The organism is Nonomuraea sp. NPDC003709, from assembly GCF_040610775.1.
Lineage (GTDB): Bacteria > Actinomycetota > Actinomycetes > Streptosporangiales > Streptosporangiaceae > Nonomuraea > Nonomuraea angiospora_A.
On the sequence record NZ_JBEXMW010000011.1, the window covers coordinates 1 to 113,918 of the forward strand.

The 113,918-nt window shown below is 70.9% G+C and carries 99 protein-coding genes (1 of these 99 running past the window's edge); 37 read left to right on the forward strand and 62 right to left on the reverse strand.

The features are described from left to right. From ABZX61_RS30700 to ABZX61_RS30715, 4 genes are all read right to left on the reverse strand, one after another. Positions 1–491 (reverse strand): NADH-quinone oxidoreductase subunit H (locus ABZX61_RS30700; RefSeq protein WP_355199628.1); only part of this gene is annotated, 491 nt, incomplete at its 3' end. A gap of 57 nt (positions 492–548) precedes the next feature. Next, positions 549–1,349 (reverse strand): AraC family transcriptional regulator, encoded by an 801-nt coding sequence (locus ABZX61_RS30705; RefSeq protein WP_355199934.1) that lies wholly within the window; start codon positions 1,347–1,349, stop codon positions 549–551. Positions 1,350–1,372: 23 nt separating this feature from the next. After that, positions 1,373–2,047: a phosphotransferase gene (locus tag ABZX61_RS30710; protein WP_355199629.1), complete on the reverse strand. Its 675-nt coding sequence runs from the start codon at positions 2,045–2,047 to the stop codon at positions 1,373–1,375. A 109-nt stretch (positions 2,048–2,156) separates the two neighbouring features. Further along, positions 2,157–2,774: a dihydrofolate reductase family protein gene (locus tag ABZX61_RS30715; protein WP_355199630.1), complete on the reverse strand. Its 618-nt coding sequence runs from the start codon at positions 2,772–2,774 to the stop codon at positions 2,157–2,159. Between the two features lie 43 nt (positions 2,775–2,817). Between ABZX61_RS30715 and ABZX61_RS30720 the strand changes: the two genes are divergently transcribed. Then, positions 2,818–2,970 (forward strand): hypothetical protein, encoded by a 153-nt coding sequence (locus tag ABZX61_RS30720; protein ID WP_355199631.1) that lies wholly within the window; start codon positions 2,818–2,820, stop codon positions 2,968–2,970. Here the strand turns inward: ABZX61_RS30720 and ABZX61_RS30725 are convergent. Beyond that, on the reverse strand, positions 2,946–3,164 hold the full coding sequence (locus ABZX61_RS30725) for a hypothetical protein (RefSeq protein WP_350735869.1): 219 nt from the start codon (positions 3,162–3,164) through the stop codon (positions 2,946–2,948). The two genes, ABZX61_RS30720 and ABZX61_RS30725, sit on opposite strands and share 25 nt — an antisense overlap. A 320-nt stretch (positions 3,165–3,484) precedes the next feature. Between ABZX61_RS30725 and ABZX61_RS30730 the strand changes: the two genes are divergently transcribed. Continuing rightward, positions 3,485–5,875: an ExeM/NucH family extracellular endonuclease gene (locus ABZX61_RS30730; protein ID WP_355199632.1), complete on the forward strand. Its 2,391-nt coding sequence runs from the start codon at positions 3,485–3,487 to the stop codon at positions 5,873–5,875. 171 nt (positions 5,876–6,046) lie between these two features. On the opposite strand, the gene ABZX61_RS30735 is transcribed toward ABZX61_RS30730, so the two are convergent. Continuing rightward, entirely contained in the window at positions 6,047–7,483 is a 1,437-nt protein-coding gene (locus ABZX61_RS30735) for a pyridoxal-dependent decarboxylase (protein ID WP_355199633.1), read from the reverse strand. Between the two features lie 70 nt (positions 7,484–7,553). Here ABZX61_RS30735 and ABZX61_RS30740 point away from each other — a divergent pair, with 70 nt between their 5' ends. The 3 genes from ABZX61_RS30740 to ABZX61_RS30750 are packed head-to-tail and all read left to right on the forward strand — an operon-like array spanning position 7,554 to position 10,142. Next, entirely contained in the window at positions 7,554–8,714 is a 1,161-nt protein-coding gene (locus ABZX61_RS30740) for a helix-turn-helix domain-containing protein (protein WP_355199634.1), read from the forward strand. Next, complete coding sequence (locus ABZX61_RS30745) at positions 8,681–8,896, forward strand: hypothetical protein (RefSeq protein WP_355199635.1); 216 nt, start codon at positions 8,681–8,683, stop codon at positions 8,894–8,896. Before ABZX61_RS30740 ends, ABZX61_RS30745 begins: the two co-directional genes overlap by 34 nt. 43 nt (positions 8,897–8,939) lie before the next feature. Beyond that, positions 8,940–10,142: an MFS transporter gene (locus tag ABZX61_RS30750; protein WP_355199636.1), complete on the forward strand. Its 1,203-nt coding sequence runs from the start codon at positions 8,940–8,942 to the stop codon at positions 10,140–10,142. A 61-nt stretch (positions 10,143–10,203) separates the two neighbouring features. Here ABZX61_RS30750 and ABZX61_RS30755 read toward each other — a convergent pair whose 3' ends face one another. After that, entirely contained in the window at positions 10,204–11,370 is a 1,167-nt protein-coding gene (locus tag ABZX61_RS30755; protein WP_355199637.1) for an alpha/beta hydrolase, read from the reverse strand. Between the two features lie 177 nt (positions 11,371–11,547). Between ABZX61_RS30755 and ABZX61_RS30760 the strand changes: the two genes are divergently transcribed. Next, the gene (locus tag ABZX61_RS30760) at positions 11,548–12,471 is read left to right on the forward strand and encodes a LysR substrate-binding domain-containing protein (RefSeq protein WP_355199638.1); all 924 of its coding nucleotides are present in this window, start codon (positions 11,548–11,550) and stop codon (positions 12,469–12,471) included. 54 nt (positions 12,472–12,525) lie between these two features. Here ABZX61_RS30760 and ABZX61_RS30765 read toward each other — a convergent pair whose 3' ends face one another. From ABZX61_RS30765 to ABZX61_RS30780, 4 genes are all read right to left on the reverse strand, one after another. Further along, positions 12,526–13,098: an XRE family transcriptional regulator gene (locus ABZX61_RS30765; RefSeq protein ID WP_350735886.1), complete on the reverse strand. Its 573-nt coding sequence runs from the start codon at positions 13,096–13,098 to the stop codon at positions 12,526–12,528. Further along, positions 13,095–13,799, reverse strand: coding sequence for a hypothetical protein (locus ABZX61_RS30770; protein ID WP_355199639.1), 705 nt, complete (start codon positions 13,797–13,799; stop codon positions 13,095–13,097). Before ABZX61_RS30770 ends, ABZX61_RS30765 begins: the two co-directional genes overlap by 4 nt. Positions 13,800–13,933: 134 nt before the next feature. Continuing rightward, complete coding sequence (locus ABZX61_RS30775) at positions 13,934–15,463, reverse strand: AMP-binding protein (RefSeq protein ID WP_355199640.1); 1,530 nt, start codon at positions 15,461–15,463, stop codon at positions 13,934–13,936. Between the two features lie 112 nt (positions 15,464–15,575). Next, positions 15,576–16,121: a helix-turn-helix domain-containing protein gene (locus ABZX61_RS30780; protein WP_355199641.1), complete on the reverse strand. Its 546-nt coding sequence runs from the start codon at positions 16,119–16,121 to the stop codon at positions 15,576–15,578. Positions 16,122–16,252: 131 nt separating this feature from the next. Between ABZX61_RS30780 and ABZX61_RS30785 the strand changes: the two genes are divergently transcribed. Further along, on the forward strand, positions 16,253–17,026 hold the full coding sequence (locus ABZX61_RS30785; protein ID WP_355199642.1) for an SDR family oxidoreductase: 774 nt from the start codon (positions 16,253–16,255) through the stop codon (positions 17,024–17,026). 83 nt (positions 17,027–17,109) lie between these two features. Here the strand turns inward: ABZX61_RS30785 and ABZX61_RS30790 are convergent, their stop codons facing one another. Genes ABZX61_RS30790 through ABZX61_RS30810 form a run of 5 tightly spaced genes read right to left on the reverse strand, consistent with a single transcriptional unit; the run spans position 17,110 to position 25,572 of the window. After that, positions 17,110–20,976, reverse strand: coding sequence for an acyltransferase domain-containing protein (locus ABZX61_RS30790; protein WP_355199935.1), 3,867 nt, complete (start codon positions 20,974–20,976; stop codon positions 17,110–17,112). Then, positions 20,976–22,034: a ketoacyl-ACP synthase III family protein gene (locus tag ABZX61_RS30795; RefSeq protein ID WP_355199643.1), complete on the reverse strand. Its 1,059-nt coding sequence runs from the start codon at positions 22,032–22,034 to the stop codon at positions 20,976–20,978. Before ABZX61_RS30795 ends, ABZX61_RS30790 begins: the two co-directional genes overlap by 1 nt. 47 nt (positions 22,035–22,081) lie before the next feature. Then, on the reverse strand, positions 22,082–23,131 hold the full coding sequence (locus ABZX61_RS30800) for a ketoacyl-ACP synthase III family protein (protein WP_355199644.1): 1,050 nt from the start codon (positions 23,129–23,131) through the stop codon (positions 22,082–22,084). 36 nt (positions 23,132–23,167) lie between these two features. After that, positions 23,168–24,040: a phytanoyl-CoA dioxygenase family protein gene (locus ABZX61_RS30805; protein WP_350735911.1), complete on the reverse strand. Its 873-nt coding sequence runs from the start codon at positions 24,038–24,040 to the stop codon at positions 23,168–23,170. After that, complete coding sequence (locus ABZX61_RS30810) at positions 24,037–25,572, reverse strand: FAD-dependent monooxygenase (protein ID WP_355199645.1); 1,536 nt, start codon at positions 25,570–25,572, stop codon at positions 24,037–24,039. Before ABZX61_RS30810 ends, ABZX61_RS30805 begins: the two co-directional genes overlap by 4 nt. 247 nt (positions 25,573–25,819) lie before the next feature. Here ABZX61_RS30810 and ABZX61_RS30815 point away from each other — a divergent pair, with 247 nt between their 5' ends. Both ABZX61_RS30815 and ABZX61_RS30820 read left to right on the forward strand, forming a co-directional pair. Further along, positions 25,820–27,049 carry a cytochrome P450 gene (locus tag ABZX61_RS30815; protein ID WP_355199646.1) on the forward strand — a complete coding sequence of 410 codons (1,230 nt, stop codon included), beginning with the start codon at positions 25,820–25,822 and terminating at the stop codon, positions 27,047–27,049. 9 nt (positions 27,050–27,058) lie between these two features. Next, complete coding sequence (locus ABZX61_RS30820; protein WP_355199647.1) at positions 27,059–28,006, forward strand: aldo/keto reductase; 948 nt, start codon at positions 27,059–27,061, stop codon at positions 28,004–28,006. Positions 28,007–28,025: 19 nt separating this feature from the next. Here ABZX61_RS30820 and ABZX61_RS30825 read toward each other — a convergent pair whose 3' ends face one another. From ABZX61_RS30825 to ABZX61_RS30875, 11 genes are all read right to left on the reverse strand, one after another. Then, positions 28,026–28,868, reverse strand: coding sequence for a hypothetical protein (locus tag ABZX61_RS30825; RefSeq protein WP_355199648.1), 843 nt, complete (start codon positions 28,866–28,868; stop codon positions 28,026–28,028). A gap of 3 nt (positions 28,869–28,871) precedes the next feature. After that, on the reverse strand, positions 28,872–29,198 hold the full coding sequence (locus tag ABZX61_RS30830; RefSeq protein ID WP_350735925.1) for a hypothetical protein: 327 nt from the start codon (positions 29,196–29,198) through the stop codon (positions 28,872–28,874). 109 nt (positions 29,199–29,307) lie between these two features. Further along, the gene (locus ABZX61_RS30835) at positions 29,308–30,267 is read right to left on the reverse strand and encodes a sugar phosphate isomerase/epimerase (protein WP_355199649.1); all 960 of its coding nucleotides are present in this window, start codon (positions 30,265–30,267) and stop codon (positions 29,308–29,310) included. After that, positions 30,264–30,872: a nucleoside deaminase gene (locus tag ABZX61_RS30840; RefSeq protein ID WP_355199650.1), complete on the reverse strand. Its 609-nt coding sequence runs from the start codon at positions 30,870–30,872 to the stop codon at positions 30,264–30,266. Before ABZX61_RS30840 ends, ABZX61_RS30835 begins: the two co-directional genes overlap by 4 nt. Further along, positions 30,869–32,413 (reverse strand): GMC oxidoreductase, encoded by a 1,545-nt coding sequence (locus ABZX61_RS30845; RefSeq protein WP_355199651.1) that lies wholly within the window; start codon positions 32,411–32,413, stop codon positions 30,869–30,871. Before ABZX61_RS30845 ends, ABZX61_RS30840 begins: the two co-directional genes overlap by 4 nt. A 25-nt stretch (positions 32,414–32,438) precedes the next feature. Further along, on the reverse strand, positions 32,439–33,578 hold the full coding sequence (locus ABZX61_RS30850) for an ROK family transcriptional regulator (protein ID WP_355199652.1): 1,140 nt from the start codon (positions 33,576–33,578) through the stop codon (positions 32,439–32,441). Then, on the reverse strand, positions 33,578–34,945 hold the full coding sequence (locus ABZX61_RS30855; protein ID WP_355199653.1) for a carboxylesterase family protein: 1,368 nt from the start codon (positions 34,943–34,945) through the stop codon (positions 33,578–33,580). Before ABZX61_RS30855 ends, ABZX61_RS30850 begins: the two co-directional genes overlap by 1 nt. An 18-nt stretch (positions 34,946–34,963) precedes the next feature. Next, positions 34,964–35,845, reverse strand: coding sequence for a carbohydrate ABC transporter permease (locus ABZX61_RS30860; RefSeq protein WP_355199654.1), 882 nt, complete (start codon positions 35,843–35,845; stop codon positions 34,964–34,966). Further along, positions 35,842–36,741 (reverse strand): sugar ABC transporter permease, encoded by a 900-nt coding sequence (locus ABZX61_RS30865; protein ID WP_350735945.1) that lies wholly within the window; start codon positions 36,739–36,741, stop codon positions 35,842–35,844. The genes ABZX61_RS30860 and ABZX61_RS30865 overlap by 4 nt, the downstream gene beginning before the upstream one ends. Before the next feature lie 7 nt (positions 36,742–36,748). After that, a complete protein-coding gene (locus tag ABZX61_RS30870; protein WP_355199655.1) occupies positions 36,749–38,047 on the reverse strand; it encodes an extracellular solute-binding protein in 1,299 nt (432 codons plus the stop codon). Positions 38,048–38,335: 288 nt separating this feature from the next. Continuing rightward, positions 38,336–38,584 (reverse strand): hypothetical protein, encoded by a 249-nt coding sequence (locus tag ABZX61_RS30875; protein ID WP_355199656.1) that lies wholly within the window; start codon positions 38,582–38,584, stop codon positions 38,336–38,338. Positions 38,585–38,638: 54 nt separating this feature from the next. On the opposite strand from ABZX61_RS30875, the gene ABZX61_RS30880 reads away from it, so the two are divergent. Then, entirely contained in the window at positions 38,639–38,905 is a 267-nt protein-coding gene (locus ABZX61_RS30880) for a hypothetical protein (protein WP_355199657.1), read from the forward strand. A 212-nt stretch (positions 38,906–39,117) separates the two neighbouring features. On the opposite strand, the gene ABZX61_RS30885 is transcribed toward ABZX61_RS30880, so the two are convergent. Further along, complete coding sequence (locus ABZX61_RS30885; protein WP_355199658.1) at positions 39,118–40,314, reverse strand: MFS transporter; 1,197 nt, start codon at positions 40,312–40,314, stop codon at positions 39,118–39,120. Between the two features lie 69 nt (positions 40,315–40,383). On the opposite strand from ABZX61_RS30885, the gene ABZX61_RS30890 reads away from it, so the two are divergent. Next, positions 40,384–40,866: a MarR family transcriptional regulator gene (locus tag ABZX61_RS30890; RefSeq protein WP_355199659.1), complete on the forward strand. Its 483-nt coding sequence runs from the start codon at positions 40,384–40,386 to the stop codon at positions 40,864–40,866. Positions 40,867–40,918: 52 nt separating this feature from the next. Here the strand turns inward: ABZX61_RS30890 and ABZX61_RS30895 are convergent, their stop codons facing one another. After that, a complete protein-coding gene (locus ABZX61_RS30895; protein WP_355199660.1) occupies positions 40,919–43,093 on the reverse strand; it encodes a discoidin domain-containing protein in 2,175 nt (724 codons plus the stop codon). Positions 43,094–43,138: 45 nt separating this feature from the next. Next, positions 43,139–46,099, reverse strand: coding sequence for a discoidin domain-containing protein (locus tag ABZX61_RS30900; protein WP_355199661.1), 2,961 nt, complete (start codon positions 46,097–46,099; stop codon positions 43,139–43,141). 341 nt (positions 46,100–46,440) lie between these two features. Between ABZX61_RS30900 and ABZX61_RS30905 the strand changes: the two genes are divergently transcribed. From ABZX61_RS30905 to ABZX61_RS30920, 4 genes are all read left to right on the forward strand, one after another. After that, positions 46,441–47,790 (forward strand): DUF1996 domain-containing protein, encoded by a 1,350-nt coding sequence (locus ABZX61_RS30905; protein WP_355199662.1) that lies wholly within the window; start codon positions 46,441–46,443, stop codon positions 47,788–47,790. A 90-nt stretch (positions 47,791–47,880) separates the two neighbouring features. After that, complete coding sequence (locus tag ABZX61_RS30910; RefSeq protein ID WP_355199663.1) at positions 47,881–48,501, forward strand: DUF305 domain-containing protein; 621 nt, start codon at positions 47,881–47,883, stop codon at positions 48,499–48,501. Further along, a complete protein-coding gene (locus ABZX61_RS30915) occupies positions 48,498–48,824 on the forward strand; it encodes a hypothetical protein (RefSeq protein WP_355199664.1) in 327 nt (108 codons plus the stop codon). Before ABZX61_RS30910 ends, ABZX61_RS30915 begins: the two co-directional genes overlap by 4 nt. Then, complete coding sequence (locus tag ABZX61_RS30920; RefSeq protein WP_355199665.1) at positions 48,821–49,867, forward strand: LacI family DNA-binding transcriptional regulator; 1,047 nt, start codon at positions 48,821–48,823, stop codon at positions 49,865–49,867. The genes ABZX61_RS30915 and ABZX61_RS30920 overlap by 4 nt, the downstream gene beginning before the upstream one ends. 14 nt (positions 49,868–49,881) lie before the next feature. Here ABZX61_RS30920 and ABZX61_RS30925 read toward each other — a convergent pair whose 3' ends face one another. The 12 genes from ABZX61_RS30925 to ABZX61_RS30980 all read right to left on the reverse strand — a co-directional run bounded on the left by ABZX61_RS30925 (position 49,882) and on the right by ABZX61_RS30980 (position 65,512). Then, positions 49,882–51,528 carry a beta-N-acetylhexosaminidase gene (locus ABZX61_RS30925; RefSeq protein ID WP_355199666.1) on the reverse strand — a complete coding sequence of 549 codons (1,647 nt, stop codon included), beginning with the start codon at positions 51,526–51,528 and terminating at the stop codon, positions 49,882–49,884. A 136-nt stretch (positions 51,529–51,664) separates the two neighbouring features. Next, on the reverse strand, positions 51,665–52,912 hold the full coding sequence (locus ABZX61_RS30930; protein WP_355199667.1) for a carbohydrate-binding protein: 1,248 nt from the start codon (positions 52,910–52,912) through the stop codon (positions 51,665–51,667). 14 nt (positions 52,913–52,926) lie between these two features. Continuing rightward, positions 52,927–53,529 (reverse strand): GNAT family N-acetyltransferase, encoded by a 603-nt coding sequence (locus tag ABZX61_RS30935; protein ID WP_355199668.1) that lies wholly within the window; start codon positions 53,527–53,529, stop codon positions 52,927–52,929. A gap of 9 nt (positions 53,530–53,538) precedes the next feature. Further along, positions 53,539–57,393 (reverse strand): alginate lyase family protein, encoded by a 3,855-nt coding sequence (locus ABZX61_RS30940; protein WP_355199669.1) that lies wholly within the window; start codon positions 57,391–57,393, stop codon positions 53,539–53,541. Beyond that, complete coding sequence (locus tag ABZX61_RS30945; protein WP_355199670.1) at positions 57,390–58,460, reverse strand: dihydrodipicolinate synthase family protein; 1,071 nt, start codon at positions 58,458–58,460, stop codon at positions 57,390–57,392. Before ABZX61_RS30945 ends, ABZX61_RS30940 begins: the two co-directional genes overlap by 4 nt. Further along, complete coding sequence (locus ABZX61_RS30950) at positions 58,460–59,479, reverse strand: NAD-dependent epimerase/dehydratase family protein (protein ID WP_355199671.1); 1,020 nt, start codon at positions 59,477–59,479, stop codon at positions 58,460–58,462. The genes ABZX61_RS30945 and ABZX61_RS30950 overlap by 1 nt, the downstream gene beginning before the upstream one ends. Further along, positions 59,476–60,252 (reverse strand): sugar phosphate isomerase/epimerase family protein, encoded by a 777-nt coding sequence (locus tag ABZX61_RS30955; RefSeq protein ID WP_355199672.1) that lies wholly within the window; start codon positions 60,250–60,252, stop codon positions 59,476–59,478. The genes ABZX61_RS30950 and ABZX61_RS30955 overlap by 4 nt, the downstream gene beginning before the upstream one ends. Beyond that, positions 60,249–61,268 (reverse strand): Gfo/Idh/MocA family oxidoreductase, encoded by a 1,020-nt coding sequence (locus ABZX61_RS30960; RefSeq protein WP_355199673.1) that lies wholly within the window; start codon positions 61,266–61,268, stop codon positions 60,249–60,251. The genes ABZX61_RS30955 and ABZX61_RS30960 overlap by 4 nt, the downstream gene beginning before the upstream one ends. A gap of 25 nt (positions 61,269–61,293) precedes the next feature. Then, positions 61,294–62,139 carry a carbohydrate ABC transporter permease gene (locus ABZX61_RS30965; protein WP_355199674.1) on the reverse strand — a complete coding sequence of 282 codons (846 nt, stop codon included), beginning with the start codon at positions 62,137–62,139 and terminating at the stop codon, positions 61,294–61,296. Further along, a complete protein-coding gene (locus ABZX61_RS30970; protein WP_355199675.1) occupies positions 62,132–63,022 on the reverse strand; it encodes a sugar ABC transporter permease in 891 nt (296 codons plus the stop codon). Before ABZX61_RS30970 ends, ABZX61_RS30965 begins: the two co-directional genes overlap by 8 nt. A gap of 35 nt (positions 63,023–63,057) precedes the next feature. After that, entirely contained in the window at positions 63,058–64,380 is a 1,323-nt protein-coding gene (locus ABZX61_RS30975; RefSeq protein ID WP_355199676.1) for a sugar ABC transporter substrate-binding protein, read from the reverse strand. Between the two features lie 64 nt (positions 64,381–64,444). Continuing rightward, a complete protein-coding gene (locus tag ABZX61_RS30980) occupies positions 64,445–65,512 on the reverse strand; it encodes a GntR family transcriptional regulator (RefSeq protein ID WP_355199677.1) in 1,068 nt (355 codons plus the stop codon). Between the two features lie 189 nt (positions 65,513–65,701). Between ABZX61_RS30980 and ABZX61_RS30985 the strand changes: the two genes are divergently transcribed. The 3 genes from ABZX61_RS30985 (at position 65,702) to ABZX61_RS30995 (ending at position 68,417) form a co-directional block, all read left to right on the forward strand. Continuing rightward, positions 65,702–66,841 carry an enolase C-terminal domain-like protein gene (locus ABZX61_RS30985; protein WP_355199678.1) on the forward strand — a complete coding sequence of 380 codons (1,140 nt, stop codon included), beginning with the start codon at positions 65,702–65,704 and terminating at the stop codon, positions 66,839–66,841. Between the two features lie 229 nt (positions 66,842–67,070). After that, on the forward strand, positions 67,071–67,418 hold the full coding sequence (locus ABZX61_RS30990; protein ID WP_350735967.1) for an STAS domain-containing protein: 348 nt from the start codon (positions 67,071–67,073) through the stop codon (positions 67,416–67,418). Between the two features lie 144 nt (positions 67,419–67,562). Continuing rightward, positions 67,563–68,417, forward strand: coding sequence for a hypothetical protein (locus tag ABZX61_RS30995; RefSeq protein ID WP_355199679.1), 855 nt, complete (start codon positions 67,563–67,565; stop codon positions 68,415–68,417). 56 nt (positions 68,418–68,473) lie between these two features. Here the strand turns inward: ABZX61_RS30995 and ABZX61_RS31000 are convergent, their stop codons facing one another. Further along, positions 68,474–69,943, reverse strand: coding sequence for an MFS transporter (locus tag ABZX61_RS31000; protein ID WP_355199680.1), 1,470 nt, complete (start codon positions 69,941–69,943; stop codon positions 68,474–68,476). 65 nt (positions 69,944–70,008) lie between these two features. Here ABZX61_RS31000 and ABZX61_RS31005 point away from each other — a divergent pair, with 65 nt between their 5' ends. Then, on the forward strand, positions 70,009–70,986 hold the full coding sequence (locus ABZX61_RS31005) for a WYL domain-containing protein (protein WP_355199681.1): 978 nt from the start codon (positions 70,009–70,011) through the stop codon (positions 70,984–70,986). A 2-nt stretch (positions 70,987–70,988) separates the two neighbouring features. Here the strand turns inward: ABZX61_RS31005 and ABZX61_RS31010 are convergent, their stop codons facing one another. After that, positions 70,989–72,689, reverse strand: coding sequence for a GAF domain-containing protein (locus ABZX61_RS31010; RefSeq protein WP_355199682.1), 1,701 nt, complete (start codon positions 72,687–72,689; stop codon positions 70,989–70,991). 564 nt (positions 72,690–73,253) lie between these two features. Between ABZX61_RS31010 and ABZX61_RS31015 the strand changes: the two genes are divergently transcribed. Both ABZX61_RS31015 and ABZX61_RS31020 read left to right on the forward strand, forming a co-directional pair. Continuing rightward, positions 73,254–73,895, forward strand: coding sequence for a response regulator transcription factor (locus tag ABZX61_RS31015; protein WP_350735980.1), 642 nt, complete (start codon positions 73,254–73,256; stop codon positions 73,893–73,895). 405 nt (positions 73,896–74,300) lie between these two features. Next, positions 74,301–75,365: an LLM class flavin-dependent oxidoreductase gene (locus ABZX61_RS31020; protein ID WP_355199683.1), complete on the forward strand. Its 1,065-nt coding sequence runs from the start codon at positions 74,301–74,303 to the stop codon at positions 75,363–75,365. A 282-nt stretch (positions 75,366–75,647) separates the two neighbouring features. Here ABZX61_RS31020 and ABZX61_RS31025 read toward each other — a convergent pair whose 3' ends face one another. Further along, entirely contained in the window at positions 75,648–76,085 is a 438-nt protein-coding gene (locus ABZX61_RS31025; RefSeq protein ID WP_355199684.1) for a hypothetical protein, read from the reverse strand. A 629-nt stretch (positions 76,086–76,714) separates the two neighbouring features. Between ABZX61_RS31025 and ABZX61_RS31030 the strand changes: the two genes are divergently transcribed. Next, positions 76,715–77,620, forward strand: coding sequence for a TNT domain-containing protein (locus tag ABZX61_RS31030; RefSeq protein ID WP_355199685.1), 906 nt, complete (start codon positions 76,715–76,717; stop codon positions 77,618–77,620). 623 nt (positions 77,621–78,243) lie between these two features. On the opposite strand, the gene ABZX61_RS31035 is transcribed toward ABZX61_RS31030, so the two are convergent. From ABZX61_RS31035 to ABZX61_RS31045, 3 genes are all read right to left on the reverse strand, one after another. Beyond that, positions 78,244–78,768, reverse strand: a complete 525-nt coding sequence (locus ABZX61_RS31035) for a hypothetical protein (protein WP_355199686.1) — start codon at positions 78,766–78,768, stop codon at positions 78,244–78,246. Positions 78,769–78,878: 110 nt separating this feature from the next. Then, a complete protein-coding gene (locus tag ABZX61_RS31040) occupies positions 78,879–79,547 on the reverse strand; it encodes a CBS domain-containing protein (RefSeq protein WP_355199687.1) in 669 nt (222 codons plus the stop codon). 93 nt (positions 79,548–79,640) lie between these two features. After that, positions 79,641–80,486, reverse strand: a complete 846-nt coding sequence (locus ABZX61_RS31045) for a universal stress protein (RefSeq protein ID WP_355199688.1) — start codon at positions 80,484–80,486, stop codon at positions 79,641–79,643. A 125-nt stretch (positions 80,487–80,611) separates the two neighbouring features. On the opposite strand from ABZX61_RS31045, the gene ABZX61_RS31050 reads away from it, so the two are divergent. Beyond that, positions 80,612–81,280, forward strand: a complete 669-nt coding sequence (locus tag ABZX61_RS31050) for a pyridoxamine 5'-phosphate oxidase family protein (RefSeq protein ID WP_355199689.1) — start codon at positions 80,612–80,614, stop codon at positions 81,278–81,280. Between the two features lie 4 nt (positions 81,281–81,284). On the opposite strand, the gene ABZX61_RS31055 is transcribed toward ABZX61_RS31050, so the two are convergent. Both ABZX61_RS31055 and ABZX61_RS31060 read right to left on the reverse strand, forming a co-directional pair. Beyond that, positions 81,285–82,697, reverse strand: a complete 1,413-nt coding sequence (locus ABZX61_RS31055; protein WP_355199690.1) for a wax ester/triacylglycerol synthase family O-acyltransferase — start codon at positions 82,695–82,697, stop codon at positions 81,285–81,287. 112 nt (positions 82,698–82,809) lie between these two features. Further along, positions 82,810–83,688 carry an EamA family transporter gene (locus ABZX61_RS31060; RefSeq protein WP_355199691.1) on the reverse strand — a complete coding sequence of 293 codons (879 nt, stop codon included), beginning with the start codon at positions 83,686–83,688 and terminating at the stop codon, positions 82,810–82,812. Between the two features lie 68 nt (positions 83,689–83,756). Here ABZX61_RS31060 and ABZX61_RS31065 point away from each other — a divergent pair, with 68 nt between their 5' ends. From ABZX61_RS31065 to ABZX61_RS31090, 6 genes are all read left to right on the forward strand, one after another. After that, positions 83,757–84,626, forward strand: a complete 870-nt coding sequence (locus tag ABZX61_RS31065; RefSeq protein ID WP_355199692.1) for a LysR family transcriptional regulator — start codon at positions 83,757–83,759, stop codon at positions 84,624–84,626. Positions 84,627–84,846: 220 nt separating this feature from the next. Further along, positions 84,847–86,394, forward strand: coding sequence for an ABC transporter substrate-binding protein (locus tag ABZX61_RS31070; RefSeq protein ID WP_355199693.1), 1,548 nt, complete (start codon positions 84,847–84,849; stop codon positions 86,392–86,394). Continuing rightward, complete coding sequence (locus ABZX61_RS31075) at positions 86,394–87,353, forward strand: ABC transporter permease (RefSeq protein ID WP_355199694.1); 960 nt, start codon at positions 86,394–86,396, stop codon at positions 87,351–87,353. Before ABZX61_RS31070 ends, ABZX61_RS31075 begins: the two co-directional genes overlap by 1 nt. Continuing rightward, positions 87,350–88,219, forward strand: coding sequence for an oligopeptide ABC transporter permease (opp4C, locus tag ABZX61_RS31080; protein WP_355199695.1), 870 nt, complete (start codon positions 87,350–87,352; stop codon positions 88,217–88,219). The genes ABZX61_RS31075 and opp4C overlap by 4 nt, the downstream gene beginning before the upstream one ends. Continuing rightward, positions 88,216–89,196: an ABC transporter ATP-binding protein gene (locus ABZX61_RS31085; RefSeq protein WP_355199696.1), complete on the forward strand. Its 981-nt coding sequence runs from the start codon at positions 88,216–88,218 to the stop codon at positions 89,194–89,196. The genes opp4C and ABZX61_RS31085 overlap by 4 nt, the downstream gene beginning before the upstream one ends. Further along, positions 89,193–90,215, forward strand: a complete 1,023-nt coding sequence (locus ABZX61_RS31090) for a dipeptide ABC transporter ATP-binding protein (RefSeq protein ID WP_355199697.1) — start codon at positions 89,193–89,195, stop codon at positions 90,213–90,215. The genes ABZX61_RS31085 and ABZX61_RS31090 overlap by 4 nt, the downstream gene beginning before the upstream one ends. A gap of 3 nt (positions 90,216–90,218) precedes the next feature. Here ABZX61_RS31090 and ABZX61_RS31095 read toward each other — a convergent pair whose 3' ends face one another. The 3 genes from ABZX61_RS31095 to ABZX61_RS31105 all read right to left on the reverse strand — a co-directional run bounded on the left by ABZX61_RS31095 (position 90,219) and on the right by ABZX61_RS31105 (position 92,893). After that, positions 90,219–91,340: a CU044_5270 family protein gene (locus tag ABZX61_RS31095; RefSeq protein ID WP_355199698.1), complete on the reverse strand. Its 1,122-nt coding sequence runs from the start codon at positions 91,338–91,340 to the stop codon at positions 90,219–90,221. Next, a complete protein-coding gene (locus ABZX61_RS31100; RefSeq protein WP_350736030.1) occupies positions 91,337–91,873 on the reverse strand; it encodes a sigma-70 family RNA polymerase sigma factor in 537 nt (178 codons plus the stop codon). The genes ABZX61_RS31095 and ABZX61_RS31100 overlap by 4 nt, the downstream gene beginning before the upstream one ends. 78 nt (positions 91,874–91,951) lie before the next feature. After that, on the reverse strand, positions 91,952–92,893 hold the full coding sequence (locus ABZX61_RS31105; RefSeq protein WP_355199699.1) for a LacI family DNA-binding transcriptional regulator: 942 nt from the start codon (positions 92,891–92,893) through the stop codon (positions 91,952–91,954). A gap of 165 nt (positions 92,894–93,058) precedes the next feature. Between ABZX61_RS31105 and ABZX61_RS31110 the strand changes: the two genes are divergently transcribed. Genes ABZX61_RS31110 through ABZX61_RS31130 form a run of 5 tightly spaced genes read left to right on the forward strand, consistent with a single transcriptional unit; the run spans position 93,059 to position 97,763 of the window. Beyond that, a complete protein-coding gene (locus tag ABZX61_RS31110; protein WP_318786755.1) occupies positions 93,059–93,850 on the forward strand; it encodes an ABC transporter permease in 792 nt (263 codons plus the stop codon). Next, positions 93,847–94,638: an ABC transporter permease gene (locus ABZX61_RS31115; RefSeq protein ID WP_355199700.1), complete on the forward strand. Its 792-nt coding sequence runs from the start codon at positions 93,847–93,849 to the stop codon at positions 94,636–94,638. Before ABZX61_RS31110 ends, ABZX61_RS31115 begins: the two co-directional genes overlap by 4 nt. Then, positions 94,635–95,624, forward strand: coding sequence for an ABC transporter ATP-binding protein (locus tag ABZX61_RS31120; protein ID WP_355199701.1), 990 nt, complete (start codon positions 94,635–94,637; stop codon positions 95,622–95,624). The genes ABZX61_RS31115 and ABZX61_RS31120 overlap by 4 nt, the downstream gene beginning before the upstream one ends. Positions 95,625–95,640: 16 nt before the next feature. Further along, complete coding sequence (locus ABZX61_RS31125; RefSeq protein ID WP_355199702.1) at positions 95,641–96,693, forward strand: polyamine ABC transporter substrate-binding protein; 1,053 nt, start codon at positions 95,641–95,643, stop codon at positions 96,691–96,693. Beyond that, positions 96,690–97,763, forward strand: a complete 1,074-nt coding sequence (locus tag ABZX61_RS31130; protein ID WP_355199703.1) for a hypothetical protein — start codon at positions 96,690–96,692, stop codon at positions 97,761–97,763. The genes ABZX61_RS31125 and ABZX61_RS31130 overlap by 4 nt, the downstream gene beginning before the upstream one ends. 255 nt (positions 97,764–98,018) lie before the next feature. On the opposite strand, the gene ABZX61_RS31135 is transcribed toward ABZX61_RS31130, so the two are convergent. Next, complete coding sequence (locus ABZX61_RS31135) at positions 98,019–98,618, reverse strand: TetR/AcrR family transcriptional regulator (protein WP_355199704.1); 600 nt, start codon at positions 98,616–98,618, stop codon at positions 98,019–98,021. 3 nt (positions 98,619–98,621) lie between these two features. After that, complete coding sequence (locus ABZX61_RS31140; protein ID WP_355199705.1) at positions 98,622–99,515, reverse strand: MBL fold metallo-hydrolase; 894 nt, start codon at positions 99,513–99,515, stop codon at positions 98,622–98,624. Positions 99,516–99,700: 185 nt separating this feature from the next. Here ABZX61_RS31140 and ABZX61_RS31145 point away from each other — a divergent pair, with 185 nt between their 5' ends. Further along, positions 99,701–101,983 carry an ISAs1 family transposase gene (locus tag ABZX61_RS31145; RefSeq protein WP_355199936.1) on the forward strand — a complete coding sequence of 761 codons (2,283 nt, stop codon included), beginning with the start codon at positions 99,701–99,703 and terminating at the stop codon, positions 101,981–101,983. 67 nt (positions 101,984–102,050) lie between these two features. Beyond that, a complete protein-coding gene (locus ABZX61_RS31150) occupies positions 102,051–107,234 on the forward strand; it encodes a DNRLRE domain-containing protein (protein WP_355199706.1) in 5,184 nt (1,727 codons plus the stop codon). Between the two features lie 48 nt (positions 107,235–107,282). Here ABZX61_RS31150 and ABZX61_RS31155 read toward each other — a convergent pair whose 3' ends face one another. After that, positions 107,283–107,582 (reverse strand): hypothetical protein, encoded by a 300-nt coding sequence (locus ABZX61_RS31155; protein WP_355199707.1) that lies wholly within the window; start codon positions 107,580–107,582, stop codon positions 107,283–107,285. A gap of 55 nt (positions 107,583–107,637) precedes the next feature. On the opposite strand from ABZX61_RS31155, the gene ABZX61_RS31160 reads away from it, so the two are divergent. Continuing rightward, a complete protein-coding gene (locus ABZX61_RS31160) occupies positions 107,638–107,997 on the forward strand; it encodes a hypothetical protein (RefSeq protein WP_355199708.1) in 360 nt (119 codons plus the stop codon). A 95-nt stretch (positions 107,998–108,092) separates the two neighbouring features. Here ABZX61_RS31160 and ABZX61_RS31165 read toward each other — a convergent pair whose 3' ends face one another. The 6 genes from ABZX61_RS31165 to ABZX61_RS31190 all read right to left on the reverse strand — a co-directional run. Next, positions 108,093–109,235 carry a histidine kinase gene (locus tag ABZX61_RS31165; protein WP_355199709.1) on the reverse strand — a complete coding sequence of 381 codons (1,143 nt, stop codon included), beginning with the start codon at positions 109,233–109,235 and terminating at the stop codon, positions 108,093–108,095. A 216-nt stretch (positions 109,236–109,451) separates the two neighbouring features. Then, complete coding sequence (locus ABZX61_RS31170) at positions 109,452–109,826, reverse strand: GPP34 family phosphoprotein (protein ID WP_355199710.1); 375 nt, start codon at positions 109,824–109,826, stop codon at positions 109,452–109,454. Positions 109,827–109,867: 41 nt separating this feature from the next. Beyond that, complete coding sequence (locus ABZX61_RS31175; protein WP_355199711.1) at positions 109,868–111,676, reverse strand: glycoside hydrolase family 15 protein; 1,809 nt, start codon at positions 111,674–111,676, stop codon at positions 109,868–109,870. Further along, positions 111,673–112,185 carry a hypothetical protein gene (locus tag ABZX61_RS31180; protein WP_355199712.1) on the reverse strand — a complete coding sequence of 171 codons (513 nt, stop codon included), beginning with the start codon at positions 112,183–112,185 and terminating at the stop codon, positions 111,673–111,675. Before ABZX61_RS31180 ends, ABZX61_RS31175 begins: the two co-directional genes overlap by 4 nt. Then, positions 112,182–113,549: a molybdopterin-dependent oxidoreductase gene (locus ABZX61_RS31185; protein ID WP_355199713.1), complete on the reverse strand. Its 1,368-nt coding sequence runs from the start codon at positions 113,547–113,549 to the stop codon at positions 112,182–112,184. The genes ABZX61_RS31180 and ABZX61_RS31185 overlap by 4 nt, the downstream gene beginning before the upstream one ends. An 18-nt stretch (positions 113,550–113,567) precedes the next feature. Next, positions 113,568–113,918, reverse strand: partial view of a glycosyltransferase 87 family protein gene (locus ABZX61_RS31190; RefSeq protein WP_355199714.1) — the 3' portion only. The gene runs 1,101 nt beyond the window's last position; the window shows 351 of its 1,452 coding nt (coding positions 1,102–1,452); its start codon lies beyond the right edge, outside the window; its stop codon occupies positions 113,568–113,570.

The window sequence follows — 113,918 nt, forward strand, 5'->3', positions numbered from 1 at the left end:
AGACCACCGAGCAGCGCGTACGGCGAGCGCGACGACCATCCGGCCAGCACCACGCCGTAGACCGACACCGCGCCCATGGCGAGCATGAACAGCACGGCCACCGGCAGGTCCACCAGCTGCAGCGGCGTCTGCACCCCGAGCAGATTCACGACCGGCCCGAACGGCACGATCGAGAAGGCCAGCATCGCCGGGACCACCATGATGACCGGCGCCAGCAGGTAGAGCCCCCGGTCCACCGTGCGCGGGAAGAGGTCCTCCTTCAAGCCCATCTTGATCGCGTCGGCGACCGACTGCAGGAGGCCGAACTTGCCGGCCCGGTTGGGCCCGTACCGGTTCTGCATCCGCGAGATCAGCTTGCGCTCGAACCAGACCCCGAAGACGACCCCCAGCGCCAGGAAGAGGAACAGCATCACGGCCTTGATGATGGTGATCCACAGCGGGTCCTTGCCGAAGTCGGCAAGGGTGGGATCGGCCGCGAGAGCGCCTGCCATGACGTGTTGCCCCTTCCTCTCCCCCGGCACCCGTTCGGTCCGGAGCGGAAGGTCACGCTAGCCGGTGAGCCGATCGGTGTATTGAACGAATGCGAACAGCTGTTTCGGCGTCATCCGCGCCATCGCCCGCATCTCGCGGGTGAGGTGCGGCTGGTCGGCGTAACCGCAGGCGACGGCCTCGTCCAGGGTGGCCGAGGGCCGTCTCCACGTGTCCACGGTCCGCTGGAACCGGGCGATCCGGGCCACCGTCTTGGGCGACAAGCCCACCACCCGGCGGAATCCGAGCTCGATGTAACGACGGCTGACGCCCAGCTCACCGGCGAGGGACGCGATAGTGGGCGGGCCGGCCGGCTCCTGTAGCCGCCACCAGGCGTGCATGATCAGGCCGTCGGGGCCGGCGTCGGGATGCAGCCACGCCGTCAACCGCTCCTCCAGCAGCCTGAAGCGGTCGGCCCAGCTCGCCGACGCGATCAACCGGCCGGTCAGCTCCTCGGCACGGGCGCCGAGGAGGTCTTCCAGACGCACGCTCGTGCCGGCGACCTCGCGTAGGGGCGTCCCCGTCAGCGCGGACATCCCGGCGGGCGTGAGCCCGACCGCGACCCCGTGACGCCACGGCGTGTGGGCCGAGAACGTCGCGGTGGCGCGGGGGCCGGTGACGATCGGGCCCATGCCGGTGAAGTCGATGATCAGGGTGGCCGCGTTGAGCGGCAGCATCCGGCTGGGGTGGGCGGGCTCTCCCGCCCGGGTGCGAAAGCCGGCCCACCCCAGCACGTACGGACGCAGGTGGGGCGGTGGCAGGCGGGTGAGCATCTCGTAAGGCTCCGCCTGTGGCTGCGTGGGCAGCGAATGAATCGCCATCACACCGGCAAGCCTGCCCTATCTCACGTCACTGGCAAGTCGATCCCGGCTTGACCTTGGGGAAGCGATCGATCAGCGATGAGGCGCCGCAGCGCGGCGTGGGCGGGTGGGCCCCACGTGGCCTTGCCGCCTCGGCGGCCGCGGACGCCGGCTTCCCCGATGAGGATGCCGCTGAGGGCGCGCAGCACCGCCCATCCGCGGGCGCGGCGCAGGGTCGCGGCGTCCGGGGCCGGCTGGTAGGCGGCATGGAAGCGGTCGGCGGTGCCGTCCGGCAGCAGAGTCCAGGCGGCGGCGAGGTCACAGGCAGGATCGCCCGCGAAGAGGTCGCCGAAGTCGATCACGCCGCAGACGGTGCCGTCCGCGGTGAGGACGTTGGCCGGATGCAGGTCGCCGTGGACCCACAGCGCCGGGCCCGCCCAGTCGGGAGCGGCGGCGGCGTCTTCCCAGACCGCGCGGACGGCGTCCGGGTCGGGGATGAGCCCCATCTCGGTGGCCGAGGCGAGCTGCTTGGCGAAACCCCCGGAGTAGGCGGCCAGCCGCCCTCCGCGGTCCCGGCCGGTGGGAGCCTGGTCGGGGGCAGGTTGGTGCAAGGCCGTCAGGAAGGCGGCCAAGGCGTCGGCCGCCTCGGCGGCGCGCGTGACGGGGGCGCGGTCGGCGGGCCATGCGGAGCAACAGTAGCCGGATCGCCATCCACTCAAGACGAACGACGAGGACGCCGTTCAACGCATACTCAACCCGGTGGGACTGCGGGGTCGGTCCGTGTTCTCCCCGGCGGGAGGCCCGTTCCGGCGGCTGCTGGTTCCCGAGCTAACCGACGACGTCGTAGGTCAGGTGCGTCGTGGTCGATGTCGAGATCACGCTCCGCTGCACCAGCGTGCGCGGCGCTCCGCCGGTGAACAGCGGCGTTCCGGCACCCAGTACGACGGGTGCGAGGTGCAGCGTCAGCACGTCGACCAGCCCGGCCTCGAGCGCCGAGCCGACCGTGGCGCCGCCGCCCATGAGGACGACGTCGAGGTCCTCGCCGCGGTGCGCCGCCTCCGCCTCCGCCCGCTCACGCGCTGCGGCGACGGCGTCGGCCAGGCCGGTGGTGACGAACGTCCAATCGAGGTCGGTGAGCCGCACGGAGTCCGGCGGCGCGTTCGTCACGACGACGAACGCGGGCTTGCCGACCTCGCCCGCGCCGTAGCCGCGGTCGTCGTTCCAGCCTTCCGGCCCGTCGACCACGTCGAAGAGCCGGCGACCGAGGACGACGGCGCCCGAGCGGGCGGTCGCCTCGCGCAGGACCCGGCGGTCGTCGGGGTCGTCGGAGAACGCCCACGCGTGCAGGGCCTCGCCGCCGATGCCCAGACCGCTGTCGGGGCCGGGGTCAGGCCCGGTGACGAAGCCGTCGAGGGAGACCGAGATGTCCGCGATGATTTGAGTCATACCGGGGCAGACCTGATCCGCTGCCCGAACTCATCGCTCACGCATGGAACGCGTTCGAGACGACGACCTTGGCGGCCGGGAACAGACCGCCATCGCGCACCGGCCGCCGGCCGGCGTCGCCAAGCACACCGCAGCCGCGGTCTCGGTGTGGCAGAGCGACGGCGTCAAGTGCTACCGGACCCAGAGTTCCCAGTAGGTGGCGCTCCCTGAGCACTCGTACTCGTTCCAACCCTCACGGACCCACATCTGGCCGGCGTCGACGCAGTTGTGCTTGCTGGTGTACACGCCGATATACGTCCAGGCGGCCGCCTGGGCAGAAGCAGGGGTGCTGACCACGCTGACGATCGCGGCGGCCATGCCGGCTACCAGAAGCCCTGCACGAAGACGCATCCGTTCCTCCTTGAAACCCGGGAGCGATACACCAAGATCATGCTGGAAGGACGCATCCAAACACAAGTGTTCAGCAAATCTGTTCACGATCAGTTCAAGCCGGGCGGCGGCTTACGGCCCGGGCGATGAGACCCGTCCCGGGCGGGGGCTCGATCGGCGTCATGGGGCCCGCCGAGCAGCGGCGAGCCCGTCAGTGTCGGCGTGCGTTACCAGGTCAGGAGGGCGATTGTCACACATTGACGGATCAACACCTGAAATTTCATGACCCATCCATGCTGAATACAGAGTTTTTGGCTGTTTGTCGGTTTACGCTCCCCCGCATGCCAGTCAAGTCCCGGGCCACAGCGATCCTCGTTGCGGCCGGCGTTGTCGCCGGTTCGATCGCAGCCCTTTCTTCACCCTCTTCGGCCGCGGCCCCCGGAACCGTGGTCATCAGCCAGGTCTACGGCGGAGGCGGCAACGCCGGAGCTCCCTTCACCAACGACTACCTCGAGCTGTTCAACCGCAGCGCCGCCCCCGTGTCCCTGGACGGCTGGTCCGTGCAGTACACCAGCGCCGCCGGCACCGGGAACTTCGCCTCCAACAAGGCCGACCTCTCCGGCAGCATCGCCCCCGGCCAGTACCACCTCGTACAGCTCGCCGCCGGCAGCACCCCCAGCGGCGCGCTGCCCAAGCCCGACAGCGTCGGCTCCGTGAACATGAGCGGCACCGCGGGCAAGGTGGCGCTGGTCCGCTCGAGCGACGGGCTGGCCTGCAACGGCTCCTCCACCCCCTGCGCCGACGCCCAGCTCGCGCTGATCGCCGACCTGGTCGGGTACGGCAGCGCGAACTTCTCCGAAGGCACCCCCGCCCCCGCGCTCACCAACACCACCGGCGCGTTCCGCAAGGGCGGCGGCTGCACCGACACCGACGACAACGGCGCCGACTTCGAAGCCGCGGCCCCCGCGCCGCGCAACACCGCCACCGCCGCGGCCCCCTGTGGCGGCGGCGACCCGTCACCGTCCCCGACGGCCACCCCGACCGTCACACCGACTGTGACGCCGACTGTGACGCCGACCCCCACCCCGACCGTCACGCCCACCGAGAGCTGCGACACCGCGCCCACTCACCGGATCTCCGAGGTGCAGGGAAGCGGCGAGTCCAGCCCGGTCGCGGGCCAGAACGTCCGGGTCGAGGGCGTCGTCACCGGCTCCTTCCAGAGCTCCGGCCAGTTCGGCGGCTTCTACGTTCAGGCGGACAAGCCCGACGCCGACCCGGCGACCTCCGAGGGGCTGTTCGTGTTCTCCTCCTCGCCGGTCAAGACCGGTGACCGGGTGCTCGTCTCCGGCAAGGCGATCGAGTACAACGGCCTCACCGAGATCTCGCCGGCCACCGCGGTGACCGTGTGCGGCACCGGCGTGATCAAGCCGGCCAAGGTGAAGCTGCCGCTCAAGCCAGGCGTCACCTTCGAGCGCTACGAGGGCATGCTCGTCACGTTCAAGGGCGACCTCGCCGCCTCCGAGATCTACAACCTCGGCCGGTTCGGTGAGATCACCCTCGCGGGCGGCGGCCGGCTGTGGCAGCCGACGGACCGCGAGGGTGTGAACACCGAGAAGGACGCGCGGCGCGCCGTCCTCCTCGACGACGGCTCGAGCGTGCAGAACCCGCCCGCCCTGCCGTACCACACCGAGGGGTCGAACACCGTCCGGATCGGCGACGAGGTGAAGAACCTGACCGGCGTCCTCACGTACGGCTTCGACGCCTACCGCGTCCAGCCGACCAAGCCGGTGGTCTTCAAGGCGGAGAACCCCCGCCCCGCGAAGCCCGCCAAGGTCGGCGGCGACGTCCAGGTGGCCAGCCTCAACACGCTCAACTGGTTCACCACGCTCAAGTCCCGCGGCGCCACCACCGCCGCGGAGCGTGACCGCCAGCTCGCCAAGCTGGTCGCCAACATCACGACGCTCAACCCGGCCGTGGCCGGCCTGATGGAGGTCGAGCGCAACAACGACGTGGCGCTCAACACCCTGGTCGACGCGCTCAACGCCAAGGCCGGCGCCGGCACGTACAAGGCGATCACGCACCCCAACCCGGGCACCGACCTCATCCAGACCGCGCTGATCTACCAGCCGGCCAAGGTCACCCCGACCGGTCCGGCGCGGTCGTCGTCCGACCCGATCTTCAACCGGCCGCCGCTGGTGCAGACCTTCGCCAAGGCCGGCGGGGGCGGGAAGTCCTTCACGGTGCTGGTGAACCACTTCAAGTCCAAGGGCTGCACCGACGCCGACGGCCCGGCCTCCGGCGCCGACGCCGACCAGGGCGACGGGCAGTCCTGCTACAACGCCAAGCGCGTCAAGCAGGCCAAGGCCGTGCTGGCCCTGATCGACAGCCTCAAGCTGCAGAACGTGCTCGTCCTCGGCGACATCAACGCCTACGGCGAGGAGGACCCCATCCACGCGTTCGAGGACGGCGGGCTGACCAGCCTGAGCAAGAGGTACGTCAAGAAGGACGACCGCTACAGCTACGTCTTCGACGGCCTGTCCGGTGAGCTCGACCACGTGCTGGCCGACAGGAGCGCGGGCAAGCTGGTGACCGGCGCTACCATCTGGCACATCAACTCCGACGAGGGCCGGTTCATGGACTACAACACCGAGTTCAACCCGCCCTCCCTGTACGCGCCCGACCCGTTCCGCTCCTCCGACCACGACCCGCTGCTGGTGGGCCTGAAGCTCTGAGACCGCACGCGGGCCGCGGCGGCGACACCGCCGCGGCCCGCCGCATTCCCGCACCCCCCGCCCATCGCCGCCCGGCCGGTGCGCGCCGTTCTTCGGGTCGCCGAAGCGCCCCGCCGGTACGTCCAGGCACGGGCCGGGCGAAGGCCCGTGCCGATCGGACGGGATTCGCCCTCAAACGGCCTTGCGGGCCTGGTTGAGGGCGGTGACCGCGGCCTCGACATCCGAGACGGTCGTCCGGTGGCTGGTCAGGCAGAGCCGCAGCGCGGGCCGCCCGGCCAGGCGTACGGTGCTCAGCCAGGCCTGGCCGCCGCTCACGACGTGGTCGGCGACGGCGGCGTGCCAGGCGGCGCTGTGCTCCGGCCCCTGCGACTCCGCCTCGGGGTCGGCGACGCAGACCACCGGGAGCGGGGTGTCGTTGACGCGCGGCCAGCCCTCCTCGGACAGCCGGCGAGCGAGCAGCTCACCGAGCCGGACGTCGCGTTCGAGCTGCTCGGCGTAGGCCGGGCGGCCGGCGATCGCCAGCGCGAGGAACACCTTCAGGCCCGCGAACCTGCGCGACCACTGCACGCTGGTCGCGTACGGATCGGGAACCTGGCCGCTCTGCGCGGGCATGTAGGAGGTGCTGGCGTGGAAGCTGCCGGCGAGCGCGTCCGGATGCCGGGTGAGGAACATGCCCGCGCCCATGGGCGCCGACAGCCACTTGTGCGCGTCCACGGTGACGCTGTCGGCCAGCTCCACCCCGTCCAGCAGCGGGCGCAGGCGGTCGGACAGCGCGACCGCTCCCGCCCAGGCGGCGTCGACGTGGAAGTCCAGGCCCCACTCGCCGGCCTGGCGCGCCAGCTCCGGCAGCGGATCCAGCGCACCCCCGGCCGTGGTGCCGGCGGTGCCGATCAGGAGGAAGGGCTCGAACCCCGCGGCCAGATCGGCTCGGCGCGTCTCGCGCAGCGCCGCCAGGTCCATGCGGTGCCGGGAATCGGTGGGTACGAGCCGTACCGCGTCACGGCCGAGCCCCGTCATGTGGGCGATCTTGAGCCAGGCCAGATGGCTCTCGGCCGAGGCGTACAGCACCGGCATGCGCGCCAGACCGGCCAGGCCGCCGCCCGCGTAGGCCGGGAACCTGCGGGTCAGCGCGACGATGACGGCGGTCAGGTTCGCCTCCGCGCCGCCCACGGTGAAGCTGCCCTCGGCGGTGGGCAGGCCGAGCCGGCCGGCGACGAAGCGCAGCACGTGCCGCTCCATCTCCACGGCGGCCGGAGCGTGGCTGTAGGCGGCCAGCTGCGGATTGACACCGGCCGCCAGGAGCTCGCCGGCGATGCCCCACCAGGTGGGGGTCGGGTTGAACAGCCCGAAATAGCGTGGATGCGTCGTGTGCACGCCCCACTGCCGCAGCATCCCCATGACCTCGGCCAGCGTGTCCGCCGCCGGTGCGGGGCGGGCGAAGTCGTGGCCGGCCAGCCAGTCGCGGAGCTGCTCGGTTCCCGGCCCGGCGGGTGCGACGGGCCCGTCCGCGACCGTCCCCAGATGCCGTACGACCAGCTCCGCGGCCGCGGTGAGCAGCCGGGATCCCTCCTGGGTGCCGACGTCCAGCGTTCCTGTGTCCTCGTTCATGCGACCACTGTCGTGAGCTCCCGGACTTCTCACTAGTGGCAGAAATGTCGCGTTCCGCTAGATTTATGCCATGACGTCGATCCAGGTGGCCGTACCTGTGCTGGACCGATGCCCGCTGTTCGAGCTGGCGGTGCCGTGCGAGGTCTTCGGCCGGGACCGGCGCGACCTGACCCCCGACTGGTACGACCTGACCCTCTGCAACAGCACGCCGGGAGAACAGGAATCGTTGCCGGGGTTGTGGCTGCGCGCGCCCGGCGACCTGTCGGTCCTGCGCGACGCCGACCTCGTGGTGGTGCCCGCCTGTGTCGACGCCTCCTACCGGCCGCCGGAGAAGCTCCTCGACGCGCTGGTCGAGGCGCACGAGCGGGGTGCCCGGATCGCCGCCCTGTGCACGGGCGCCTTCGTCCTGGCCGCCGCCGGCCTGCTCGACGGCCGGGAGGCCGCCACCCACTGGATGCACGCCGAGGACCTGCGCAGGCTCCACCCCCGCGTCACCGTGAACGAGCGGGCCCTGTACGTCGACGACGGCGACATCCTGACCAGCGCGGGCACGGCGGCGAGCATCGACCTGTGCCTGCACATCGTCCGGCGCGACTTCGGCGCCGCGGTGGCCGCGGAGGTGGGCCGCCGGATGGTGATCGCGCCGCACCGCGAGGGCGACCAGGCCCAGTACGTCGCCCCCGCCCCCGCCGTCACCGGTGACCGGGGGCTGGCGCCGGTGCTGCAGTGGGCGCTGGAGCGGCTGGAGACGCCGCTCACCGTCCCGCGCCTGGCCGAGTACGCCTCGATGAGCACCAGGACGTTCGTACGCAGGTTCCGCCAGGAGGTCGGCCTGCCGCCGATGCGGTGGCTCAACCAGCAACGGCTGATCAGGGCCCGCGAGCTCCTGGAGACCACCCACCTGCCCGTGGACGTCGTGGCCGAGCGCTGCGGGCTCGGCACCGGCACCGGCCTACGTCAGCACTTCACCCGGTATCTGGGGACCACGCCGTCGGCGTACCGGCGTACGTACCAAGGGGCTTTCCCGCCAGGTTCGTCGCCCCCACCACCCTCAGCGTCAGCTTCCCGGGGGCCGCCGACTTCACCGCCGACATCGGCAACGTGCTCGCGGAGGCCGGCGGTCTCCCCCACGCTGAACTGCCCGTGCCGGAGTACCTGCTGGTACACGAGATCGGCGACGTCCATCTCATCGCGGCGATGGAGAGCATGCAGGCGGTCACCCGGACCATGAACGAGCAGGGAGACAAGGGCATCAGCTCGCAGGTCTACTGGTGGCGTCCCGGCCAGGACGACGGAGGAGTGCCGGATCTGCGTCCGGTCGAGGTGGAGGTGGACCACCAGGAGAAGAGCATCGCTCCCCGTACGGCCGCAACCCAGGAACTCCTCGACCTCTGGATGCGCGATCACGCGTAGACGCGGCCGAGCCATTCGCAACTGCCACGGAGACCCATCCTCAATGGACCTCGCCACGCGCCGACGCCGGCAGGCGCTGTTCCTGCTCTTCTTCCTTCCCGGGATCGCGCTGTCGTCGTGGGTGACCCGCACCCCCGACATCCGCGACCGGCTGGAAGCCTCCACCGGCCAGATGGGCTGGATCCTGTTCGGCCTGTCGCTGGGCGCCATGATCGGGATCCTCTGCTCCGGACGTCTCACCTCCCGGTACGGAACGAGACCCGTCATCGGCGTCGGAACCGCGATGGTCGTCGGGAGCCTGGCCGTCATCAGCGCCGGCACCCTCCTGTCGTCCGTACCGCTGGTCATGGCGGGCCTGTGCGGGTTCGGCGCGGGCATGGGAGCCGGTGACGTCGCCGTGAACGTCGACGCCGCCGACGTCGAGCGCATCACCGGCAGGACGACGCTGCCCACCGTGCACGGCTGTTTCAGCCTGGGCACCGTCGTCGGCGCGGGCACCGGCATCGCGGCCACCGCCGCCCGGCTTCCCGCGCACTGGCATCTGGCCGCGGTCACCCTGATCGCAGCCGCGCTCTTCCTGTACGCCATGCGCGCCCTCCCCGCGGGCATCGGCATCGGCGCGCCAGGCCAGGCCGAGTCCGGCGGCACGGAATCGAAGGTCTGGAAGGACGACAGGCTTCTCCTGATCGGGGCGATCGTCCTGGCGATGGCCCTGGCCGAGGGAGCCGCCAACGACTGGCTGCCACTGCTCATGGTCGACGGGCACGGCCTGGACGCCACTTCCGGGTCTCTCGTCTACGCCGGGTTCGCCGCGGCCATGACCATCGGCCGCTTCGGCGGCTCCTTCTTCCTCGACCGCTTCGGCCGCACCACCGTCATCCGCGCCAGCGCGGTCTCGGGGGCACTCGGTCTGATCCTGGTGATCTTCACGGACAACGCGGTGCTGGCCGGGGCGGCCGTCCTGTTCTGGGGGCTCGGCGCATCGCTGGGCTTCCCCGTCGCGCTGTCCGCCGCGGGAGAAACCGGACCGAACGCGACCGCCCGCGTCAGCCTGGTGGCCACCATCGGCTACGTCGCCTTCCTCGTCGGCCCGCCCGGCCTCGGCTTCCTCGGCGACCACTGGGGCCTGCGCACGGCCATGCTCGTGGTGCTCGCCTTCGTCGCCTCCGCCGTCTTCCTGGCTCCCGCCGTCGACACCCGCCGCCGCTCCCCCGACCACGACGACGTACGCTCCCGGATCCCCTGACGTTCGGCGGGGATGTCGGCTGATCCGGGCGCAGTGGACCATCCTGGCCACGGCGAGGCGTTCAAACGGCTTTCCTTTCCCGTGATCTCACCCAGGCGGTGAAGGCCTCGATCGCGTCGACGACGGCCTCGAAGCGGAGCGAGTGGTACAGGTCGAAGGCGTGGTTCCCGCCGCGCAGCTCGGCGTAGACGACGGGGGCGGCCGAGGTCTGGCGTAGCCGGTCGGCGAAGTGCCGGGCATCGGCCGCGGGCACCTGCGGGTCCAGATCGCCGTGGGCCACGAGGAACGGCGGTGCGTCCGGTGTGATGTGGGCCAGGGGCGAGGACTCGGGGTCCTGGTCGAAGTAGGTGCCGTACCAGCCGTTCAGGTAGATGGCGCCGGTCACGGAGGTGTCGGCGTCCTCGAAGCCCGGCTGGAAGGCGGGGTCGTTCTGGGTGAGCGCGGCCAGCGCCGCCATGTGCCCGCCCGCCGAACTGCCCGCGACGAACACCGTGGACGGGTCGGCTCCGTACTCGTGGGCGTGCTCGCGTACCCAGGCGATGATCTTCTTGAGGTCGATCAGGTGGTCCGGGTGCTGGGCCTGCGGTCGTAGCCGGTAGTTGGCGCTGATGCACACCCAGCCCTGGCCGGCGAGGTGGTAGAGCAGCGGCAGCGACTGGCTGTTCTTGTGGCCCCCGGAGTAGCCGCCGCCGTGCAGGTGGATCATGACGGGCGCGCCTTGCGGGCGCGAGCGGTGGTGGTAGAGGTCGAGCAGGTTGCGGCGGCCGGCGTCGCCGTAGGAGAGGTTGGCCACGCGCCGGACGTCCGGGCGGCGCTTGAAGACGGGCAGGAACAGGATGCGGGCCCACGGGCGACGGCGCCGCAGCCCGGCGCTGAGGTCGGCATCGATGGCGGCGCGCCATCCCGCGCCCAGCCCAAGGTCCATCGCGCGCTCGATCCTGGCCCGCTCGCCCATCGCGCGGTAGGCGATGGGCACGAGCCCGATCGCGCTCACGGCGGCCAGGGCGACGACCGCCCAGCCGCCCGCCGAGTCAATGTCACCTTCGGCGAACGCCAGCGCCGTCGGGAGCAGCAACATCCAGAAGAAGGCCGCGAACGGCAGCTCGTTGGCGGCCAGACCGAAGTAGTAGCTCGTAGGGCCGAGCGGGCGCGAGAACGGCACCGGCCGTAACGCGAACAGCGTGCCGATCGCGACGAGCGCTACAGGGAACAGATACCCGAAGGGCACGGAGCCTCCAAAGATCGAAACATCGAACACCACGTCTGCGGTACTACGGTTGGGCGGCGCCGGCAGTGCATGCCCGTCGTGACCAGATCCGGAGTATCCACGCGGACGACCCTAGGCAGGGCCGCTATATGCTGTCCAAGACCAGTTCTCCCATAAGTTCATAGCTATAGAGGCATAATGGATCTGCTGTCGCTGCGCTACTTCCAGGTCGTGGCGCGCCACGAGCACATCAGCAGGGCGGCCGAGGAGCTCCGCGTCGCCCAGCCCTCGATCAGCCGGACCATCGCGCGGCTGGAGGCCGACGTGGGCGTGCCGCTGTTCGACCGGCAGGGCCGGCGGATCCGCCTCAACCGGTTCGGCGCCGCGTTCCTGCGCCGGGTGGACAGGGCGCTGGCCGAGCTGGACGACGCCAGGCGCGAACTCTCCGACGCCGCCGGCCTGGCCCGCGGCAGCGTCTCGCTCGCCTCGGAGACGCTGCTCACGATCACCGAACCGGTCAAGAGCTTCATCGCCGAGCATCCAGACGTCGCCGTGCGCCTTTTCCAGCTGACCCCGGATGTCATGGCCGAGCGGCTGGGCGAGGGCCAGGTCGACTTCTGCCTGGCGTCCGAGGTGCTTGACGGGCCGGGGCTGGACCATGAGGAGCTGGTCCGCGAGGAGGTCCTGCTCGCGGTGCCGCTCGGGCACCGGCTCGCCGGTCGGCGCGAGGTGACCATGGCCGACCTCGCGGGCGAACCCGTCGTCACCACCCGGCCGGGGATATGGCAGCGCACGCTGGCCGAGCGGCTGTTTTCCCAGGCCGGGTTGGAACTGGTGGTCGCCTGTGAGATCGACGAGGCCACCACGGGCATCGAGATGGTCAGCGCCGGGCTCGGCGTGGGGTTCGGGCCCGCGTGGTATCTCCGCTCACCGCTGGCGTCGCGAGCGCGGTTTTCTCCCGTACGGCTGGCCGCTCCCGGCGCCGAGCGGGTACTGCGGCTGTTCTGGCGGGAGGGGGCCTACGTGTCCGAGGCGGCCCGCCGCTTCCGCGACCACCTGACCGCCTCGCTGACCGAACCCGGTCACGGCCCGGGCTCCGCGTCACGCCCCCCTGAAGCGTAGGGAAAGGCGCCGCTCGGCGATGCTCATGGTGCGGGCCTGGCTTCCGGGTGGCTTTCAGCCCACGATGGGCGAGGCGATGACGACGGTGACGTCTGCCGGTTCGGCGTCGGTGCGGTAGAGATGAGGGGCGTCTCCGGCGAAGGCGAGCAGATCGCCCGGCCCCAGCAGGCGCGGGGCGTCGGCGGGTCCTGCGGTCAGCCGGCCCGAGGCGACCAGCAGGTGCTCCACCGTGCCGGTCGCGTGCGGCACACCGGTCAGATCGGTGTGGGCGGGCATGCGCAGCCGCCAGATCTCCAGGCTGTGGCCGCTGCTGATCCGGCGTAGCAGCTCCCGGCCGACCTCGCCCTCGGCGATCTCGGTGCCGGGGACGAACACCGGGCCGGGGTCGGTGTCGCGGGCCAGCAGGTCGGTCAGCGGGATCCTGAGCGCGATCGCGAGCGCGTCGAGCGTCTCGATCGTCGGATTGCCCTTACCGGCCTCCAGTTGCGACAGCGTCGCCTTGCTCAGGCCCGCACGCCGCGCCAGCTCGGAGCCGCTCATCCCACGCTGTTCACGACGGCGACGGATCTGCGCTCCCACCGCCGCGGCGCTGCTGCTCGTCGACCGCCCGGATGCCGCGGCCATCATCGCGGCCCGTGAGCGGCGGAATACGACACACGAATGCGGCCCCGCTTGACCTTCAGCGCCGGCAGCAGCACATCGCGGAGGTCGCCGAGACTGCGCACATGGGTCCCCCCGCAGGGCGCGGCGTGCAGGTTGTCCAGGCGGACCACGCGTCGCCCGTGCTCGTCCGTCTCCGCGGTCACCGGCAGGTCCTCGGCGATGGCCGCCGCCACGACCTTCCGCAGCTCGGCGATGACCTCCTCCCGGCCTTCAGGATCGGCCAGCCGAGGATCAGCCCGCGGGGCGGTGAACTCGATGCGCGCCTGGCCGGGGAAGTGGTTGTTCCCCGCCGGCTCCCACCCCTGGGCACGGCCCGCCGCCTCGATCAGATGACCGGCCGTGTGCAAGGCCGCGTGCGCCATCCGTGTCCCCAGATCGATCCGCGCCCGCACCCGCTGCCCCTCGGCGAACACCGGCCACCCGGCCTCCTCGGAGGCGGGCACGGCCACGATCAGCCCGGACTGCTCATCCCACACGGGTACGGCCTCGACCTCCTCCAGCCACCCCCGGTCAGCGGGCTGACCACCACCCTGCGGATGGAAGAGGCAATGCTCCACGGCCGCCCAGGGCCGCCCCTCCTGGCGCCCCACAGCGATCACCCGGGTATCGGCCTGCTCCGCGTAGGTGTCATCGAGATAAGCCCTGACCTGCATCACACTCTCCATCAGCTAAACGATATGTTCACTATAACGAACGCACGGATGTGGTGCGGACAAGACGGTCGCGGCCTACCGGCGGCGGGCGACCGCCTGTCTCGCCCGGCTCCTGGACGGCCGCGAATGGTCGCCCGTGCCTGACGTCAGTTGACACCTCGGTCATGCCCGGCCCAGTAGGGTTCGCGTAGCTTGAACTTCTGGATCTTGCCGGTCGCCGTGCGCGGAATCGTGTCCCGGAACTCCACGCTCGTCGGCGCCTTGTATCCGGCCATCCGTTCCTTGCAGTACGTGATGATCTCCGCCTCGCTCACCGCCGCGCCCTCGGCCCGTACGATCAGCGCCTTGATCGTCTCCCCCCACTTGGCGTCCGGCACTCCGATGACCGCCACCTCGGCGACCGAGGGATGGCTGAAGATGGTGTCCTCGACCTCGATCGAGGACACGTTCTCGCCTCCCGTGATGATCACGTCCTTCTTGCGGTCGGAGATCGTCAGGTGCCCGTCCGCGTCGTCGATGTCGCCGCCGTCGCCGGTGTGGAACCAGCCGTCGTTCAGCGCGTTCGCCGTCTCCTCAGGCTTCTCCCAGTAGCCGTCGAACACGACGTTCGACCGCGCCAGCACCTCCCCGGACTCGGCGACCCGCAGTCTGACCCCCAGCGCCGGGAGCCCGGCCCGTGAAAGCCTCCGGGCCCGTCGATCGCCCGGCAGGTCGTCGTCCTGCGGCCGGGCGCGGTTGACGGTCAGGAGCGGCGAGGTCTCCGTCAGACCGTAGATCTGGATGAACTCCCAGCCGAGCTCCTCCTCCACCCGCTGGATCAACCGGCTCGGGGGCGGCGCCCCGGCGCACACGATCCGTACGCGGTCACGGCCCGGGATCTCCCCCTCCCAGCCGGCCGCGGCGTCCAGCACCAGGCTCCACACCGCCGGCGCACCGCACATCAGGGTCACGCCGTGCTCGTCCACGCGGCGCAGGATCTCCGCTCCGTCCACCTTGCGCAGCACCACCTGCTTGACGCCGAGCCCGGCCGTCACGAACGGCATGCCCCAGCCGTTGCAGTGGAACATCGGCAGCGTGTGCAGGTAGACGTCCCGCTCCCAGGCGCGCGTGTGCAGGCCGAGGGTCAGTCCGTTCACCCAGATGTTGCGGTGGGTGAGCTGAACCCCCTTGGGGCGGGCCGTCGTCCCGGAGGTGTAGTTGATCGTCGCGGTGGCGTCCTCGTCCGGGTTCGACCAGGGACGCGGCTCCGTGTCGAACCGCATCAGCTCCGTCTCGGTCTGCTCCCCCAGGACGAACCGGTGGTCCGTCTTGATCCCCGCGGTCACCTCGCAAAGCTCGGGGTCGACCAGCACGACCGAGGCTCCGCTCTGCCGTACCACGTAATCGATCTCGTCGGCCTTCAGGCGGAAGTTGACCGGGACGCAGACGCGGCCGCTCATCGGCACCGCGAACAGCAGCTCCAGCAGGCGGGCGGAGTTGTGACTGATCACCGCCACCCGGTCGCCTTCGCGCGTGCCGAGTGCGTCCAGCCCGGCCTGCCACGCCCGCACCCGCTCACCCAGCCGCCCGTACGTGGACGCCGTCACGGGCGGTGCGGGCTGATCGGGCTCGTCGATCACTCCGGGGCTGTCCGCGAACCCCAGCTCGGCCCGGTCCAGGAAGTCCGCAATCGTCATCGGAACCCGCATCGCTCTCCCGACTCTCGTACCGTTCGTCTCTGAGTATGGAAACTCCGTCATGCTCTCCGAAGTACAAGAGATCTACCAGCCCACGCCGAAGGTGTCGGGGTCAGCGGGTGAAGAGGGCTCGGTGCAGCATCTCTCGTACGCGTTTGTGACGGTTGTCGCGCTGGGCGGCGTCGTTGGTGGCCACGGCGCTCTCCCCCATGGAGATGGCCAGCATCAGGTCGTCGACGTCGACGACGGGGTGGACGACGCCGGCCGCGCGGCCGGCGTCGAGGAGAGGCTCGAAGCAGGCCGCGATGCGGCGGGCGTGCTCGATGAACCACTGCAGGTCGGCGCTGGACAGGACCTGGGCGAGGCCGCGGTTGTCCAGCTGCATGTCCAGGACGAAGTCGAACAACGTGACCGCGCCGTCCGGTTGTCCCCGCAGTCCGGCCGCATGGTGCTCGATCTGGGCGACGTTGTCGGCGAAGACCGTGGCCGCGAGCTCCTCGCGGGTGGCGAAGTTGCGGTAGATCGTGGTGCGGCTCACCCCGGCGACCCTGGCGATCTCCTCCAGCGCGACGTCGTGGCCGTGTTCGGCGAACATCCGCCGCGCCGCGTCGAGCAGCCGGTCCCGGTTGCGGACGGCGTCCTTCCGTGTCACTGGCACCCGCTTTCCTGCACGGTCCAACCCTAACTTGCCACGAACCGTACAGGATTGTACGTTTAGCGGCGACAGAAACGTACACACGTGTACGGTTTGGGCGGCCATGGGATCGCCCCAGCCGATCGGAGCGGACAATGCGCGGTTTGAAGGACAAGGCGATCATCGTGGCCGGCGGGGCGACCGGCATCGGCGCGGCGACCGCGATCAGGCTCGCCGAGGAAGGCGCCGATGTCGTCGTCGGCGACATCAACCTCTCCGGCGCGCAGGCCACCACCGCCAAGATCACCGAGGCCGGCGGTTCGGCGATCGCGGTGCACTTCGACCTCGCCGACGAGGACTCCGTCAACGCGATGGCCGCCAGGACCATCGAGGAGTTCGGCGCCGTGCACGGCCTGTTCAACGTCGGCGCGGACCTGTCGCCGGGCACCCTCGGGCGTGACAGGTCGCTGCTCGACACCGACCTGGACGTGTGGGAGCGGACTCTGGACGTCAACGTCCTGGGTTACGTCCGCACCGCTCGCGCCGTCCTGCCGCACCTGCTGGCCAACGGCGGCGGCGGCATCGTCAACTGCTCCTCCGGCGCCGCGGTCAGCGCCAGCGACCGCAAGCGCCCCGCCTACGGGGCCTCGAAGTCGGCGGTCAACGCGCTGACCCGGCACATCGCCGGTCGCTTCGGCCCCGAGGGCGTGCGCTGCAACGGAGTGATGCCCGGCCTGGTCATGGGCGAGACGCAGGCGGCGCAGAACGACGTCCAGCTCCAGAAGATGTTCCTGGAGCACGTCCCCACCACCCGGCTGGGCCGCCCGAGCGACCTGGCCGCGGTCGTGGCCTTCCTGCTGTCCGACGACGCCGAATGGATCAACGGCCAGGTGTGGGCCATCGACGGCGGCGCGAACATGCGCGCCTGACCGGCACGGCCCACTCCTCGCCTCCGATCCTGAGCTGCGCGCGGAAGCCGCCGGCCTGGCGCTCGCGTTGCCGCCCGAACTCCTCAGCCCGCCTCGGCGCTGTCGTTGCCGTTTGAGGCGGACACCAGCCCGGCGATGTAGTCGGAGACCGCGGCGACGGTCGGTTGCCGCCACAGCAGGGTCGTCGGCAGCGAGCACCGGAACCGTTTCTCCAGCCGCCGCCGGACCACCACCGTCAGCACCGAGTCCAGTCCCTGCTCGACCAGCGGCCGGTACGGCGACAGGTCGGCAGGGGCCAGCCGCATCTCCTTGGCGATCTGCGCGCCGACCTCTTCGAGCAGGAACGCGCGCAGCTCCGCCGGCCCCAGGTCGGCGATCGACTCGGCGGGCCGCACGCCGTCGGCGCCGTTCTCCGCGGGGGCCGGCACGTCGATCACCGGGTAGCGCAGTCCCGACAGCCAGCCGACGACGGCGCCGGCACCGTCGGTCACCCGTACCTGCACCGTGTCGGCGCGCTCGGGGTCGAGCCACACCTCGATGTCCACCGTGCTCGGCGGCTCTCCGAGCGTGACCAGCCGATCGACGTGCGTCACCATGCGCAGCAACGGGTCGCCGGGGAACGCGCTCGGCGCCACCGACATCGCCGCGTCCAGGACGGGCGCCCACGTGGCGGACGGCCCGCACCGTACCCGGGCGCGCAGCGCGCCGTGGCCGCGCAGCAGCTCCTCGACCTGCCAGTCGAACCCGGTCTCCGGTACGCCGACGGCGGCGAGCCGCTGCCCGACCAGGCCCGGCTCCACCGGCGTGAGCGGCTGCGCCGGTGGCACGGGCGCCTCCCCCGGCGTCGATGGCACCGTGGCGGTGGCGATCAGCTGCCAGGCGGCGTCCGGCTCGCCCGCGGCACGGGCGGCCAGCCGCAGCTCGCTCCCCTGCCGCACGACCTGAACCTCGCGGCGGTCGGCGGTCAGCAGCGGCGCCGACATCGTCACCTCGCCGAGCAGCTGACCTCCGGCGGCGGCGAAGAAGGTCGCCGCGAGCACCGCGGCCGGCACGATCTCCACGCCCTCGATGGCGTGGCTGCCGGGATAGGGCCGCGTCTGGTCGTCCACGCCGGTCCGCCAGAGCCGTACGTCGGTGCCCGCGAGATCGACGCCGTCGCCGAGCAGCGTGTGCGTGTCCGGGTCGTGGCCGCGGCCGGCGGTGTCCGGGGCCGACGGCGTACGCCAGTGCCTGCGGTGCTGCCAGGGGTAGGAGGGGAGCACGACCGGACCACCGGCCGGCTGGAGCCGCTGCCAGTCCACCTCGAGGCCGGCGCAGTGCGCCGCGGCCACGCTGGCCGGCAGGGTGACGCTCGGGGGACGGTTGCGCCGCAGCGACGCGCCGACGAAGACCTCCTCGTGCCCACCCGCGCCCAGCGTCTCCAGCACCGAATGGGTGACGACCGGGTGCGGGGAGATCTCGACGAACGCGCGGTATCCGTCCTCCGCGGCCGCCGCGACGGCGTCGGCCAGGCGCACCGGCCGGCGCAGGTTGGCCGCCCAGTACGTGCCGGCGAAGCCGTGTTCCGCCCGCGGATCGTCCAGCGCCGTCGAGTAGACCCGGATGCCGGGGGCGCCGGGCGTGAGGTCGGCCGCGGCGGCGGTCAGGTCGGCCAGCAGCGGATCCATCTGCGGCCCGTGGAAGGCCACGTCCGAGGCGACCCGGCGGGCCGGGATCCCCTCCTCCAGCCAGCCGGCCAGCACCTCGGCGACGGCGTCCGGATCGCCGGAGACGACCGTCGAGCCGGGTGACGACGCGATCGCGGCGACCACGTCCGTACGGTCTCCCAGCAGCCGCGCCGCCTCATCGAACGGCAGCTGCACCATGGCCATCGCGCCGCGACCGGCGACCCGCCGCAACAGCCTGGACCGCCGGCAGATCAACCGGGCCCCGTCGAGGCGGCTCAGCGCCCCGGCCGTCACGGCGGCGGCGATCTCGCCGACCGAATGGCCGATGACCGCGTGCGGGCGCACCCCGTACGCACGCCACAGCTCGACGAGGCCGAGCTGCATCGCGAAGATCATGGTCTGGATCCGGTCCACGTCGATCAGCTCGTCCTCGGTGAGCGCCTTCCGTGGCGAGAAGCCGATCTCGACGGAGAACACCGGCTCCAGCTCGTCGATCACCGCGGCGAACGCCGGCTCGGTCTCCAGCAGCTCCCGGCCCATGCCGGCCCACTGCGAGCCGTGTCCGGAGAACACGAACACCGGGCCGGGGCCGGGGTCGATGAGCACCCGTCCGGTGGTCACGGCGTCGTGCGGGGTGCCGGCCGACAGGGCGCGCAGCCGCACGGCCAGCGCGGCCGGATTGTGCGCCGCCACCACCGCCCGGTGCGGCAGGTGGGCCCGGCGCAGGGCGAGCGTGTGCCCGACGTCGGCCGCCGGCAGGCCACCGGCGACGTCGGCGAGGTTGCCGGCGGCCTGCCGCAGCGCCGCCCGCGACGCGGCGGACACCGGGAACAGCCGGCCCGCGGCCCCTTCGGCGGAAAGTCCCAGGATCCCTTCGGCGGACGGCTCTGCGTCCCCCTCGGCGGAAAGTCCCGCGATCCCTTCGGCGGACGACTCTGCGGCCCCTTCGGCGGATGGCCCGGCGGTCCTTTCTGCGGACGGCCGGGCCGGCGGCGCCTCTTCGAGGACGACGTGGGCGACGGTGCCGCCGTAGCCGAAGGCGGAGACCGCGGCCCGGCGCGGATGCGCGGAGCCGGGCCACGGCGTCGGCGCGCCGACCACCCGCAGCCCGGCGCCCTCCCAGTCGACGGCCGGCGTGGGGGTGTCGAGCCGGCTCGGCGGGATCTCGCCGCGTTCGAGTGCCAGGACGGCCTTGACCAGGCCGGCGATGCCGGCGGCACCCTCGAGGTGACCGATGTTGGACTTGGCCGAGCCGATCAGGCACGGCTGCTCCGGCGGCCGGCCCGCCCCGTACACGGCGCCCAGCGCGCCCGCTTCGAGAGGGTCGCCGACCGCGGTGCCGGTGCCGTGCGCCTCGACGTAGCCGACCGTGCCCGGCTCGACGCCCGCCTGCCGCAGCGCGCGGCGCATGACGTGCTCCTGCGCCTGGCCGCACGGCGCCATGATGCCCGCGGTGCGACCGTCCTGGTTGACCGCGCTGCCGCGGATGGTCGCGAGGATCCGGTCCCCGTCGCGTACGGCGTCGGCGAGCCGCTTGAGCACCACGACCACCGAGCCCTCGCCCCGCCCGTACCCGTCGGCCGCGGCGTCGAATGACTTGCTGCGCCCGTCCGGTGCCAGGGTGCCCGCGGCGTCCAGGGTGAGCGTCTCGCCCGGGGACAGGATGAGGTTGACCCCGCCGGCCAGCGCCACGTCGGTCTCGCCGGCCCGCAGGGCCTGCACGGCCAGGTGGACCGCCACCAGCGACGCCGAGCAGGCCGTGTCCACCGCCAGGCTCGGGCCGCGCAGGTCGAGCGCGTACGACACGCGGTTGGCGACCGCGCAGCCGGCGGCGCCGATCCCGGTCCACGCCTCGATGTCGGGCAGGTCCTCCAGCAGCCGATGCCCGTAGTCGCCGGTGCAGACGCCCACGTACACGCCGGCGTCCGTGCCGGCCAGCGCGTCCGGCGACACCCCGGCGTGCTCCAGCGCCTCCCACGCGGTCTCCATCACGAGCCGCTGCTGCGGGTCCATCAGCTCCGCCTCGCGCGGCGAGAGCCCGAAGAATTCCGCGTCGAAGTCGGCCACCCCGTCCAGGAAGCTGCCGTGCGCGAGGGTGCGGCGTACCGCCGCCGCGTACGACGGGCCGCGGTCGGCGTAGTCGCGCCAGCGGTCGGCGGGCGCCGGTCCACTGGCGTCCCGTCCCTCGCACAGCAGGTTCCAGTACTCCTCCGCCGAGCCGACGCCGCCGGGCAGGCGGCAGCCGATCCCGATCAGCGCGATCATCTCGACCGGTCGATCCATCACACGTCACTCCGCATCCGCGCCCACACGGGCGACTCGAGAATCTCCACGACGGCGGCCGAGATCGTCACGCCCGGTCCGAAGCCGAACATCAGCAGGTGGTCGCCGGGCTGGAGGGCATGGTCGCGGACCAGGTGCTCCAGCGCGAGGATCTGGTCGCTGGCCCCGCAGTGGCCGATCGTCCGGCCGAAGTCCCAGGCCGACCGGGACGCCGGGATGCCCAGCCGGTGCTCGCAGATCTGGTCGGCGATCTCCTGGGAGGTGTTCATGCACGCCACCCGGGTCACGTCGTCCGGCTTGATCCCGGCCTCCGACAGGGCCCGGTCGATCACTTCGGCCATCCGCTCGTCCAGCGTCACGAGCACCCCGGTGCCGTCGCCCTCGACGACCGCGCGCCGCCGGAACACGTCGTTGTGCGCCCCGAAGTCCACCGTGCGGCCCTCGGTGACGCCGGGCGGGAACAGCGGCTCGGCGCAGCGGTGCATCTCCTCGGCCTCCGACACCGACATCGTGCACACCGACGCCAGCCGGGCGAACCCCGGCTCGGTGTCGAGCACGAGGGCGCTGCCCGCGTCACCGGCGACGGCCGCGGGCAGCATCCGCCACCGGTCGACAAGCGGGGTGCCGTAGTTGTCGGCGGCGACCAGCAGCGCCGCCTGGCGGCCGGGCGCCGCGCGCAGGTAGCTCGCGGCCAGTTCCAGGGCCGCGAACATGCCGTTGCAGCCCTGCTTGAGCTGGGTGGACAGGACGCCGTCGCCGACCAGGTGGCGTTGCACGTACGCCTGGGGCGGCCAGCCCTCCGGGCCCTGATGCCAGGTCGAGACGTACAGCAGCAGGTCCAGCTCGGTGGGGGAACGCCCGCTGCGGGCCACCGCGCTCCGCGCCGCCCGTAACGCCATCTCCGGCGGCGGGACGTCACCGGCCACCGCGACCGCGGCGAGCCGGTGCAGCTCGACCTCCTCGGCCGAATACCACCCCGCCGCCACGGCCCGCTCCACGCTCACCGTGGCGGGGAGGTACGACCCGACCCCGCTGATGTACATGTCCGCCGTCTCCATGCCGCCTCCCGGGCTCGTCGAACTCGATCCTCGATGCGGGCGCCTGCTCAGCCGGGCCCGCCGGGGGCGTACTCCTGGGGGACGTCGAGGATCCGCAGGACGGCGCAGGCCATGGTGGTGCCGGCGCCCACCCCGACGAGCAGCAGGTAGTCGCCGCGGGCCAGCGCTCCGACGGCCATCAGGTGGTCGAGGGCGACGAACTGGTCGCTGACCCCGAGGTGCCCGACGCTCGCGCCGTAGTCCCAGGTGGTGTCGGCCAAGGTCAGCCCGAACCAGTTCACCCCCCGGTGCTCCAGGTCGTCCCAGCGCCCGTGGGGAAAGGCCACGCGCGCCACCTCGTCGAGGGTGATCCCCGCCTCCTTGAGCGTGCGGTCGACCAGCCCCATCAGCGTCGTCTGGATCGCCAGCATGACGTCGGCGCCGTCGCGGGCGAAAAGGCGCTTGCGGAACTCGCGGTTGCGGGCGGCGAAGTCGAGCGGCCGGCCCACGGTCGCGTCCGGCGGGAACATCGGCACGCCGCCGTCGTTGACCGACTCGGCCTCCGGGAGCACGACCACGTTGACCGAGCGCAGCTCCGCGAAGCCCGTGTCCGTGGTGAGCAGCAGCGCGCACCCGGCGTCGCCCATCACGTTGCCCTCGATCATGCGCCACCGGTCGACGAGCGGGGTGCCGTGGTTGTCGGCGCCGACCAGCAGCGCGCTGCCGCCCGGCCGCAGGTATCCGGCGGCGAGCTGCAGGGCGCTGAACAGCCCGCAGCATCCGTGCCGCAGCTCGAGGGACAGGACGTCGCCGCCGATGAGGTGCTGCTGCAGGTAGTACTGCGGCTGCCAGCCCTCCGGCCCCTGGTGCCAGACGTCGGCGTACAGCATGAGGTCCAGGTCGCGGGGTGACATTCCGCCGGAGCGCTCAAAGGCGTGGCGGGCCGCGCGGAGCGCGAGCTCCGGAGCCGGTACGTCGCCGGCCACCGCGGCGCCGCCGAGGCGGAAGTACTCCATCTCGTCGGCCGGGTAGCGGCCCTCGGCGACGGCCGTCTCGACGCTGACCACCGGCGGCAGATGGACGCCGATACTGCGCAGGAAAATGTCGGGTGTTCGCATGCGTCCTCCTTCAGCGGTGCGAAAGGCCGTCGGGCCTCACTGGGGGCCCGCCGTCGCGGCGGGGTTCTCCGCCCCGTCGCGGAGCAGCAGCATCGGATCGCTCAGCTCGTACAGCCCGCACATGGGAGGGCAGGCCTCGTAGCCGAGGAGCCGCTGGATGTCCTCGGGGTAGCCGCGGACCGTGTCCAGCGGCAAGGACAGGTAATGGTTCTCCTCCTGGCGGAGGTTGCCGAGGTCGTAGGCGTACGACAGGCCGGTGCGCGGCGCGTCGGAGGCGTTGACGCCGGCGCCGTGGTAGGTGCTGCCGAGCCACAGCAACGCGGCGCCGGGCCGCATCTCGGCGGGGACCGCCTCGTCGTCGCGGGGCGCCCGCTCGTCGTCCCACCGGTGGCTGCCCGGGATCACGCGGGTGGCGCCGTTGCGCGCGGTGAACTCGCTCGCGGCGACCATGACCTGCACCCGGCTCTCCGGACCCGGGTGGGTACGGAGGTGGGCCGTGTCGTCCCGGTGCAGCCCCTGGAGCGGCACGCCGGGCCTGATCTGGATCGCCCGCGATATGCCGAGCTGGATCGTCGGGACCAGCTCCACGCGCTGCTCGCCGAGCCAGGCCTTCACCGGGCGCTGCAGGAAGTGCCGCGCACAGCCGAGGAGGTGCGGCTGGCGCATGATCGCGATCGAGTGCCCGCTCCGGCGTATCAGACCCGGCAGGATCCGGGTCTTCTCGCCGACCAGGCGGCCGTCGCCGTCCGCCTGGCGTTCCAGGTCCGGACCCAGGTCGTCCCACAGGCCGCGGAGCGTGCCGGCGTCGACGAAGTCCTCGATGATCACCGCTCCGTCCCGCTCGACGACGTCGATCGCCTCGGCGAGCGGCGCCGACCCGGGCAGCGTGGTCAGCTTGGGGTCACTCATCGCGAAGCCTCCTGTCCTGGGCGGCCGAACCATCGGGTGAGGGCGCCTCGCAGCGATGCCGGGTCACCGGGCGTGCTCCAGGCGACGAAGCCGTCCGGACGGATCAGCAGGGCGTCCGCCGGGGCCTCGGCGCATTCGGCCGTGACCACGTCGATCCGGTCGGCCCAGGGTTCGGCGAGTGCCCGCGGCTCGGGGCCGGCGCCGAGGTCGAGCAGCAGCGGCCGCCCGGTGCGTTGCAGCTCCGCGAGCCGTACGGGGCCGTCGGCGCACCGTAGGCGCAGATCCGGGCTGTAGCGCCCGACCAGCGGACCGGTCAGCGACGGGTCGCCCATGTCGTAGCTGATGTGCAGGTCGTCGATCAGGGAGGTGAGCTGCCGGTTCGCCTCGTCGCGGAGCAGCAGCTCCGTGAGCAGCCGGCGCAACGCGTCGACGTACGGGCCGGGGCGCATCAGCGCGATCGAGGCACGCTGGATCTCCAGCGTCTGCTCGCCGATCGGGTGCCGCTCGGAGTTGTAGGTGTCGAGCAGGTCCTCATGGCACCAGCCGCGCGCGACCGCGGCGAGCTTCCAGCCGAGGTTGAGGGCGTCTCCCAGCCCGAGCCGCAGTCCCGGGCCGCTCCAGTGCGAGTGGACGTGTGCCGCGTCGCCGACGAGCAGCACCCGCCCGCTGCGGTACGTCTCGGCCTGCCGCGCGTTGTCGGTGAAGCGGGTGATCTTCTTGACCTCGGTGACCGTCACCTTGGTGCCGCTGAGCCGGCGCAGCGACTCCTGGAACTCCTCGAGCGTGATGGGGGCGTCCCGGTTCGCCGGTGGGCCGTCGAACTCCAGCGTGATGAACCGGGGCGGTCCCTCCTCGTACACGAGGAGCCCGCCGTCCTTGCGGAACCAGCCGGGGAGATGGAATTCCGGGTCGTCGATCTCGGCGAAGGCGCGGTATCCGGCCGTGACGCCGTCCGTGCCAGGAAAGGCGATGCCCGACAGCTTCCTGACCACGCTCCGGCCGCCGTCGCAGCCGGCGAGCCATTCCGCCTCCATCCGGTACGGCCCGTCCGGGCCTTCGACGTCGAGACACACCCGGTCGTCGTCCTGGACGAAACCGGTGACCGTGTGGCCGCGCCGTACCTCGACGCCCAGGTCCGCCGCGCGCCGCGCCAGGTCCTCCTCCAGAAGTTGCTGGGGCACCAGCAGGTCGGGGGACTCCGGGCGGAGCAGGAACATGGTGGCGAAATGCCGCGCGCCGGGGAACGCCTTGGGGAGCAGGCTGTCCGGCCGCCGCTCCCCCTCGGCGATGCGATCCTGTTGCTCGGACGTCAGCGGCGCGGCAGGCGCCTCGGTCACCCCGATCATGAGACCGCGACGGTCCATGATGTCGATGGCCCGTCCGGTGATGCCCTCGGCCTTCGGGCGCCATTCGATCGCGGGCAGCCGTTCGAGCACCACCACCGGAACGCCGTGGAGGGCCACCTCACACGCGAGCATGAGCCCCACCGGTCCCGCACCGACAACTGCGACCTGCGCATCCAGATACGCCATTAACACCTCTGCTGGAGGAGAGAAAGAGACTGCTGAAAAAGCTGCCGGGTCGCCACTACAGACCGGCGATACTCACGGCGGTTCGCAACGTGAGTGTTGACAGATGTGCCTCCGGGCGGTCAGCGCCGATGCTAATCGGATGATCCATAAATGACTAGTGGTGTCATTTTTCGGACGCACCATGCATAATCATCAGCGCCGATGATCAACGGCGTGCCGGACCGGCGCGCAGGTGGGAGGTTGCCGGATGAGCGATGGTCGGAAGGCCCAGCCGTTGGAGACCGACCGGCCCAATCCCTTCGACCCGCCCGTCGAGCTGCGGAAGCGAGCCCCGCTCAGCCGGCTCGCCTATCCCGACGGGCACGTGGGCTGGGTGGCGACCGGGTACGCCGTCACCCGCGCCATCCTGGCGGACCCACGCTTCAGCACCCGGCGCGAGCTGCTGCACCAGCCGGTCGGCCGCGAGCGCGCGCAGCAGCGGCCGACGCCCGCCGAGCCGGGGATCTTCCCCCACATGGACCCGCCCGAACACACCCGGTACCGCCGCCTGCTGAGCCGCCATTTCGGCCCGCGCCGCGTCGCCGAGCTGACGCCCGCGATCCGGCGGTACACCGCGCAGGCGCTCGACGCCATGGCGGCCGCCGGGCCGCCCGCCGACCTCGTCGCGTCGTTCGCCGTCCCGGTTCCGGCGCTGGTCATCTGCGAGCTGCTCGGCGTCCCCGCGCAGGACCGGCACGTGATCCAGGCGGCCACGGGAGTGATGAACGACCTGGACTCCACACCGGGCCAGACCGCCGAGGCCGTGATGTCGATCACGGAGACGGTACGCGGCCTCCTCAAGCGCCTGCGCGCCGGATCAGGCCCGCCGGACGACGGACTGCTGGCGCACGCCGTGGCGACCGGCGGCCTGAGCGACGACGAACTCACCAACCTCGGGATGGTGCTGCTGGCCACCGGCCATCTCCCCACGTCGAGCATGCTCGCGCTCGCGACCTTCGTGCTGCTGGCCGACCCGGCCCGGCGAGCCCGCCTGGCCGCGGACCCTGAGCTCGCCGAACCGGCGGTCGAGGAGCTCCTGCGGTACCTGTCGATCCTCCAGTTCGACGTACGGCGCACCGCGCTGACGGACGTCGAGCTCGGCGGCCAGGTCATCGCGGCCGGCGAGACCGTGGTGCTGGCGCTGCCGGTCGCGAACCGGGACCCGGAGCGGTTCCCCGACCCGGACACCCTGGACCTGGCCCGCTCCGCGACCGGGCACCTGGCCTTCGGGCACGGCATCCACCAGTGTCTCGGCCAGCATCTCGCCCGGGCCGAGCTCCGCATCGCGCTGACCGCGCTCTTCGAGCGCTTTCCCGACCTGCGCCTGGCCGTTCCGGCGGCCGAGGTGCCGACCCGCGACCGCATGGCGGTGTACGGGGTGGACCGCCTGCCGGTCACCTGGGGCGCTGCCCCGGCGGCCCGTTCGAGCGAAGGGTGACTTCGGATCATGCGTTACAGGACCTTGGGCGATTCTGGCCTGCGGGTGTCGGTGGTCGGTCTGGGCTGCAACAACATCGGCTCGCGGATCGACGTGGCCCGTACCAGGGAGGTGGTGGACGCGGCGATCGAGGAGGGCGTGACGCTCTTCGACACCGCCGAGGCGTACGGCGCGATGCACGGCGCCTCCGAGGAGATCCTCGGCGAGGTGCTGGCCGGCCGGCGGGACCAGGTGGTGCTGGCCACCAAGTTCGGCAGATCTGGCGACCAGGGTGCGGCGGGCGGAACGCTGGGCGGCCGGTCGTACATCCGGCGGGCGGTGGAGGGGTCGCTGCGCCGCCTGCGTACCGACCACATCGACCTCTACCAGTACCACTTCCCCGACGGCGTCACCCCGATCGAGGAGACGCTGGAGGCCCTGACCGAGCTCGTGCGCGAGGGCAAGGTGCGCTACGTCGGCAGCTCCAACTTCGCCGGCTGGCAGATCGCCGAGGCCGCGCACGTGGCCCGCGCGAGGGGATGCGCACCGTTCGTGTCGGCGCAGAACCACTGGTCGTTGCTGGAGCGCGGCGCCGAACGCGAAGTGGTGCCGGCGGCCCTGCACTACGGGGTCGGCGTGCTGCCGTACTTCCCGCTGGCCCACGGGCTGTTGACGGGGAAGGTGCGGCGCGGGCACGAGCCGCCGGCCGGGAGCCGGCTCGCGGAGCGTCCCCACCTCGTCACGCCGGAGAAGCTGGACCGGGTGGAGGCGCTGACGTCGTGGGCCGACAAGCACGACCGGTCCCTCCTGGACGTGGCCATCGGCACGCTGGCCGCGCTGCCCGGCTGCGGCTCGGTGATCGCCGGCGCGACCGCCCCGGAGCAGGTCCGGGCCAACGCGGCCGCCGGCGACTGGGAACCGACCACCGAGGAACTCGCCGAGATCACCGGGCTGATGCCGCTCCTCGCGGCGGCTTGACGGCGCGAGCCCTCGTACGTCAAGGCGTCATTTTCGCCAAGCTTGCGATCTCCTGGCCCGACCCGCCGTCCACGGCCACCCGCCCCGCCGCGACGAGCCCGTCCAGCACCCGCGAGAACTCGAACAGCTGCAGCCCCGACAGTGCCTGAAGCTTGCGCAGCTCGGACGTGCCGTTGGCGCGGAGCACGTCCAGCAGCGCCTGCTCGGCGGGCGGCGCCTGCTCGAAGGCGGGCCGCAACGACTCCACCAGCTCCCGCAGGACCTTCTCACCGATCAGCGCCTGCAACGACAGACCCAGCACGTACGACTTGACCTGCTCGGGAAGGGTGGCCTCCCGTCCCGAGCGCAGGGACGCGATCCGATCCTCGACCACCTTGACCTCGGCGGGCGTGAAGTTCTGCAGCGCCGCCACCGCGTAATGGAACAGCGCGTCCGCGCCCCGCTCGAACGGGAACCCGCCCATGATCTCGCCGACCCCCTTGGACCGGATCCTGGCCCGCCCCCGATCCACCGCCCGGTCGGCGGCCGACAGGATCACCGTGAGCACCGCGCTCGGCCCGACCCCGATCACCTGGTTGCCCGCCGTGACGTTGAACAGCGAGCTGCGGAACAGCGCCCCCGACCCGAACCCCGCCGCCAGCACCTGCGTGAACGTGACGCTCTCCCCCGTGGCGCCGAAGGTCCACCCGAACTGCGTGACCGTCCACAACGCCGCCGCCGCGCCGCCCGCGTTGACGGCGACGTAGAAGGCCGCCGGCACCGACCACAGCGCCCCGGCGGGGTTGTCGCGATACCGCGACACCAGCTCGGCCAGCGCGACGAGCGCGCCGATGAGGACGACCGCGAGAAAGGGCACCCACATGGCTCACACCTCGCGATACAGGTGGACGACCTCGTCGCCGGGAGGTCCCTTGACCGTCACCAACCCTTCTTCCGTCAGCTCGGCCAGCACCGCCGTGAACTGCAGGAACGACAGCCCAGCCCGGTCCTGCAGGTCCGCGATGCGCATCTGGCCGCCGGCGTCGACCAGCGCCCGGACTGTCTCGTGGGTGCGGGGCGAGCCGAGGGCACGGCGGAACGCGGAGCCCCCGCCGTCCTCACCCGTGGCCCTCGACAGGTCGTGCACCGAGCTGTCGCCCCGGCGTGGAGGCGGAGGGACGTTCGACGGTCCCGGAAGGCGCTCAGACGACATGGGAACCCTTCTGTCAGCCTGCGCTCACCTTGCGACAGCCGGTAGCCGGTGTCAATGTCGGCTCGACCACCCCTTGTCATTACTGCGGTCGGCCGGCTCGACGCCCAGGTCAGGCCGGAGACGGCCGCGTCCTGGCCGCGCGCACGACGGCCGTCCCGGCCCGGAGCGCGGCGACGGGGTCGGCCGCCTCGTCCAGCTCGATGAGCACGATGCCGGCGCCGGGTGTGCGGGACATCGCCTCGGCCCACCCTCGCCAGTCCACGATGCCCGTGCCCAGCTCGGTCATGTAGGGCTGCTGCTGCGCGAAGACCGTTTCGTCGATGGTGAGCTCGACGTCGATGGGCTTGACCGCGTCCTTCCAGTGCGCCAGCGCGATGCGCTGGGCGTGGCGGCGCGCGACGGCGACGGGGTCGCCGCCCCCGAGCGCGATGTGGCAGGAGTCGGGGCAGAGCCACACGTAGCGGGGATCGGTCAACGCCATGAACAGGTCGATGTCCCTCTCGTACCAGAGGGTGCTGTTGGACTCGGTGTGGAAGGCGAGCTTCACACCGTGCCGGGCGACGGCCTCGCCGGCCACGTGGGCGATGTCGGCCATCCGGGTCATGTACGCGGCGTCGACGAAGAAGGGCGGGCGCGTCCCGAACGTCTGGCGCATGGGCAGCCCGGCTACGAGGAGTTCCGCGCCCACGTCGGCGAGGAAGGCGGCGTGCCGCTCGGCGTCGGCGACGATCGCGGGCAGGTTGTCGCCGTCCCGCCAGTCAGGTGCTTCGCTCGCGGCCATGAAGGCGCTCACGACGGACAGGCCGCGAGCCTGGAGTTCGCGGCGGAACGACGGCGCGTCGCCGAAGGCCCGCAGGGCCGAGTCGATGTCGCCGGGCGCGAAGGTCAGCTCGATGCCGCTGATGCCGGCCTCGGCCAGCGCGTCCAGCACCCGCTCCCAGAACCGGTCGGGGTTCTTGAGTGCCCATTCGCGGAAGGCACCGGCCGAGTCGAGCCCCCAGAACCCCGGGTGGTAGAAGGTGATGATGTCGGTGGCGAAGCGGGGTTCGGCGGTGGTCCCCAGCGTCATTCGGTGCCTCCGCGGGCGTTGTAGACGGTGACGCCGCCGGTGTCGACGGCCTTGCGGTAGTCGCGGAACACGGCGAGCGCCTCGTCCCGGAGCACGTCCCGGGTGACCCGGATGCCGCGTGCCTCGAACTGCTCGGCCCAGTCCGCCCCGAGCGGGCCCTCGTCGAACGTGGTGATCTCCTCCAGTTCGGGGCCCTCGCCGGCGACCACGAGACCGCGGATCCCGGACCACATGGCCGCGCCGTAACACTGGATACACGGACGCCAGTTCACGACCAGCTCGTGTGCGGGCGACCCGTCGCCGCCGAGGTCCCAGCCGCCGACCGCCCTCTGGGCGAGTCCGAGCGCGACGACCTCGGCGTGCGCGCTGGAGACGCCGGAGGCGAGCACGACGTTCACGCCGACCGAGACGATCCGGCCGGACTCCGGCTCGGCGACGATCGCGGCGAACGGGCCGCCGTTGCCCTCGCGCCAGTTGCGGTCGGCGAGGCGGTGCACGAGGCGCATCCGGTCGTCGCGGCCGGGGACGAGGGCGGGCACGGCGGCCAGTTCGTCGTCGATCCACGCGGGCAGCGCAACGCGGTACTCCTTGGCGATGTCGATCACGAGCGTGCTTCCTCTCGGTGTGCGGCCGGCGCCGCGTGTCGTCCTGCGACGGCGCGAGCGGCCCGCACCGCGGTAACCGCGCCGGTCAGAGTGACATTGGCGGCCATCGCGGTGGGGATCACACCGTTGCCCGCAACGTACAGGTTGTCGAAGCCCCACACCCGGCCATCCGGGTCGCACACGCTCGTGCCGTCGTCGGCCAGACCGGCGCGGACGGTGCCGGTCTGGTGCAGCGACGAGCCGGGCGGCAGCAGCGCGCGCTCGGTCGCGGGATCGAACGAGCCGAACTCCTCGGCGATCGACCGGACCTCGTCGAGCGCGCGGCCGATGAGCGCGCGGTCGGCGTCGGAGTAGCCGAACTCGACGGTGATCCGGGGCATTCCGGCGAGGTCGGTCCGGGTTTCCGAGAACACGAGCCGGTTCTCGGGGCGGGACTCGACGGGGGCGTACAGTCCCAGGCCCACGGAGTACGCGAGGGCGTCGCCGCCTTCGTCCACGTACGTGCGGTTCATGATCTGTCCGTGGAACGGCTGTGCCGCTCCGTTCTGGGGCAGCCAGAGCGAGTCCGTGCTGAACTCGCCGGGGCGCGGCAGGGGCAGGTCGCCGCGGCCGAGGCCGTACCGGTCGAGGTCGAGGAGCACCCGGGCGGTGATGAACGCGTGCTCGTTGAGGTAGCGGCCCAGCGCCGCGGGCCGGATGCCCGAGGCGAACAACAGCTGCGGAGTGCGCAGCGCGTCGGCGCACACAACCACGGTGTCCGCCAGGAGCTCCCACTCGGCTCCGTCGGCGACGCGGCGCAGCCGGGCCCCGGCGACCCGCCCGCCGGAGACGAGGAGCGTCGTGGCCAGCGTGCCGGTCGCCAGGGTGAATCCCGGGTCCCCGCCCGCCGCGATCGCGGGGAAGATCGTCCCCGGGGCCGTGCGCGGCATGGGGCCCGACGCCGTCGCGGTGACGGCCATGGGCATCGGCTGCGGTCGCCGGTCCCCCGGTCCGACGCCGTCGAAGCGCCGGCGCAGGACGTCGAGCACCGTCCGGCCGACCTCGGTCGGGCCGATCGCGGACGGCGTGACGGCGAGCACCCGGCGGGCGGTGTCCAGGTCCGCCGCCCAGCGGTCCGGGTCGCCGAAGTCGAACACCTCGGCTCCGGCGGGCCATGGCGTCGCGGCGGTCCAGTGCACGCCCATGCCGCCCGCGTTCCAGGCGAGCGCGGTCGCCGGCATCGCCTCGGCGTCCTCGCCGAAGGCGAGCGCGTGGAACATGCCGGGCGTCAGGTCGGTGAGGCCGCCCGCGACCTCGCGCACCACCTCGGCGCCCGTGTACATGCCCTGGATGCCGGTGGCGACCCGGTCGTTGTAGCGCGACCAGAGGACCGGGTCGTCGAGGTCGTGCAGGTGCAGGCCGGGGGCCTCCCCGATCGCGGTGCCGCCGTCGACCATCGTGATGTCCAGCGCGGGATCGGCCTCGCGCAGCAGCCGGGCCACGACGGATCCCATGATGCCGCTGCCCACGATGAGGACATCGGTGCCGGGGGTGTCGGTCACAGTGAGACTCCAAGCTCGTGCCGGATCATTGACTCGGGGTGAGTGGGCCGAACAGTTCGGTGTCCATCCGGTCGAGGGCCAGCTTGACCGCGCCGACGAGCGGCGCGTCGCGGCCCAGTCCGGTGGCGCGCAACTCGACCGCGGGGGCGCGAGCGTCGCGCATCGCCGCGCGCACCCGGGGCAGCAGCACGTCGGCCGCGTCCTCCAGGCCGCCGCCGAGCACGATGAGCGACGGTGCGATGGTCCACGACAAGGTGGTGAGGATCGAGGCGATGTTCTCCACGAATTCGTCGACCTCCGCCAGCGCGGTCGCGTCACCCGCCCGGGCGGCGTCGATGCGGCCGAGCGCGACGCTGCGTTCGGCCGGTTGCGGTGAGGTCAGCCAGGCCACCGGGCGGTTCTCGATGGAGCCGGTCGGTATCGACCGCGCTTCGACGATCTCACCCGCGGCGCCGTCCAGACCGCGGTGCACGGCTCCGCGGATGAGGATGCCGAGGCCCGCCCGGTTCCCGAGGATCGCCCATACGACGTTGTCGTGGTCGTTGGCGACGCCCCGCCAGCGCTCCGCGAGCGCGCCGAGGTTGGTGTCGTTGTCCGCGAACCAGGGGATCCGGATGCGTTGCCTGAGCTGTTCGGGCAGGTGCACGCCTTCCCAGCGCGTCGTGTGGACCAGACGCCGGACGACCCCGTCGTCGTCGATCGCACCGCCGCTGGCCACCGCGCCGGCGCGCAGCCGGTCCGCCGACCCGCCCGCGTCGTCGAGCGCCGCCAGCACCAGCGCCGCCGTGTCGTCGAGGGTGGCCTGCGGATCCTGGTAGGAGCGCAGCAGCCGGTGCGCCCGGCCGACGATGCGGCCGCGCACGTCGGCGATGACCGCGGACACGTCGGAGGTGGTGACGCAGACGGCCGCCAGCAGCGCGTGTTCGGCCCGCAGCTCGTAGCGGCGGGCGGGGCGCCCGGCGTAGCCGCTGGTCGGCACGCGGTCCAGCTCGGTCACCCAGCCCGCCTCGACGAGCGAGTCCAGGATGAGCTCGATGGTACGGCGGGACAGCCCGGTCTGCTCGGCGAGCTCGGCCAGCGTGATCGGCCCGGCCGACACGGCCAGTGCCCGGAGGGTGACCGAGGTGTTGACCCGCCGGACGGCGCTCTGGTTCATCCCGGGCATCAGCACTCCTCCGCCGCCCGTACGACGGGGTCGTACACGCCGGTGGTGTCGGCCGCGAGGGCCGCCCCGGGCCGGCCGTATTCGCGCGCCGGATCGCCGGGCCCGCCGGTCGCCCGCGCCCAGGCCGGCTCCCGGCCATGCACGAACCCGGCCAGATCGGCGTGCATCAGCGTGGCCAGGTCGGCGGGCGGGTTCGGTCCGAGCGCCTGGGGGACGCCGGGCGCGTCGAGCACGTCGAAGAAGAACGGCAGGTCGGCGCAGTGCGCGGCACCGCCGAGCACGGGAGACGGCCATTCGAAGGAGTACAGCCAGGTCCCGGCGACGGCCTGGCGGCGGGCGGCCGCCGTGCGCGCGCAGGCGGAGCGGAACAGAGCGTCCGTCAAGCGGGTGCCCGCCGCGCGGGCGGCGGCTCTCGCCTCCTGCTCGACGCCGCCGTCGAACTCGTCGGCCGTCGCGCCGAGCAGCACGGGCACGTCGTGCCCATGGGCGGCGAGCCCGTCGGCGATGGGCACCGGCAGGAGGTCGTCGCCGACGCACGGCCCGAGCACGAGCCCGCCGCCGCCCTCGTCCCGCAGGTCGATGACCGCCTGCTGGATCTGCTCCACCGTGCGGCTGCCGAATCCGGTGGCCGTCGGCGGCACGCCGAGCCTGCGCCCGAGCCGTTCGAGGAGGTCGCGGGCGGCGTCCGCGCCTCCGCCGAAGATGCCGCCGGACAGGCTGACCGCGCGGTGGAAGCGGCCGCTGCCCGCGGGTGAGGAGAGCAGCGCGAGCACCGCCGCGCCCCCGGCCGACTGGCCGGCGATGGTGACCCGGTCGGGATCGCCGCCGAAAGCGGCGATGTTCTCCCGCACCCAGTCCAGGGCGAGCAGCAGGTCGAGCAGCGCGAGGTTCGGCCGGACGCCGTCCAGCGGGGCGAATCCGTCGACGCCCAGCCGGTAGCCGACGGTGACGCAGACGACGCCGTCGCGGGCGAAGGCGCGGCCGTCGTACCACGGGCTGGCCTGGCTCCCGGCCAGGAAACCGCCACCGTGGATCCACACCATGACGGGGAGAGGCCCGCGGTCGTCGTCGGGGGCCGGGGTGACGATGCCGAGGTTCAGCACGTCGTCGCCCGGGATCGACGGCTCCGGGATGGTCGTCGTGGCGAACAGCGGCACGCGCTGCGAGGTGGCGCCGTGCCGCGACGCGTCGAACGGCTCCGGGAACCGGCCACGCGGGACCGGCGGGGCGAACCGCCGCACTCCGGTGGGTGCTTCGGCGTAGGGGATGCCGAGGAAGCGCCTTACCTGGCCGGCGCGGCGGCCGATGATCGTGCCCGCGGGGGCATGAACGGTGACCGGTTCGCCGGGCGCGTCGTATGAGTCCATCCGATCATCCAACACGGCTCACCGCATCCCCGTTCCGGCGACGCCCTGAACGAAGTAGCGCTGCAGGAACAGGAAGAGCACCAGCACTGGCAGCATCACGACGATCGCACCCGCGAGGAGCAGCCCGTAGTCGGTGACGTGCGACGCGGCCTGGCTGGTGGCGGCGAGGCCGACCGGGAGCGTGTAGCTGGACATGCTCTGAGCGACGATGAGCGGCCAGATGAAGTTGTTCCAGGAGGCGAGGAACGACATGATCGTGATCGTCGCGACAGCGGGGCCGGCCAGCGGCAGGAAGATCCGGAAGAAGATCCGGAACTCGCCCGCGCCGTCGATGCGGGCCGCTTCGAGCAGTTCGCCGGGGATCGACATCGCGTACTGCCGCATGATGAAGACCGACATCGGCATCGCCACGCCGGGCAGCGCGATGCCGGCGAGGGTGTCCGCCAGACCCATGTCGACAGTGATCACGAACTGCGTGACGAACACCGCGGTGAACGGCACCATCATCGCGGCCATGACGGCGCCGAAGGCGAGCCGCTTGCCCGCGAAGTCGAGCTTGGCGAGCGCGTAGCCGGCGGCCGACGCGGCCACGATGTTGCCTCCCACCACGATGATCGCGACCACGATGCTGTTGGCCATGTACCCGCCGAAGCCCTCGGTGGCGAACAGCCGGGTGAAGTTGCCGAGGGTGACGTGGGCCGGGAGCCAGGCGCCGGGGTCGGAGCGGATCTCGTCGAGGCTGCGCAGCGAGCCGCTGATCACCCAGACGAACGGAAGCATGGTGAGCAGCGCGCACAGCACCAGCGCGCCGTACAGCAGGGGCCGGGTGACGGACCGGCGGCGCACGGCGACCCGGGCGCTGATCATCTCGGTGTCCCGCACCGTGGCGATGGTGCTCATGCGCGGGGCCTCAGCAGCCGGAACTGGACGACGCTCACCAGCATCACGAGGACGAGCATCACGAAGGACGCGGCCGAGGACGTCCCGAGCGCCCCGGACCCGAACTGGTGGTAGGTGTACAGCGCCACCGATTCGGTGGAGCCCAGCGGGCCGCCGTTCGTCAGCAGGTACGGCTCGTCGAACACCTGGAGGTAGAAGACGGTCAGCAGCACCGACACCATGAGCGTGGTGGGCAGCAGCAGCGGCAGGGTGATGTTCCTCAGCTGCCGCCACCGGCCGGCCCCGTCGAGGGCGGCGGCCTCGTACACGTCCTGCGGGACCGCCTGCAGACCCGCGAGGAACAGCACCATCGCGGTGCCGAAGTTGCGCCAGATCCCGAGCAGGATGACCACGGGCATGGCCAGGTTCGGGTCGTCCAGCCAGTTCGGTCCGGCGAATCCGACGGCGCCGAGCACCTTGTTGACGGTGCCGCCGGCGTTGAAGGCGTACTGCCAGATCAGCGCGACGGCCACGATGTTCGTGACGACCGGTGCGAAGAAGACGACGCGGAACACGCCGCGCAGCCGCCGGATGCCGGTATTGAGCGCGAAGGCCAGGGCGAACCCGATCCCCATGGTCAGCGGCACGCCGACCACCACGAAGAGCGCGGTGTTGAGGATGTCCCGCAGGAAGCTCTCGTCCTGGAACAGGCGGAGATAGTTCTCCAGGCCGGTGAAGTCGACGGCGAACGGATCGCGCAGATCCGTGCCCCGCAGGTCGGTGAGGCTGAACCCGAGCGCGGCGACGGTGGGGACAGCCGTGTAGAGCAGGAACACGATGGCGAACGGCGCGAGGAACAGCCAGGCGACACCCGTCCGGCGGGAGCCCCGGGGTCGGCGCGCGACGGTGGTGGTCATGTGCGCCTCACCGCGTACCCGTGCCGAGGCTCTCGGCGTACGCCTGGACGCTCGCGGCGGCCTGCTCGGCGGTGCCCTTGCCCTTGGCCACCGCTTCCATCTCCTTCCCCAGCCGGGTCGCGACCTGCTGCCAGGTGCTCACCTGCGGGAACGTCCGGGTGTTCGTCAGCTGGGTCAGGAAGGCGCCGAGGAGCGGCTGGCCCTTGATGGCGGGGTCCTCCCAGGCGGACATGACGGCGGGCAGCGAGCTGTACGCCTTGTACTGCGCGACCTGGGTGCCCGGCTGCGAGAGGTGCCGGACGAGCTTCCACGACGCGGCCGCGTTGCCGCTGGTGGCGAGCACGCCCCAGCTGCCGCCCGCGGAGAAGGAGGTGCCGCCCGACGGCCCGGCCGGCAGCGGCGCGGTCGCGACGTGGGACGCCGTCCAGCCGGGCTTCTTCGCGGCGGTGTCGAGCTGACCGATGACCCACGGGCCCGTGATCATGGCGGCGGTCTTGCCCTCGACGAAGTACGGCTGCGAGTCGAGGAACGTGGGCCCGCTGGGGTCGGCGACGCCCGAGGTGAAGAACGACGCGTTGTACTTGAGCGCGTCGGCCATCGCCGGCGTGTCGAGCGTCCACTTGCCGTCGGAGGAGAGCAGCGAGCCGCCCGCCTGCCAGGCGTACATGGCGACGTCCTGGCCGTTGAAGATGTCCCAGCCGATGTCGGCTCCGAGGCCGTGCCCGGCGCCGGCGCCCTGGAGCGCCTTCAGGAACGGCACCATGCCGTCCCACGTGGCCGGCGCCTTCGCACCCGCCTTCTCCGCCAGGTCGGAGCGGTAGACGAGCGCGTACGTGTAGGCGTACCAGGGCACCGTGTAGGCGACGTTCTTGGCCACGCCCGCGTCCCAGAGGCTCTTGAAGAAGCCACCGGGGTCGACGAGGCCGTCGGGCACGGGCCGGAGGATCGACGGATCGAGGAACTGCGCCTGCGACTCGGAGAAGAACTGGGCTACATCGGGCCCCTTGCCCGCCGCGATCGCCGACTGGAGCTTGGTGTAGTACTCGGCGTTCGGGATCAGCGTGAACTTCACGGTGGCGTCCGGGTTCGCGGCCTTGAACGGCTCGATGACCTTGTCGAGCACGTCGGCGTCGCCTTGGGCGGCCCAGACGTTGATGGTGCCGGTGGCCGGGGAGGCGTCGATGGGCTTGGCGGTGCCGATCGCGGCGGCGTCGTCACTGCGTCCGCAGCCTGCCAGGGAGAGGGTGAGGCTGAGAGCTATGCCGGCGGTCAGCCTTAGGGCACCGCGTCGGGAGAGGTTGGACACTCGGGGCTCCTGTCACACGAAGGCGCTGATCACAGTGGGGGGATTTCCGGCGAAAGTAGCTTTTTTCATCAGAGGGGCCGGATGGCGCCTATGCAGCTGTTTAGGACGGTAGGTAGGGCGTGTTTCGGCTGTGCAGCGGACCCGTCACGGAACAATTTCGGAACTTGTAGCAAAATAGGTTGATCACGCTCGGTGGCGGCCACCGTCCACTCGCCTGCCTGGTCGATCAGGGTCGGCGATCAGTCACGGGCGCCGGAATCACGCTGAGTGACGTCCGGGGCGAGGCGATCAGCCCAGCGACGCCTTGTCCGGAATGAGGACGCGCGCCGCGACGGCGAGGTGGGCTCTGGAGGACAGGGGGACGCCGAAGCCGGCCCGTTCGGCCGCCGGATGCCGGAGCACGGGTGCGGCCACCCGGCGGATCTGACGCACCTGGCCCCATCGGCCGCGGTCCAGCATCAGGTGGGAAAAGGATGAGGCCAGGCCGATCGTGAGGTCGTCGTCGCGCCAGGGCCCGGGCATGACGAACCCGAACACCCGCCGCCACGGACCCTCTCGATCGGGTCGGCGGCGCGCCGTATCGTCGGCGGCATGGCGACCGACCAGGACAGGTGGCACTGTCCGCCGCCGGGCCGTCTCCTGTCGAACTGGACGACTACCTCGCGGAGCGGCGACGCGGTGATCGCCTTTCACGGCGCCGAGCCGTCGGTCCTGCACAGCACCGAGGCGCTGGTCCTGGAGCCGGAGGTCACGATCGTGGTCGCCCGGGAGGGCGGGCCTGAGCCGATCACCTTCGCCACCCGGGCGGGCGGCGTACCCGAGCACGTCTGGGAGCGACCGGAGGTCGAGCGCCGCTGATCAACTGCCGACAGCGCGCAGGCCGCTGCGCACCACCGGGTGGTCGTCGGCCGGCACGATCCTGATCATGCGGCCACCCGGCTGCCGGATCCGCTTCCGTTGTCGGCCACAGCCGGCGTCGGGGCCGCCGCCCGCCCGTTCGGGCCGTGGCGGCAGACCTTCGGCCGTGACCGCGCCCTGGCGTCCTGCCGCCAGAGCGACTCTTTCGGATCTCAACCCCGACGAACGGTCACGTGACCACTCGCTTCGGACGTTCTGGGGCGGCGGCGGGGAATGGTGGCGATCGCGGCCAGGTTCGCCACGGCGACGGCTATGGCGCCGGTCAGCAGCAGCCCCCGCGCGCCGGCCAGCCCCGCCAGCGGCGCCGCCATGGCCAGCCCGAACGGCCGGGTCGCGAACGAGATGAGCTGGTCGAACGACCGTACTCGGCCCAGCGCCGCTTCGGGGATCTCGTCGGCGATCACGGTCTCCCACAGCGGGCTGAGCACGCCGAGCCCGAACATCGCCACGAGGTACGCCCCCGCGATCACCCACGCGCTCGCCGGCAGCGCCAGGGCCGCCATCGGCAGCACGTACAGTGCCGCACCCACCTGCACGGCCACCAGCGGCCGCCGGATGGGCAGCCTCGGCACCGCGAACACCCCCGCGACCAGCCCCACCGTGCCGCATTGCACGATCAGCACCCAACTGGCCTCACCGCCCAGCTCCTTGACCGCCGCCAGCGGGCCGAGCGTGAGGAACAGCCCGGCCATGAAGTGCCAGACCCCGTGGGCCAGGACCGTCGTCAGGAACCACGGCCGCCGCCGTACTTCGCCCCATCCCTCTCTCAGGTCGTTGAGAAACGTGGCGTTCTGGGCACTGGGGCGCTTGGCCGTACGTACTCCGCCCAGGGTGAGCGCCGAGCAGGCGAACAGCGCGGCCGTGAGCAGCGCGGCCCAGCCGGGGCCGGCCAGCAGCACCACGCCGCCCGCCAGGGCGGGAGCCAGCACGGCGGCCAGGCTGGTCGCGACGCCGAGCCGGGCGTTCACGCGTAGCCGCTCCGGCCCGGGCACCGCGGCCGCCACCAGCCTCGGCACCGCCGGCAGCCCGAACGCGACCGCGACACCCGCCAGCACGGCCAGCACAGCCAGGTGAGGCACACTGGCGGCACCGGTCAGCAACTCGATCGCGATGGCGGCCTGCGTCAGGCCGCGCACCAGGTCGGTGACCAGCGCCAGTCGCTCGGGTCTGACCCTGTCGGCCACCACCCCGCCCACCGGCAGGAACACCAGCAACGGAATCGCCTCACACGCCAGCACCATGCCGACGGCCCCGGCATCACCGGTGGCGCGCAGCACAGCGAGGGTGATCGTGGTCGGGATCAACGCGGTGGCCAGGGCGGACACGGCCCGGCCGATCAGCAGTCTCATGGTCCGCCAGATTATTTCGCCAGCTAATATTTCGTCAACTAAATACTTGCCGGCGTATCGTTGTCGTCTGTGGACTCAGTGGATCGTCATCTCGCCCGGTGGCGGGGCAAGGCGCCGTACGACGAGCGGGTCGAGGGGGTCGTGACGCGGATGCAGTTCCTCGTCAAGCACCTGCGCCAGACGAAGGAGGCGGCGCTGGCGCAGGTGGGGATGCAGGACTTCGAGTTCGAGACGCTGCACTGGCTGGTCGCCCATGGCGGGGGCGCGACGCCGTCCGAACTGGCGGTCGAGCTGATGCTCTCGCCCGCCGGGATGACCGGGCGGCTCGACACGCTGGAGAAGTCCGGGCTGGTACGGCGGCTGCGCAGCGCGGAGGACCGGCGGCGGGTGGACGTGGAGCTGACCGACAAAGGCCACGAGCTGTGGCTGGAGGCCATGCGGATCCGGGCGGAGGTGGAGGCGGAGATGGTCTACGTTCTGGACGCGCAGGAGCAGGAGACGCTGGACGGGCTGCTCGGCCGCCTCTTGGAGAACGTGGAGTCGAACCGCTGACCCACACTTCCCCGCGACGTGCCGGGCCACCCCGCCCGGCACGTCGCGCAGGTCACGGATAGGTGGTGACCGTCGAGGGGATGGTGTCGGGTCCGTAGGCCGGGGCGCCGGTATCGTTGATGACGTGGTTGTACCGCCCCTTGCCGCCGAGGGAGACGACCAGGAGGCCGTGGAACTTCACGCCCGCCTTCACCGGGACCTCGAAGCCGTGGTCCACCTGGATGCTGGGGTCGCCGGTGAACACGCAGTAGCTGCCCAGGCCCCAGCCCTCGTGGGTGTTCACCGAGGGGACGACCTTGTAGGCGGCCCAGCCCTTGACGCTCCCGTTCATGTACGCCGCCTGGTTCGGCGGGTCGTACGGCAGCTCGTTCTGGAAGAAGATCGTCCGTCCGCGCTCGCCGGACCACTCCACGTTGTACTTCTTGAAGTGCTCCACGAACAGCCCGGTGGCCAGCACGTCGTCGCCGTACACGCGAAGGCCGTAGTCGGCGGCGTTGACATCCCAGCCGACGCCGTCGCCGTGGTCGGCCCGCCAGATCCAGGTGTGGTCGATGACCGTGTCGTCGGCGTACACCACCACGCCGGCCGTCGCCTTCCCGGCGAACTGCCCGCCGATCCGGGCGAACACGTCCTGCACGGTGATCGGATTCGCCGAGTGGTCGGTGTGGACGCCCTGGCGGCCGATCTCCAGGAGCGTCGGCGAGTTGACCGTGCCGGCGTCGATCAGGAAGCCGGACAGCTTCACCCCGTCCACGTCCGCCACCCGCATGGCGGTGACGCCGTTGTCCGGCACCAGCGTCGCCAGGCCGAGGCCCATGACGATGGTGTCCGGCCTGGTCACCTCGACGGTCTGGTCGAGGTGGTAGATGCCGGGCGTGAACAGCAGGTGCAGCCCCTGCGCGACCGCCTGGTTGAGCGTGGCGGCGCCGACCCCGGGCTTGGCCACGTAGAACTGCGTGAGCGGGACCGACGTGCCGGAGGTCGGGCCGTTCGCCCAGGTCGTGCCGCGGGCGTTCGTGCGCTTGCCGGGGACGAACACGGCGGGGTCGTTCCCGTTCAGGTAGAGGTACGGCTTCTCGCGGCTCACCGGGGTGGTGTCGAGCGTGGTGTAGCGCGGCTCGGGGAAGCTGGTGGCCGGCGCGCCCTGCACGCCGGAGAACACCATGTTCCACACGCTGTTGGACCAGCCGCCGATCGAACTGTCCCGGGTGTACCACTGCTGCTGGGAGTACGACCCGACAGTGCCGTCGATCTTGCTGTCGGCGATGTAACCGCCGGACGCCCAGCCGTACCCGGACGGCGCGAGGTTGAGCCCGCCGCGGATGTGCATGCGGCGGAACGGCGCGGCCTGCGCGACCGCCCACCGGTTGGTGCCGTCGTACGGCGTGACCGCGAGGTTCTCGGTGGAGCGCCAGAAGTTCTGGGTGGCGTTGCCGTTGAACCAGCCCGCGTCCACGCTCACGCCCTTGACGGTGACGTCGTCGGGGTTGCGCCCGAGACCGTGCACGGAGGTGTAGAAGCCGGTGTTGACGTTGACGTCGTAGCTCCCGGGCTTGAACAGCAAGGCGTACCGGCCGGTGCCGAACTGGGCGGCCTCCTGCTGCTTGAAGATCTGATCGATCTGTCCCTGGATGGTCGCCGACGACATGGACGGGTCGAAGACCTTGACGTTCGGGCCGAGGTCGCCGCCGCCGGGCAGCTGCGTGCCGCCGCCCGTCACGTGCACGGCCACCTCCCACAGCGAGTAGCCGTAGCCGGTGCCGCGGGCGGTGCCGTTGATCCGCAGGTAGCGGCCCGAGCCGGTGACGTCGTAGGAAGCGTTGCCGCCGGTGCCGCCGGTCACCGTCTTCAGCACGCTCCAGGTGGTGCCGTCGGCGGACACCTGGATGGTGAAGTCCTTGCCGTAGGCGGCCTCCCACGACAGATCGACCTTGCAGATGTCGCGCACCTCGCCCAGATCGACCTGGATCCACTGCGGGTCGCTGAACGCGCTCGACCAGCGGGTTCCGGGGGCGCCGTCGAAGGCCGCCGAGGCGGGGGTGCCGGCGCCCTCGATCGACGAGGCGGTGGCCGGCCTGTTCAGTGCGGCGTTGGCGGACTGGCAGTCGGCGAGGGCGGCCGCGCCGCCCTGGGAGATCGAGGAGGCGGACGCGGGCGTGACCACCGCGGGCGTGACCAGCAGGGCGGCCAGGATCGCGAGCCCGGCCGGGTTTGACCTGTGTCTCATGTCCTTCGCTTTCATCGGGGGTGGTGGAGCGGGTCACCGGGCGCGTCAGCTGTAGACGCCGAACTCCCACAGCGAGTAGCCGTACGCGGTGCCTCGCTGGGTGAGGTTCAGCCGGACGTACCGGGCGGAGGCGTTCAGGGGGATCTGGTCGAAACCGCCGTCGCCGGTGGTGGTGCCGTAGGCAGTGGCCCAGTCGGCGCCGTTGGCCGAGGTCTGGATCTGGTAGGCCTTGCCGTAGGCGGCCTCCCAGCCGAGCTGGACCTGCTTGAGCGCGGTGACCTGGCCGAGGTCGACAGTGATCCACTGGGGATCGGCCCACTCGCTGGCCCACCTGGTGGTGAAGCTGCCGTCGGTGGCGCGATCAGGGGTGAACGGCCCGCCGTCGCCGGTCGGCTGGAAGCTGGAGGCGGTGGTGGGCTTCCCGCGTGCCACATTCGTCCCGTCCACGACCGGCGGGACCACGCGGAACGAGCGTTGCTCGATGCCGACGCCGCCCTGGCCGTCGTAGGCGTAGACGTACACCTTCCACACGCCCAGCTGCTCGGGGGCGGTCACCGAGAACCGTCCCGGGCCGGTCTGGGTGAAGGAGACGTGCCGCAGTCCCCGGTTTCCGGTGACGTGCTTGTCGCTGAACATCAGGTTGTAGCGGATCGGGTCGCCGTCGGGGTCGGTGGCCACGGCGTCCACCGTGAAGGTGCGCCCGGCGGGCACCTCGGTCTGCGAGCCGACGGCCATCGAGGTGATCCGCGGCGGTGTGTTCGCGGAGGACTGCCCGGTGTAGGCCTGCTTCAGCGCGTGGTACCCCAGCCGCCGCCACCCTCCGGTGAGGACGTTGAGCCAGACCCCGCCGAAGTCGTTCTCCAGCCCGTAGTTGAAGGCGGTCATGCCGAGCGCCACCCCGGGATGGCCGCGGATCGCGTCCCAGCTCGCGCTGTACATGTCGCGTTTCTGCAGGTCAGTCGGCTCGGTGGGTTGCCCGTTGACGTCGTTCGCGACCTCCCACTCGCCGTCCGGGCCGGCCTCGGTGACGATGTACGGCTTGGTGTAGCCGCCCTTGGACCAGTCGTCCTTGACGCTCTTGAGTGCGCCGTAGGCGTTGACGGCGAGCAGGTCGAGCGCCGGGGAGTACGCCTTGTAGTACGGCCAGGCGCCGGTCCAGGCGTCGGTGGAGGTCACCGGATGGTTCGGGTCGGCGGCGTGGACCGCCTCGGCCACCTCGTCGACGAACCTGGCGTAGGCCACCCGCCGCTGCTCGACGACGTCCCCGGGCAGCCCGTGGTCCTGCATGGTGAGGATCACCTCGTTGCCGACGTCCCACATCAGCACGCCCTGGCGGTTCTTCAGCGCGTTGACCCGGGCGACGATCTCGTTCTTCACGCTGGTCTTGTAGGCGGTGTCGTTCACGTAGTCGGCGCCCTGGTTGAGCCAGTGACCGACGATGACCTTGATGCCGTGCCGGGCGGCGGTGTCGAGCAGCGCCGGGGTGGCGGTGTCGTCGACGCCCCAGATCCGGATCGTGTTGACGCCCATCGCGGCCAGGTCCCGCATGTACGCGTCGGCCGCTCCCTGCGGCGGGCCGTAGGTCACACCCTTGACCAGGTAGGGCGACCCGTTCACCTGCAGCTGCCAGTTGCCCTGCGAGCCGGTGACCTTCACCGTGCTCGGCCCGGCGGGAACGGGCGGGTCGGCCATGGCGGCGGGCGTCGTGCCGGACCGCCGTTCGACCACGACGCGGTCCACGCTCAGCACGCCGCCGGAGGTGGTGGCGGCGACCGGCGTGGTGCGGCCCGCGATCGCGTCGGGCAGGGAGCCGCCGATCGCCAGGTCCAGGCGCAGGTAGAAGCCGTGGTGGACGGCGGCGTTCCAGGCTGCCACGCCGACCTGGCTCTGGCGCACCACCCAGGTCTGCCTGCCGTCGAGGTAGAAGCGGATCTCCTCGTCCGTCGTGGTGCGGTCGATGACCTGCGCGTAGTCGTGGTAGTCGCTCTGGCAGCCGCCGCAGGTGGCGAAGCCGCTGGTGCGGCCGTCGTACTCGTTGCAGGCTCCGCCGGGGGCGGTGCCGCAGTGCAGGGTGTTGGCGAGCTGGTCGCGGCCGTTGACGTCGGTCATGATGTCGGTCTCGCCGATCGACGGCCAGTTGGTGTGGTTGCCGCGGAAGGCGGCGCCGGTCGCGCGGAAGCCCGGCCAGTAGCCGAGCGCGCCGGGGACGTCGGGCTGTTTGACGCGGGCGCTGAACCTCAGCATCTCCCCCGGCCTCGGCTCGAAGTCGGTGCGCTGCGTCTCGACCCGGCCCGAGGTCCAGGCGCCGGAGGCGTCCCTGATCGCCTTGATGTTCAGATGGCCCAAGCCGTCGAGGGACACGTTCGCCGTTGAGGCGCTCATCGTCTCGACCTCTCCGGTGCCCCACTTCGCCGGGCCGCCCGGATACTGGGTCCCGGTGCGCAGGATCCAGTCACCGGCCGCGGGGGAAGTGCCGGCCTGGCCGGTGAAGTCCTCCTTCCACACCTCCGTCCAGTCGCCTCCCGAAGGTCCGCCGGTCTGGCCGTAGACCTGGAACTCCCACAGCGAGTAGCCATAGCCGGTGCCGCGCGCCGTGCCGTGCATGCGCACGTACCGGCCGCTGCCGGTGACGGCGAGGGTCTGCGTGCCGCCGGTGCCGGCGGCGGTCTGGTAGACGTCGGTCCAGTTCGTACCGTCGGGCGAGGTCTGGATGGTGAACGCCTTGCCGTACGCGGTCTCCCAGATCAGGACGACCTTGCTGATCGTCGCCGGGGCGCCGAGGTCGACCTGCAGCCATTGGGGGTCGCTGAACGAGCTCGACCACCGGCTGGCGGTGTCGCCGTCGACGGCGGCCGCGGCGGCGTAGGCGGCCCCCTCCGACGAGGACGCCGTCGCCGGCTTCCCCTGTGACAGCAGGGTGTCGGCCGCGGCGGCGGGGCCGGGCCAGGCCAGGCCGGAAAGGAGCAGCCCCACCATGGTGACGACGACCAGGGCCGGTCGCGACAAGCCGGGACTTCGAGCTGGACGCACTGTCTCTCCTCCGAACATGGGGGGTGGTCGCCGCACCGGCGACAGAGGGAGAGCGCTCTCCGTACCGGCGAGAGTGCCCGGCAAATCGAACCCAGTCAAGGCCCATTTCCCGCGATCTGGAAATCCGCCGCTCACCCGTACGAAACATCCGATTCGAATGTACGCAGGTCGTGGCCTTGAGCGGATGCCAGTGTGTCGGCCGGGTGAACTTCTCCTTCCGGTCGGAGTCATCGCGCCTTGACAAGCGCGACCCGGCGTACGACTCTCGTTGGAGAGCGCTCTCCTTGCCGGTCCGACGGTTCCCCCAAGGAGAGATCATGAAATCCTCCCGAAGACCCGCCAGGCTCAACCTGGCCCTGTTCGCCGGCGCGCTGGCCACGGTCGTCGCCACCGCGCTGCTCGTGATCGCGCCGGCCCGCGCGGCGGACGCCCTGCTCTCGCAAGGCCGCGTCGTCACCGCCTCCTCGGTGGAGGGAGCGGGATACGGCCCCGGAGCGGCCGTCGACGGCGACACCGCGACCCGCTGGTCCAGCCTCGCGGCCGACCCGCAGTGGCTGCAGGTCGACCTCGGCGGCTCGGCGACCATCTCCCAGGTCCTGCTGGTCTGGGAGGGCGCCTACGGCAAGGCGTTCAAGATCCAGACCTCGCCCGACGGGCAGAGCTGGAGCGATGTCTACTCCACCACGTCCGGCGCCGGAGGCAGCCAGACCCTCCAGGTGTCCGGCACCGGCCGGTACGTGCGGATGTACGGCACGGCGCGCGGCACGGGCTACGGCTACTCGCTGTGGGAGTTCAAGGTGTACGGCGCCGGAGGCGACGGGACCACCCCCAGGCCGAGGCCGACCTTCACCGACCAGGTGACGCACCACGAATTCCAGGCCAACTGCTCCTGGACGGCCAACCGTCCCGACGACCCCATCGTCTACCCCGGCCTTCCCGGCGCGTCCCACATGCACACCTTCGTCGGGAACAGGACGACGAGCGCCGCCAGCACGGCGACCTCGCTGCTCGCCGGCGGCACGTCCTGCACCAACCCGCACGACCGGTCCGCGTACTGGTTCCCCAGCTTCTACAAGGGCGACCAGCTGATCCAGCCGACCGGGAACCAGGTCATCTACTACAAGTCCGGGATCCTGGAGTACTGGCGGGTCCAGCCGTTCCCGCAGGGCCTGCGCTTCGTCGTGGGCAGCCCGACGGCGACGCTGGAGCAGTTCCGTGACTCCCCTGGCGCGGTCGAGGGCTTCGAGTGCGGGGACATCTCACACAGCTGGGACATCCCGCAGTCGTGCGCGGCGGGTACCCAGGTGAACGTCCGGTACCAGGCGCCGAGCTGCTGGGACGGCGTCCACCTCGACAGCGCCGACCACAAGGGCCACATGGCCTACCCGGCCGGCGGCTACTGCCCGGCCAGCCACCCGGTCGCGGTGCCGATGCTGGAGTTCAAGATCGCCTTCCCCGCCGGCGGCGACCTGTCGCAGGCGCGGTTGGCCAGCGGGCGCGGTTACACCTGGCACTACGACTTCTTCAACGCCTGGGACGACCCCGCCATCCTGGACGCGCTGGTGACGCACTGCATCAACGGCGGCCTGCAGTGCGACCCGCGGGGATACGACCAGTACAAGCCGCACCGCGGCGCCGCCCTCACCGAGAACTTCGAGCTGCCCTGACCCCTGCCCGGCCCACCCGGGGACATGATCACCGTGCCGGGCGCCGTGACCCGGTGCCCGGCACGGCCCGACCTGACCGAGGGACTTCGCATGAGACACGGCCTCGCGGCCCTGGCCCCGCTCCTGGTGCTCGGGGCGGCGGTCGCCCTGGTGGGAGGCTGCCTCGCCCGTTCCGCCGAACCTGGATCACCCGACCGGCATGCCTCGCATCCGCCCGCTGCCGGCGCCGTCCTGCCCGCCACGGCCGCCGGGTTCAACGCCACCGACACCGCCTGGCTGCAACTGATGATCGCGATGGAGGAGCGGGCGCTGCTCCTGCTCGACCTCGGTGCGGGACGCGGGGGTTCGCCCGCCGTACGAGGGCTGGCGGGCCGTCTCCGGCAGGCTCACGCAGCGGAGTTGCGACGCCTGCGGGCCGAGCTCGGCCGTACCGGACTGCCTGCGCGGAACCCGCACGAAGGGCACGACATGCCGGGCATGGCCACCCCGGACGAGCTGGCGGCGCTCGGGGCCGCCACGGGCGGCGCCTTCGACCGGCTCTTCCTGACCCGGCTGCGCGCGCACGTCGAGCAGACGGCCCTGGTGTCCCGATCGGAGCAGGTCTCCGGGGCGGACCGCGCCACCAGGGACCTCGCCGCCGCGATCGTGCGAAGCCGGACGGCCGAGCGCGGCCTGCTGACCGAGATCGAAATACGAAGGGAACGTGTGTGACCGACGACGACATCGACCGCCTCGTGAGCAAGCTCGACCTGGAACAGAAGGCGCGGCTGGTCACCGGTGCGAGCGTGTGGCGCACCGACGCCGAGCCGGACATCGGGCTGCGGGCCATGGCGTTCTCCGACGGCCCGGCCGGCGTCCGCGGGGAGGGCTGGGACGAGAGGGACACCTCCCTGACCCTGCCCTGCCCGACCGCGCTGGCCGCCACCTGGGACGAGCACCTGGTCGGCCTGCTCGGCGGGCTGCTCGCCGGCCGCCACTTCGAGTGCCCGCCTTGGAGAGCGCTCTCCCTCCCCTCTGCTATAAAACGCACATGACCCCTCGTCTCCCGGCATCGCAATCCCTCCCCACCCTGGAAGACGTGGCGCGCGTGGCGGGGGTCTCGCGCGCCACCGTCTCCAGGGTGATCAACGGCATCCGCAACGTCGATCCCGCGATCCAGGAGAAGGTGCGCCACGCCATCAGCGCGATCGGATACGTGCCCAACTCGGCGGCGCGGTCTCTGGTGACGAGGAGGACCGGCGCGATCGGGCTGGTCGTCTCCGGTGCCGGGGACGGCGACGACGATCAGCGCTTCACCGTCTTCACCGACCCGTTCTTCGGGCGCGTGGTGGCCGGCGTCGTGAGCTTCCTGAGCACGCGCGGCGTGCATCCCACCCTGATGTTCGCCGAGACCGACCAGAGTCGCGACCAGATCGTCACCTACCTCCGGCAGGGCAACGCCGACGGGGCCGCGCTGGTGTCCACCCACGCCGAGGACCCCCTGCCCGCGCTCCTCGTCGAGGCGCGGGTGCCGACGGTGCTGTTCGCCAAACCGGCCCGGCCCATCCCCATCAGCTACGTCGACGTCGACCACCGGGCCGGGGCGAAGCTCGCCGCCGACCATCTGTGGGCACTGGGACGGCGGCGGATCGCCACGATCTCCGGCCCGCTCGACGTGCCCGCGAGCCAGGAGCGGCTGGCCGGCTTCCGCGACGCCATGGCGGCGCACGGCCACTCCTACATCCCCTGCGCCGAGGGCGGGTTCACCTACGGCAGCGGGGAGGCCGCCATGGAACGGCTCCTGGCCGAACATCCCGACCTCGACGGCCTGTTCGTGGGCAACGACCTCATGGCCCAGGGGGCCCTTCCCGCGCTGCGGCAGCACGGCCGCCGGGTTCCCGATGACGTCGCGGTCGTGGGTTTCGACGACAGCAGCGTGGCCACCGCCTGCCGTCCGCCGCTCACCACGGTCCGCCACCCGGTCGAGGACATGGCCGCCGAGATGGCCCGCCTGCTCCTGGCCCGCATCGAGGAGCCGGGCCTTCCGCCGACCTCGGTGATCTTCGATCCGGCTCTCGTCGTCCGCCAGTCCGCCTGACCTCCGCCGCGGCCCTACGGGGTGTGTCCCGTCAACGCGTTTACCGGGGGGCACGACCGGCCGGTGATGCGGGCGATGTGGGCGTCGCGTTCCTCCTCGGTCCTGGGGCGTCCGGCGATCCCCGGCCGTTGTTGCCAGGGTTCCGGACCCTGCGGCCGGCGGAACTCGATCCCCATGGCTTCCAGGCGCAGCAGGTGGGTTTCCATGCGCTCGCGGAAACCGGGCAGGTCACGCAGGCGGGCCGGAGTCCACAGGACTTCCGCGATCGCCGCCAGGCGGGGGAAGGCGAAATAGTCGACCACACGTCCGGAGTCCATGTACTCCGTCCAGATGTTGGCCTGGCCCCCGATCACATGGCCGGCCTCCTCGGGAGAAAGCTCCGCGGGCACGGGCTCGAAGGCGTAGACGCGGTCGAGGTCCAGGACGACGGACTGCGGTATCGGCTCGGTGTCCAGGTCGGACTGCCGGTAGTCGAGATAGGCGTGGTTGTCGGGGCAGCTGATCACATCGTGTCCCCGGCGGGCCGCGACGACGGCGCCGGACATGCCGCGCCAGGACAGGAGCGTCGTCCCGGCCGGCAGGTCGCCTTCGAGCAGGTCGTCCCAGCCGAGCATGCGGCGGCCCTGCCCGGCCAGGTGGCGGCCGATGCGTCCCAGGAACCATCCCGGCAGCCGGTCCACGCTGTCGAGCCCGAGCTCGGCGGCTCTGGCCCACGAGGCGGGATCGTCGCGCAGGCGGGTCTTCGGGGCCTCGTCGCCGCCCACGCAGACATACGGCGACGGGAACAGATCGATCACCTCGTCCAGCACGTCGCAGAAGAACCTGACGGTGTGCTCCTCGGCGTTGAGCACATGATCGTCGATGCCCCAGCGGGTCCACACCGGCAGTCGCTCCGCCCCGGCGCCCAGTTCGGGGTAGGCGGCCAGGGCGGCGCGGACATGGCCGGGCATCTCGATCTCCGGCACGACGGTGATGAAACGTCCGGCGGCGTAGGCGACGATCTCGCGGATGTCGTCATGGGTGTAATAGCCGCCGTGCGGCCGGCCGTCGGTGCCCGCGTCGGGCCCGGAACCTAGCTGCGTCTCCGTACGCCACCCTCCCACCGCGGTCAGACGGGGGTAGCGGCCGATCTCCAGACGCCAGCCCTGGTCGTCGGTGAGGTGCAGGTGGAGCCGGTTGAGCCGGTGCGCCGCCAGCTGGTCGATGAGCCTGAGCACGCCGTGCACCGGCATGAAGTGCCGTGCGACGTCGAGCAGGACGCCGCGCCACGGAAACCGCGGCGCGTCGGTGACGGTGGTCGCGCCGATGACCCAGTCCGTGCCGGGGATGGTGGGTGAGCGGCGGTGTACGGCGGGCGGCAGCAGTTGCAGCAGCGTCTGGCAGCCGTAGAACACGCCTGCGGGGTCGCCGCCCTCGATGCGCACGTGGTCGGGGGTGACTTGCAGCCGGTAGGACTCGGGGGCGAGATCGGGCTCGAGTTCCAGCCGGATCGAGCCGGACGCCGACTCGCGCAGGGGCAGCCCGGTCCCCGCGCGCAGGGCGCCCTGTAACCACGCCAGGACTCCGTGCAGGGCGTCCGGCGCCGTCAGGCCGGTTTCCGTGGTGAGGGCGAAGGCGCCGCGGGCCGGGACCACGGCGGCGGGCAAGGGGACGAGGCTCATGCGGCTTTCCTCACAGGTCGCGGGAGGGCTTGACGGCGGCGCGCGGACGACGTCGACGGTCGTATGGCGTGGACGGGTTGCGGCCCGGACAGGCCGCGCACCATCACGGCCTGTCCGGGTGCCAACTCGTAGCGGTTCAGTAGAGCCGGGTGATCTTCCACCTGTTGAGGTTGAAGCCGCCCGTCACCGCGTAGATGCCGAACTGGTGTGTCCCGGCGGGCAGGTCGACTTCACGGGAGATCGTCCGGTAGCTCGACCAGCTCCCGGTGTTCGGCACGTCGATGTTTCCGAGCGGGGTGGCGCCCTCGTTGACGTCCAGCGAGATCACCCCGCCGTCGTTCGGCGACGCGACGCGGTACTCCACCAGGTAACGCCCGGCCGACGGGATGGTGACCCCGCCGAAGGCGATCCAGTCGGTGCTGTCGAAGGAGCCGACGTGCTGCCCGCCGCCCGTGTCGGGCGTGGGCTCGGTGATGACGCCCTTCATCGCGCTGTAGTTCTCGGCCTCGAAGGTGCGGGTGTGGCAGCCGCCGGGCGCCAGCTCGCAGATGTCGGCCCGGTTGGTCGACACCTTGAGGTCGTCGTACCAGATCCAGGAGTCGTTGGCGGGCGCGAAGGTGGTGTCCGCCCCGCCGAAGAAGGAGGAGAAGTAGGCCCGGTCGATCAGATCGCCGATGCGCACGAAGCGCAGCCCGGTGACGGTGGCGGCCGAGACGCCGTTGTAGAAGATCTCGATTTCGCCGTCGGGGTTGGCGTTGCCGTTGGTGACGGTGTTGACCTTGAGCCTCTGGACGACGTTGAACCACTCCCCCCGCGGATAGAGGATGTCGGCGCCGTTGCGCTTGAGCACGGCGTAGTCGCCGTACTGCCCGGCGTGACCCATGTGGTAGTAGTAGATCGCCGCTTGGCCGTTGTTACGCCGCCAGATCATGCGCGAGCTGAAGCCGTTGTAGCCGTCGCAGACCTGGCCTCCCGAGCACGCGGCGCCGCCCGCCAGACCGAGTCCCAGCTTCCCGGCGAACTCCGTGGTGCCCCAGCTGAAGTCGCTGCTGTAGCGCGCCCAGTAGGACAGGTAGTACTCACGGGCCGGGGTCAGCGCGAGCGGCGCCTGGGCGCCGGAGTCGGCCGGTCCGATCTTGCCCTTGGGGTAGAAGACGCGCAGCGACTTGCCGCCCGAGTGGTTGAAGTTGTAGCCGTCGATCCAGGTACGGGTGTCCATGCCCTCCTGCCAGGGCGCGCTCCAGCCGTCAGCCGCCCACTGGCTCAGGGTGTAGGCGGTGCCCCGCTCGGGCCGTTCGAAGGTGTTGACGCGGGGTGCGGCCAGGGCGGTGCCGGGGATGAGGGCGAAGAGGGAGACGAGTGCGGTGAGGACCTTTCCTCTCATGGGCTGGCTCCTGTTCAGAGATCGAGGACGAGCGTGCGTCCCCAGGGGTGACGCCCGGCTTCGGTGAAGCCGAGCGCGGCATAGAAGGCCAGGGCCCGGACGTTGGTCTCGGCGACGCCGAGGTGCAGGCCGGGCACCTGCCGTTCCCGCAACGACGCGATCAGGGCCGACATGAGGCGGTGGCCCCAGCCCCTGCCCCGCAGTCGCGCGGTGAGCTTGATGTGCGCCTGGGCCGGGTGGCTGGTGAACCAGGGCCGAGGCGCGTCCGGGTAGTCGTGGATCACATCGACGTAGCGGTGGTCGAGGGTGCCGTCGCCGGGATCGGGACGGCGGGGGTACTGCTCGCGCAGCACCGGCCACCAGTGCTCGCGGGCCCACCCAAGAAACTTCTCGGTGGACGCGGTGGCGACGACGTAGCCGCCGATCCCCTGCTCGTCGGCCACGACGATGGCCAGGCCGGGATCGGCGACCGCGTACGGCCCCGCATAGAGGTGACCGGGCAGGTCGGGGGTGTGGAAGCGGGGCGCCTCCGCCCGGCCCGCCCCGTCGACGAGCAGGCACACCCGGTAGATTCCGGCCAGGTCGGCAGGGTGGTAGGGCCGCAGGAGCGCCGCCATCGCGAGCTCCTAGGAGACCGTGACGGCGACGGTGACCCTGTCGCCGGATCGGACGTATTTCACGGACTGTCCATTCAAAGTGACATCTCGTACACCTGGTGCGTGGACCGAGATCTCATACCGCCCGGTCGCTCCGCGCGGCACGGTCAGCCGCAGCTCGGACCCGGCGTAGGCCACCGACGCCCGCTCGATCGGCTGCGAGACCTTGACCCAGTCGATGCCGTCCACGGAGACCGCGGCGCGGCGCATCAGGTCCACGCTGACCGGTGCGCCGTTCGCGGCCCGTCTGAGCAGCGCGTAGCCGGAGTCGAAGAGCACGTCGTCGCGGAGGCCGGCGGTCAGGTCGACCCGCACGTGCCCGTCGGCGATTCGCCGGGCGTCGCTCACGGCCGGTCCGTCTGCCCGCGAGCGGGTCTCGATCAGCGTGGTGAACCGCGTCCGCGCCGTCCCTTCCCGTCTGGCCAGCAGGAACGGGATGGGCTTGCCGGTGGTGGCCTCGCCCGGCCCGCTGGTGTGCAGGACCCCGGTCGAGGTCGGCTCCAGCGACCGCAGCGAGAGCACCGCCGTGTCGGAGTTCCACTGCGCCTGCCACCGCCCGTCCGCCGCCGTGCCCTCGGCGACCCGCTTGAGCCGGTGGTAGCCGAAGTCGGTGTCGGCCGGGTCGAGCACGCAGTCGCCGCAGGGCGGCGGCGTCATGGCGGGCCCGCTCACCTCCAGCGTCCCCTGCCCGTGCCACGACTGGTCGTAGCGGTGCGCGGTGGTCCCCGAGGCGTCGAACACGTCGAGTGTGTAGCGGTCGGTCATCAGGTCCGCACGGCGGATGGCCACGTCCCCGTCCTTGGCTCCGGCGTCGGCCACCCGCAGCCCGGGGGTGGTGCCGAAGAAGTTCAGCGAGCCGCGCATGGTGCGGTCCTGGCTTCGGCCGTCCACGACGACCGTGTTGTGCGAGACGCTCTCGCGGTACCAGTTGTTGGTCAGGTCGGCGTTGTCGGAGCCGTAGACCATGCCGAGATCGGTCGACTGCAGCCCGCCGCCGGTCACGTCGACGTGCAGCTTGTCGGCGTGGCCGTGGCTGCCGCCCGGGATGCCGTGGTCCATCCGGATCGCGTCGGCCTGGAAGGGGTCCACCGCCGAGCCGTACAGCAGGGCGACGTCGTCGAAGAAGCCCACTCCCCTGTCCGAGACGAGTGACACCCGCGCCGCGACCGCCTCACGCGGAACCGCGCCGTGCACCCCGGCGGCCTTCCAGGTGCCTGCGAAAGCTGTGGAGACGGGCTCGGTGGTCGTGCCGTCCTTCTTCACGAACGACAGCTCGATCCGGCCGATCCCCTGGACCCGTGCCTTCAGCTCGACGGTGCCGACGAGGCCGCCGGTGACCGGGATGTCGCTGCTCCAGCGCCCTTGCGTGGCCGTCGCCGCCGAGCCGCCGCGATAGGCGAGCGGCGAGATCGCCGTGCGTCCCTCGCGGGCCCAGGACGTGCCGCCGTCCTCGAAGCCGCCGTCCCGGGCCAGGTCGGCCAGCCACAGGTCGAGCCGCTCGAAGCTGCCGTCGATCGCCAGCCGCACGGCACGCGCCTTGACCGGTACCTGGAGCTCCTTCTCTCCCTCGGTTACGCTGATCTTCCTGCCCTTCCGATCGAGGAAGGTCAGCTTGACCGATCCGCGGCCCAGGACCGACAGCCGCAGATGTGACAGGCGGGTGCCGTCCACCGGGAAGGTCTGGGTCGCCTGGCCCGTCACTGCGCCCTTCTTCCAGGTCCCGGTCAGCGCCCAGGAGGCCGGCTTGCCCGCGTCCTCCAGCGCCGCCTCCGTGAAGTCCCCGTTGGGGACGAGGTTGGCCGGCTCGCCCCCGCGCAGCACGGTCTCGCCCAGGCCGCGGAAGGTGGTGCTGCGCTGCCGTACACCTGGGCTCTTCGGGATCTCGTCGGCGCCGTACCGCAGCGCCCACCGGTCGCCTCGCGGCTGGCCGAGATTGTGGTAGGCCAGCCCGAGCCCGGCGGCGAAGTCGGGGTCGTCGTAGGTGGCATAGGCCCATTCGGCGAACATCGTGAAGTTGGGGCCGAACCTCCGTCCCCAGGTGCCGCCGTCACCGGCCGCGGGGACGGTCAGGTCCGGATACAGGTACGGCAGGAGTGTGGTGTACATCGACTTGAAGCGCGGATCGTGCGGGTAGTCCTTCTGCCGCGCCGAGATGGCGACCTGGGTGAGCGCCTGGAGCGCGTACAGGTGGTAGCTGGCCGAGCCCTCCCACCACCAGCCGTCGCTCACGATCGCCTTGTCCAGCAGGAACTCGGTGTCCTTCAGCGCGGCATCGCGCAGTCCGGCGTCGTCGATCGCCGCGCCGACCCCGTGCACCGCCGCGGCCGTCCAGGCCTGGAAGTTGGAGGTCGCCATCGGGCTGGAGATCAGCAGCTCGGCCAGCGGGCGCAGCAGATTGCCCTCGATGTTCACCCGCTCGGCCTCGGTGAGGCCGTCGCGGATCAGGTCGTAGGCGTCGATCAGCCCGATGGCTGCGACCGCCTCGTCCAGCGACTGGTAGTGGATGCGCCCGTAGAGCGGGTTGAGCGGCACGGACAGGAACCGGTCGGCGTAGTAGAGCAGGATGTCACGCGCTTTGGCGGCGTACTGCTCACCGCCGGTCACCCGGTAGGCGAGTGCCAGGTCGGAAGCGCCCTGCGCGGCGTTGTTGTGCCAGATCTCCACCCATGCGCTGTCGTACGGCTCGCCGCCGTAGGTCTTGCCGTCGAGCGGGCACCGATGGCTCGTGGGGCTGTCGTAGTCGAAGGTCAGCATGGTGTTGGTGCCGGGGCATTTGAAGTTGCCGCTCCAGCCGCCGTGGAAGACCGTCTTGTCCAGCGGCCTGCCCAGCCAGGCGTCGGCCTCCGCCTTGACGGTGGTGTCGAAGGCCTTGGCCGCCCACGGCCGCCCTGAGATGCGCTTGCGCAGGGTGTCCAGCTCCGCGGGCGTCGCGTAGACCCGAGGTTCGCCGCCCTTGGCGGTGGCATCCTCCACCGTGAGCGTGGCCCGCTGTGCCGATGCCGCGTCACCACTGGGCGTGACGGTCAGTACGGCGGAGCCCGGAACGGTCACCGTGACCAGGGTGGACTCCCCCGGCTTCAGTTCTGCGGTCACCGCCGGGCTCACCGTGCCGCGGTCCACCGCGAGCCGCAGGGTGTCGGCCACGGCGCGCCGGTTGGTGACCGTGACCAGGAACGTGGCGTCGCTGCCCGGCGCGGCCTTCTTGGTGGCGCGTTCGGGGTAGAGCCAGGCCGATCCCGGCGTCACCCGCACGTCGTCCACCCACATGGTGCCCGTGGAGGTCTGCACGGTGTTGATGATCTGGACCCGCGTGGTCAGCGGCGGCACCTTGAAGGTGCCCTCCACGGTGCTCCAGTCCCTGGTGCCGGTGAGGATGCCGCCGAGCAGGCCGGAGCCGGTGTAGACGGTGGTCCCCGCGCTGTCGACGTAGCTGAAGTTGAGCGAGACGCGGGCCGCGCCGGGGAAGTCGGTGTAGTCGGCCAGGGTGATCGCGTCGAGCTTCACCTTGGCGGAGATGTGCACGATGGGGGTGGTGGTCTGGTTGAGCGGGACGGTGACGTACCCGCCGATCTTCTTGGTCGGCGAGCCGTCGATCCGCATCGACCGGCCGCCCTCCGCGGCCACCGTGGTGTCGATCGCGTAGGTGGAGCTCTGCCACGGCGTGCACCAGGCGGGTGCCGGGCAGGCTTCGGTGGCGGGCGTGGTCGTCTCGAACCCGGGGTTCGGCACCAGGTTGGGCCCGTCGGCGGCAGCGGTGGCGGGCATCGCCTGAAGCGGGGTCGAGGCCACGATCAGCGCCGCCAGTAAGGCGGTGATCTTCTTCATGCCGCTTCCAGCCACGCGTCGCGGTGCCGGGCGACGAACTCGTCGTCCACCAGCTCGGGGTAGGCGGCGATGACGCGGTCGAGCTCCTCGGCCTGGCCGGGCGACAGGCCCTCGGCCGGGTCGAGCAGCCGTACCTCGGCCAGCAGGCCCTGGCGGCGCAGCACCTCGTGCACTCCGGCGATGCAGCCCGCGAACCCGTGCGCCACGTCGAAGACCGCGCCGTTGGCGTCGGTGAGCCGCGCGGCGAGCGTGAGCAGCTCGGCGTCCACCTGTCCGCTCCTGACCGCCGCGTGGGCGCGGTGCAGCAGCTCCACGGCCCGGTGGGTCCACACCGCCGTCTGGCCGAGCAGGCCGCCGACGATGCGCTTGACCACCGGCTTGCCTTCCACCTCCACCGAGAACTCGGTGAGCAGGTCGACCAGGATGTTGTCGTCGTTGCCGGTGTACAGGGCGATCTCCTCGGCCCGGCCGGACTCACAGACCGCCCGGACCACGTCGATCGTGCGGTAGCGGTCGAACGGCGCGATCTTCACCGCACGTAGCGCCGGGAGCTGGGCCGCCCGGCGCCAGAAGTCCACGCCGAGGACGCGACCGCCCACGGCCGGCTGCAGGTAGAACCCGCAGAGCGGCAGCACCTCACCGATCTCGGCCAGGTGGGCGACGAGCTCGTGATCGGGCAGGTGGTCCAGGCCGCGCAGGATGACCATGGCCAGGTCGTAGCCCAGGGAGGCGGCCAGCTCGGCCTCGCGGACAGCCTCCGCCGTACCGCCTGCCACGCCCGCGACCAGCACCGGGGCCGGGCCGCTCGCCCGGGTGCCGGCCGTGGCGGCTTCGTCCGCGGCCAGCCGCAACACCGGCTCCAGCAGACCCGCCGTACGGATGCCGAACTGGGTGGTGTGAACGCCTACGGCGAGGCCACCCGCTCCGGCGTCGAGGTAGTACCGGGTCAGCGCTCGCTGGCGGCGCTCGTCGAGCGTGCCGTCGGCGGCGATGACGAGGGGGTGCGCGGGGATGATGACGCCTTCCAGCAGGGTGCGTGCTGCGGAGGGCGCCAGGATGGCTGGCATCAGAAGCGTCCTTCTCGTTCTTGGAAATGGGTGGTCTTGCCGTGCACCGCTCCCCCGGAGGCCACCCAGCGGGCGGTGGCGTCGAGCAGGCGCATCAGCGGGACGGTCGGGTAGCCGAACAGGGCGTGCGAGCGTGCGGCGTTGGAGAGCAGGGCTGTCGGCTCCTCGCCACCGGTGAAGCGCGGCGTGACCCCGAGGCGGGCGGCCAGCTGTCCGGCCAGCCAGCGGACCGACGCGGTCTCGGGTCCGGCCATGTTAAGGATCAGCGGTGGGGTGGCGCAGTGCTCGAAGAGGCGTAGCGTCATGGCGTTGACGTCGCCCTGCCAGATGACGTTGACGCTGCCCGTCGCCAGGTCGATCGGCTCACCCCGGTGGACGGCCTGCGCCAGTTCGAGCAGGACGCCGTAGCGCATCTCGACGGCGTAGTTGAGGCGGACGATGGCGGCCGGGGTGCCCTGGACGCGCGAGAAGTGCTCGATGATGCGTTCGCGGCCGAGGCAGGACTGCGCGTATTCACCGGCCGGGCTCGAAGGGGTGTCCTCGTCGGCTCCGCCGCCGGCCACCGGGACGAGGGGGTAGACGTTCCCGGTGGAGAAGGCGACGACGCGGGATCCCGGGAAGCGCTGCATGACGCGTCCCGGCAGGTAGGTGTTGAGCGCCCACGTGCCGGGTTCGGAGCCGTGCGTGCCGAACTTGCGTCCGGCGAGGTAGACGACGCGCTCGGCCTCGGGCAGGCGGGCCAGGTCGGCGTCGTCGAGCAGGTCGGCCCGGACGATCTCCACTCCGGCCTGCTTCATGAACGCCTCGTCCTCGCCGGAGAGGGTGCGCGCGACGGCGATCACCCGGGCGGTGGAACGGCGGGCGTCGAGGGCCCGGCGGGCCATCACCGCGAGGCCGGGGCCGATCTTGCCTCCGGCGCCCAGCAGCATCAGGTCGCCCGCGGTGCGGGCGAGGCCGTCGGCCACGGCCTCGGACGGTGTGGAGAGCGCTTCGAGCGGATCGTTCAGGTTCTCGATCATCGGATGTCCTCCGACATCAGCGAGCGGAAGGCGGACAGCGCCTCGTGCAGGGGCGCGGCCTGCGGGTACCAGGCGGCCTCCCACTCCAGGCAGGTCCAGCCGCCGTAGCCGAGACGGGCCAGTTCCCCGGCGAAGGCGTCGAGGGGCACGGCGCCGGCGCCCGGCAGCACGGGCGCGAGGTCGGTGGTGGAGGTGACGTCCTTCACCTGTACGTGGGCCAGCCAGGGGCGCAGCGCCTCGGCCGTGACGGCCGGGGGCTCACCCGCACGCCACGGGTTGACGACGTCCCAGAGGGCTCCGACGTGCGGAGAGCCGACCTGGGAGAGCACGTCGGCGACGGCGCGTCCGGTGAGGAAGGCGTCATGGGTCTCGAGCAGGATCCGCACCCCGGACCGTGCGGCGCTCCCGGCCCCGGCCCGCAGGGTCGTGACGGCGCGGCCCGCCACCCCGGGGTCGTCCGGGTCTCCTCCGAAGACCCGTACGAACGACGCGCCGGCCAGGCGCGCGAGCTCCAGATGCCGGGCGAGCGCGGCCCCCTCGCCCGGCATCCCGACCCGCACGTAGGAGGCGAGGCAGATGATCTCGATGCCCGCTTCCGCGAACCGGGCCCCGACCGTCCGGGCCTCGGCGTCGGTGGCCGTGGGCGGCAGGATCTCGCCGGTGGCACACCGGAGCTCGATGCCTTCGCAGCCGTGCTCGCGTGCCAGCTCGATCACCTGCTCGACCGGCGCGCTGGGGCAGCCGAGGGTGCTGAAGGCCAGGCGGCCGCTCATGCCGGGTTCCTCAGCAAGGCGGCGCCGACCGTTTCCGGGCGGCCGCGGACGGCCGACTCGTAGATCGTCAGGACTGCGGCCACGACGGACCGGCCGTAGTCACCCCCGACCAGCGGCGGGCGGCCCGTCGTGCAGGCATCGGCGAAGTCGGCGAGCTGCTCGGTGAAGGCCGCCTCCGGGTGGTCCCCGCCCGGCGTGAGCTGCCGTTCGGCACCGCCGTCGCTGACGAAGGTGCCCTCGGTGGCCGACCAGCGCAGCGAGCCCCGTTCGCAGATCACGAGCGTCTCGTCGGTGTAGGGCAGACCGGCGCTGGTGAACAGGAAGCTCGCCTTGACGCCGCTCGACAGGCCGATGACGCCGACCGCGTCGGTCTCGATGTCCAGGCCGCGCCGCCTCCACAGGTGGGCGTGGACCGACTCGATCTCGCCGGCGCCGAGCCACTGGATGCGGTCGAGACCATGGGTGCCGACGTTCATCACGATGCCGCCGCCGGCCGCGACCGGGTCGAAGAACCAGTCGGGACGCGAGCCACGCTCGTAATGGGCCGTTCTGCGGTGGCTGATCGCGTGCACCGGGCCGAGCTCACCGGAGGCCAGGAGCGCCGCGACCTGACGGGCATGGGCGCTGAAGCGCAGCACGTGCCCGACGGCGAGCGTCACCCCCGCGGCCTCGCAGGCTTCGATCATCGCGGTGCAGTCGGCGACCGTGGTGGCCATCGGCTTCTCCACCAGGACGTGCACACCCGCGGCGGCCGCGTCCACGGTCATCTCGGCGTGCAGGTTGTGCGGCGAGGTGATGATCACGCCGTCCAGCCGCTCGCGGGCGAGCATCTCCCGGTGCGAGGTGTAGGCGGTGGCGCCCGCCTCCTCGGCCGCGCGCCGCGCGGCGTCGGCGCGGATGTCGCAGACCGCGCCGACCGTGACCTGGGGCAGGTTCCGCGCGGCCCGCAGGTGCAGGTCGCCGACGATGCCGGTGCCGATGAGGCCGAGCCGGAACGAGGGCTCGTTGGTAAGCACAAACAACTCCTTGGCTTGGGAGAGGTCAGCCCTTGAGGCCGGAGGCCGCCGCGCCGCGCACGAAGTAGCGCTGGGCGACGACGAAGACCACGAGGATCGGGACGAGCGACATCAGGGCTCCGGCGGTCACCAGTTGGTCGTTGCCGACGAACTGACCGCGCAGGCCCATCACCCCGATGGGGAGGGTCAGCTTCTCCGGGGAGATCAGGTAGACCGTCGGTTCGAGGACCGCGCCCCAGGACGTCATGAAGGTGAAGACGGCGAGCGTCGCCAGGGACGGCTTGACCAGCGGCAGGTGGATCCGGGTGAAGATCTTCCAGAGGCCGGCGCCGTCGAGGGCGGCGGCCTCCATGAAGTCGGTGGGGATGGCCAGGAACGCCTGGCGCATCAGGAAGATCCCGAAGGGGGTGGCGAGCCAGAACGGGACGATCAGCGGCAGGAAGGTGTCCAGCCAGCCGAATTCGCGGAACATGATGAACGTCGGGATGATCGTCACCACCGTCGGCAGCATGAGCGTGGCGAGCGCGGCGGTCAGCAGGGCGTTGCGCAGCGGCAGGCGCATGCGGGCCATCGCGTGCCCGACCATCGCACTGCTGATCACGGCCCCGGCCGTCGCCAGTCCCGCGATGACGAAGCTGTTGATCGCGTACGACGCGAATGGGGCCCGGGCCCACACGTCGGTGTAGTTCGACCAGACCGGCGGGTCGGGCAGCAGCGTCGGCGGGATGGCGATGAAGTCGGCGTAGGACTTGAGCGAGTTGAACAGGGACGTCACGAACGGCAGCAGCATGATCGCGGCGCCGGAGACGACGAACACGTAGGCCAGCAGGCGGCCGGGCCGCACCCGGCGCTGGAGAGCGCGGCTAGGCATAATGCACCCACTTCCGCTGCAGCCAGAGCTGGACGAGGGTGAGGACGAGGGTGATGCCGAACAGCACCCAGGCGACGGCGGCCGCATAGCCCATCTGGAAGTACTCGAAGCCCTGCCGGTACATGTACAGGACGGTCACCTCGCTGGCATCGCCCGGCCCGCCGCCCGTCATGACGTAGACCTGCTCGAAGGCCTGAAGGACCGAGATCGTCGACAGCACCAGGACCAGGAACGTCGTCCCGGACACGGCCGGCACGGTGATGTGCCGGAAGCGGCGGACGGGCCCGGCGCCGTCCATCTCGGCGGCCTCGTACAGCGACTTCGGAATGGACTGCAGCCCGGCCAGGAAGAGCACCATCATGTAGCCGACGCCCTTCCAGACCGCCACCAGGGCGAGGGTCGGGATGACCAGCGCGGGGCTGTCGAGCCAGTTCTGCGGGTCGACGCCGAACCAGCCGAGGACGGTGTTGGCCGAACCGGTGCGCGGGTTGAACACCGCGTCGGCGACGTAGGCGACGACCACCCAGGACGAGACGACCGGGACGAAATAGGCGCCGCGCAGCAACGGCATGAACGTCAACCGCTGGTTGAGGCCGGCGGCCAGAACCAGCGCCAGGACCGTCTGCGCCGGCACGTACAGGAGGGCGAACAGGCCCGTGTTGAGCAGGCTGTTCCAGAAGTGCTCGTCCTTCAGCAGCCTGGCGTAGTTGTCCAGGCCGATCCAGTTCGGCGGGGAGACGGTGTCGTAGTCGGTGAAGCTGAGATAGCTCAGGGCCAGCACGGGCCAGGCCGTGAGCAGGACGAGGTGGGCCAGGTAGGGGGAGGCGAACAGGCTCGCCCACAGCCTCTCGGCGACCTTTCCGGATCCGGTCGTGATCGTCACTTCTCGCCCCCCTTCCCGTTCCTTGATGTGCCGGGTCATCCGGCCGGCTTGAACCGGTCGACGACAGCCTGGGCGTCGGTCTGCGCGGTCTTCAGCGCGTCCTCGATCCCGGTCTGCTTCGACAGCGCGCTGGTGACCTGTTTGGTGATCGCGGCGGTGTACTCGCTCCACACCGGGCTCAGGCCGATGTCATCGGCGTCCGCGAGGGCGTCGGTGAAGGGCTTGCGGTCGGTGGGAGGCGTGCCGGGGTTGAGGAACGCCGGGGTCTGCGCGACCTTCTTGTTGATCGGGATGGCCTCGCCGGTGGACATCCACGCGGCCTGCGGCCCCTCGCCGGCGAAGAACTTGATCCACTTCCAGGCGGCCGCGGCCTTGGGCTCGGACGAGGCGCGGTTGACCACCCAGGAGTTGATGTTGGCGAGGTCGCCGCGCTGCCCGTTCGGCCCCTTCGGCAGCGGTACGACCCCCATGTCGATCTTGCCCTGGGCCGCGGTCTGGATCCGGGCGTAGATGCCGAACTGCATCGCCACGATGCCGCTCGGGAACAGGATCTGGGACTTGCCCAGGGCCTCGGTCGTCACCGGGTCGGGGGCGACCTTCTCCTCATGCATCGCCCTGTTCATCCAGGTGAGGGCATCGCGGCTCTGCGGGCTGTCGATCGCGATCCTCCCGTCGTCGGCGAGGACGTCACCGCCGAAGGCCTTGACCATCGGCCACCAGCTCTCCACGAAACTGGGCGAGTAGGCGCGGAAGCCGTAGATGTCGGTCTTGCCGTCGCCGTTGGTGTCCCGGGTGAGCTTCTTGGCCGCGGCGAGGAGGTCGTCGTAGGTCCAGTCCGCGGTCGGCGGCTCCACCCCGGCCTTGGCGAAGATCGCCTTGTTGTAGAACAGCGCGGTGGACTGGGCGCCCTGCGGGAAGCCGAACAGGCGTCCCCGCGGGTCGCCCTTCTTGATGATGTCGATGCCGTAGTAGTCGGCGGGGTTGATGTCGGAGGCGTACGCGGTGAGGTCGCGCAGGCTGTTACGGCCGCTGAACTCCTGGACGAGGACGCCATCGGACAGCCATACGTCGGGCGCCCGGCCGCCGGCGAGCTGGGTGCGCAGGCGCTTGTAGAACTGGTCGTAGTCGGCGGACTCGATCTTCACCTCGATGCCGGGGTTGGCCTTGGTGAACTGGTCGACCAGCTTGCGCATCAGGCCGTCCGCGGGGCCGCCGACCTCGGCGTAGTAGCCGAGCGTCAGGGCGACCTTGCCGCCGGCCGTCTCGTCGCCGCCTCCGCCGCAGGCCGCGGTTGTGGCCAGGGTCAGGATCAGGGCCGTCCCGAGCGCGGCGATTCTGGAACGTTCTCTTTCAGGCATGGGGGTACCTGCTCTCCGTGGGGTGACGCGTCGTCTGAGGCGACGAAAAGGTCGTTCTGGGTGGCTAAGGAGTCGTGGGGGTCCCGCCGCAGGACCCTCGCACGACCAGCCGGGGCTGCAGTTCGATCCGGTGGGCCGGGGCGGCGGGGTCGTCGATGCGGCGCAGGAGCAGCTCCGCGGCCAGCGCTCCGACCTCCGGCTTCGGCGGGGCCACCGCGGTGAGCGGAGGGTCGGTGAGGTCGACGACGTCATCGTCGTAGGCGACGAGCGCCAGGTCCTCCGGCACCCGCAGGCCGAGCCTGCGCGCCTGGACGACGAGCGACGCGGCGTCGCGGTCGCCATGGCAGAACACGGCGCTCACGCGGTGGTCGCGGCAGTCCCGGGCGAAGGCGAACAGTTCCTCGGCCGGCCACTCCGTGCGCCTGACGACCGCCTCGGCGACCCGTTCGACGCCCAAGGCCCGGATCGCGCGCTCGAATCCATCGGTGACGACGTCGGCCGTCCCCGTTCTGACCCGCCCGACGAAGCCGATCCTGGAGTGGCCGAGCCCGACCAGGTGCCGGACCGCGGCGTGGACGCCGCCCACATGGTTGGTGACGACGTAGGAGGTCGGGTCGTCCGGCTCCAGCACCGTCGGACGGCGTTCGACCAGCACGTACGGGACGGGCAGTTTGCGCAGGGTCTCGATGTGCGCCTGAGGGTCGTCCATGACGTTCAGGTTCGGCACGAGGATGAGCCCCTCGACTCCGCTGTCGAGAAGCCTGCGGGTCTGGGCGTGCTCCAGGCCGGGTTGATTCTCGGAGCTGGCGAGAATGACTCCGGCGCCGGCCGCGGTCAGCGCCCGCTCGATGCCTTCGATGACCCGCGGGTAGTAGTACGAGGTCGAGGGGACGAGCACGCCGATGAGCCTGCGGCCCGTCGGCGCGGGCCGGCTCGCCACGTAGGTGCCCGAACCCTGCCGCCGCACCACGACGCCTTCGTCCACGAGGATCCCCACCGCCCGCCGGACGGTGTTGACCCCGACGCCGAAGGTCGCGGCCAGCTCCCGCTCCGTCGGCAGCCGGCTGCCGACGGACCAGCCCTCGTCGGCGATCCGCTCCCGCAGTGCGGCCGCCACCTTTTCCGATTTCATTCCCTGAGAGAATGAATTTGATCCGATCGGCGGTGTCATGGCCGGAATCATGCCTGAGCAGAAAGAGACGGTCAAGAGTTGTCCAGCCGTTTATTTCGTGATTTCCTCCTGCCTATCAACCCTGTCTGAAGTGCGACTTCATGGAATGAATTCATTCCTTTTCGAAGGAGGAAAGTGCCTGGCCCGAGAATGACCGTGGATTCGGTCGAATGCTTCGTCCTGCACCTGCCCGCGCTCCGCGACTTCAAGATCTCCGGTGGCACCGTCACCCGCGCGGGCGGCGCGCATGCCCGCGTCCTGGTCCGCGTCGGCGCGGACGGCCTGGCCGGGTGGGGCGAAGCCACTCCGGCCCCGACCTGGACCTACGAGACGACGGAGAGCATCGTCTCGACCATCCGCGGATACCTGGCCCCCGCCCTGGTCGGCCATCCGGTCTGGGACCTCGACGGCGCGATCCGCCGCTTCGAGCGGGCCATCAGTCCCGGATACACCCTCGGTGCCCCGTTGGCCAAGGCGGCGGTCGACGTGGCCCTGCATGATCTCGTCGGCCAGGCCCTGGGCGTCTCCATCGGCGAGCTCTGGGGCCAGCGCCGGGTTGACGAGATCCCCCTGGCCTGGATCGTGTCGGGCGCCGACCCCGAAACGGCGGCCAAGGAGACGGAAGAGGGCCTGGCGGCCGGATATCAGGCGTTCAAGACGAAGGTGGGCATCTCTTCGCTCGAACACGACGCCGAACGCGTGGCGGCGGTCCGCGCCCGCGCGCCCGACGCGCCGCTCTGGATCGACGCCAACCAGGCCTACACCCTCGACCAGGCTCTCCGCCTGGCACGCCGCATCGAGCCGCTGGCGGTCAGCCTGCTCGAACAGCCGCTCCGGGCCAACGACCCGATCGGCCTGAGCCGGCTGCGCGACCGGAGCCCGATCCCGATCGCCCTCGACGAAAGCCTGGTCCACCCGTCCGACCTGGCCACCTTCATCCGTCTCGGCGCCCTCGACCTGGCCGTGGCCAAGGTCCAGCGAACCGGCGGCCTCCTACTTTCCCGCCGCCTCTGCTCTCTGGCCGAGGACAGCGGCATCGGTCTCGTCGGCTCCGGTCTCACGGACTCCGCCCTGGGCCTGGCGGCCTCCCTCCATCTGTTCGCGGCGTTCGGCATCACCCACCCGGCCGACCTCAACGGCCCCCAGTTCGTCCGATCACCTTACGTACGCGGTCCAGACGTCGTGATCAGCGACGGCACCGCTCACGTACCCTCCGGTCCCGGCCTGGGCGTGGAGGTCGACGAGGACGCGGTCCGGGCCCTGGCCGTCCCTCAACCGGCTTGGTCATAGGCCGTACGCGACCATCCGCACGCTGCCTCGTCTCCCGTACCCGTCCCGCCCCTGATGATCGGCAGTGAGTGCGGGCCGGATCGCCCACGATCTCTTCGTCGTCCACATCCGCCCTGGTCAGCCGCCATCCCAGAGGACCATCGGAGGACAAGGACCGGGACTTTCGGCCCTACTGCGGCCGCCGGAGCCCCGACAGCATGGAGCGAGGGGGATCCGGCTGGAGGCGGATATGAACGGGAAACATGCCAGTCCAGGCGTATATATGGAACACTTTCAACTTTCCGAGCAGGCGGTGAACGGCGCCGCGAAGATCATGGTCAGTGGAGAGGTCGACCTGGCCGCCGCGCTGCCTCTGCAGGAGCTGCTCTTCGGCACGATGAACGGCCCGACTTCGACCACCGAGGTCGACCTGGGCGACGTGTCGTTCATGGACGCGTCAGGACTCACAGCGCTCATCCGGGCCGATACCAAGGCCCGAGACGTCGGCGGACAGCTGCATCTGTCCCATGTTCCCGATCGCGTCTTCCGCCTCCTCAGGATCTTCGATCTTGATCAACGATTCTCCATCCTGACCTGATCACCTGTGTGACAAGCGGCTCGCCCACCGTGCGAGTGCGCGTCAGGTGACGCGATCGAGGCCGCAGCGTCGTGAGCCCAGTCCCACAGTGCCCCAGCAGGCGCGGCTGCGGGTTGTCCACGTTTCGTGGTGGGATGCTGCGCTATGAGATCGCTGAAAGGCGCAGTGATAGGGCTCATGGTCGGGGCGGTCGTGGCCTTGATCTACGCCGATACGATCGCACAGGAGCACGAGCTCGGCACGATGCTGAACAGTGCGCTGATGCTCTTGGTTCCTTTCCCGATCGGTGCGGCGGGCGCGGCACTGCTGCGGATGCCGCGCTGGGGTGCCGTGGCGGTCGCCGGGCCGATCGCGACGCCCGTGCTGGGATCGGCGCTGATGCAGGTCATCCCCGACTTCTACCTCTTCGGCTTCGACGAGATGTGGACCACTGGGGTGTGGGTCGTCGCCGGGGTGCTCGGGTACGTGGCGGCAGCCTGGTGGGCCCGTGACCGGTGGGTCGCGATCACGGTCACCGGCGTGCTGTTGTCGGTGCACGTGATCGCGGGCCAGGTACGGGATCCGCTGAACGACTGGCAGGAGGCCCTGGCCTTCCGGCGGTCGGGCATCCCGCTGCTCGCGCCGGAGATGCCGGGCTACTCCATCATGCGAGCCGAGCTGTGGACCGGCGAGGAGGACGGGACGGCGATCCTGCTCGAGTACACGCGCCCGGACCGGACGGAGGTCCAGGTTTTCCTCCGTCCTGCCACGGCCGCCACGCCGAAGACCGCGTGCGGCTCGCCTTTCCCTGTCCTCATATGGGGCACAGACGGCGTCTCCTGCACCCCGTCAGAGGGTGACCGGTGGATTCGTGAGGACTCGAGCGGGGAGGTCGCGGCGTTCGCCCGGCACGGGAGCGCTCTGGTCCAGGCCTCCGGCATGGCCATGACCCCTCAGGAGCTGTTCGCGCTCCTCGACAGCCTGCGTCCCATCACGGCCGCCCAGCTCGCCCGGGTGTAACCGGTTGTCATGCGGCCTGGGCTGCCGCCGTCCGCGTCCATGACCGGGCGTTTGGGTCACCTCGGTCCGGCAGAGGAGTGCGGGGCTTTCGGGAGTGCCAGCATCACGAGCGCCGTGATCAGGTAAAGCGCGGCGGAGGCGATCAGGACGATGCTGAGCGCGTGACCGTAGTCGGGCAGCACCGGTGCTCCGGTGGCTGAACCGGTGACGGACGTGAAGAAGATCGTGCCGAGCACGGCGATGCCGACGGCGCCGCCGATCTGGTTGACGGTGGAGAGCACCCCGCCCGCGGCGCCCGCGTTGCGTCCGGGGACGCCGGCGAGGACGACGTTGACGAGAATGGGTGCGGCGAGACCGAGCCCGAGGCCACCGATGAAGAGCGCGAGGGCGAGGAGCCAGTATCCGGGATCGTTGCCGTCCTTGACGATGTACCACAGGACGAGCTGAGAGGCCGCGATGGTGAGCGAGCCGGCGATCAGGAGCGTTCTGCCCGCCTTGGCGGCGAGAGCGACGCCGAGGCCGGAGGTGATGATCGAGCCGAGCGCGTACGGGAGGATCACCAGGCCGGTCTCCCATGCGGTTCGGCCGGTTCCGTTCTGGAGGTAGACCGAGAGAGTGAGGAAGTACGACCCGATGCCGCCGAAGAAGAGCACCGAAGCGCTCAGGCCGACTGCGAAGGCGCGGATTCTCAGCAGGGCCGGGTCGAAGACGGGTTCGTCCCCGCGTTTGGTGAGGCGGCGCTCGTGGGCGAGGAAGATCGCGAGCACGATGATTCCGGCTGCGAGGAGGGCGGAGCCGGCCCAGGTCCATCCCCATGTCTCGGTCTGGATGATCGGCAGCAGCAGGAGAAGGATGCCCGTGGCCGCGAGGAGCGCGCCGGGGAGGTCCGGTCGCGCGGTCGAGGCGGAACGGGACTCCGGCAGGACCTTCGCACCGATGATGAGCGCCAGGATCGAGACGGGCACGTTGATCCAGAAGATCGTGCGCCAGCCCAGGTTGAACAGGTCGATGTCGACGAGCAGCCCGCCCAGCAGCGGGCCGGCGACCGAGGCGAGGCCCTGGACCGCTCCGTAGGCGCCGAACGCCTTGGCGCGCTCGCCCGGAGCGAATGACGCCCGGATGATCCCGAACACCTGCGGGACCATGATCCCGGCGGTCAGTCCCTGCCCGGCCCGCATGCCGATGAGCATCCCCGGATCGACGGCCAGCGCGCACAGCGCCGAGGTGACCATGAACCCGGCCAGCCCGATCATGAACAGCCGCTTTCGGCCGTACTGATCACCGAGCCGTCCCCCGGTGATCAGGCCCGCGCCCAGGGCGAGGATGTAGGCGGCGATCGTCCACTGGATCTGGGCGTCGCCGGCGCCCAGGTCTTGGGCTATCGCCGGGGCCGCGACGGTGACGATCGTCGCGTCGAGAAGGTCCATGAAGGAACCGAAGAGCACCACCAACAGCGCCATGGTCGCGCCCGTCGGAGATGCCTCAGTGGTGAGGGTGCCCTCTCGGGGGCTCGGTGAATCGGTCATGCCGGTCACCATGGCGGGCATAGTTGCCATCGAGTGACCGCTATCGGTGGGAGAATCGGACAATCATGGCTGCCACCTCCGCGCGGACGCTCAAGCTGCTGTCCATCTTCGGGATCGGTGCGACCCTGACCGCCGAGGAGCTCGCCACCCGGCTCGGAACGTCTGTGAGAACCGTGCGTCGCGATATCGATACGCTCCGGGATCTCGGGTACGAGATCGAGGCCGTCCGCGGAGCGGGTGGCGGATATCGGCTCGGTCGTGCTACCCGCCTGCCGCCGGTCGTGTTCGATGAGGACCAGGCCGTCGCCACGGCCGTCGCGCTCCAGACCGTGCCGACGGTCCTCTCGGGCATCCGCGAGAACGCTGTCCGTGCTCTGGCCACGCTGCACCAGGCGATGCCCGCGCGCAGCCGCGTGCACGCCGAAGCGTTCACCGTCCTTACGGCCCGCAACTACTGGGAGTTTCCCGCGCCACCGATCGACGCCGAGATCGTCCGCGCCGTCGGCAGCGCGATCAACCGGCAACACCTCGTTCGCGTGGACTACACCGGTGACGGCGAACCCGTCACGATCACGCTGGAGCCGCACGACCTCGTGGTCTGGGCCGCACGCTGGTACCTGGTCGCCTTCGACCCGGATGCGGACCGATGGCGCGCGATGCGCATGGATCGCATCGAACCACACATGCCCACGCACATCCCCTTCGACCGGCGTGACATCCCGCACGGCGATCCCGTCGCCTTCGTCATGACCGCACACGACCGCGGAGACGCCGCCGCCGAATGGCCATGCCGCGGCTCAGCCATCCTCGCCCTGCCCGCCTCCACCGTCGCCCGATTCGCCCCCGGCGGATCAACGGTCGGGTACGTCACCGAAACCACGTGCCGGCTCACCCTCGGCGCATGGTCATGGCCAGGACTGGCAGGACTGCTCCTCACCTTCGACGCCGACATCACCGGCATCGAACCGGCCGAACTCAGGCAGGCCCTGCGCTCCGTGCGCACCCGCATAACCAAGGCGATCCGACCCGACCGACACCAGTGATCTCACAGAGGGACCTGCCAGCGTAGCCGCGTGCCTTTCCCGTCCGGGCCCGGGCTCTCCAGCTCGGCGGCGCCGCCCAGGCGGCCTGCCCGTTCCTCGATGTTGCGCAGGCCGCTTCGGCGTCCGCCCTCGCCCAGGCCGACGCCGTTGTCGGAGACCACGAGGGTGACGCCGTCTCTCGACACCTCGGCCGAGACGTCGGCGCGGGTGGCGTGGGAGTGGCGTACGACATTGGACAGGGCCTCGCGCAGGACGGCCAGCAGCTGCTCGGCGACGCCTTCGGGCACCAGCGTGTCGACCTGACCTTCCATCCGCAGGCCCGGCATGAACCCCAGATGGCTTCCGGCGCCCTCCACCAGGTCCACGATCTGTCCCCGCAGGCTGGGCGCGGCCTGGTCGTGGGAGACCTGGAGGGCGAAGATGGACGAGCGGATCTGCCTGATCGTCTCGTCCAGCTCGTCGATGCCGCGCTGCAGCCGTTTGGCCGCCTCCGGATGGTCCACCAGCCGCACCGTGCTCATGAACGTCATCGCGGTCGCGAACAACCGCTGGATCACCACGTCGTGCAGGTCCTTGGCGATCCGGTCGCGGTCCTCCAGCAGGCCGAGCCGCTCCGCGTCCCGGCGCGCCTCGGCCAGCTCCAGCGCGATCGCCGCCTGGCCCGCGAAGGCATGCAGCATCTGCCGGTCCGCGGCGCTGAACGGCAGCCGCCCGTCCCGCTTGGCCAGCGCGAGCACGCCGCGCACCTTCGGCGGGGCGCCGAGCGGGATCATGAGCCCGGGGCCGTAACCCAGCCGCCGCAGCGGCGAGTCCAGGTAGGGAGCGCTCTGCAGGTCCGCGTCGGTCAGCGGCTCCCCCTGGGCGAACACGTCGCCGGCGAGCGTGGCCGACATCCCGAAGGCGGTTCCCAGCACTTCCTCGGCGCCCTCTCCTTCCACGACCTGCGCACGCAGCGAGTCGCCGGCCGGGTCCGGCAGCAGCACCTGGACCAGGTCGGCGTCACTCATCTGGCGGGCGCGGGCGGCCACCACGGCGAGCACCTGACCCGGCTCAGCGCCGGACAGCAGGCTCGTGGTCACCTCCGAAGAGGCCTGCAGCCAGGTCTCGCGCCGCCGCGACTCCTCGTACAGGCGGGCGTTCTCGACGGCGACGCCGGCCGCGGTGGCCAGCGCGATCACGATCGCCTCGTCCTCCTCGTCGAACTCGCCACCGCCGCGCTTCTCGGTCAGGTAGAGGTTGCCGAACACCTCGTCACGCACCCGTACGGGGACACCGAGGAAGGTGCCCATCGGCGGGTGGCCGGCCGGGAAGCCGTACGACTCCGGGTGATCCGCGATGCGGCGCAGCCGCAGCGGCCGGGCGTCCTTGATCAGTAACCCGAGCAGGCCGAGCCCATGCGGCCAGTGCTCGATACGAGCGATCTCCTCCTCGCTCAGCCCGACCGGGATGAACTGGATGAGGGTGTTCTCCTGGCCCACCACGCCGAGCGCGCCGTAGGCGGCGTCGACCAGCTTGGTCGCGGTCTCCACGATGCGCCGCAGCACCGTTTCCAGGTCGAGGTCGCTGCCCACGGACACGACGGCCTCGAGCAGCGCGTGCACCCGATCCCGGGTGGCCAGCACGGCGTTGAGCCTTACCTGCAGCTCGGCCAGCAGCTCATCGAGCCGCATGTGCGGCATCAACGGACGGTGCTCGCTTTCCATATCGATCAGTCTGGCATCCCACAAAAACGCTTCCTACCCTCCGTTCCCGGGGTCTCCAGGCCGCCTTGAAAAGCGGCGCCACGGGGAAACGGAGTCCGGCCTCCGACGTCAGGGCCACCCGGATCATGGACGAGAGCGGCGTCGAGCGGCCGGTCGCCGTCGTCGTCGCCAGCCGCCAGGACCCGCGCGACGATGACGAGCCCAGGCGCCGCACGCCCCCACCCGGGGACAGTGGCAGGGACCAGCAGACCGCCTGTCGTCCTGTAGTTCACCGCGATAGCCTGCTGTACGGGCGAGGCCAGGAACAGGGTCCGACGTCCCTTCTTGACGCTTCTTCTCCGGACTTCCGCCGCCGCAGCGCGATGAGCCCGTGAGGAGGTCGCCTACGTGACCGGCCCAGCCCGGAAGCGGGTGCTGGGCCGCCCCCTTCGGTGTAGCGGCCGATCGCGTACGCCCATCGCGGCATGGAGTGCGTCACCCCCCGACGATCGAGCGCCTCGGGTGCGCCCGGATAGGGACTTTGGCCTCTTTGTGATCGTGGATCGTGTGACTAGCGTCGGACGCATGATTCGTGTGTTTCTCCTTGACGACCATGAGGTCGTACGGCGTGGGGTCGCCGCCTTGCTGGACTCCGAGGACGACATCGAGGTCATTGGAGAGGCCGGCTCGGCCGAGTCGGCCATCGCCCGCATCCCCGCGCTCAAGCCCGACGTCGCGGTGCTGGACGTGCGGTTACCGGATGGCAACGGCGTAGACGTGTGCCGAGAGGTCCGTTCCCGGGTGCCCGGGCTGGCGTGCCTGATGCTGACGTCGTTCGCCGACGATGATGCGCTGTTCGACGCGGTGATGGCCGGGGCGTCCGGCTACGTGCTCAAGCAGATCCACGGCTCCGACCTGGTCGGCGCCGTACGCACGGTCGCTTCGGGACAGTCCCTGCTCGACCCGCAGACCACCGCCGCCATGCTGCAACGCCTGCGCGACCAGGCCGCCCGCAAGGACCCCCTCGCCGCGCTGACGGAACAGGAACGCCACATCCTCGACCTGATCGGCGAAGGCCTGACCAACCGGCAGATCGGCGAACGACTGTTCCTGGCCGAGAAGACGGTCAAGAACTACGTCTCCAACCTGCTGGCCAAGCTCAACATGCAACGCCGCACCCAGGCCGCCGCCCTGTCCGCCCGCCTGCGGGCCTACAAGCCAGAATGATCACTTCAGCGTGCCTGAGCAGACGTCAGTCACGCCCGCCTGGCCGCAGCGGATGCCGTTCTACGGGCCGCCGATGGCCGGGCCGACACAGCGGTGGCGGTGTCGAACAGTCCCATGACTGCCGAGTGGCGCGCCCTTGGCCTGCTCACACGTAACGGCGGCGGGCGTACCCTCGAGGTTCTGTGTCGTCACCTCGGTTCGGATCGGCGAGCGCCATCGGTTCGGCTGTCGGTGGCAGTTGAACCTTTTGTCGATGTTCAGGTTGAGTTGTCGCGTTCCGCCTTCGATGTCGCTGAACGGCACCCGCAACCGCTCGGTGCCGACTGTCCAATCGACCTCGACGTGCTCGATCCACCATCTGGTGTCAGGCTGAGTACGTTCGTTTCTTTGCGCCTTGGAGGTTTGATGCGTGCAGGCGTCGTGGTCACCGCACACCCCGGTGTGGAGGACCTCGCTGTACAGGCCGAGGAGTTGGGCCTGCACAGTTTCTGGCTCAACGACACCCCGATGGTCCACGGCGACCCCTTCATCGCCCTGGCACTGTGCGCGAAGGCCACCAGCCGCATCAGGCTCGGCATCGGCGTGACCTCACCGGCGCTGCGCTCGGCCCCGGCCGCCGCGAGCGCGTTCGCCAGCCTCAACGCCCTGGCACCAGGCCGGATCATCTGCGGGATCGGCACCGGAAACACCGCCCGGCGCACCCTGGGCATGCGGCCGACCACAGCAGCCACGATGGAGAACTTCACCACCGCACTGCAGAACCTGTGCGCCGGACGCACCATCGAGTACCGCGAAGGCGACCGAGTCCGCAACGTCCGATTCCTGCACACCGGGGCGCACGCGAACACGGCCGACCCGATCGAGTTCGTCGTGGCCGCGCTAGGACCGAAGGCCGCCGCCGTCGCCGGCCGCCGCGGCACCGGCCTGATCTCCTTCGGCCTGCTGGACCCCACCGCCTGGCAGGCACTTCACGACGCCCGCCGCCACGCCGCTCACGAAACGCCACGCAACCCCGACTCCCGCATGGACTCCTACGTGGTCACCGCGCTGCACATGCTCGACGAGGACGAGGACCCCCGCGGCGACGCGGCCCGGGACGCAACGGGCCACATCGTCCTGTCGCTGCTGGCCTTCGCCGCCGACACCGCCGCCGACGCACACGCTTTCGCCGACCAACTCGGCCCCGAGGAACGCGAGGCGGTGCGGCGACTCCTCGACCGGCGCGGCACCACTGCCACCGCACCCGACCGGCACACCAAGCTCTACCCCAACTACCTCGAACGCATCGCACCGGAGGACCGGGACCTGATCCTGCCCTCACTGATGGACACCCTGGCCTTGGTCGGCACCCACAACGACCTCCGCGCCCGCATCACCACCCTGGAACAGGCCGGCATCGACGAACTGCTCATCCAGCCGGTGATCGACCCACCAACAGAGATGGCCCAGCTCGCGAAACTCCTTACCTGAGCGGACCCGCCGGCCGTGCGCCCGCGGTTCACCGACAACAAGACCTGAATGACCTTCAGCCGAACCCGTTCGGATCAACATGACGGGCCGCAGGCCAGCACGTGTCCTCCCGCCAACCTCATCCGGAAGGGACATCGGCAGAGCGGGCGGCGGGCGCCGCTGAGCACTGACAGCGAGGACAGAGCCGCTGCGGCGGTCGGTAGAACGGTCCGCAGGGCCGACTGGCGAGTCCGGACCGAGTGCGTGACCCGTCCTGTCCCCTATGCGGTCACGAGGTGCGGCTCAGCTCGCGGGCAGGGCGGTGGCCAGCAGGACGACACCGAGCGACCCCACCAGTGAGGCCACTGCCATGGTCCGCGCCAGCCGGGGACGGGCCGCGCTTGAGGCCCAGCCGTGGAGACCGGCGGCCGCCATGACCGCGCAGAAGAGCAGCAGCTTGGCGGCCAGGATCCGGCCATAACCGGGATCGGTGAGCGAGGACCAGGTGACGCCCTTGTGCCAGGCGAGCGCGACGCCGGTGCCGATTTGGACCGGCAAGAACGCGGCCACGGTGATGATCCCGAAGCGGCGGCCGACCGCGGTCAGCACCTCGGCCCGCGGTTGATCCTCCAGCAGGCGACGGGCCAGGGGCAGCACCACCAGCGACACCGTGAGCTGCCCGCCGACCCACAACGCCGCGGACAACACGTGCAGGAACCGGACCATCGTCCACCAGGTCATCGTCGTCCGCGCCTCCTTCGGCTTCTCGCATCCTGAGGTCCACCGTCGGCGCATGGTACGGCCACGTCGGTGCGTGACCCCCGCGTGGCCACATCACGGGGGACCACATCGCGCACCCCTTTACAGTGTAGATCAACTGCTCGTGGCCAAGTGGGCCGAGCCGCGCCGCTTGATGGCTCTACTTCGCCTACCTGGCCGCGATCTGCGCCAACGTGCCGCCCGGCCACACGTCGGCCTTCCTAGATATCCACCTAAGTGCGACCTCGCCGAGGAACAGGCCGACCCGCCCTGGCGACCAAGTCGATCGGCAGCGACAACCGCCCGCACCGTTGGGCCATTCGCCCCCGGCGCCCACCCGATGAACAACCGCGACCGCCTAGGCATGATCGCCTTCGCCATCTCGACCGCCAAACTCCCCCACGACGGCGTCGCGAGATCGGCACATATCCGACAAAGACCAACATGCGCAATAAATTCAATGAATGACAATCCTTACCACTTTTGTCGCAACATCTTTACCTTTTCCTTATAACGCCGAAGATGCGCCTCAGGCGGCACTGGGAATGTAGAACCCGATCACCGCCGGTGATCTATTTTTTCACTTCCCAAGTGCAACCAACGGATAAATTATGCGATTTCATCGACGAAGCGCCGTACTGGCTGCCGCGATATGCGCGCTGGCCGACACCCAAAGCGGCGTGACCGCGCATGCCGACAACGCCGCCCCATCAGCAACCCAGCTCGTCCAACCCATGGCCTTCCGCCCCACGGCGCCTCCGGACAAAAGCGAGACCGAAAACGGGAGCACGCAGAGCAGCGGCCAGGTATGCGGATCACCGTACGTAACCGGCGACCCGGATCTGGGACCGAAGCTCCTGCCCCAGACCGGCTATATCAGTAACCTCCTGCGCGGCTACGTGCCGTTGGGCGGTCTGAGTCCCCAGCATTTCCTCGGACGCTACTGGGACTACGTCGTGAACAACTATCGTTTCCCGCCCGACTCCGGATTCGCCCGTTCCGGCGATTATCCCAACGGCAGACTGCTGCTCAAGACGACGTTTCTCCAGCCTGGCATGAGACTCGACCGTTTCGGCGGCTACACCGGGTCATTCTTGGCGCCACTGGGCGACCTGTACACCAGGCGCGCGTTGCCACCGCGGAATCTCAACACCAACCCGCAGGATCCCGAGCACCTGTGCAATTATCATGCGTTCCGGGTGCTCAAGTCGTTCCGCGTCGACGTGGGCCCGGCGGCGCCCGCTTTCGAGCAGCCAGGCGGCGGCACGCAATATCACGTGCTCAGCAAATACATTCCCGAAGCTCCTCAGACAAGCGAAGAAGTCCCGATCAGCTGGTTGCTGCAGAACGGTTATCTGGAAGAGATCGAGCCGGTCATCCTGACCGACCTCAGGACCGGCTCTCCCATCACCAAAAACGGCACGGTAAGCAACCAGACCACCGCCATCAGCCATCGGACCACGAGCGACACGGCCGGCGGGCAGCAGCTGAGCCGAACAACCGCCGGAAAAACGTGACGGGAAAAGCTCTCCTGTCCGCTGAGGCCGGACAGGCACCGGCAGCGCTCGCCTTCAGCGCGATTGGCACCTCTCACTGAAGGCGAGCGACGGCGCAGCCCGGAGGCCGCGACCTGCGGGACGGCAAGGTCCGCGTAGAAGGTGGCCGGACCCAGCCCCGCCTCCGCGGGCAACCCGGCGCGCCGCCGCCAGGGCCAGAACGGGGTGCTCATCGACGATCGACTCGATCAGCTCGATGTCCGGGTATTGCTCCCGCCAGAGCACCAAGTGCTGCCCGATCTCAGCGACCTCGTCAACGGGCAACGGCCCGTAACCCGGCCGGGTTCGGAGCCGTGAGCGGAGATCGCCTGCCGTGCAGGACGCGAAGGCGCGCCCGGCGGACGACCGCCTGCGCCGGTGCGTGCTCCAGCGCCTGCGTCCGGCGTCGTCGGCGGCCCAGGCGAGCGCCGACCACCCGGTCCGCGAACCATCGACTCCACGACGACCGCTCTGTTCGTCGCCACCCTTTCCCTGGTCCTCGTACCCGCATCTCCAGCTCACGTCCGGCGGGAAGGCGCGAGACCATCGGGCTCCGCGACGCGCGACGCCCACCCCTTCCGAGGGGTGGGCGTGGAGGTCGCCGGCTACTTGAGGTAGGGGTTGTGCCGGACGATGGGGAGGTTGCCGAGTCCGAGGGTGGTTCCCGCGTCGGCGAGGGCGAGGCCGGCCAGGACGATCGCGTAGACGATGTGCTCGTCCATGAACGGGTTGTTGGCCAGGGGCAGCTCGGCCGCCCACATCAGAGCCAGCATCAGGCCTCCGGCGACCGCGGCGATCCTGGTGCCGACGCCCAGGACCAGCGCCAGGCCGATGCCCAGCAGACCGGCCATGAACAGCCAGTCCACCCACGCCAGCCCGGCCAGCGAGCCGAAGAAGCCGCCCAGCGCGTTCTCGCCGGTGCCCTTGAGGAACCCGGTCGTCGGGCTGCCGCCGGAGATCCAGGCGCGGGCGGCCGGGGTGGCTAATCCCCAGCCGAAGGTCTTGTCCAGGAACGCCCACAGGAAGATCCAGCCGATCGAGATCCGGGCGATCGCCCAGACGTAGTCGACGGGACGGCGGGTGGTGGCGGTGCCGGTGTCCGTGCCGGGCCTGTTGACGGTGGTGTTCATGACGGCCCCCTTTCGGTGGGGATCGGTCGTCCTTGTCACATCCCAAGCACACCGTTTTCGCCTTCTTCGAGGCAGTGCCGTACGGCCCGCGGCGCCGGGACCTTCGTCCCTCAGCCGCCGTCCCGGAAGGCCCCTTGGACGATGAGGAGGTCGTCCTTGTCGAAGGTCACCTCGGATCTCACGTCCACGACCCCCTCGATCAGCCGGATCTGCTCCGTCAACGCCAGGGCCTGGGATTTCCACTCGACCACGCCGCTGATCGTCACCACGCCCTGGTGGATGCCGACGGTGAACGCCTCGGGATCCGGCAGGACGGCTCTGACGTCCGCTGCCAGTTCCTCGGCAGGGCGGGTGAAGACGCGCAGCACATCGCGCTGGTGAAGGGTGCCGACGATGCGTCCGGTGTTCATGTCGATCACGGGGAGCTGCTTGACGCGCTCGGCGTGCATCAGCCGGGCCGCGTCCCGCACGGAGGTGTCCGGTGTGACGGTGATCGCCGGGGAGGTCATGAGCTGAACGGCGGTCATGCCCGCGGCCTTCCGGTGCTCCTGCTGCCGCCGGCGAGACTCGAAGATCGGCACGCCGTAGCTGACGGTGCCGGCCTCCTTGAGGAGGAGATCGTCTTCGGAGACGACTCCCACGGGCCTTCTGTAGGCGTCGATCACCGTGACCGCGCCGACCGCGAACCGCTCCATGGCCTCCACGATCTCGGCGAAGGAGGCCTCCTTCAGCACGGCGATGGCCACCCGGCCCATGACGTCCTTGACTTCGAGCGACATGACTCCACCTCCGCTTTCACGATCCGCCGGCCCGGCCTCCTCCGGCAGTGGCCAACGTCCCCGATGGCGGGTGACCAAGGTCCTGGCCGGCGATTATGAGGCGCGGACCACCGCCACCGGGCAGTGCGCGTGGTGCAGGACACCCCGGCTGACCGAGCCGAGCAGCATCGAGCCCAGGGCCCCACGCCCGTGCGAGCCCACCACCAGCAGGTCCGCCCGCTCGGACGCGTCGGTGAGCGCTTCGACGGGATGGGCGGATTGGACGTCCTCGACCACCTTCACCTCCGGGTGGCCAGCGCTGAGGATCTTCACCCGGTCGCGGACGACCTGATGCTGCGCCGTACGGATCTCGTCCATGTCGTAGCTGATCTCCGGCGCGAAGGCGTGCACCGGCAGTTGCCAGGCGTGCACCACCCGCAGCGCGCTCCCGCGCAGATTCGCCTGCTCGAAGGCGTAGGCCAGCGCGGGCTCGCACGCCGGCGAGTCGTCCACCCCGACCACGACCTCCTGGCACACCGGCCGCCGCTCGCCGCGTACGACCACGACGGGACAGGGCACGTGGCCGGCCACGTGCATGCTGACGGAGCCCAGCAGCGCGCCGGTGAACCCGCCGAGCCCCCGGCTGCCGACCACGACCTCGGTGGCGTCCTTGGCCTGCTCGCGCAGGACCTCGGCGGGCGTGCCCTCGAGGTCCTCGGTCGTGACCTCGATGGTGAGCTGGCGCGCGCACACGAGCACTTCCGCCTCACGCAGGATCCTCTGCCCCTCGCGCCGCAGCGCATCGGGGAGAGCGTCGATGGGGTACTTGCGGATCTGGTACGGCGAGCGGTCCATGGCGTGCACGATCCGCAGCGGCACCCGCATGCGGTACGCGTCGTCGGCCGCCCATTCCAGCGCGGCGCGCGAGTTCTCCGATCCGTCGGCTCCTACGATGATCACGATACGCCTCCTTCGTCACCCTCCATCCGACCCGCTCGCGCCCGCCCGCAGCAGGGCCGGAGGTCGGTCCGGCAAGGGCCGAAGGACCCTGTCCGCCGAGCGGGTGACTGGCTAGCTTCGTGGACATGACCAGGGAGGACACGCTCATGACCGGCACCGGCGACTTCGCGCGTCGCATCAGCTATCACCGTCATCGGCTCGGCCTCACCGCCGAACAGGTGGCCGACCGGGCGGACATGTCCGCCGGATACGTCCAGCACCTCGAAAGCCATCTGGGCACTCCTGACACAGGTACGGTGACCCGCCTGGCCACCGCCCTCGAAACGACGGCCGAGGACCTGCTGGGCGGCGGCCGCGATCGCCCGCCCGGCCCTGGCCCTGGCTCGGCCGACGCGGTCCTGGAAATCCTCGAACCCGAGGAGTGCCTGCGGCTGGTCGCCCCGGGCGGCATCGGCAGGGTGGCGTTCAACGGTCCGGAGGGGCCCACGGTGCTGCCCGTGAACTACAAGGTCGACGACGGCGCCATCGTCTTCCGCACCGCCCACGGCGGCCCCATGGACCAGGACCTGCGCAGCGGCGTGGAAGGGGTGGAGATCAAGATCGGCTTCCAGGTCGACCGGATCGACGAGGCCCAGAGGGAGGGCTGGAGCGTCCTCGTCCAGGGCCCCGCCCACCACGTGCCCGAGGACGAGGTCATCCGGGCCGACATCACCCCATGGGCGGGTGGCGAGCGTCGGCTCTACATCCGCATCGTCCCGCACCAGATCACGGGCCGCCGCATCCACGGCCTCTGAGCCCTCAGGTTTTCCTGCGGGCTCCCACCCTCCTCGGACTCGGGCTGAGCTCGTCCAGGGCCTCGCGCAGGTAGCCGGGAAAGGCCCACACGTCGGGGACCAGCTCCCCGCAGGCGGTGAATCCGACGTCGAGGCGCCCGTTGTAGGAGAAGGCCGTGACGTTCACGGCGCCGCTCACGTCGGTGACCACGGACACCGGGTAGTGCGCCAGCAGCCTGACCCCGGCGATCCGCAGCGCGAACTGCGGGCCGGGAACGTTGGAGACGACCACGTTGACAGGCGGCCCCGTACGTCCCAGAAGATCAAGCGCGGCGCGGTCGGCCAGGCCGTTGAGGGCGGCGGGCATGCTCTCGCTCAGGTCACGCAGCAGGCGCGCGGGGGTCAGGGCGAACCGTTCCTTGATCTGCCGCATCCCCTCGCTCACGAGTTCGAGCCGCCGGCGGGGGTCGTCCACGTGCGTGGGCAACTGTGTGATCATCATGGTGACCTGGTTGCCCTCGTTCACACCCTCCTGGCCGCGTACGGAGAACGGCACCCCTGCGACCAGGGGGATCTCCGGCAGCGCCGCGTGGGCCAGCAGCCAGCGCCGCAGCGCGGAAGCCACGAGCGCCATCACGACGTCGTTCACGGTGACGCCGAAGGCGTTCTTGACCCGTTTGATCTCCTTCAGCGGCAGCTCGGCGAAGGCGTAACGGCGGCGGGAGGAGACCGGGCCGCTGAGCGGGGTGTGCGGGGCCTCCATGTCCGGCAGTTCGGGCCGGGGTGCGCGCCGGATCAGCCGCGCGACACCGCTCGCGCCGGGCAGCCGGGAGATGACGGGCAGCTGGTCCAGAACCGGCAGGGCCTCGCCCGCGAACCGCAGCAGGTGCGCGGGGTTCCCCGCAAGGTGCCAGGCGCTCCTGGCCAGCATGCGCCACAGCCCCGGAGGGGCTTCGAGCTCGTACGAGGCCGCTTCGGGCACGGGATCCATGAGCGCGGCGAGCACCTCCGCCCCCGTCAGCCCGTCGACGGCGGCGTGGTGGACCTTGGCGTAGATGCCGCAGCGGCCGCCGGCCAGGCCGTGGATCAGGTACATCTCCCACAGGGGACGGGTTCGGTCCAGGCGGCGCTCGTGCAGGCGGGCCACCTGCTCGCCCAGCTGCGCGTCGTCGCCGGGCGGGGGCAGGGTGAGCTCCCGGACGTGATGGTCCAGGTCCACCTCGCCGTCGTCGGCCCAGTACGGGTGATCCAGGCCGAGGGGCACGCGGACCAGGCGCTGCCGTAGCTGCGGCACCCCGGCCATCCGCTCCGCCAGCCTGCGCTGGATCTTCTTCCTGGACAGGTCCTTGTACAGCACGGCCAGACCGCCGACGTTCGCGACGTTGGTGGCGGTCTCGAAGTTGAGGAACTGCGCGTCCAGCGCGCTGAGCTGCCGCATGTCTCTCCCCTCTCCCCTCATCCCACTGTGCGCCGCCGCGCCGCCCCAGGGCCACAAGTCCCCCTTGAACAGGGCCAACGACCTGATCGGCCGGCTCGGCGTACGACGGCGATCAGCGCCTGGGAGCCACGGCGGCGGCGTTGACGGTGACGATCATGGCGATGGCCAGCCAGGAGGCCGCGTCAAGGCGCTGGTCGAGAACGACCATGCCGATCAGGGCGGCGAACACCGGGTTGACGCTCATGAAGATCCCGAAGAAGTGGGCGGGGACCCGGCGCAGCGCGAGCAGGTCGGCAAGGAACGGCACCGCGGAGGACAGCACCCCCGCGGCGAACGCGCACAGCAGGGCACCGGCGGTGGGCCGGTGGAGCCACAGGACGGCGACGCCGACGGGCAGGTAGAGCACGCCGGAGACGGCCGCGGCGGCGGCCGATCCCTGCAGCCCGGGCAGGCGCTCGCCCACGGTGCGGTTGAGCAGGACGTAGCAGCCCCAGCAGACGGCGGCGACCAGAGCCAGGCCGATGCCGAGGTAGTCGGTGCTGGGCTGGGGGCGGGCGAGGATCGCCACGGCCGCCGCGGCGGCGAGAGCGCACACCAGATCGGTACGGCGGCGCGAACTCGCCAGCGCCACGGCGAGCGGGCCGAGGAACTCCAGGGTGACCGCGAGTCCGAGCCCGATCCGGCCGATCGCCGCGTAGAGCGTCAGGTTCATGGTCGCGAACACCACGGCCAGCCCCAGCACCGGCCGCCACTGCGCGGCACTGAACGAGCGCAGCCTCGGCCGGCCGGCACTCAGCAGCACCGCGGCGGCCACCCATTGGCGCACCGCCACCACTCCCACCGGCCCGAGGACCGGGAGGGCGAGCGCGGCGACCGACGCCCCGACCTGGTTGGACAGCCCGCTGCCCACCATCAGCGCCATCCCGGACCACCGCGTCGAGCTCGGCCGCGACGCGGGAGCGGCCGGCTCCGTGCCTGCTTCGAGTGCCATGGCACAACCATCCGGTACGCCGAAGCATACGCAAAATGCATCCAAGGACGTATCTATACTCTGGACGCATGGATGGTCGTAAGGAGCTGGAGCTGCGGCACCTGCGCTGCCTGGTCGCGATCGTCGACACCGGCAGCTTCACCGACGCCGGGATCGAGCTGGGCCTGTCCCAGGCGGCGGTCTCCCGCACCCTGCTGGCGCTGGAACGGATCCTCGGGGTGCGGCTGTTGCACCGCACCAGCCGCAGCCTCACCCCCACCACCGCCGGTGTCCAGGTCCTCGCCCGCGCCCGCCACCTGCTCGCCGAGGCCGACGAGCTGGTCCACCAGGCCACCACCGGCCACACCCGGCTGCGCATCGGTCACGCCTGGTCCGCCATGGGCCGGCACACCGCCGAGTTCCAGCGCCGGTGGCACGACCGCTACCCCGGCATCGAGCTTCACCTGATCCGCCACAACACCCCCACCGGCGGCCTCGCCGAGGGTCTGTGCGACCTGGCCGTCGTCCGCACCCCCATCGACACCCGCCGCTACGCCCACGCGCTGGTCGGCCACGAGCGCCGCTACCTCGCCCTGGCCTCCGACGACCCCTGGGCAGGACGCCGCAGCATCCGCCTGGACGAGATCCGCGAGCGCACCCTGGTGGTCGACCGCCGCACCGGCACCACCACCCTGGACCTGTGGCCCGAAGGCGCCCGCCCCGCGACGGAGTACACCCACGACATCGACGACTGGCTCGCCGCCATCGCCACCGGCCGCCGCGTCGGCGTCACCCCGCAGGCCACCGCCAACCAGTATCGTCGCGACGGCATCACCTACCGCCCCCTGCGCGACGCCGACCCCGTACCCGTGCACCTCATCTGGCGGCGGCACGACCCCCACCCCGCCACGCACGCCGCCGTCGCCCTGCTCGCCGATCTCTACCGCGAAGGCGCCTGACGCTCAAGCGAAGGTCGCCCACCTGGAGGAGAACATCAAGGCCGCCGGGCCGGCGCCTGCCCGTCGAAGCGGAACGACCCGGACAACGCGCGCGGTCGCCGAAGTCCAGCCCGAGGGCTCAGTGGAACGTTACACAAACTCAGCCCGCTTGCGTTGAGCCTATATTACTGTAAGTATTTTTATCGTCACTGTATGTGCACGATCCTTTCAGGAGGCTCCCATGAACCGCCTGTCAGGCGCGCTGGCCGTCGTCGTCTTCGTGCTCGCCGCCGGCTGCTCCGGCCCGGCCGACTCCCCCGTCCAGGATTCCGCGCACAATGCGATCAACATCCACCTGTACCAGAAGCCCAAGCGCTTCTCCCCGCTGGACCCGCCCACCGGCCCCGACCAGCAGGTCATGACGTTGATCTTCGACAACCTGCTGACCGTCGACGACTCCTACGCCTACGCGCCGCGCCTGGCCGAGCGCTGGGAGGTGGACGAGGACCGGATCACCTTCCACCTGCGCGCGGGCCTGAAGTGGAGCGACGGCATGCCGTTCACCAGCGAAGACGTGCTGTTCACCTACAAGCTGCTGGCCGACGCCAAGAGCGGCAGCGCGATGGCGGGCAAGCTGGCCGGGGCTGCCTTCGAGGCCCCGGACGACACCACGTTCGTGATCAGGCCGGCCAGGCCGAACATCGGCTTCCTCAGCCTGATCGCCGGGCCGTTCGCCTTCATCCTGCCCGAGCACGTGCTCGGCATGGAGCCGGTGGACAAGATCGCCGGCAGCACCTTCTTCAACCACCCGACGGTCGGCATGGGCCCGTACACCTTCGTGACCTACCAGACCGACCAGTACGTGGAGCTGGCCGCCAACCCGCACTACCGCAAGCCCGTCGCGATCCCCAGGATCTTCCTCAAACCCATCAGCTCGGACGTGGCGACCGCGCAGCTCGGCACCGGCGAGATGGACCTGGTCCAGATCTCCCCCACCGACCTGCGGGCGGTGGAGGGGCTCAAGGGCGTCACCGTCTCGGCGAAGCCGAGCCCGGGCTTCATCAGGATCGCGGTCGACCAGAGCGACAAGCGCTTCGCCGATCCCCGGGTACGGCGGGCGATGCTCCACGCGATCGACCGAGAGGCGCTGGTCGCCAAGCTCCTGGCCGGCCGGGGCCGGGTGCAGAACTCCTCGTTCGTCACCCCCTGGGCGCTGCCCGGCACGCTGGAGGAGTACGCCTACGACCCGGCCAGGGCCAGGTCGCTGCTGGCCGAGGCGGGCTGGAAGGCCGGCCAGAAGGTGACGCTGTCGTGGATCCCCGGCCAGCGCGACCGCGACGTGACGGCCACGGTGGTGCAGGGCGCGCTGAGCGCGGTGGGCATGACCGTCGAGCTCAAGCAGGTGCAGGCGGCCGAACTGCTGGAATCCTACGAGAAGCGCACGTTCGACCTGGCGCTCTTCGGCGGCGGCAGTTACGCCGTGGACCCCTCCAGCAGCGTCACGATCATCAATTGCGCCGCTTTCTACCCCAGCGGGGGAAATGTCAGTAACTTCTGTGACGAGTCGCTGGACACCCTCGCCGCCCGAGCCGACGCCCGCACCGACCGCGCCCAGCGCGCCAAGCTCTACCAGGAGGCCGCCGGCAAGGACAACGCCCAGGTCCCGTACCTGTGGCTGTACAACCCCGACACCCTGTGGGCCACCGGCTCGCGGCTGCGCGGCTTCAAGCCCAGCGGCGACTTCACCACCGGCTTCTGGAACGCCGACGAGTGGACCCTGGCCGGCTGATGCTCGCCTACCTCGTGCGCCGGCTGCTGACCAACGCCGCCGTCTTCCTGCTCATCAGCGTCGGCGTGTTCCTCCTGGTCCGCGCCGCGCCCGGCGACCCGGTCCGGATGATGGTCGACCCCGAGCGACTGGCCTCGGGCGGCCCGGCGTTCGTCGCCGCCAAACGCGCCGAACTCGGTCTGGACAGGCCGGTTCTGGTCACGTACGGCATCTGGCTGCGTGACGTGCTGGGCGGTGACCTCGGCCACTCCTTCGTCAGCCGCCGGCCGGTCGCCGAGGTGCTCGGCGAGCGGATGGGTCCCACCGTGCTGCTCATGGGCACCGCCCTGGCGATCGGCCTGATGCTGGCGGTGGCGGCGGGCACATTGGCCGCGATCCGGCGCAACACCGCGGTCGACCACGCCACCACCGTGGCCGGCCTCGGCGCGATCTCGGTGCCCGGCTTCTTCCTGGGCATCGCCGCGATCTACCTCTTCTCGCTGCGGCTCGGCTGGGTGCCGTCCTCCGGCATGTCCACACCGGGCGACGGCGGCGCCGCCGACATCCTGGCCCACCTGGTGCTGCCCGCGGCCGTCCTCGGGCTGTCCATCGCCGGGCCGTTCACCCGGTACGTGCGCGCCGGGCTGCTGGCGGAGCTCGACGCCGACTACGTGCGCACGGCCGAGGCCAAGGGCGCCGGTCCGGGCCGGGTGCTGATGCGGCACGCGCTGCGCAACGCCCTGGTCCCGCTCATCACCGTCGTCATGATCTCCATCCCGCAGCTGCTGGCCGGGGCGGTCGCCGTGGAGCAGGTCTTCGCCTGGCCGGGCATGGGGCAGCTCGCCGTCAGCTCGATCGGCCAGCTCGACCACCCGGTGGTGATCGGGTTCGCGATGTTCGTCGCGGTGCTCGTCCTGGTCTGCAACCTCGCCGCCGACCTGCTCTACGCGGTGGCCGACCCGAGGATCAGCCTGTCATGACCACGACCGTCGTCCCCGCCTCGCCCCGCTCGCTCGCCGCCCGGCGCTTCCGGCGCAACCGCATGGCACTGGCCGGAGCCGTGTTCCTGACCGCCGTCGGCGTGCTGGCGCTGGCCGCGCCGCTGGTGGCCGGCCACGACCCGAACGCGGTGGACCTGGCCGCCTTCCGCGAGCCGCCGTCTGCCGCGCACCTGCTCGGCACCGACTCCTCGGGGCGCGACGTGTTCGCCAGGCTCGTGCACGCCGGCCGGGTCTCGCTGCTGGTCGGCCTGCTGTCGTCGCTGGCGGCGGTCGCCTTCGGCACGCTGCTCGGCGCGCTGGCCGGCATGTTCGGCGGGCCGGTCGACGCCGTCGTCATGCGCGCCGCCGACGTGGTGCTCTCCTTCCCGTCGCTGGTCGTCATCGTCGTGCTGGCGGGCGTGCTCGGGCCGGGCGCCGCGATGCTCGTGCTCGTCTTCGCCGCGTGCAACTGGCCGACCGCCTGCCGCGTGGTGCGCGGGCTGACGTTGTCGCTGCGCGAGCGGGAGTACGTCCAGGCGGCGCGCGCCTTCGGCGCCGGGCCGCTGACGGTGATCGGCCGGCACGTGCTGCCCGCCGTCCTGCCGCAGGTCGCGGTGGCCGGCACGCTGCTGGTGGCGCAGATGATCCTGCTGGAGGCGGTGCTGTCCTTCCTCGGCCTCGGCGTACGGCCGCCACGGGCCAGCTGGGGCAACATGCTGACCGACGCCCAGAACCTCACCCTCATCCAGACCATGCCGTGGTTGTGGCTGCCGCCCGGCCTGGCCATCGCGCTGACCGTGCTGGCCGTGAACTTCGTCGGCGACGGCCTGCGCGACGCCGTGGACCCGAAGGGAGCCCGCGGATGACGCCGCTGCTCACGGTCGACGACCTCGCGGTCGAGTTCCGCACGCGGGACGGCGTGGTGCGCGCCGTCGACGGAGTCAGCCTGGAGGTGGGGCCGGGCGAGATCCTCGGCGTGGTCGGCGAGTCCGGCTCGGGCAAGAGTGTCACCGCGATGTCGGTGCTCGGCCTGGTCCGGCCGCCGGGGCGGGTGGTGCGCGGCAGCGTCCGCTTCGACGGCGAGGACCTGCTGGCCCTGCCCGCGCGCCGGCTGCGCCGGATCCGGGGCAGCCGCATCGCGATGATCTTCCAGGACCCGATGACGGCGCTCAACCCGGTCGTCCCGGTCGGCGCCCAGATCGCCGAGGCCATCAGGCTGCACCAGCCGCGCCTCGGCCGCGCCGCCGTGCGGGCCCGTGTACTGGAGCTGCTGGCCTCCGTCGGCGTCGCCGACCCCGCCGCCCGGTACGGCCGGCACCCCCACGAGTACTCCGGCGGCATGCGCCAGCGCGCGATGATCGCGATGGCCCTGGCCAACGAGCCCGACCTGCTCATCGCCGACGAACCGACGACCGCGCTGGACGTCACCGTCCAGTCCCAGGTGCTCGGCCTGATCGACACGGCCAGGCGGGAGGCCGGCGCGGCGGCGGTGCTCATCACCCACGACCTGGGCGTGATCGCCGAGCTGGCCGACCGGGTCGCGGTCATGTACGCGGGCCGCGTCGTCGAGCACGGCGACGTGCACCAGGTCTTCGCCACGCCCCGCCACCCCTACACGCGCGGCCTGCTGGCCGGCCGCCCCCGTCTGGAGCCGGCGACGGTGGACCTGGTGCCGATCCCGGGCAGCCCGCCCGACCTGCTGGCGCCGCCGCCCGGCTGCGCCTTCGAGCCACGCTGCGCGTTGGCCGCCGGCCGCGCCGCCTGCCGGGCCGAACGTCCCGAGCCGGTCGTGGTGGCCGCCGGTCACCTGTCGGCCTGCCACTTCCACGAGGAGCCGGTGTGAGCGAACCCGTGCTGGCCGTCGAGGGCCTGGTCAAGCACTTCCCGATCCGTACCGGGATCCTGCGCGGGCGGAGCGGGGCGGTCCGGGCCGTGGACGGCGTGGATCTGGCGCTGCTCTCCGGCCGTACCCTCGGGCTGGTCGGCGAGTCCGGCTGCGGCAAGACCACGACGGGCCGGCTCGTCGTGCGCCTGGCCGAGCCCACCTCCGGCCGCATCCTGTACGGCGGGCGCGACCTGGCCGCCATGTCGCATGCCGAGCTCCGGCCGCTGCGCGGCGATATCCAGATCGTCTTCCAGGACCCGTACTCGTCGCTGTCGCCGCGGCTGACCGTGCACGAGATCGTCGCCGAGCCGCTGCGCACCCAGGGCCGCTACCGCCGCGGCGGCCGGGAACGGGTCGGCGAGCTGCTGGAGCTGGTGGGCCTGTCGCCCGAGCATGCCAACCGTTACCCGCACGAGTTCTCCGGCGGCCAGCGCCAGCGCGTCGGCATCGCCAGGGCGCTGGCCCTGAACCCGCGCGTGCTGGTGCTGGACGAGCCCGTCTCCGCGCTGGACGTCTCGATCCAGGCGCAGGTCGTCAACCAGCTCGCCCAGCTGCAGCGCGAGCTGGGCCTGGCCTACCTGTTCATCTCGCACGACCTGTCGGTCGTGCGGCATCTGTGCGACAGAGTGGCGATCATGTATCTGGGCCGGATCGTGGAGGAGGGCGAGCGGGCGGAGATCTTCGCACGACCCGCCCATCCCTACACCAAGGCGCTCATCTCGGCCGTGCCGATCTCGTGTCCGTCGCAGCGGGGCAAGCGGAGGCGGATCGTGCTCACCGGTGACGTGCCCAGCCCGGCTGACCCGCCGTCGGGCTGCCGCTTCCGTACCCGCTGCTGGAAGGCCCGGGAGCGATGCGCCGTCGAGGAGCCCGCGCTGACCGGCTCGGGGCATCGCGTCGCCTGCCACTTCCCCGAGGAGAGCACCGATGCCGGGCGGGAGGAGCGGCCGGCCTGGGCCGACCGCTCCAACCCGTGAAGGTCACTCGGGCTTCTCGTCCGTCCAGCCCGCCTTGACCACCGCGTTGGAGTTCCACATCGTGCCGGGCTCGAAACCGGTCTGGAAGCCGCGCGGCTTCACCGCGACGTACTCGCTCGCCAGGGCCGACCCGGTCTCCTCGTCGATGATCAGCCGGTGCTCTGTGACACCGCCGTCGACGGTCGGCTCGTTGATCGCCACGGCTGTGCCCGTGCGCCCCTCGGCGTCCGTGACGTTCTCGATGACCCGTACGTCGCCGAGCTCGGCCAGCATCCGGAACGCGGCACCGCGCACCTCGGGCGTCACCGGCATGTCCATGATCAACCCAGCGCTGACCACGAACAGCCACCCGTCGCCCACCATCGGCACGTCGGTGGCATGGCCCTTCCAGGCCAGGAGCCGCTTCTTGAGCCGGTCCGGGTCGCCGGGCAGCTCGCGCAGGTCCTTCACCGAGACGTTGCGGCCCAGCCAGAAGACCTTGTCCCCGTCGGGCAGCGGGCTGCGGCCGGTCATGGCCCGGCCCGGCGACGTCTTCAGGATCATGGGCTTGGGCTTCCCGGGGGCCGTGACCTCGATGGAGGTGGGCGACCCGGCCCGCTCCCACGCCTGCCGGTCCTCCTCGGTGGCCGGGCGGGCTCCGAGGGACTGCATGCGGCCCCACTGCTTCTGGTCCGGGCCGGTGGCGCCGGGCGTCCAGCCCTCGTCCCGCTGCTGGTCGAGCACCCGGTAGCCGCCCTTGGCCGCGGCGAACAGGGTCCGGCGCACCGACACGGTGTGCCAGTACTCGCCCTTGCCCTCCGGTTGCCGCTCCGCCCTCGCGGCCGCGGCCAGCAGCACCTCCCGGGCCGACAGCGTCACCGCCTGCCCGGTGCTCGCCGGGGTGTCGGGGCCTCGTGCCGTGGACGCCGTGCCGTTCGTCGCGACGACCACGGCCACGGCGGTGACGGCCGCCGCGGCTCCGGCGAGCCCCAGGCTCCATACGTGCCGCACGGGCCTGCGCCGGCGCCGGGCCGGCCGGGGCTGGGACATGGCGCGGGAGAGCTCGGCGGCCCTGGTGCGCGGGTCGATCGGGCGGTCTCCGAGGTCGGCGGGCCGGGCGGCCCGGAGTTCGTCGATGGGGTTCATGACCACTCCTCGTTGAGGCTCCGCACGTGGGGCAGGGGTTCGCGCCGAGGGCCGGCGTCCGTGGCCTCCATGGCCTGCTTGAGCCGTTTGCGCGCCCGGTGCAGCCGTACGCGGAACGCCGCCGACGAGCAGCCGACGACCCGCGCGCCCTCCTTCGGCGACAGCCCGTGCCAGGCGACCAGGACGAGGATCTCCCGATCGTCCTCGGGCACGGCGGCCAGCGCGCGCAGCACGCCCATCCGCTCGGTCACGTGTTCGGCGACGTCGCCCTCGGCCCAGGCCCGCAGCTCCGCGGCGACCGCCTCGCGGCGCACCTCGGCTCGGACGTTGTCGCGCAGGACGTTCCTGGCGACGCCGAGCAACCACGGCAGCGCCGGCTCGGGCACGTCCTCCAACCGCCGCCAGGCGATCGCGAACGTCTCGCTCACCACCTCGTCCGCCACCTGGCGGCCCGCGCGGCTCACGACGTAGGCCCACACCCGTTGTCGGCATTCGTCGTACATGCCGGTGAACCGGTGCTCATCATCTGACACCGCCCAGCCCCTTCGTTCGGGATGCGTTCTTCTGACACCACGAAGTGGCCGCAACCCGCCCGTTGTTACACCTTTCGGTCAGCTGATTGGGACGGTGAGGCGGCGGGTGGTGGGTGACGGCTCCCTGCGCTCCCCGAGGAGGGCCATGAGCTGGTCCATGGCCACCTCGCCGAGCTTCTCGCCGTCCACGTCGATCGCGGGGACGTCGCCCAGGCCGAGGCTCTCGACGATCATGCGCTCCGAGCTGACCACGACATCGCGGATCCCGCGGTGGAGCAGGGCGAACATGAGGCCTAGGCCGATCGAGGTCGCGTACGGGACCACGGCGGTGGCGCGGGCGGCCACCACGGCCTCCGCCGTCTCCACCCCGGCGGCGAACGTCGAGGGGTGGGGGCCGAGCATGGTCAGCGTCGCGCCGCTCGGCCCGGCCGCGGCGCGGATGGCCGCCTGGCGCTGGCGGTCCTGCCAGGAGCCCGCCGGGCCGCCGATGTAGACGATGCGCTCGTGGCCCATCTCGACGAACCGGGTGACGAGCGTGCCGAAGGCGGTGGCCGTGTCGGCGACCACCGAGGTCATGCCCTCGATCTCGCGGTCGATGAGCACGGTCGGCTTGAACGACGCGGCGGCGCGGACGATCTCGTCCGAACCCCGGGGCGCGGTGAGCAGGAAGCCGTCGACCTGGTGCGCGAGCTGCTCGACCGCGGCGACCTGGGCGGCGTGCTCCAGGGAGTGCACCGCGATGGTCAGCTGCATGCCCGAGTCGGCCGCGCGCGCCTGGGCGCCGCCGATGATCGGGGTGAAGAAGGTGTTGTCGAGCGTGGGCACCACGACGGCGACCACACCGGTCCGCCCGCGGGCGAGCTGCGTGGCCGCCCGGTTGGGGACGAATCCGAGCTGCTCGGCGGCTGCGCGGACGCGGGCCACCGTCTCCGGGGCGGCCAGGTCCGGCCGGCCCAGGGCCCGAGAGGCCGTCGCCTTGGAAACCCCGGCCAGCGCGGCGACGTCCGCGAGTGTCGGCACTGATTCTCCTTGAGTCGTTACACGGATTTCACACAGGGGTTTGTGCGACAGGCCGCTCATAATCTATGGTCAGGCTCATGCAACCGGTTCCGTAACCGGTTCCACCCAAAGCGTACGCCACGGAGAAAGGACGCCGACATCTCCCCCAAATCGGCCCTTCTGCTGGTGCCTGGTCTCGTCCTTCTCGTCGCGGGGTTCCTCATCCCCTCCGCGGCGATGCTCTTCGCGCCTCCGGACGTGCCGACCGGCGAGATCTTCACGCGTCTGGGCAGGATGCTGACGGATCCGTACGACCTGGAGGTGATCGGGCGCACGGTCGGGCTGGCCCTGGCTGTCACGATCATCTGCGTCGTCCTCGGCTTCCCCATCGCCTACTGGCTCGCCCGCTCGCCGTCACGCTGGAGCGGGGTCTTCCTGGCAGTGGCGATCTTCCCATTGATGCTGAGCAACGTGGTAAGGACGTTCGGCTGGCTGGTGATCCTCGGCTCCAAGGGGGCGCTCGGCCGGCTGCTCGTCCAGCTCGGCATCGTCGACGTGGCGCCGCAGCTGCTCTACACCAAGCTGGCGATCGTCCTCGGCCTCACCCAGCTGTTCCTGCCGCTGGCGATCATCTCCTGCTACTCGGCCGTCGCGCAGGTCGATCCCGGCCTGGACGACGCCTCGCGCGGGCTCGGCGCGAGCCGGATCCGGACGATGTGGAACGTCGTCATCCCGCTGACCATGCCGGGCATCGTGGTGGCCGCCACCCTGGTCTTCGCCGGGTCCGTCACCGCGTACACCACGCCCTACCTGCTCGGCGGGTCCAGCCAGCGGATGCTGTCCACGCAGCTGTTCAACTACGCGAGCACCACGGTCGACTGGGCCTCCGCCTCGGCGACGGCGCTCATCATGACGGTCCTGGTCTTCCTGGTCTCCGGGCTGTCCTCGCTGATCGGGCGGAAGGGGGCCACCTCATGAAGCGGCCGATCACGGCGGCGCTCGCGGTCATCGGCTACGTCATCATGATCGTGCCGATCATCTTCGTGGTCGCCACGGCCTTCACCGCCGGAAGCACCCTGAGGTTCCCGCCCGACGGGATCTCGCTGCGCTGGTTCGACGAGGCGCTTGGCTACGAGCCGTTCGTCGAGGCCGCGCTCTCCAGCCTGGAGCTCGCCGTGCTCGCCACCGCGCTCGCGCTGGTGCTCGGCGTGCCCGTCACGCTGGCCGTCCACCGGGGCAAGCTGCCCGGCAAGGGCCTGGTCGAGGGGTTGTTCCTGTCGCCGCTCATCGTCCCGGAGCTGGTCGTCGGCCTCGCGCTGTTCCAGCAGCTGATGGTCGGCCTGGACCTGGACAACTTCAGCACCCTGCTGGTCGGGCACACGGCGCTGATGCTGCCGTATGCGGTGCGCGTGACCGGCGCCTCGCTCGCGCTGGCCGACCCCGCGCTGGAGGAGGCCGCCCGGGGTCTCGGCGCCTCGCCGCTGCGCGCGTTCTTCAACGTGACGTTGCCCGTCCTGCGTCCGGGCATCTTCTCCGCCGGGCTGCTCAGCATGGTGACGTCGTTCAACAACGTGCCGCTGTCGCTGCTGCTGCAGGGACGCGACTTCCGGACGCTGCCGGTGACGATGCTCGACTACGTGCAGCAGTCGTACGACCCGATGGTGGCCGCCGCCTCCACCCTCATCCTGGCCGCCACCGTGGTCATCGCGGTGATCGCCGAGCGCACGGTCGGATTCGCCAAGATCTTCGGAGGGATCAACCAATGACCGCCGCCGCCGAGCTGATCAAAGTCACCCAGAGGTTCGGCTCCTTCACCGCCGTCGACGAGATCGACCTCGCCGTGCCGGCGGGGAGGCTGACGACGCTGCTGGGCCCGAGCGGCTGCGGCAAGACCACCACGCTCAGGATGATCGCGGGCTACTCCGCCCCGACGTCGGGGACGATCCGCATCGACGGGGTCGACAGCACGCGCACGCCGCCGGAGAAGCGCGATCTCGGGATGGTCTTCCAGTCGTACGCGCTGTTCCCGCACATGACGGTGGCCGACAACGTCGGGTACGGGCTCAGGCTGCGCAAGGTGCCGGCCGCGGAGAGACGTACGCGGGTCATGGAGACGCTCGACCTCGTCGGGCTCGCGCACCTGGCCGACCGCAAGCCGAAGAAGCTCTCCGGCGGGCAGCAGCAGCGGGTGGCGCTGGCCAGGGCGATCGCGATCAGGCCCAAGCTCCTGCTGCTCGACGAGCCGCTGTCCAACCTCGACGCCCGCCTGCGCGTCCAGATGCGGGCCGAGATCAGGCGCATCCAGGCGGAGACGAAGCTGACCGTCATCCTCGTCACCCACGACCAGGACGAGGCGCTGGAGATGTCCGACGAGATGGTCATCATGAACGAGGGCCGGATCGTGCAGCAGGGCACTCCCCAGCAGGTCTTCCCCCGTCCCGCCGACCGTTTCGTGGCCGAGTTCCTCGGCTACGAGAACTTCCTCACCGCGGCCGACGGCACGCCGCTGACCATCCGGCCCGAGCATCTGCGCATCGCGGAGAAGGGCGCCGGCCTTGGTCACGGCCTCGACGGCACGGTGGTCGACGTGGCCTTCCGCGGCGTCGACCTGCTGGTCTCGCTCGACGTGGTCGACCCGTCGGGCGCGACCGTCAGGCTGCTCGCCGACGTACGCAGCGGCGCTGCCCTGACGCCCGGATCGGCCGTCACGGTGATCGCGCCCGACGACCATCTGGTTCCACTCCCCCGCTGAAAGAAGGAACGACCCCATGCCCACGCGCCGCGCCGTACTGGCCGCTGCTCTGACGGTGCTCGCCGCAGCCGGATGTTCCGGCTCCGGCTCCGCCGAGAAGCAGGCCGATCAGAACACCATCGTCGTCAGCACCTTCCCCTTCGGTGTGAAGGAGTTCGAGCAGGCGGTCGTCGCTCCGTTCAGCAAGCAGACCGGGATCAAGGTCGAGCTGGACACCGGGTCCAACTCCGACCGGCTGTCGAAGCTGAAGCTCGCCAAGGGTGAGCCGGAGTCGGACGTGGTGCTGATCTCCGACTACTTCGCCGCGCTCGGGCAGAAGGACGGCCTCTTCCAGAAGGTCGACGTGCCCAACATGAAGCAGCTCGCGCCGTTCGCGACCGAGGGCTCCTACGAGGGGCCGGCCTACACGCACCAGCTCAACGGGATCATCTACAACACCGGCAAGCTCAGCCAGAAGCAGGCCGCCGACTGGGAGCTGTTCGCGAACGCGGCGAACAAGGGAAAGGTCGCGCTTCCCGATATTTCGGTGACCGCCGGACAACTCATGATTTCGGGGGTTGGTGAGTCGTACGGCAAGGGCCCCTACGACATCGACACCTCGCTGAAGACCCTGTCCGGCTGGGCGCCGAACGTCCTGCAGTTCTACACCTCCTCGACCGAGGTCACGAACCTGCTGACCCAGGGCGAGATCGTCGCCGCCGACGCGCTGAGCGGCTTCGCCACCAAGCTCGTCACCTCGGGCGAGCCGATCGCCTGGACGGCGCCCGACAAGGGCCGCTACATGGCCACCAACCGGGCGATGATCCCCAAGGGCGCGCGCAACGCGCAGGGAGCGGCGAAGTTCATCGACTACATGCTGTCGGCCGAGGCGCAGAGCGCCATGGCGAAGGCCGCCGGTGACCTGCCCACAAACCCGAAGGCCGAGATCCCGGCCGACATCGCCAAGGTGACGGGCGAGGCGGCGAAGGACCCGGTGGCCGCCGGGTTCAAGACCCTCGACCCCGCCCAGCTCGTCGACACCCGCACCACCTGGGTCGACCGCTTCACCCGCGAGGTGGCCGGCAAGTGAACCTTGACCTGATGCCCAAGGTCGATCTGCACTGCCACCTCATCGGCACCGTACGCGCCTCGACCTTCGCCGAGCTGGCCCGGCGGGAGGGGCTCGACCTGCCCGACACGCCCGAGCGGATCTACGCGGACGTGAACTCGCTGCCGCCGGACCCGGCGCTCTACCTGGACACCCGGATCCCGGTCCCGCAGGGCAGGAGCGCGGACGAGCCCGAGGTCTCCTACTCGCTGTTCCAGGTGTCCTCGTGGGTTCTGCAGGTCCTGCGCGACGCCGACGATCTCACCAGGATCACCTACGAGGCGTTCGAGGACGCCCACCGGACCAGCGCGACCAGGCATCTCGAGGTCTCCTTCGACGCGCTGACCGAGCATCAGGAGAAGCTCGGCTACGCCACGGTGGTCGAGGCGTACGCCGAGGGCATCAGGATGGCCGAACGCGACTTCGGCATGTCGGGCCGGCTCATCGCGGCCGTCGACCGGAGCAGGTCGGGAGACGAGGCGCTCTCCTGGGTGCGCACGGTCGTGGACAACCCGCACGACTACGTGGCGGGGATCGGGCTGGACAACCTGGAGACCGCCGGGCCGCCGGAGCGGTTCGAGGCCGCCTTCCGGCTCGCCGGTGCGGCCGGGCTGCGCCGTACCGCGCACTCCTCCGAGCACGCGCCCGTCGCCGTCAACACGGTCACCTGCCTCGACGTGCTCGGCTGCGACCGGATCGACCACGGCTACTTCGTGCTCCAGGACGACGAGGTCGTCGCCAGGGTGCGGGACGAGCAGATCCCGTTCACCGTCATCTCGACCACGTCGCGGCGCTCGTGGCGGCCGTGGCGGCGGGCGTCGATCGCGGCGATGCTGGATGCCGGGCTCAACGTCATCCCCGCTTCCGACGACCCGGGGATGTTCCCGACGTCGCTGGCGAACGAGTATCGGATCCTCTCCGAGCAGCTCGCCGTACGGGATGAGCGGTTGCGGGCGATGGCGCTGGCCGGGGTGGAGGCGTGCTGGCTGCCGGAGCCCGAGAAGGACGCCCTGCGCAGGCGCTTCGAGAGCGAGCTCGCGAACGTGGAGTGATCGGGACAGGCGGCTTCGGCGGCACGTCGAACCGCTCGTTCCCGAGGAGCGGGTGGAGCAGGGCCTCGGCGAGGTGGCGTTGACGGCCTGAGTGTCCGTTTCAAGGGACGAACGGTCCGGCGATGTCGCGGGCTGCCGGCGTACGGCTTCAAGCGCAGAACCACGTACAAGCAAACGTACAGAGCTGATCAGCGTCTCGGATGACCACCGGCTCCCGAGTACCCGACAGGGTGAAGGGCGGTTGCGCACCGCGGCTCAGTTTGTGCGTTCATCTGTCACCGCGGGGATTTCTTGTTTGATGAGGGCCGCAAGCCGCGTGGCTGCCTGCCGGAGAGGTGCCGTGTCACGCTGGACTCGGGCGAGCAGGAGCGCGCCCTCGATGGTGGACAGGATGAACACCGCCAGTTCCGCGGCCGCGTCGTCGGGGATTCCGCGTTCTCTCAGGCGTGCCGCGATGAGGGTGATCCAGTGTTGGTAGCCGTGGGAGCAGGCGGCTTGGACCTGGTCGCTGTCGGCGGCGATCTCCAAGGCAACGGTGGCCAGCGGGCAGCCGTCGCGGAAGCCTGATTGCTGCAGCACGGTGCCGAGCAGGTCGGTGATGGCGTGCGCTGCTGCGGCAGGGTCTGCCTGGGCGAGAACTGCGTCGATGGCCTGACCCCATTCGGCGGCGGCTCGGGTGACCGTTTCGACGGCTAGTTGTTCTTTGCCGCCGGGGAAGTGGAAGTACAGCGTCCCCTTGGGCGCTCCCGCTTCGGACAAGATCTGGTTGACCCCCGTGGCGTGGTATCCCTGCCGCTGGAACAGAGTTTGGGCCGCGTCCAGGATTTGTTGCCTGGTCTGGCCTCGTGGCGCCATGGGTTACTCCGCAGCAGGTGGGATGGCGGGTGCGCTGGATGTGATCGCGGCTCGTCCGGAAGATTCCGCGGACTGGGCGCGGTCGAGTTCTGCTGGGTCGTGTGCGCAGAAGATGTCCACCTCTCCGGTACGCGCGAGGTCGTTGAGCCGTTGCAGGTTGTGGATGCGTGCGGCGCGGTCAGCCTGCATGAGGGTCTGGAACGCTCCGGTAATCGGTGGGCAGGAGGGATCGTGCGTCATCTGGGCGTGATTGAAGTAGGCGTCGCCGGCATGCAGCAGCCAGCGCTTCGACCCGCCGTCGGTGCGGCCGGTGTCGACGGCGACGCCGGCGTGGCCGCGCGTGTGCCCGGCCAGCGGCACGAGCAAGATCGATGACGGCAGTCCCGCCAGATCACCTACTGCGGGGAATCCGAACCAGTTGTCACCGGTCGTGGCGTGCGGTACCCAGTCGGGGCCGTGCGCCCAGTGCGAGGCGTGGTAGCGGAAACGTTCGCGGGCGTCGAGTGGGCGCCGCGCGGCCTCCAGTTCCGCTGCGTAGAGGTGGACCTTGGCGTTCGGGAAGTCTCCCAGCCCGCCTGCGTGATCGACATCCAGGTGGGTCAGCACGATGTGCCGGACGTCATCCAGTTCGTAGCCGAGTCGGGCAACCTGGCGGGCAGCGGTCTCGTCCGCAGCCAGTACGGGACGGGACAGCCGCCGGAACATCGGTCTCAGTCGCCCGGGGTTGCGTACGTCGCCGAGCCCCAGCCCGGTGTCGATCAGGACAAGTCCTGCGGCAGTCTCGAGAAGCAGGCAGTGGCACACGTTCCGCGCGAAGGTCAGCGGGCTGCCGGTGCCGCTGACCAGACGCCCGCCGAAGGGGCGCGTGGTCCCGCAGTTGAGATGATGGATCCGCATGAAAGGAATCTATAGACTGGTCTATAAGTTTTCAACCCCCACGTGCCGGCATGCGATCAGGTCAATCTTGCGGACCGTGACGCATGAGGTAACCGAACAGGCACGACCTTTGAGATCATGAGGTTTCTACGCCAAAAGATCACCTGAGAAGGCCGAGCCTGCCCTGTCGTCATCGCCGATCAGTGATGCCCTCTGCCACCTGGTCGAACAGACGCCGGTGGCCGTCGGCCACCGGCTGCGTCAGCCTTCTGGAACGCTTCCAGCACATCCCCGATCCACGCGACCCGCGTGGTGTCCGCCACACGCTGGCCTCGCTGTTGGCGCTCGCCTCGGCGGCCGTGCTGGCAGGCTCGCGGTCGTTCACCGCGACCGGCGAGTGGATCGCCGATGCACCCGCCCAGGTCATGGCCGCTCTGGGAGTCCGGCGCGACCCGCTGAGCAAGCAGTGGCAACCACCGGATGAGTCGACCGTGCGGCGGGTGCTGGAGAAGATCGATGCACGGGCGCTGGACGAAGCGGTCTGCTCGTGGCTGGCTGAGCGGGCTGCCAGGACAACCCCCGCTCCGGCCGCACCCGACAGAAAACACCGCCGGGGCGTGGCCGTGGACGGCAAGGCAGTGCGCGGAGCACGCGATCGCGATGGTGAGCCGGTCCATCTGCTGGCCGCCTTCGACCAGCTCACCGGCCTGGTACTGGCCCAGACCGACGTGAATGGCAAGACCAACGAGATCACCCGGTTCCAACCCCTGCTCCAACCTCTCGATCTCAACGACTGCGTGATCACTGCCGATGCCCTGCACACGCAGCGCGATCACGCCGTATTCCTGGCCGAGCAGAAGAGGGCGCACTACGTGCTCATCGTCAAGAAAAACCAGCCCACCCTGTACGCCCAGGTCAAGAGGCTGCTGTGGAAGCAGATCCCCATCCAGCACCGCGAGCGTGACCGCGGGCACGGACGCGACGAGCGCCGCACGCTCAAGGTCGTCACCGTCAAGGCGGGACCGCTGTTCCCGCACGCCAGCCAGGCGATGCAGATCAGACGCCAAGTCAGGCACGTCAAGACAGGCAAGTGGCGGACCGTAACCGTCTACGCGATCACCAGCCTGCCCGCCTGGCAGGCCAGCCCCGCAGACCTCGCCTCCTGGATTCGTGGCCACTGGAGCATCGAGAACCGGCTCCACTACGTCCGCGATGTCACCTACGGCGAAGACCACTCCCAAATCCGCACCGGCAACGCCCCATACGCCATGGCCACCCTGCGCAACCTCGCCATCGGCGCCCTACGCCTGGCCGGAGCCGACAACCTCGCCCAAGCCGCCCGCCGGCTGAGCCTCATCGCTTTGTGGCGACCGAGGGACTTTGAACGGAACTTCCGTACCAGGTCGAGAGGCGAAGTCCGTAAGACAGGAAACGTTTACAGATCATCAATCAAAGATCACCCGATTGGACGCCGACGATCTTTACGTTTGCGGCGTTGTGCATCCCCCTCCGTATGTGGAAGGACATTCATGCGCATTTCCGCTCGGGCGATGATCGCCGCGTTAGCCACCGCCCTGGCAATCAGCGGCGCGAACATGGCCGGCAGCCCGGCCTTCGCGAACGACGACCCCACGCTGGCGGCCCTCACCAAGGTCGTTCCCGAGATCGTCGAGGAGGCCAGGACCGTCCCGCCGACCGTGATCCCCGAAGGCGACGTCCAGCGTCCCTTCGCCGCCGCCACCGACGCCGACCACACGCTGTCGGCGTCGGTCAGCGAGAACGAGATCGGCATCGGCATGCCGGAGGCCGACGGCGCCGGCAGCCAGCCGCTGCCCGGCCTGGTCACCTACGCCGCCAAGCAGCCCAGCGTCACCTTCGCCCACCAGCGCACCGGTCAGATCGCCCGCGCGCTGACCGTCATCCACGGCGCTTCCGCGCCGACCGAGTACCGCTTCCCGATCTCCGCTCCCGAGGGCAGCATGCTGGAGGTCGAGGAGGACGACGGCACGGTCCTGATCTACAACAACGACTTCTACCTCGCCGAGATCGACCTGCCCTGGGCCAAGGACGCCAACGGCAACCCGGTGCCGACCTCGTACCGGGTGGAGGGCATGACGCTCATCCAGACCGTCAACCACGCGGGCGCCGCCTACCCCGTGGTCGCCGACCCCGCGCTCAAGCTGCAGTGCGAGTGGTGGAAGGCGATGTGCCGGGTGATCTTCTCGAAGAAGCTCACGAGCCAGATCCACAGCTCCTGGCTGTACGCCGGGGCGGCCGGCGCGGTCAAGGTGGCCGACGCGGCCTGCGACAAGTCCAAGAACAGCAAGATCAAGCTGGCCTGCAAGGTGATGTTCGCGGCGGGCATCGCCCAGTACATCTACAAGATTCGGGAAGCCGCCAACAAGAAGCAGTGCTTCGCGCTGCGGATGCAGTGGCCGGGCCCGATCGTCTGGGGCGAGGTCCGCAAGAAGAGCTGCCAGAGCAAGTAAATCCCCCTGTGACAACCTGACGCCCCCGTCAAGCCGGCGGGGGCGTCGCTCTACCTCGGAGCTCCCCATGTCTGCCCTCCTGCCGCGGGCCCTCGCCGGTGGTCTCGCCTTCTTACTTCTTCCGCTGGCCGTGCCCCCTTCGCCGGCCGCCGCAGAACCGCCCGCCGAACCGCCCGCCGCCACCCAGGCCGTGGACGACCCCAGTGCCCCGGCCCGGGTCGCCGCCGAGCCGAGCGCGCCCGACGAGGCCTCCGCCCGCCTGTCCGCCCGCCTGACGGGCCGCCGGGTCGAGGTCGCGGACGCCCGTACCGAGACCACCACCACCTACGCCAACCCGGACGGCACGCTGACGGTCGACTCCTTCGCCGGTCCGGTGCGCTACCGCGGCGACGGCGGGTGGGCCCCGGTGGACATCGCGCTCACCAGGACCGCGTCGGGCGAGATCGTGCCACGCGGCCACGGCCGCAAGCTGCGTTTCGGCGGCGGGCGCGCCGGGCTGACCGCCCGGCAGGCCACCGCGAACACCGCGGCGACCGACCTGATCACGGTCGGGGAGGGCTCCGCCAAGGTCACCTTGCAGTGGAAGGGCGCGCTGCCGGTGCCGGGCCTGTCCGGTGAGACGGCCACGTACGCGGAGGCCAGGCCGGGCGCCGACCTGGCCGTCACCGCCACCCGGACCGGCGCCGAGCAGTTCCTGCTGCTCAGGTCGCGCCCGGCCGCGCCTTTGTCGTACACGCTGACGCTGAAGGCGCCGGGTCAGACGGCGCGCGAGGCCGAGGACGGCGGGGCGGAGCTGGTCGACGCCAAGGGCAAGGTCGCCGTCACCATCCCCGCGCCGGAGATGTGGGACGCCTCCACGCACCCCATCTCCGGCGAGCACCTGCGCCGGGCTCCGGTGGGCATGAAGGTCTCCGGCCGCGACCTCGTCTTCACCCCCGACGCGGCCTTCCTGAACGACCCCGCCACGACGTATCCCGTCACCGTGGACCCCACGCTCAACCTGGGCCAGGTCTTCGACACGTTCGTGCAGGAGGGCTACGGCACCGACCAGTCGGGCGCCACCGAGCTCAAGATCGGCAACAACGGCAGCGGCCAGGTCGCCAAGTCGTTCATCACGTGGAAGACCCCCGGCATCGCGGGCAAGAAGATCATCTCGGCCACGCTGAAGCTCTGGAACTTCCACTCGTGGTCGTGCGAGGCCCGCTCGTGGGAGGTCTGGTCGGCCGACCGCGCCTCGACGTCGTCGCGCTACCCGGGCCCGCACATGGCCGCCAAGTACGCCTCCTCCAGCGAGACGAAGGGCTACGGCAGCGGCTGCGCCGACGGCTGGGTCAGCGCCAACGTCACGTCGCTGGTGCAGCACTATGCCGACCAGGGCTGGAAGGAGTCCGGCATGGGCCTGCGGGCCGCCAACGAGTCGGACAAGTACGCCTGGAAGCGGTTCAACTCGGGCAACGCCTCGTCGAAGGTGCCGGTCGTCTCGGTGACGTACAACTCCTACCCGAGCACTCCGGTCTCGACCTGGGTCTCGCCGTTCACCGACTACGACGGCACACTCTGGACCAACACGCTCACCCCGCAGCTCCGCAACCACGTGCGCGACCCCGACGGTGGCAACGTCCGCGGCAAATTCGACCTGTACGAGGGCTCGACGATGCTGATCGACGACCTCTACGGCGCGTACGTGGCCAGCAACGGCTTCTCCGGCGCGAACGTGCCGGCGGGCAAGCTGGCCCACGGAAAGTCGTACATGTTCCGGTCGTGGGCCCACGACGGCTCGCTGGTCTCGAAGCTCTGGCAGACGGCGTACTTCTCTGTCGACACCGTCAAGCCGCCCGCCCCCAAGGCCGCCTCCACCGACTACCCGAACGACGGGACGTACCATGGCGACGCAGGCAAGGCCGGCACGTTCACCCTCACCCCGGCGAACACCGACGCCGGCTGGATCGCCTACAAGCTCGACAGCGACGCCGTGACCAAGGTGCTCACCACCGGCGCGGCCGTCACCGCCAAGCTCACCCCGGCCACGACGGGCGCCCACACGCTCGGCGTCTACACCATCGACAAGGCCGGCAACGCCTCCCCGACGACCTCCTACACCTTCAACGTCGGGACCGGCGCGGCCGTGGCCTCGCTCACCGCGCCCGCGAACGGCCTGCGCAGCACCGCCAAGGTGCCCCTCGCCGTCACCGGCACGGCGTTCACGCAGGCCAGGTTCCAGTACCGGCGCTCCGAGACCGATGCCTGGGCGGACCTGCCCGTCGCGAACGTCACCGGCGCCGACGGCAAGCCGCTGACCGCGTGGCCCGTCGCCGCCCCCGGCAGGCTGTCCGGCCTGACCTGGGACGCGGGCACGCAGCTCGGCGACGCCGCGGTGCAGGTGCGCGCGGTCGTCACGGGCACGACCGCGGCGGAGTCCCAGCCGGTCGAGGTCGTGGTGGACCGCCGCGCCACCCGGGCCGCCACGGAGGAGGTCGGGCCGGGCGTGCTCAACCTCCAGACGGGCGACTACCGTCTCCAGACCACTGCAGGCGGGCCCTTCGGCCTGACGCTCACCCGCACGGCCTCCTCCCGCGAGGCCGGCTGGTCGCTCCCGGTGCCCGTGCTCAAGGAGACCTCGGCCACCTCGGTCGAGGTGACGCGGGCCGACGGCAGGCCGGTGCAGTTCACCAAGACCGCGGACGGCTGGAAGCCCGAGCCCGGGGCCGAGAACCTGACCCTCACCGGCACGTACACGCTGACCGACGCGCGCGGCGAGGTCACCACGTTCACCAGGCAAGGCGACCTGTACGCCCCCGAGGGCTACGTCCACGACCAGGGCCGGCTGAAGTCGATCACCAGGTCGGGGCACCCGCTGGAGCTCGGCTACGACACCGCGGGACGCCTGTCCACCGTCTCTCTGCAGGGCACGGTGATCACCCAGTACGGCTACGACGGCGCGGGACGGCTCTCCGAGGCGTGGGACCCGCGGATCAGCCCGGCGCTGAAGACCGTCTACGGGTACGACTCCGCCGGCCGCGTCTCCACGCTCACCCCGCCCGGCGAGCTGCCGTGGACCTTCGCGTACGAGAGCGACGGGCGGCTCCGCACGGTCACCCGGGCCACGCTCAAGGCCGGCACCGCGGACCAGGTCGCCGGCGAGGCGAAGACCACCGTCGTGTACGGGGTGCCACTCACCATGGCGGCCGGCGGCCCGGCCGACGTGACGGCCAAGGAGGTGACGGCGTGGGGCCAGGCCGGCGCGCCCGTGACCGCGACGTCGGTGCAGCCGCCGGGGCTGGCCGCCACGGTGACGTACCTGGATGAGTCGGGTAGGGCGGTCAACGTCCTGACGCCCGGCGGGCACCTGTCCGCCACCGGCTACGACCGGTTCGGCCACGTCGTGCGGGAGCTCACCGCCGCGAACCGGGAGCTGTCGCAGCGCGACATCACCGACTTCCGCCTCGCCGAACTCGCCATCACCGGCTACGAGCCCGAGGAGCGCGCCGAGCTGCTGTCCACCCGTTCGGTCTATGACGCGGCCGGGCGGCGCAAGCTGGCGGAGCTGAGCCCGGTCCACATCATCAACCTGGAGTCCGACGTGGACGACCTGCCCGCCGGGTACGCCATCGGCGCCAGGACCCGTACGGTCAACACCTACGACGAAGGCCGGCCGGCCGGTGCGGTGGCCCGCGACCTGCCGACCAGCGTCAAGACCGGCGCGGTGATCGTCGGACGCGAGTCCAAGCCGGACGCGGACGTCCGCACCACCGCCATCACCTATGACTGGGCCACGGGGCGGCAGATCAAGACGGTCCGCGACCCCGGCGGCAAGGCGGTCACCACCACGGTCGCCGGCCCCGTGCTCTACACCGCGACCGGCAGCGCGCCGTGCGGCGGGCGATCCGACTGGGCGGGCCTGGTGTGCCAGGACGGCGGGCGCACGTACACCTACGACGCCTCCGGTCTGGCCGCCACCGTGGCCGAGGGCGACACGGCCACCACCTTCAAGCGCGACACCGCCGGCCGCCTCATCGCCACCAAGGCGGGCGGTGAGGCCGAGATCAGCCTCGGGTACGACCCCGCGACCGGCCGACCCACCCAGCGCTGGCGCGGCACGGAGAAGGTCGTCACAGCCTACGACAAGCTCGGCCGGGTGATCTCCCACACCGACGCCGACGGCGGCCTGACCCGCACCGAGTACGACGACCTCGACCGCCCGGCCAAGGTCACGGACTCGTCCCCGTCCACCAGGACCTATGGCTACGACGCCAAGGTCGAGCCGCGCGGCCTGGCCACCTCGGTGACCGACTCGGTCGCGGGCACGTTCACCGCGCGCTACGACGCCGAGGGACGCCAGACCGAGGGCGACCTGCCGGGCGGCCTGCACCTGCAGGTCGGCTACGACGAGCGCGGCCAGAGCTACGCGCGGATCTACACCCGGGACGGCCTGGAGGCCCCGGTGATGATCGACCAGGTCGCCCGGAACGTCCACGGCCAGGAGCTGCTGAGCATGCGGACCGATCTCATGGCCGAGCGGCAGCTCGGCTACGACAAGGCGGGCGAGCTCGCGTCGGCGCTGGACATGGCGTTCCCGGTGTGCACCCTGCGCCGGTACGACCACGACGGGGCGGGCAACCGGACCCGGCTGGCGGTGCAGTCGTCGGACGAGGACTGCCCGGTGGCCGACGACTCGGCCGCGTCGATCACCAGCTATGGCTACGCCTCCGACGGCAGGCTGACCGGCGACGGCTACGCCTACGACGCGGCGGGCCGGACCACGTCGCTGCCCGGCGGGCGTACCATCGGCTACTTCGCCGACGGTCTGCCGGCCAAGATGACCTCCGGCGAGCAGAGCCTGACCTGGACCCGCGACCCGGCGGGCCGGATCCGCTCGGAGACGAACGAGGCGGGCGCGGTCACCGTTCACCACTACGGCTCGGACGGCGACAAGCCCTCCTGGACCGCCGCGAACGGCACGATCGTCCGCGACGTCGCCGGCATCGGCGGGGAGCTGGCCGCGCTCACCGGCGCGACCGGATCGGTGCGCCTCCAGTTGCTCACCGTCGGGGGGAGCGTCGGGACCGAGCTGGAGCTCGGCACCGGCCTCGCCACGGTGGTCGGGTACGACGAGTTCGGCGTGCCCTCCCAGCCGGTCCGTTACGGCTGGCTCGGCGGGGCGTACCGCCCGACCGTGCTGGACGGCAGGGTCCTGGTGTCGGGCCGCGTGTACGACCCGGCGCTCGGCCGCTACCTCCAGCGTCCGTACTAAACGCACGTGACAAAGCCCGGGTGGTCCGCCACCCGGGCTTTGCCACGTTCAGGCCGCGCAGACTCCGGCCGGCTTGACCGACAGCACGGTGTGGGTACGGGTCTCCGTCTTCCTGACGCCTGAGGTGTAGCCGTAGGGCGTGCTGCTGACGCAGTAGGCCACGCCGGTCTGATTGGACACCTGGCTGACCTGCAGCCCGCCGGAGAAGGACCGGCTGTCCCCCTGCTTGACGAGCACGGCCCTGGCCGACGACGCGCTCGGCTGCAGGCACAGGTAACCGGTCGGGCAGACGGCCGCGGCCTGGCTCGCGACCGTGGCGGGCTGGGCGGCGTCTGGCGCGTCCGGCATATGGCCGGCTGTTACGACCCTTGATCTGGGCCGGTTCGCTACGTACGGTCGCGATGTGGCCGAGCCGAATCGTCGTAAGATTCTGTACGCGGACATTGTCGCCGTGCTCCTGCTCTTCGGCACCGGTGCCTTGTTCCTGGCCGCTCGCCACGTGCCGGCCGCCAGCCGGATCGCGACGGTGCTGAACCTGGTGGCGCAGGCGTGTGCGGTCGGCGCGGCATTCCTGCTGTTCGCCGCGCTCTGGCGGCGGCCTGGCTCCGGCACATTCCTGCTGGGCCCGGTCACGGACGAACGCGATGTCTCCCAGCGGGCGAATCAAGCCCTTTACTGGAAACTCTTGCTCCTTCGCTCAGTCGTCAGCATCGTTATCCTGCAAGCCGCGCTGACCGCCATATCGGCGGTCCTCCCCCTCTGAATCAGGACCAGTCGTGGGTGAGCCGCTCCTGGGCCAGGTGCTCACACAGCGCCGGCGCGAAAGCCCGGAACACGACAACACCTGCACGCCGGCGATCATCGGTGCTGCTGTGCTTCGGAACGTCGGTGCGGGAATGCCGCGGCTGTCAGGAACTGCCCGTCCTTCTGTTCGACCGTCAGTTCGCCGCCGTCGGCGGTGACGCGTTGTTCGAGCGCCGCCAGGCCTTGGAGCTCGGGCAGCGGTGCCTGCTGGGCGCCGTCGTTGACGATGGTGATGCTCGACTCCGACAGGGTGACCCGCACCCGCGTCGCCTGGGCGTGGCGCAGGATGTTGGTCGTGGTCTCGCGCAGCACCTGGCCGAGCAGTTCGCTCGCGCCCGGGTCGACGTCCGCTTCGCGGTCGATGCGCACGCCGATGCCCGCGGCCTCGAAGAGGTTCCTGGCGTTCTCCAGTTCGGCGGAGAGGTTGAGCCGCCGCTGTGCGTAGGCGAGCGCCTTGGTCTGCGTGATGGTGTCGCTGACCAGGGCATGGATCTCCCGCAGCTCCTGTTTGGCGCGTTCGGTGTCGCTGTCGACCAGTTTCTGGGCGAGCGCCGTTTTCAGCTTCACCACGTGCAGGGTGTGGCCCTGGATGTCGTGCAGGTCGCCGGCGAACCGGACGCGTTCGCGGATCACGGCCAGCTCCGCTTCCCGCTCCCGTGCCGCCTCCAGCTCGGTGACGACGTCGTAGAAGCGCTTGTTGGGGAATCTGAGCCCGATGATCGCCGCGGTGATGCCCGTGGGGATGAGGACGTACCGGAACAGCACGCCGGGAACGTCCTCTTGCGCGACCAGCAGCCTCGACGCGCCCACCGCGGCGACATAGACGGTCAGCGCGACGGCCCACATGACCTGGCGCCGCGACAGCTGGGGGATGACGAACGCGCCCGCGGTGGCGACGGCGAAGAACGCCGCACTGCCGCCGGCCACCAGCACGGAGTAGGGCCACACGGCCGCGGTGACGATCATGCAGGGCAGCGCGACGCGCAGGACGTCTCCCCCTGCCCACCTCACGAAGGACACCAGGGCCGCCACCACACCCACGCCCAGGACGAGGGCATCCCACCAGGACCGGGCGTCCGTCGCCACCACTACCGCCCCGGCGACGACGAGCAGCGGGAGAAACATGGTGAGGTTGAGCTTGCGCAGCTGCCCCTGCGCCGGCTCGTTGTCCTCGGACACCGGGTGGGTCGGGCTCACGGGTTCCTCACCTGGTTGCCGGACGGTCGGTTCACGCCGTAGGACCGTGGCCGTCCACGCCGGGCGCGCCGGCCTGGCATGGGTGGCTCTCCGGGGTCGAACAGCAGCGTCTGCCCAGTATTCTTCCTGCTCCACGGCGGCACCAGTGACACCATGTCATGACGTCACCGCGAGACCGCATCGGGCGCGGCGCCGCCGTTCGGCATCGCGTGGAACTCAGGTGACCGCCGTGATCACGGCGACACTGACGGCAGCACTCGACACGGCGATCGCCGCGGCAGTGCGCGTCACCGCGGTGTTCACGGCCGCGGCGCCCCAGCTGCCATTCTCGAGCTCCTTCGCGCGCTCGCGCACCTTGGCCGACCACGCGAGGGGCGGCCGGAGAGCCGGCAGGGTGCCACTTGACGAGAGCAGCGCGATCACCGCCGCGGTGCGGGCGTCGGGACTCTCGCCGTCTACCAGTACGGCACGAACTTTCCGCCGGAGTTCCGCCTCGTGGCCGGTGTCCTCGGCCGGCAACCTGGTCGTACGGAACACGCCCAGCACCCGCCACAAGGGCATCACGCCTGGTCTCCCAACCGTGGCGGTCATGCCCGTTGAGCGTGACCGTTTCGATGAGGTGCCGGGAGACCTCAACGCCGGGCGTCCCCGATGGCGCGGGCGGCGTTGATCAGGCCGATGTGACTGAGGGCCTGAGGGTAGTTGCCGATCGCCTCTCCTGTGGTGGGGTCCACCTCTTCGCTGAGCAGGCCGACATCGTTGGCGCAGGAGGCGGCGGTCTCGAACGCCCGCCTGGCCTCGGCGTCCTGACCGGTGAGGGCCAGCGCGTGAGCGAGCCAGAAGGTGCACAGCAGGAACGGGCCCTCCTGGCCGGCCAGCCCGTCGGCGGAACGGTAGCGGTAAACGAGCCCGCTCGCGTCGGTCAGCCGGGTGGCGACGGCCTGCACTGTGGAGCGGATTCTCGGGTCGTCCGGCGGCAGGAATCCGACCAGGGGCATCATCAGGGTGGCGGCGTCGACCTGGGTGCCGCCGAACGTCTGGGTGAAAGCACCCGCCTGCTCGTTCCATCCGTGGGTCAGGATCGCGGCGTGGATCTCGTCTCGGACGCGGGTCCAGTCGGCGACCCGGGAGGCGGCCCCCAGCACCGGGGCCAGGGTGATCGCCCTGTCCAGTCCCACCCAGCACATCAGCTTGGAGTGCGTGAAGTGCCGGCTGGGACCACGGACCTCCCAGAGACTCTGATCCGGCTCCTGCCAGCGGCGCGCGGCGGTCTCGGCCACTCCGATCAGCAGCGAGCGGGTGAGGGGGTCGAACGGGCCGATGTCCCGATAGGTCTGATGGGCGGCGTCGAGCAGTTCGCCGTACACGTCGAGCTGACGCTGGCGCCAGGCGTCGTTGCCGACCCGCACGGGGGTGCTGTCCCGCCACCCCCGCAGATGCGGTAGCCGCCGTTCGCTCAGGTCGCGCTCGCCGCCGATGCCGTACATGATCTGCAGGTCCGGGTCCGCGTCGACCTGGGTCGCGCATGCGCAGGACAGGAAGGCGAAGAAGGCGGTTTCCTCCTCCTCGCAGGTGGCCGTGTTCAGGGCGTGCAGGGTGAAGCTGGCATCGCGGACCCATGTGTAGCGGTAGTCCCAGTTGCGCTCCCCGCCGATGCTTTCCGGCAGGGAGGTGGTGGCCGCGGCCACCATGGCCCCCGTCGGGGCATAGGTCATCGCGCGCAGAACCCGGCCGCTGTGGTTGACCTGCCGGCGCCAGGGTCCCTCGTAGTCGGCGTGCCCGCGTGACCAGGAGCGCCATCCCGCGACGGTGTCGCGGATCCGGCGCGCGACGGCCCAGGAGGTACGGCGCGGCGGGTCGGGTGCCCAGACCCGGCCGGCCTGCAGGGCCAGGCCGACGTTCTGTCCCGCGCGCAGGGTGAGAGCGGCGTCCGCGACCGAGCCGCCGGTCCGGAACTCCACCGGGCTGGACAGGGTGAGCACGTCGGCGCCTCCACGGGCGATCAGGCCGCCGCGGACCGGTTGCATCAGCGGGCGGACGAGCCCGAACTCGGGCCGGGGCGCATACACGATCTCCACGGGCACCCGCCCTTCGGTGCAGGCGAGCCGGCGAAGGAGCAGGCCGGGGGATGACGTGCCCAGCGCGTGCCCACGTTCGCCACGGCCCAGCGCGAGAGCGTCCAGGAGCACCAAGGTGCCGTCGCGCGTCCGGAACGTGGTCTCCAGCACAAGGGTGTCCTCGACGTACCGACGGGTCACCTCGGCCGGACATGCCGGACGGATCGCCCAGAAGCCGGCCTCTTCGTCCAGCAGCCGGGCGAAGAGCGCCGGGCTGTCGAAACGCGGCAGACACAGCCAGTCGACAGAGCCGTCGGACGTGACCAGCGCGGCGGACCGGCAGTCCGACAACATCGCGTAGTCGCCGATCGGCCGGGCGCTCAACGGCCGGCCCGCCCCGCGGCCAGGCGTCGCAGCAGGTAGAGCAGTGCTGAGGCGGCGAAGAGCACCAGGGTGACCAGAATCCACCGGTTGAGGTAAGGGATGGTGCTCAGACCGACTGCCGCCCTGTAGTTGGGCTCGGCACCGCGCAGGATGAGTGGGGACCACACCAGCAGCAGCAGACCCGAGAACGCGGTCGGCACGCGCAGGTGGTTGATCGGAGCCGGCCGCCGCCCCGTCGGCCGAGGCCGACGGCGAGCAGCCGTACGACGACGGCGACGGGTACGGGCGGTGGCGGACCGGGCGGCGAGGTCGGCGGCGGAGTAGAGAGGGAACAGCACCAAGTCGTGGAGGATGACGGCCCCCACGAACCACACCAGAAAGCCCGGCCAGATCCCCACGTCGACCACCCGGGTGACGGCGTAACCGGCGACCAGAAAACAGAGGGCGAGTACGAGCAGGTGCCACGAAGGGGCGCCGTAGGTCCTTGCCCACCGGCTGCGGCCGTTCAAGATCGCCCTTGGGTGAAGTCGAGCTCGCGCACCCACTTCGTGTTGTGCACGCCGGGAGCGTTGGGGACGATGACCCGGGCCGGGTATCCGTGGTCGAGGGACAGGTCGGCGCCGTTGACCCGCAGCGCCAGCAGCGAGCGCGGGTGGGCGACCTGCGCGGCGCTGAGCGAGGCCTGACCGAAATAGCCCCCACGTTGCAGAGACCTGGCGGTGACGCCTGTCGAGCCGGCCCGGATGCCGGCGAGGCGGGCGAGATCGGCCAGCCGTACGCCGGTCCAGGTCTGGACGGTCGACCAGCCTTCCACGCAGGCGATCGGCAAGGCGTAGGTGTGCAGCGGCATCGCCAGCAGGTCCGCGCGGGAGAGTTCCGTCCGGTGTGGCCCGACGAGTGCCAGCCGCCAGGACTCACCGGTCCGGGCTGGTGTGACGCCGAGGCTCGCCGCTGTCTTGTTGACCTGGAAGTCGTTGGGGCCCGTCCCGTAGAGGCGTCCATGGGGAGCGAGCAGCGCGGTACGGCGCAACGGCCCGTCGACGCACTGGCCGACGGACAGGCCGAACATGACCAGCGAGCCGCCGCCGGCGAAGGCCAGCAGGCCGCGCCTGGACATCGTGGGGGGCGCCGGGTCAACAGGGACCAGGCCATCGGGGTCCGGCGGCTCCGGGCGGGTGTCCGCCACAGAGGTGCGCAGGTAGTCGCGCAGGCCGTACGTCCGCAGGGTGTGGATGACGCGGGGCAGCTTGATGACGACGTGGACGACGAAGGCGGCCAGGAAGATCCATGCGCCATAGAAGTGGGCCGGGTAGAAGGAGAACGGGAAGACGTAGAAGAGCTGGATGTTGAGGATCCCGGTCACGAACTGGAATACCGCGCCGCCGACCAGGAGCAGCAGGCTGGCCCGCTCGACGGCCTCCGCCACGGAACGGGCGGGCGGCCAGGAGAACAGCTTGGGGATGACCGACCACAGCTTGGCCAGCAGGATCGGCACCAGCGTCAGCCCGCCGACGACGTGCGCGCCCTGGGTGACCCGGTACAACCAGACCGGGTCCGTGGGCCAGTCGAACAGATAGAAGCCCAGCAGGCCCCTGCCGGGGGTGGTGTCGTTGCCCGGCAGGCGAGGCTCGTAGGCGGCGTACGACACCAGCCCGGTGATCGCGACGAGGGTGATCCCGGCCAGCAGGATCAGTCCGAGCACCGAGGTCAGCCAGGGGCCGCGGAGCGGGCTGCGCCAGAACTCCGGCCGGAACGGCCCGGGCGGCCCGCTCCACCCTCTGAGGCGCGCGGCCAGGCGGCCCTTCTTGTCGGGCTTGACCTCACGATCGCGCCCCCGCGACGCATCCGGCACCGATCCCCCCGAAATCCCCATGTCGGCTGTTCGGTCTCCTTACCGGAAACGGTCCTTCCAAAGCCACGCCCCGGCACCCATTCGGCAATGTCCGGCCGCTCTTCGCAATCTCGGGACGTCGTAGGAGCTGCCGGGTGAGGGACGGATCGCGCGTGCCACAAGCCCGGCGGCCACCGCCAGCGCGGCGAGGGCGTAGGCGATGGTCCCGGAGCCAGTGCCCATGTACGCCGCGCCGCTCGCCAGCGGGACGCCGAGCCACTCCCACCGGCCGTCGAGGGCGACCAGCGCGACGACCAGTACGGCGTACCAGGAATAGCCGGGTGTGAACACGAGGAACCCCACCCCGGTCACCAGCAGGGCGCCCTGCCACGGCCGGTCCGCGTCACCGTG

Bases quoted from the DNA above. Each gene is read 5' to 3' on its own strand.
- ABZX61_RS30930 (WP_355199667.1), bottom strand. From the start codon at position 52,912: ATGAGAGGAAAGGTCCTCACCGCACTCGTCTCCCTCTTCGCCCTCATC.
- ABZX61_RS30765 (WP_350735886.1), bottom strand. From the start codon at position 13,098: ATGATGGCCGCGGCATCCGGGCGGTCGACGAGCAGCAGCGCCGCGGCG.
- ABZX61_RS30955 (WP_355199672.1), bottom strand. From the start codon at position 60,252: ATGAGCGGCCGCCTGGCCTTCAGCACCCTCGGCTGCCCCAGCGCGCCG.
- ABZX61_RS30980 (WP_355199677.1), bottom strand. From the start codon at position 65,512: ATGAAATCGGAAAAGGTGGCGGCCGCACTGCGGGAGCGGATCGCCGAC.
- ABZX61_RS30975 (WP_355199676.1), bottom strand. From the start codon at position 64,380: ATGCCTGAAAGAGAACGTTCCAGAATCGCCGCGCTCGGGACGGCCCTG.
- ABZX61_RS31040 (WP_355199687.1), bottom strand. From the start codon at position 79,547: ATGTCGCTCGAAGTCAAGGACGTCATGGGCCGGGTGGCCATCGCCGTG.
- ABZX61_RS31170 (WP_355199710.1), bottom strand. From the start codon at position 109,826: ATGACCGCCACGGTTGGGAGACCAGGCGTGATGCCCTTGTGGCGGGTG.
- ABZX61_RS30705 (WP_355199934.1), bottom strand. From the start codon at position 1,349: ATGGCGATTCATTCGCTGCCCACGCAGCCACAGGCGGAGCCTTACGAG.
- ABZX61_RS30790 (WP_355199935.1), bottom strand. From the start codon at position 20,976: ATGGATCGACCGGTCGAGATGATCGCGCTGATCGGGATCGGCTGCCGC.
- ABZX61_RS31015 (WP_350735980.1), top strand. From the start codon at position 73,254: ATGATTCGTGTGTTTCTCCTTGACGACCATGAGGTCGTACGGCGTGGG.
- ABZX61_RS30750 (WP_355199636.1), top strand. From the start codon at position 8,940: ATGGACCTCGCCACGCGCCGACGCCGGCAGGCGCTGTTCCTGCTCTTC.
- ABZX61_RS31140 (WP_355199705.1), bottom strand. From the start codon at position 99,515: ATGCGGATCCATCATCTCAACTGCGGGACCACGCGCCCCTTCGGCGGG.
- ABZX61_RS31010 (WP_355199682.1), bottom strand. From the start codon at position 72,689: ATGGAAAGCGAGCACCGTCCGTTGATGCCGCACATGCGGCTCGATGAG.
- ABZX61_RS31095 (WP_355199698.1), bottom strand. From the start codon at position 91,340: ATGAACCCCATCGACGAACTCCGGGCCGCCCGGCCCGCCGACCTCGGA.
- ABZX61_RS31075 (WP_355199694.1), top strand. From the start codon at position 86,394: ATGCTCGCCTACCTCGTGCGCCGGCTGCTGACCAACGCCGCCGTCTTC.
- opp4C (WP_355199695.1), top strand. From the start codon at position 87,350: ATGACCACGACCGTCGTCCCCGCCTCGCCCCGCTCGCTCGCCGCCCGG.
- ABZX61_RS31020 (WP_355199683.1), top strand. From the start codon at position 74,301: ATGCGTGCAGGCGTCGTGGTCACCGCACACCCCGGTGTGGAGGACCTC.
- ABZX61_RS30995 (WP_355199679.1), top strand. From the start codon at position 67,563: ATGAGATCGCTGAAAGGCGCAGTGATAGGGCTCATGGTCGGGGCGGTC.
- ABZX61_RS31120 (WP_355199701.1), top strand. From the start codon at position 94,635: ATGACCGCCGCCGCCGAGCTGATCAAAGTCACCCAGAGGTTCGGCTCC.
- ABZX61_RS30735 (WP_355199633.1), bottom strand. From the start codon at position 7,483: ATGAACGAGGACACAGGAACGCTGGACGTCGGCACCCAGGAGGGATCC.
- ABZX61_RS30920 (WP_355199665.1), top strand. From the start codon at position 48,821: ATGACCCCTCGTCTCCCGGCATCGCAATCCCTCCCCACCCTGGAAGAC.
- ABZX61_RS30825 (WP_355199648.1), bottom strand. From the start codon at position 28,868: ATGTGGGTGCCCTTTCTCGCGGTCGTCCTCATCGGCGCGCTCGTCGCG.
- ABZX61_RS30715 (WP_355199630.1), bottom strand. From the start codon at position 2,774: ATGACTCAAATCATCGCGGACATCTCGGTCTCCCTCGACGGCTTCGTC.
- ABZX61_RS30835 (WP_355199649.1), bottom strand. From the start codon at position 30,267: ATGACGCTGGGGACCACCGCCGAACCCCGCTTCGCCACCGACATCATC.
- ABZX61_RS30785 (WP_355199642.1), top strand. From the start codon at position 16,253: ATGCGCGGTTTGAAGGACAAGGCGATCATCGTGGCCGGCGGGGCGACC.
- ABZX61_RS30720 (WP_355199631.1), top strand. From the start codon at position 2,818: ATGGAACGCGTTCGAGACGACGACCTTGGCGGCCGGGAACAGACCGCC.
- ABZX61_RS30830 (WP_350735925.1), bottom strand. From the start codon at position 29,198: ATGTCGTCTGAGCGCCTTCCGGGACCGTCGAACGTCCCTCCGCCTCCA.
- ABZX61_RS31125 (WP_355199702.1), top strand. From the start codon at position 95,641: ATGCCCACGCGCCGCGCCGTACTGGCCGCTGCTCTGACGGTGCTCGCC.
- ABZX61_RS30905 (WP_355199662.1), top strand. From the start codon at position 46,441: ATGAAATCCTCCCGAAGACCCGCCAGGCTCAACCTGGCCCTGTTCGCC.
- ABZX61_RS31050 (WP_355199689.1), top strand. From the start codon at position 80,612: ATGACCAGGGAGGACACGCTCATGACCGGCACCGGCGACTTCGCGCGT.
- ABZX61_RS30805 (WP_350735911.1), bottom strand. From the start codon at position 24,040: ATGAGTGACCCCAAGCTGACCACGCTGCCCGGGTCGGCGCCGCTCGCC.
- ABZX61_RS30745 (WP_355199635.1), top strand. From the start codon at position 8,681: ATGGAGAGCATGCAGGCGGTCACCCGGACCATGAACGAGCAGGGAGAC.
- ABZX61_RS30810 (WP_355199645.1), bottom strand. From the start codon at position 25,572: ATGGCGTATCTGGATGCGCAGGTCGCAGTTGTCGGTGCGGGACCGGTG.
- ABZX61_RS31115 (WP_355199700.1), top strand. From the start codon at position 93,847: ATGAAGCGGCCGATCACGGCGGCGCTCGCGGTCATCGGCTACGTCATC.
- ABZX61_RS30910 (WP_355199663.1), top strand. From the start codon at position 47,881: ATGAGACACGGCCTCGCGGCCCTGGCCCCGCTCCTGGTGCTCGGGGCG.
- ABZX61_RS30895 (WP_355199660.1), bottom strand. From the start codon at position 43,093: ATGAGACACAGGTCAAACCCGGCCGGGCTCGCGATCCTGGCCGCCCTG.
- ABZX61_RS30730 (WP_355199632.1), top strand. From the start codon at position 3,485: ATGCCAGTCAAGTCCCGGGCCACAGCGATCCTCGTTGCGGCCGGCGTT.
- ABZX61_RS30945 (WP_355199670.1), bottom strand. From the start codon at position 58,460: ATGCCAGCCATCCTGGCGCCCTCCGCAGCACGCACCCTGCTGGAAGGC.
- ABZX61_RS31145 (WP_355199936.1), top strand. From the start codon at position 99,701: ATGCCCTCTGCCACCTGGTCGAACAGACGCCGGTGGCCGTCGGCCACC.
- ABZX61_RS31150 (WP_355199706.1), top strand. From the start codon at position 102,051: ATGTCTGCCCTCCTGCCGCGGGCCCTCGCCGGTGGTCTCGCCTTCTTA.
- ABZX61_RS30770 (WP_355199639.1), bottom strand. From the start codon at position 13,799: ATGGAGAGTGTGATGCAGGTCAGGGCTTATCTCGATGACACCTACGCG.
- ABZX61_RS31030 (WP_355199685.1), top strand. From the start codon at position 76,715: ATGCGATTTCATCGACGAAGCGCCGTACTGGCTGCCGCGATATGCGCG.
- ABZX61_RS30740 (WP_355199634.1), top strand. From the start codon at position 7,554: ATGACGTCGATCCAGGTGGCCGTACCTGTGCTGGACCGATGCCCGCTG.
- ABZX61_RS30865 (WP_350735945.1), bottom strand. From the start codon at position 36,741: ATGACCACCACCGTCGCGCGCCGACCCCGGGGCTCCCGCCGGACGGGT.
- ABZX61_RS30860 (WP_355199654.1), bottom strand. From the start codon at position 35,845: ATGAGCACCATCGCCACGGTGCGGGACACCGAGATGATCAGCGCCCGG.
- ABZX61_RS31000 (WP_355199680.1), bottom strand. From the start codon at position 69,943: ATGACCGATTCACCGAGCCCCCGAGAGGGCACCCTCACCACTGAGGCA.
- ABZX61_RS30940 (WP_355199669.1), bottom strand. From the start codon at position 57,393: ATGAAGAAGATCACCGCCTTACTGGCGGCGCTGATCGTGGCCTCGACC.
- ABZX61_RS31085 (WP_355199696.1), top strand. From the start codon at position 88,216: ATGACGCCGCTGCTCACGGTCGACGACCTCGCGGTCGAGTTCCGCACG.
- ABZX61_RS30795 (WP_355199643.1), bottom strand. From the start codon at position 22,034: ATGGAGACGGCGGACATGTACATCAGCGGGGTCGGGTCGTACCTCCCC.
- ABZX61_RS31060 (WP_355199691.1), bottom strand. From the start codon at position 83,688: ATGGCACTCGAAGCAGGCACGGAGCCGGCCGCTCCCGCGTCGCGGCCG.
- ABZX61_RS30925 (WP_355199666.1), bottom strand. From the start codon at position 51,528: ATGAGCCTCGTCCCCTTGCCCGCCGCCGTGGTCCCGGCCCGCGGCGCC.
- ABZX61_RS31135 (WP_355199704.1), bottom strand. From the start codon at position 98,618: ATGGCGCCACGAGGCCAGACCAGGCAACAAATCCTGGACGCGGCCCAA.
- ABZX61_RS30775 (WP_355199640.1), bottom strand. From the start codon at position 15,463: ATGACGATTGCGGACTTCCTGGACCGGGCCGAGCTGGGGTTCGCGGAC.
- ABZX61_RS30760 (WP_355199638.1), top strand. From the start codon at position 11,548: ATGGATCTGCTGTCGCTGCGCTACTTCCAGGTCGTGGCGCGCCACGAG.
- ABZX61_RS30950 (WP_355199671.1), bottom strand. From the start codon at position 59,479: ATGATCGAGAACCTGAACGATCCGCTCGAAGCGCTCTCCACACCGTCC.
- ABZX61_RS31055 (WP_355199690.1), bottom strand. From the start codon at position 82,697: ATGCGGCAGCTCAGCGCGCTGGACGCGCAGTTCCTCAACTTCGAGACC.
- ABZX61_RS30965 (WP_355199674.1), bottom strand. From the start codon at position 62,139: ATGCCTAGCCGCGCTCTCCAGCGCCGGGTGCGGCCCGGCCGCCTGCTG.
- ABZX61_RS30985 (WP_355199678.1), top strand. From the start codon at position 65,702: ATGACCGTGGATTCGGTCGAATGCTTCGTCCTGCACCTGCCCGCGCTC.
- ABZX61_RS31070 (WP_355199693.1), top strand. From the start codon at position 84,847: ATGAACCGCCTGTCAGGCGCGCTGGCCGTCGTCGTCTTCGTGCTCGCC.
- ABZX61_RS30850 (WP_355199652.1), bottom strand. From the start codon at position 33,578: ATGCCCGGGATGAACCAGAGCGCCGTCCGGCGGGTCAACACCTCGGTC.
- ABZX61_RS30725 (WP_350735869.1), bottom strand. From the start codon at position 3,164: ATGCGTCTTCGTGCAGGGCTTCTGGTAGCCGGCATGGCCGCCGCGATC.
- ABZX61_RS31025 (WP_355199684.1), bottom strand. From the start codon at position 76,085: ATGACCTGGTGGACGATGGTCCGGTTCCTGCACGTGTTGTCCGCGGCG.
- ABZX61_RS30935 (WP_355199668.1), bottom strand. From the start codon at position 53,529: ATGGCGGCGCTCCTGCGGCCCTACCACCCTGCCGACCTGGCCGGAATC.
- ABZX61_RS31155 (WP_355199707.1), bottom strand. From the start codon at position 107,582: ATGCCGGACGCGCCAGACGCCGCCCAGCCCGCCACGGTCGCGAGCCAG.
- ABZX61_RS31065 (WP_355199692.1), top strand. From the start codon at position 83,757: ATGGATGGTCGTAAGGAGCTGGAGCTGCGGCACCTGCGCTGCCTGGTC.
- ABZX61_RS30880 (WP_355199657.1), top strand. From the start codon at position 38,639: ATGGCGACCGACCAGGACAGGTGGCACTGTCCGCCGCCGGGCCGTCTC.
- ABZX61_RS30990 (WP_350735967.1), top strand. From the start codon at position 67,071: ATGAACGGGAAACATGCCAGTCCAGGCGTATATATGGAACACTTTCAA.
- ABZX61_RS31005 (WP_355199681.1), top strand. From the start codon at position 70,009: ATGGCTGCCACCTCCGCGCGGACGCTCAAGCTGCTGTCCATCTTCGGG.
- ABZX61_RS30800 (WP_355199644.1), bottom strand. From the start codon at position 23,131: ATGCGAACACCCGACATTTTCCTGCGCAGTATCGGCGTCCATCTGCCG.
- ABZX61_RS30815 (WP_355199646.1), top strand. From the start codon at position 25,820: ATGAGCGATGGTCGGAAGGCCCAGCCGTTGGAGACCGACCGGCCCAAT.
- ABZX61_RS31035 (WP_355199686.1), bottom strand. From the start codon at position 78,768: ATGAACACCACCGTCAACAGGCCCGGCACGGACACCGGCACCGCCACC.
- ABZX61_RS30885 (WP_355199658.1), bottom strand. From the start codon at position 40,314: ATGAGACTGCTGATCGGCCGGGCCGTGTCCGCCCTGGCCACCGCGTTG.
- ABZX61_RS30855 (WP_355199653.1), bottom strand. From the start codon at position 34,945: ATGGACTCATACGACGCGCCCGGCGAACCGGTCACCGTTCATGCCCCC.
- ABZX61_RS30820 (WP_355199647.1), top strand. From the start codon at position 27,059: ATGCGTTACAGGACCTTGGGCGATTCTGGCCTGCGGGTGTCGGTGGTC.
- ABZX61_RS31185 (WP_355199713.1), bottom strand. From the start codon at position 113,549: ATGGGGATTTCGGGGGGATCGGTGCCGGATGCGTCGCGGGGGCGCGAT.